Source organism: Robiginitalea marina (assembly GCF_024006985.1).
Lineage (GTDB): Bacteria > Bacteroidota > Bacteroidia > Flavobacteriales > Flavobacteriaceae > Robiginitalea > Robiginitalea marina.
The window spans coordinates 287,140-402,482 of record NZ_JAMXIB010000001.1 but is presented as its reverse complement, the minus strand read 5'-3'; the positions used below and the strand labels follow the sequence as shown (position 1 = coordinate 402,482).

At 54.2% G+C, this 115,343-nt stretch carries 99 protein-coding genes (2 of these 99 only partly in view); 64 read left to right on the top strand and 35 right to left on the bottom strand.

Features of this window, described 5'->3' with window-relative positions; all coding sequences use genetic code 11:
• Positions 1–111: the end of an acyl-CoA thioesterase gene (locus NG653_RS01700; protein ID WP_252739925.1), read on the top strand. It extends 291 nt beyond the left edge of the window; the window shows 111 of its 402 coding nt (coding positions 292–402); its start codon lies off the left edge, out of view; it ends in the stop codon at positions 109–111.
• On the opposite strand, the gene NG653_RS01695 is transcribed toward NG653_RS01700, so the two are convergent.
• Positions 102–1,397 (bottom strand): dipeptidase, encoded by a 1,296-nt coding sequence (locus tag NG653_RS01695; RefSeq protein ID WP_252739924.1) that lies wholly within the window; start codon positions 1,395–1,397, stop codon positions 102–104. The genes NG653_RS01700 and NG653_RS01695 overlap by 10 nt on opposite strands.
• A 146-nt stretch (positions 1,398–1,543) precedes the next feature.
• On the opposite strand from NG653_RS01695, the gene NG653_RS01690 reads away from it, so the two are divergent.
• Genes NG653_RS01690 through NG653_RS01665 form a run of 6 tightly spaced genes read left to right on the top strand, consistent with a single transcriptional unit; the run spans position 1,544 to position 10,895 of the window.
• Positions 1,544–3,274, top strand: coding sequence for an ATP-binding protein (locus tag NG653_RS01690; protein WP_252739923.1), 1,731 nt, complete (start codon positions 1,544–1,546; stop codon positions 3,272–3,274).
• Positions 3,275–3,282: 8 nt separating this feature from the next.
• A complete protein-coding gene (locus tag NG653_RS01685) occupies positions 3,283–3,654 on the top strand; it encodes a response regulator transcription factor (RefSeq protein WP_252739922.1) in 372 nt (123 codons plus the stop codon).
• A gap of 28 nt (positions 3,655–3,682) precedes the next feature.
• Positions 3,683–5,875, top strand: coding sequence for a HEAT repeat domain-containing protein (locus NG653_RS01680; protein WP_252739921.1), 2,193 nt, complete (start codon positions 3,683–3,685; stop codon positions 5,873–5,875).
• A 7-nt stretch (positions 5,876–5,882) separates the two neighbouring features.
• Positions 5,883–7,310 carry a glycosyltransferase family 2 protein gene (locus tag NG653_RS01675; RefSeq protein WP_252739920.1) on the top strand — a complete coding sequence of 476 codons (1,428 nt, stop codon included), beginning with the start codon at positions 5,883–5,885 and terminating at the stop codon, positions 7,308–7,310.
• A 10-nt stretch (positions 7,311–7,320) separates the two neighbouring features.
• A complete protein-coding gene (locus NG653_RS01670) occupies positions 7,321–9,678 on the top strand; it encodes a sulfatase-like hydrolase/transferase (RefSeq protein ID WP_252739919.1) in 2,358 nt (785 codons plus the stop codon).
• Positions 9,675–10,895, top strand: coding sequence for a YaiO family outer membrane beta-barrel protein (locus NG653_RS01665; protein ID WP_252739918.1), 1,221 nt, complete (start codon positions 9,675–9,677; stop codon positions 10,893–10,895). Before NG653_RS01670 ends, NG653_RS01665 begins: the two co-directional genes overlap by 4 nt.
• A 429-nt stretch (positions 10,896–11,324) precedes the next feature.
• On the opposite strand, the gene NG653_RS01660 is transcribed toward NG653_RS01665, so the two are convergent.
• Entirely contained in the window at positions 11,325–12,188 is an 864-nt protein-coding gene (locus NG653_RS01660; protein ID WP_252739917.1) for a sigma-70 family RNA polymerase sigma factor, read from the bottom strand.
• 174 nt (positions 12,189–12,362) lie between these two features.
• Here NG653_RS01660 and NG653_RS01655 point away from each other — a divergent pair, with 174 nt between their 5' ends.
• The 5 genes from NG653_RS01655 (at position 12,363) to NG653_RS01635 (ending at position 17,586) form a co-directional block, all read left to right on the top strand.
• Positions 12,363–12,875 (top strand): DUF6155 family protein, encoded by a 513-nt coding sequence (locus tag NG653_RS01655; protein WP_252739916.1) that lies wholly within the window; start codon positions 12,363–12,365, stop codon positions 12,873–12,875.
• 9 nt (positions 12,876–12,884) lie between these two features.
• Positions 12,885–13,814 carry a 2-hydroxyacid dehydrogenase gene (locus NG653_RS01650; RefSeq protein WP_252739915.1) on the top strand — a complete coding sequence of 310 codons (930 nt, stop codon included), beginning with the start codon at positions 12,885–12,887 and terminating at the stop codon, positions 13,812–13,814.
• A 114-nt stretch (positions 13,815–13,928) separates the two neighbouring features.
• Positions 13,929–15,440: a DEAD/DEAH box helicase gene (locus NG653_RS01645; protein WP_252739914.1), complete on the top strand. Its 1,512-nt coding sequence runs from the start codon at positions 13,929–13,931 to the stop codon at positions 15,438–15,440.
• A gap of 9 nt (positions 15,441–15,449) precedes the next feature.
• Positions 15,450–16,691, top strand: a complete 1,242-nt coding sequence (locus tag NG653_RS01640; protein ID WP_252739913.1) for a glycosyltransferase — start codon at positions 15,450–15,452, stop codon at positions 16,689–16,691.
• A 52-nt stretch (positions 16,692–16,743) separates the two neighbouring features.
• Positions 16,744–17,586 carry a 1,4-dihydroxy-2-naphthoyl-CoA synthase gene (locus NG653_RS01635; protein ID WP_252739912.1) on the top strand — a complete coding sequence of 281 codons (843 nt, stop codon included), beginning with the start codon at positions 16,744–16,746 and terminating at the stop codon, positions 17,584–17,586.
• 235 nt (positions 17,587–17,821) lie between these two features.
• On the opposite strand, the gene NG653_RS01630 is transcribed toward NG653_RS01635, so the two are convergent.
• Entirely contained in the window at positions 17,822–19,180 is a 1,359-nt protein-coding gene (locus tag NG653_RS01630) for a serine hydrolase domain-containing protein (RefSeq protein WP_252739911.1), read from the bottom strand.
• A gap of 47 nt (positions 19,181–19,227) precedes the next feature.
• Between NG653_RS01630 and NG653_RS01625 the strand changes: the two genes are divergently transcribed.
• The 3 genes from NG653_RS01625 to NG653_RS01615 all read left to right on the top strand — a co-directional run bounded on the left by NG653_RS01625 (position 19,228) and on the right by NG653_RS01615 (position 22,333).
• Positions 19,228–20,094 carry a pirin family protein gene (locus NG653_RS01625; protein WP_252739910.1) on the top strand — a complete coding sequence of 289 codons (867 nt, stop codon included), beginning with the start codon at positions 19,228–19,230 and terminating at the stop codon, positions 20,092–20,094.
• Between the two features lie 86 nt (positions 20,095–20,180).
• The gene (locus NG653_RS01620) at positions 20,181–20,870 is read left to right on the top strand and encodes an N-acetylmuramoyl-L-alanine amidase (RefSeq protein ID WP_252739909.1); all 690 of its coding nucleotides are present in this window, start codon (positions 20,181–20,183) and stop codon (positions 20,868–20,870) included.
• Positions 20,867–22,333 (top strand): M14 family metallopeptidase, encoded by a 1,467-nt coding sequence (locus NG653_RS01615; RefSeq protein ID WP_252739908.1) that lies wholly within the window; start codon positions 20,867–20,869, stop codon positions 22,331–22,333. The genes NG653_RS01620 and NG653_RS01615 overlap by 4 nt, the downstream gene beginning before the upstream one ends.
• A 73-nt stretch (positions 22,334–22,406) precedes the next feature.
• On the opposite strand, the gene NG653_RS01610 is transcribed toward NG653_RS01615, so the two are convergent.
• On the bottom strand, positions 22,407–23,495 hold the full coding sequence (locus NG653_RS01610) for a vWA domain-containing protein (protein WP_252739907.1): 1,089 nt from the start codon (positions 23,493–23,495) through the stop codon (positions 22,407–22,409).
• Between the two features lie 195 nt (positions 23,496–23,690).
• On the opposite strand from NG653_RS01610, the gene NG653_RS01605 reads away from it, so the two are divergent.
• From NG653_RS01605 to NG653_RS01545, 13 genes are all read left to right on the top strand, one after another.
• Positions 23,691–24,155 carry a (2Fe-2S)-binding protein gene (locus tag NG653_RS01605; protein WP_252739906.1) on the top strand — a complete coding sequence of 155 codons (465 nt, stop codon included), beginning with the start codon at positions 23,691–23,693 and terminating at the stop codon, positions 24,153–24,155.
• 101 nt (positions 24,156–24,256) lie between these two features.
• Positions 24,257–26,383: a xanthine dehydrogenase family protein molybdopterin-binding subunit gene (locus tag NG653_RS01600; protein WP_252739905.1), complete on the top strand. Its 2,127-nt coding sequence runs from the start codon at positions 24,257–24,259 to the stop codon at positions 26,381–26,383.
• A 2-nt stretch (positions 26,384–26,385) separates the two neighbouring features.
• Positions 26,386–26,631, top strand: coding sequence for a MoaD/ThiS family protein (locus NG653_RS01595; RefSeq protein WP_252739904.1), 246 nt, complete (start codon positions 26,386–26,388; stop codon positions 26,629–26,631).
• Positions 26,632–26,644: 13 nt separating this feature from the next.
• Positions 26,645–27,628 (top strand): GTP 3',8-cyclase MoaA, encoded by a 984-nt coding sequence (moaA, locus tag NG653_RS01590; protein WP_252739903.1) that lies wholly within the window; start codon positions 26,645–26,647, stop codon positions 27,626–27,628.
• A gap of 39 nt (positions 27,629–27,667) precedes the next feature.
• Positions 27,668–28,243 (top strand): molybdenum cofactor guanylyltransferase, encoded by a 576-nt coding sequence (gene mobA, locus NG653_RS01585; RefSeq protein WP_252739902.1) that lies wholly within the window; start codon positions 27,668–27,670, stop codon positions 28,241–28,243.
• Positions 28,240–29,322 carry a ThiF family adenylyltransferase gene (locus NG653_RS01580; RefSeq protein WP_252739901.1) on the top strand — a complete coding sequence of 361 codons (1,083 nt, stop codon included), beginning with the start codon at positions 28,240–28,242 and terminating at the stop codon, positions 29,320–29,322. The genes mobA and NG653_RS01580 overlap by 4 nt, the downstream gene beginning before the upstream one ends.
• A 79-nt stretch (positions 29,323–29,401) precedes the next feature.
• Complete coding sequence (locus NG653_RS01575; RefSeq protein WP_252739900.1) at positions 29,402–30,604, top strand: molybdopterin molybdotransferase MoeA; 1,203 nt, start codon at positions 29,402–29,404, stop codon at positions 30,602–30,604.
• The gene (locus NG653_RS01570) at positions 30,601–31,614 is read left to right on the top strand and encodes an XdhC family protein (protein ID WP_252739899.1); all 1,014 of its coding nucleotides are present in this window, start codon (positions 30,601–30,603) and stop codon (positions 31,612–31,614) included. Before NG653_RS01575 ends, NG653_RS01570 begins: the two co-directional genes overlap by 4 nt.
• Positions 31,611–32,228 carry a nucleotidyltransferase family protein gene (locus tag NG653_RS01565; RefSeq protein WP_252739898.1) on the top strand — a complete coding sequence of 206 codons (618 nt, stop codon included), beginning with the start codon at positions 31,611–31,613 and terminating at the stop codon, positions 32,226–32,228. The genes NG653_RS01570 and NG653_RS01565 overlap by 4 nt, the downstream gene beginning before the upstream one ends.
• Position 32,229: 1 nt before the next feature.
• Complete coding sequence (locus NG653_RS01560; protein ID WP_252739897.1) at positions 32,230–33,321, top strand: amidohydrolase family protein; 1,092 nt, start codon at positions 32,230–32,232, stop codon at positions 33,319–33,321.
• Between the two features lie 790 nt (positions 33,322–34,111).
• Entirely contained in the window at positions 34,112–35,563 is a 1,452-nt protein-coding gene (locus tag NG653_RS01555) for a membrane dipeptidase (protein WP_252739896.1), read from the top strand.
• A gap of 97 nt (positions 35,564–35,660) precedes the next feature.
• A complete protein-coding gene (locus NG653_RS01550; RefSeq protein ID WP_252739895.1) occupies positions 35,661–36,422 on the top strand; it encodes an SDR family NAD(P)-dependent oxidoreductase in 762 nt (253 codons plus the stop codon).
• 404 nt (positions 36,423–36,826) lie between these two features.
• Positions 36,827–37,048: a hypothetical protein gene (locus NG653_RS01545; RefSeq protein WP_252740142.1), complete on the top strand. Its 222-nt coding sequence runs from the start codon at positions 36,827–36,829 to the stop codon at positions 37,046–37,048.
• Positions 37,049–37,130: 82 nt separating this feature from the next.
• On the opposite strand, the gene NG653_RS01540 is transcribed toward NG653_RS01545, so the two are convergent.
• Positions 37,131–37,664 carry a fasciclin domain-containing protein gene (locus NG653_RS01540; RefSeq protein WP_252739894.1) on the bottom strand — a complete coding sequence of 178 codons (534 nt, stop codon included), beginning with the start codon at positions 37,662–37,664 and terminating at the stop codon, positions 37,131–37,133.
• Between the two features lie 274 nt (positions 37,665–37,938).
• Here NG653_RS01540 and NG653_RS01535 point away from each other — a divergent pair, with 274 nt between their 5' ends.
• The 6 genes from NG653_RS01535 (at position 37,939) to NG653_RS01510 (ending at position 45,041) form a co-directional block, all read left to right on the top strand.
• On the top strand, positions 37,939–38,991 hold the full coding sequence (locus NG653_RS01535) for an NAD(P)-dependent alcohol dehydrogenase (RefSeq protein WP_252739893.1): 1,053 nt from the start codon (positions 37,939–37,941) through the stop codon (positions 38,989–38,991).
• A gap of 62 nt (positions 38,992–39,053) precedes the next feature.
• Positions 39,054–39,971 (top strand): EamA family transporter, encoded by a 918-nt coding sequence (locus NG653_RS01530; protein ID WP_252739892.1) that lies wholly within the window; start codon positions 39,054–39,056, stop codon positions 39,969–39,971.
• Positions 39,972–40,085: 114 nt separating this feature from the next.
• Complete coding sequence (locus NG653_RS01525) at positions 40,086–40,778, top strand: protein-L-isoaspartate(D-aspartate) O-methyltransferase (RefSeq protein WP_252739891.1); 693 nt, start codon at positions 40,086–40,088, stop codon at positions 40,776–40,778.
• A 138-nt stretch (positions 40,779–40,916) separates the two neighbouring features.
• On the top strand, positions 40,917–41,345 hold the full coding sequence (locus NG653_RS01520; protein ID WP_252739890.1) for an FKBP-type peptidyl-prolyl cis-trans isomerase: 429 nt from the start codon (positions 40,917–40,919) through the stop codon (positions 41,343–41,345).
• A 257-nt stretch (positions 41,346–41,602) separates the two neighbouring features.
• A complete protein-coding gene (locus NG653_RS01515; RefSeq protein WP_252739889.1) occupies positions 41,603–42,784 on the top strand; it encodes a PQQ-dependent sugar dehydrogenase in 1,182 nt (393 codons plus the stop codon).
• 142 nt (positions 42,785–42,926) lie between these two features.
• A complete protein-coding gene (locus NG653_RS01510) occupies positions 42,927–45,041 on the top strand; it encodes an elongation factor G (RefSeq protein ID WP_252739888.1) in 2,115 nt (704 codons plus the stop codon).
• Positions 45,042–45,817: 776 nt separating this feature from the next.
• On the opposite strand, the gene NG653_RS01505 is transcribed toward NG653_RS01510, so the two are convergent.
• Positions 45,818–46,384 (bottom strand): DUF4251 domain-containing protein, encoded by a 567-nt coding sequence (locus tag NG653_RS01505; RefSeq protein WP_252739887.1) that lies wholly within the window; start codon positions 46,382–46,384, stop codon positions 45,818–45,820.
• A 182-nt stretch (positions 46,385–46,566) separates the two neighbouring features.
• Between NG653_RS01505 and NG653_RS01500 the strand changes: the two genes are divergently transcribed.
• Positions 46,567–47,481: a DUF6268 family outer membrane beta-barrel protein gene (locus NG653_RS01500; protein ID WP_252739886.1), complete on the top strand. Its 915-nt coding sequence runs from the start codon at positions 46,567–46,569 to the stop codon at positions 47,479–47,481.
• Positions 47,482–47,576: 95 nt separating this feature from the next.
• Here the strand turns inward: NG653_RS01500 and NG653_RS01495 are convergent, their stop codons facing one another.
• Complete coding sequence (locus tag NG653_RS01495; RefSeq protein ID WP_252739885.1) at positions 47,577–47,960, bottom strand: DUF7009 family protein; 384 nt, start codon at positions 47,958–47,960, stop codon at positions 47,577–47,579.
• Positions 47,961–47,992: 32 nt separating this feature from the next.
• Here NG653_RS01495 and NG653_RS01490 point away from each other — a divergent pair, with 32 nt between their 5' ends.
• Complete coding sequence (locus tag NG653_RS01490) at positions 47,993–49,258, top strand: multidrug effflux MFS transporter (protein WP_252739884.1); 1,266 nt, start codon at positions 47,993–47,995, stop codon at positions 49,256–49,258.
• Here NG653_RS01490 and NG653_RS01485 read toward each other — a convergent pair.
• A complete protein-coding gene (locus tag NG653_RS01485; protein WP_252739883.1) occupies positions 49,245–52,484 on the bottom strand; it encodes a VPS10 domain-containing protein in 3,240 nt (1,079 codons plus the stop codon). The genes NG653_RS01490 and NG653_RS01485 overlap by 14 nt on opposite strands.
• Positions 52,485–52,643: 159 nt before the next feature.
• Here NG653_RS01485 and NG653_RS01480 point away from each other — a divergent pair, with 159 nt between their 5' ends.
• The gene (locus tag NG653_RS01480) at positions 52,644–53,624 is read left to right on the top strand and encodes a TerC family protein (RefSeq protein WP_252739882.1); all 981 of its coding nucleotides are present in this window, start codon (positions 52,644–52,646) and stop codon (positions 53,622–53,624) included.
• On the opposite strand, the gene NG653_RS01475 is transcribed toward NG653_RS01480, so the two are convergent.
• Positions 53,609–53,758, bottom strand: a complete 150-nt coding sequence (locus NG653_RS01475; RefSeq protein ID WP_252739881.1) for a hypothetical protein — start codon at positions 53,756–53,758, stop codon at positions 53,609–53,611. The two genes, NG653_RS01480 and NG653_RS01475, sit on opposite strands and share 16 nt — an antisense overlap.
• 384 nt (positions 53,759–54,142) lie before the next feature.
• On the opposite strand from NG653_RS01475, the gene hpf reads away from it, so the two are divergent.
• Complete coding sequence (gene hpf / locus NG653_RS01470) at positions 54,143–54,448, top strand: ribosome hibernation-promoting factor, HPF/YfiA family (protein ID WP_252739880.1); 306 nt, start codon at positions 54,143–54,145, stop codon at positions 54,446–54,448.
• Positions 54,449–54,588: 140 nt separating this feature from the next.
• On the opposite strand, the gene NG653_RS01465 is transcribed toward hpf, so the two are convergent.
• From NG653_RS01465 to NG653_RS01430, 8 genes are read right to left on the bottom strand one after another with little or no spacing between them, the layout of a single operon-like run.
• Positions 54,589–54,852 carry an acyl carrier protein gene (locus NG653_RS01465; protein WP_252739879.1) on the bottom strand — a complete coding sequence of 88 codons (264 nt, stop codon included), beginning with the start codon at positions 54,850–54,852 and terminating at the stop codon, positions 54,589–54,591.
• Complete coding sequence (locus tag NG653_RS01460; protein WP_252739878.1) at positions 54,849–56,132, bottom strand: beta-ketoacyl-[acyl-carrier-protein] synthase family protein; 1,284 nt, start codon at positions 56,130–56,132, stop codon at positions 54,849–54,851. The genes NG653_RS01465 and NG653_RS01460 overlap by 4 nt, the downstream gene beginning before the upstream one ends.
• Positions 56,129–56,590, bottom strand: a complete 462-nt coding sequence (locus tag NG653_RS01455; RefSeq protein ID WP_252739877.1) for a 3-hydroxyacyl-ACP dehydratase FabZ family protein — start codon at positions 56,588–56,590, stop codon at positions 56,129–56,131. Before NG653_RS01455 ends, NG653_RS01460 begins: the two co-directional genes overlap by 4 nt.
• Entirely contained in the window at positions 56,587–57,372 is a 786-nt protein-coding gene (locus NG653_RS01450) for an SDR family oxidoreductase (RefSeq protein ID WP_252739876.1), read from the bottom strand. Before NG653_RS01450 ends, NG653_RS01455 begins: the two co-directional genes overlap by 4 nt.
• 19 nt (positions 57,373–57,391) lie before the next feature.
• Positions 57,392–58,447: a type III polyketide synthase gene (locus NG653_RS01445; protein ID WP_252739875.1), complete on the bottom strand. Its 1,056-nt coding sequence runs from the start codon at positions 58,445–58,447 to the stop codon at positions 57,392–57,394.
• Positions 58,440–59,174 (bottom strand): methyltransferase domain-containing protein, encoded by a 735-nt coding sequence (locus tag NG653_RS01440; RefSeq protein ID WP_252739874.1) that lies wholly within the window; start codon positions 59,172–59,174, stop codon positions 58,440–58,442. The genes NG653_RS01445 and NG653_RS01440 overlap by 8 nt, the downstream gene beginning before the upstream one ends.
• Positions 59,171–60,277 carry an NAD(P)/FAD-dependent oxidoreductase gene (locus NG653_RS01435; protein ID WP_252739873.1) on the bottom strand — a complete coding sequence of 369 codons (1,107 nt, stop codon included), beginning with the start codon at positions 60,275–60,277 and terminating at the stop codon, positions 59,171–59,173. The genes NG653_RS01440 and NG653_RS01435 overlap by 4 nt, the downstream gene beginning before the upstream one ends.
• A gap of 52 nt (positions 60,278–60,329) precedes the next feature.
• Positions 60,330–62,306, bottom strand: a complete 1,977-nt coding sequence (locus tag NG653_RS01430) for an alpha-ketoacid dehydrogenase subunit alpha/beta (protein WP_252739872.1) — start codon at positions 62,304–62,306, stop codon at positions 60,330–60,332.
• A gap of 110 nt (positions 62,307–62,416) precedes the next feature.
• Between NG653_RS01430 and NG653_RS01425 the strand changes: the two genes are divergently transcribed.
• The 5 genes from NG653_RS01425 to NG653_RS01405 all read left to right on the top strand — a co-directional run bounded on the left by NG653_RS01425 (position 62,417) and on the right by NG653_RS01405 (position 66,512).
• Entirely contained in the window at positions 62,417–63,373 is a 957-nt protein-coding gene (locus NG653_RS01425; protein WP_252739871.1) for an isopenicillin N synthase family dioxygenase, read from the top strand.
• A 34-nt stretch (positions 63,374–63,407) separates the two neighbouring features.
• Positions 63,408–63,740, top strand: coding sequence for a translation initiation factor (locus NG653_RS01420; protein ID WP_252739870.1), 333 nt, complete (start codon positions 63,408–63,410; stop codon positions 63,738–63,740).
• 95 nt (positions 63,741–63,835) lie between these two features.
• Entirely contained in the window at positions 63,836–64,768 is a 933-nt protein-coding gene (locus NG653_RS01415) for a DUF1835 domain-containing protein (protein ID WP_252739869.1), read from the top strand.
• A gap of 1 nt (position 64,769) precedes the next feature.
• Positions 64,770–65,645: a nucleoside phosphorylase gene (locus NG653_RS01410; protein ID WP_252739868.1), complete on the top strand. Its 876-nt coding sequence runs from the start codon at positions 64,770–64,772 to the stop codon at positions 65,643–65,645.
• A 12-nt stretch (positions 65,646–65,657) separates the two neighbouring features.
• Complete coding sequence (locus NG653_RS01405; protein WP_252739867.1) at positions 65,658–66,512, top strand: substrate-binding domain-containing protein; 855 nt, start codon at positions 65,658–65,660, stop codon at positions 66,510–66,512.
• Positions 66,513–66,519: 7 nt separating this feature from the next.
• On the opposite strand, the gene ung is transcribed toward NG653_RS01405, so the two are convergent.
• Positions 66,520–67,185, bottom strand: coding sequence for a uracil-DNA glycosylase (ung, locus tag NG653_RS01400; RefSeq protein WP_252740141.1), 666 nt, complete (start codon positions 67,183–67,185; stop codon positions 66,520–66,522).
• Positions 67,186–67,208: 23 nt separating this feature from the next.
• Positions 67,209–67,733 carry a hypothetical protein gene (locus NG653_RS01395; protein ID WP_252739866.1) on the bottom strand — a complete coding sequence of 175 codons (525 nt, stop codon included), beginning with the start codon at positions 67,731–67,733 and terminating at the stop codon, positions 67,209–67,211.
• A gap of 139 nt (positions 67,734–67,872) precedes the next feature.
• Between NG653_RS01395 and NG653_RS01390 the strand changes: the two genes are divergently transcribed.
• A complete protein-coding gene (locus NG653_RS01390) occupies positions 67,873–70,050 on the top strand; it encodes an endonuclease MutS2 (RefSeq protein WP_252739865.1) in 2,178 nt (725 codons plus the stop codon).
• Between the two features lie 10 nt (positions 70,051–70,060).
• Here NG653_RS01390 and NG653_RS01385 read toward each other — a convergent pair whose 3' ends face one another.
• The 4 genes from NG653_RS01385 to NG653_RS01370 all read right to left on the bottom strand — a co-directional run bounded on the left by NG653_RS01385 (position 70,061) and on the right by NG653_RS01370 (position 73,865).
• Positions 70,061–71,968, bottom strand: coding sequence for a hypothetical protein (locus NG653_RS01385; RefSeq protein WP_252739864.1), 1,908 nt, complete (start codon positions 71,966–71,968; stop codon positions 70,061–70,063).
• A 1-nt stretch (position 71,969) separates the two neighbouring features.
• The gene (locus NG653_RS01380) at positions 71,970–72,626 is read right to left on the bottom strand and encodes an outer membrane beta-barrel protein (RefSeq protein WP_252739863.1); all 657 of its coding nucleotides are present in this window, start codon (positions 72,624–72,626) and stop codon (positions 71,970–71,972) included.
• Complete coding sequence (locus tag NG653_RS01375) at positions 72,623–73,108, bottom strand: T9SS type A sorting domain-containing protein (RefSeq protein ID WP_252739862.1); 486 nt, start codon at positions 73,106–73,108, stop codon at positions 72,623–72,625. The genes NG653_RS01380 and NG653_RS01375 overlap by 4 nt, the downstream gene beginning before the upstream one ends.
• A gap of 208 nt (positions 73,109–73,316) precedes the next feature.
• The gene (locus NG653_RS01370; RefSeq protein WP_252739861.1) at positions 73,317–73,865 is read right to left on the bottom strand and encodes a hypothetical protein; all 549 of its coding nucleotides are present in this window, start codon (positions 73,863–73,865) and stop codon (positions 73,317–73,319) included.
• A 307-nt stretch (positions 73,866–74,172) separates the two neighbouring features.
• Here NG653_RS01370 and NG653_RS01365 point away from each other — a divergent pair, with 307 nt between their 5' ends.
• A complete protein-coding gene (locus NG653_RS01365; protein ID WP_252739860.1) occupies positions 74,173–75,939 on the top strand; it encodes a tetratricopeptide repeat protein in 1,767 nt (588 codons plus the stop codon).
• A 100-nt stretch (positions 75,940–76,039) separates the two neighbouring features.
• Positions 76,040–76,453: a thiol-disulfide oxidoreductase DCC family protein gene (locus NG653_RS01360; RefSeq protein WP_252739859.1), complete on the top strand. Its 414-nt coding sequence runs from the start codon at positions 76,040–76,042 to the stop codon at positions 76,451–76,453.
• A gap of 4 nt (positions 76,454–76,457) precedes the next feature.
• Here the strand turns inward: NG653_RS01360 and NG653_RS01355 are convergent, their stop codons facing one another.
• The 3 genes from NG653_RS01355 to aroC form a co-directional block, all read right to left on the bottom strand.
• On the bottom strand, positions 76,458–77,630 hold the full coding sequence (locus NG653_RS01355) for a peptidase MATCAP family protein (RefSeq protein WP_252739858.1): 1,173 nt from the start codon (positions 77,628–77,630) through the stop codon (positions 76,458–76,460).
• Positions 77,631–77,788: 158 nt separating this feature from the next.
• On the bottom strand, positions 77,789–79,126 hold the full coding sequence (locus NG653_RS01350; RefSeq protein WP_252739857.1) for a dicarboxylate/amino acid:cation symporter: 1,338 nt from the start codon (positions 79,124–79,126) through the stop codon (positions 77,789–77,791).
• A 37-nt stretch (positions 79,127–79,163) separates the two neighbouring features.
• Positions 79,164–80,249 carry a chorismate synthase gene (aroC, locus tag NG653_RS01345; RefSeq protein WP_252739856.1) on the bottom strand — a complete coding sequence of 362 codons (1,086 nt, stop codon included), beginning with the start codon at positions 80,247–80,249 and terminating at the stop codon, positions 79,164–79,166.
• Between the two features lie 206 nt (positions 80,250–80,455).
• Between aroC and NG653_RS01340 the strand changes: the two genes are divergently transcribed.
• Positions 80,456–81,322, top strand: a complete 867-nt coding sequence (locus NG653_RS01340) for a UDP-2,3-diacylglucosamine diphosphatase (protein ID WP_252739855.1) — start codon at positions 80,456–80,458, stop codon at positions 81,320–81,322.
• Here NG653_RS01340 and NG653_RS01335 read toward each other — a convergent pair.
• The gene (locus NG653_RS01335) at positions 81,311–84,223 is read right to left on the bottom strand and encodes an FAD-binding and (Fe-S)-binding domain-containing protein (RefSeq protein WP_252739854.1); all 2,913 of its coding nucleotides are present in this window, start codon (positions 84,221–84,223) and stop codon (positions 81,311–81,313) included. The two genes, NG653_RS01340 and NG653_RS01335, sit on opposite strands and share 12 nt — an antisense overlap.
• Before the next feature lie 97 nt (positions 84,224–84,320).
• Here NG653_RS01335 and NG653_RS01330 point away from each other — a divergent pair, with 97 nt between their 5' ends.
• Positions 84,321–84,815 (top strand): hypothetical protein, encoded by a 495-nt coding sequence (locus NG653_RS01330; RefSeq protein WP_252739853.1) that lies wholly within the window; start codon positions 84,321–84,323, stop codon positions 84,813–84,815.
• A 104-nt stretch (positions 84,816–84,919) separates the two neighbouring features.
• Positions 84,920–86,029: a TlpA disulfide reductase family protein gene (locus NG653_RS01325; RefSeq protein WP_252739852.1), complete on the top strand. Its 1,110-nt coding sequence runs from the start codon at positions 84,920–84,922 to the stop codon at positions 86,027–86,029.
• A 64-nt stretch (positions 86,030–86,093) separates the two neighbouring features.
• Here NG653_RS01325 and NG653_RS01320 read toward each other — a convergent pair whose 3' ends face one another.
• Together NG653_RS01320 and NG653_RS01315 are read right to left on the bottom strand one after the other, a co-directional pair.
• The gene (locus NG653_RS01320; protein ID WP_252739851.1) at positions 86,094–87,722 is read right to left on the bottom strand and encodes an LVIVD repeat-containing protein; all 1,629 of its coding nucleotides are present in this window, start codon (positions 87,720–87,722) and stop codon (positions 86,094–86,096) included.
• Between the two features lie 125 nt (positions 87,723–87,847).
• Entirely contained in the window at positions 87,848–88,495 is a 648-nt protein-coding gene (locus tag NG653_RS01315; protein WP_252739850.1) for a rhomboid family intramembrane serine protease, read from the bottom strand.
• Positions 88,496–88,549: 54 nt separating this feature from the next.
• Between NG653_RS01315 and NG653_RS01310 the strand changes: the two genes are divergently transcribed.
• Entirely contained in the window at positions 88,550–89,455 is a 906-nt protein-coding gene (locus tag NG653_RS01310) for a lysophospholipid acyltransferase family protein (protein ID WP_252739849.1), read from the top strand.
• A gap of 46 nt (positions 89,456–89,501) precedes the next feature.
• Here NG653_RS01310 and glmM read toward each other — a convergent pair whose 3' ends face one another.
• Positions 89,502–90,890 (bottom strand): phosphoglucosamine mutase, encoded by a 1,389-nt coding sequence (gene glmM, locus NG653_RS01305; protein WP_252739848.1) that lies wholly within the window; start codon positions 90,888–90,890, stop codon positions 89,502–89,504.
• An 85-nt stretch (positions 90,891–90,975) separates the two neighbouring features.
• Between glmM and NG653_RS01300 the strand changes: the two genes are divergently transcribed.
• Both NG653_RS01300 and ggt read left to right on the top strand, forming a co-directional pair.
• Complete coding sequence (locus NG653_RS01300) at positions 90,976–91,560, top strand: acyl carrier protein phosphodiesterase (protein ID WP_252739847.1); 585 nt, start codon at positions 90,976–90,978, stop codon at positions 91,558–91,560.
• A gap of 8 nt (positions 91,561–91,568) precedes the next feature.
• Positions 91,569–93,281 (top strand): gamma-glutamyltransferase, encoded by a 1,713-nt coding sequence (gene ggt, locus NG653_RS01295; protein ID WP_252740140.1) that lies wholly within the window; start codon positions 91,569–91,571, stop codon positions 93,279–93,281.
• Between the two features lie 107 nt (positions 93,282–93,388).
• Here the strand turns inward: ggt and NG653_RS01290 are convergent, their stop codons facing one another.
• Entirely contained in the window at positions 93,389–94,147 is a 759-nt protein-coding gene (locus NG653_RS01290; protein ID WP_252739846.1) for an XRE family transcriptional regulator, read from the bottom strand.
• Between the two features lie 139 nt (positions 94,148–94,286).
• On the opposite strand from NG653_RS01290, the gene NG653_RS01285 reads away from it, so the two are divergent.
• The gene (locus tag NG653_RS01285; protein ID WP_252739845.1) at positions 94,287–95,051 is read left to right on the top strand and encodes a DUF4130 domain-containing protein; all 765 of its coding nucleotides are present in this window, start codon (positions 94,287–94,289) and stop codon (positions 95,049–95,051) included.
• A 14-nt stretch (positions 95,052–95,065) separates the two neighbouring features.
• Here the strand turns inward: NG653_RS01285 and NG653_RS01280 are convergent, their stop codons facing one another.
• Positions 95,066–95,596: a DUF8685 domain-containing protein gene (locus tag NG653_RS01280; RefSeq protein WP_252739844.1), complete on the bottom strand. Its 531-nt coding sequence runs from the start codon at positions 95,594–95,596 to the stop codon at positions 95,066–95,068.
• Between the two features lie 114 nt (positions 95,597–95,710).
• Between NG653_RS01280 and uvrA the strand changes: the two genes are divergently transcribed.
• The 6 genes from uvrA (at position 95,711) to NG653_RS01250 (ending at position 107,556) form a co-directional block, all read left to right on the top strand.
• Complete coding sequence (uvrA, locus tag NG653_RS01275; RefSeq protein ID WP_252739843.1) at positions 95,711–98,569, top strand: excinuclease ABC subunit UvrA; 2,859 nt, start codon at positions 95,711–95,713, stop codon at positions 98,567–98,569.
• Between the two features lie 47 nt (positions 98,570–98,616).
• Positions 98,617–99,303, top strand: a complete 687-nt coding sequence (locus tag NG653_RS01270; protein WP_252739842.1) for an LOG family protein — start codon at positions 98,617–98,619, stop codon at positions 99,301–99,303.
• Positions 99,304–99,306: 3 nt separating this feature from the next.
• On the top strand, positions 99,307–102,153 hold the full coding sequence (locus NG653_RS01265) for a gluzincin family metallopeptidase (protein WP_252739841.1): 2,847 nt from the start codon (positions 99,307–99,309) through the stop codon (positions 102,151–102,153).
• Positions 102,154–102,311: 158 nt separating this feature from the next.
• Complete coding sequence (locus NG653_RS01260; RefSeq protein ID WP_252739840.1) at positions 102,312–104,723, top strand: alpha-ketoacid dehydrogenase subunit alpha/beta; 2,412 nt, start codon at positions 102,312–102,314, stop codon at positions 104,721–104,723.
• 155 nt (positions 104,724–104,878) lie between these two features.
• Positions 104,879–107,131 (top strand): aminotransferase class III-fold pyridoxal phosphate-dependent enzyme, encoded by a 2,253-nt coding sequence (locus NG653_RS01255; protein ID WP_252739839.1) that lies wholly within the window; start codon positions 104,879–104,881, stop codon positions 107,129–107,131.
• A 44-nt stretch (positions 107,132–107,175) separates the two neighbouring features.
• A complete protein-coding gene (locus NG653_RS01250) occupies positions 107,176–107,556 on the top strand; it encodes a DoxX family protein (RefSeq protein WP_252739838.1) in 381 nt (126 codons plus the stop codon).
• A gap of 1 nt (position 107,557) precedes the next feature.
• Here NG653_RS01250 and holA read toward each other — a convergent pair whose 3' ends face one another.
• On the bottom strand, positions 107,558–108,562 hold the full coding sequence (gene holA, locus NG653_RS01245; RefSeq protein WP_252739837.1) for a DNA polymerase III subunit delta: 1,005 nt from the start codon (positions 108,560–108,562) through the stop codon (positions 107,558–107,560).
• A 27-nt stretch (positions 108,563–108,589) separates the two neighbouring features.
• Between holA and NG653_RS01240 the strand changes: the two genes are divergently transcribed.
• From NG653_RS01240 to NG653_RS01230, 3 genes are all read left to right on the top strand, one after another.
• Positions 108,590–109,069, top strand: coding sequence for a type I restriction enzyme HsdR N-terminal domain-containing protein (locus NG653_RS01240; protein WP_252739836.1), 480 nt, complete (start codon positions 108,590–108,592; stop codon positions 109,067–109,069).
• A gap of 77 nt (positions 109,070–109,146) precedes the next feature.
• Positions 109,147–110,151: a glycosyltransferase family 2 protein gene (locus tag NG653_RS01235; protein ID WP_252739835.1), complete on the top strand. Its 1,005-nt coding sequence runs from the start codon at positions 109,147–109,149 to the stop codon at positions 110,149–110,151.
• A gap of 93 nt (positions 110,152–110,244) precedes the next feature.
• On the top strand, positions 110,245–111,105 hold the full coding sequence (locus NG653_RS01230) for an OmpA family protein (protein ID WP_252739834.1): 861 nt from the start codon (positions 110,245–110,247) through the stop codon (positions 111,103–111,105).
• Positions 111,106–111,162: 57 nt separating this feature from the next.
• On the opposite strand, the gene NG653_RS01225 is transcribed toward NG653_RS01230, so the two are convergent.
• Together NG653_RS01225 and NG653_RS01220 are read right to left on the bottom strand one after the other, a co-directional pair.
• Positions 111,163–111,783 (bottom strand): L-threonylcarbamoyladenylate synthase, encoded by a 621-nt coding sequence (locus NG653_RS01225; protein WP_252739833.1) that lies wholly within the window; start codon positions 111,781–111,783, stop codon positions 111,163–111,165.
• A gap of 63 nt (positions 111,784–111,846) precedes the next feature.
• The gene (locus tag NG653_RS01220; RefSeq protein WP_252739832.1) at positions 111,847–114,168 is read right to left on the bottom strand and encodes an ATP-dependent helicase; all 2,322 of its coding nucleotides are present in this window, start codon (positions 114,166–114,168) and stop codon (positions 111,847–111,849) included.
• Positions 114,169–114,308: 140 nt separating this feature from the next.
• On the opposite strand from NG653_RS01220, the gene NG653_RS01215 reads away from it, so the two are divergent.
• Positions 114,309–114,848, top strand: a complete 540-nt coding sequence (locus NG653_RS01215; protein WP_252739831.1) for a DsrE family protein — start codon at positions 114,309–114,311, stop codon at positions 114,846–114,848.
• Between the two features lie 13 nt (positions 114,849–114,861).
• On the top strand, positions 114,862–115,343 hold the start of the coding sequence (locus tag NG653_RS01210) for an amidohydrolase (RefSeq protein WP_252739830.1). It continues 817 nt past the right edge of the window; 482 of the gene's 1,299 nt are visible here — the first part of the coding sequence; the start codon lies at positions 114,862–114,864; its stop codon lies beyond the right edge, outside the window.

The following is a 115,343-nucleotide window of genomic DNA, read 5'->3' as shown; positions in this document are numbered from 1 at the left end:
GTCGATCAACTGATCCTGGTTAACCTGGGGGCTGACGGCAAACCGAAAGCCCATGGAAAGACCCGGGTGGAATTTGTAAAGGACAGGCTGGCTTCGAAGGATCAGGATTGAGGCCAGGTATCCGCCACCTGTTGCACCGCTTCCATCACCCTGAAAAGGTTCCCGCCCCAAAGTTTTTCGATGTCTGTTTCGGAATATCCCCTCCGCACCAGTTCCAGGGTTACGTTAAAGGTTTCCGAGGCATCTGACCAGCCGGCTATCCCGCCACCCCCGTCAAAATCGGAACTGATCCCCACATGGTCGATCCCGATCAGGTCCACCAGGTAGTCGATATGGTCGACGAAATCAGCTACGTCCACCGCCGGGGGGGCATCGGAACGTTTTGCCGCCAGGCTGTCGGCGAGCGCGACGACTTTAGGGTAGTTTTCCATGAAGGCCTCCTGCCGGGCCTCCGAAAGGCTGCGGAACTGGGAGCGATCGAACCACTCCAGCCCCAGGGAATCGGCTATTGCCTTTCTTGTCTCCGCCATATACGCAGCCCGGGCTTCGTGTTTTTCCGTGTTCAAATAGGCGCTGAAAGCCACGGTCTGTACCACCCCACCATTTTCTTTCAGCCTCAGCAGTTGCTCATCGTCCAGGTTCCGGCTATGGTTGCACAGGGCACGGGCCGAGGAATGGGACGCAATTATGGGGGCCTTTGAAAGGGACAACATTTGGAGGACTGCTTCCCTTGACGGATGGGAAATATCAATCATTATCCCGAGTCTATTCATCTCAACAACAGCTTTTTTGCCAAGTTCACTTAAACCATTGTGTAACCAGATGCTATCCGCTTCCCCGGTGTTGGAATCAGAGAACTGGCTATGGCCATTGTGTGCCAGGGAGACATAGCGCGCCCCCATTTCATAGTATTTTTCAAAGTTCGACAGATCTTCCCCCATGGGAAAGGCATTTTCGACCCCGATCATGGCTACTTTGCGACCGGAAGCATGGATTTGCCTGGCTTCCGCGGCATTCAGGGCCAGGCCGATCCGGTCCGGGGCAATTTCCGCGCAAAGCCGGTGGATGGCATCGAACTTGGCCATGGCATTGGCTGCCCCTTTGGTGTAAGCAGCTTCGGTCAGGGAGTCCTGTCCGGTGTACACGATGAACCAGGCCACGTCGAGGCCCCCTTCTTCCATTTTGGGCAGGTTTACCTGCGTGCTGAGACGCTGGCTGTAATTCAGGCTATCGGTAAAGTTTTTTACGTTAATGTCGACATGGGTATCCACCGTAATTACCTTTTCGTGGATTTGTCGGGCTTTTTCTTCCAGGCTGATTTCTTGTTTTTCTTTTTCCCCACCCTGACAGGAGGCCAGCAGGATTCCCAGGGAAGTTATTAGTACTATACGGCTCATGCACATGTTTTTACCTACAACTAAATCGGTTTTGACAACAGGAACGGAAAGATAGGGAACATTTAATTGTCGGGGCATGCCCAAATACGGATTTTTAGGGACTAAATGCAGATTACCGATAAAAACGATCCTTTCAGCCCATTTCTATGCCCATCCAATCCAAAGACCTGCTTGAACAGCTCGCCGACCTCCAACTCGCCCTTGAAGGGTTTTCCTTCGATCAGCTAACGGCCAGGGAGGCCACGGCCCTGAAAGCTTCCTTCGAGCAGTTCAGGAACCACCTCGAAACACAGCTCTGGAAGCCTTCCCCGGGCCAGGGCCACACCCATGGGCACCCCATTCCCCAGCAACAGGATCAGGCCCCCCAGGAGACCAACAGCCTGATTGCTGCCGTAAGCCATGACATCCGGACCCCCCTGAATGGCATCATTGGCTTTTCGGACCTGCTCAGGGAAGACACCCTTAGCCCGAAACAACGGGAGTATGCCGAGGCCATAGGGGCAGCCTCCAGGTCCATGTTGGGAATGGTCAACGAACTTTTGCTGTATACCCGCCTTAAAGCAGGCCGGGAGGCCGTTGTGGAAGTCCCCTTCAGGATCAGCCAGATCCTGGAGGAGGCCGGGGATTTCGTGAAGCGGTCGCTCGGCAACAGGGAGGTGGTTTTTAAAACTGCCATCAGCCCACAGTTGCCCGAGGTACTGGTGGGGGATCCTTCGAAACTTAGCCAGGTATTGCTCAACCTGTTCGGCAATGCGGTGAAATACGTCTCCCGCGGGGAAATTACCCTGGAGGTGAAAGCCCTGCGCAACCCTGACACCTGTACCCTGTCCTTTGAAATCAGGGACACTGGCATTGGCATCCCCGCTGATGAATTGCCGCACATCTTCAAGCCCTATTACCAGGCCAGGCAGACCCCGGAAGTGGCTGGGGCAGGGCACGGATTGGGGCTGAGCATTGTTAAAAAACTCATCGAACAACAGGGAGGGCGCATCGGTGTGGAAAGTACCGTTGGCGCAGGAACGGCCTTCCGGTTCGAACTGCCCTATAAAACGGGTCGTTCCCGGGAACTTCCCAAAGCGCCGGCCAGGGAGCCGGGGCACTGCCGGCTACAGGGGGCCAGGGTATTGGTTTTTGAGGACAACCCTTTGAACCAGAAGCTCCTGGAAACCCGCCTTAAGGGATGGGGTTGCAAGGTTTTCCACGCCCTGAAAGTCCCGTTTGGTATCCGCCTGCTGGCCGATCAGCCCATCGACCTTATATTGATGGACCTGCGTATGCCGGAAATGGATGGCTTTGAAGCTGCCCGCCGGGTGCGCAGCCACTCCTCCGCAGGGGTTAGGAACATCCCGATTATTGCTGTAACGGCAGACTTTACGGCAGCGGACAGCGACCGGTTCCGGCAGTCGGGCCTGAACGACCTCATCCTGAAACCCTACAGCCCTGAGGAATTGTATTCGAAAATGGCTGCGTATTTCCGAAGGGGCAGGGAGCAGGCCCGGGATGACAGTCCCCTGGAAAAACACCGCACGGCGACATTGGTAAGCCTTGAAGACCTTGAAAGGGAATGCATGGGTAACCGCGACCTGCTCGCGGATCTGGTGGGCTTGCTCAGAAACAATTTGCTGGAATTTGCCGGACGAATGAAAACACACCTCGGTCGGAAAGACCTTGAAGCGATAAAGGATGCGGCGCATAAAATAAAACCGGGGCTTAAGATGATCCGCGCCGGCTCACTGCTGGGCCTGGTGGAGTCCATTTACAAGTACAGTGAACAGGGGAGGGACCTGCAGCAGATTAACCTGGCATACCAGGAATTCCTGGCCCTTTACCCACAAGTGGAGCAGGCGTTGGAAATCGAATTGAACCGCCGGAAATAAATAGCGCAATGCACTCAAAAAGGCTTTTACTGGCTGAAGATGACCAAATGCTGGCCTCCCTGATCAAATACCGCCTTGAAAAGGGGGGATATCGGGTAGACCTGGCTACAGACGGACGGGAAGTGAAAACCTACCTGGGCAGGCAAATGCCCGACCTGATCATTAGTGACATTATGATGCCATATTTTTCGGGGATCGAGTTGGTGGATTACCTGCGCAATACGATGAAATCGAAGGTGCCCGTGATCATCATTTCCACGGCGGGCAATGAGGCCAATATCCTCAACGCCTTTGACCTTGGCGCAGACGACTTCATATCCAAGCCGTTGAGCCCCACAGAATTGCTTGTGCGGATCGGAAAACTATTCAGGAACACATAATTTGAACGGATCCCGAAAGACATACCTGATGTTGCCCATCCTGGAGGTTCCCGGGATCCCCATCGATCTTTTGTGGGACCTCGGGACGTTGTTCGGCGGCATCACCGCGGGGTATTTCCTGTTTATTTTCATTTTGCGGTCCCGCCTGTCGGGGAAAAGCGCAAAGGTGCAGCTCCGGAAACGGGAACTGGCCCCTATGATCAGCAATTTCCTTTTCTTCGAGCAAGATACCGATGTAGGCGAACGGGAGGCCTATATCCGGATGAAGATAGAAATTCGCGAGCTGTTGAAAATCCCCGTGAACCGGGAGGTGATGGCCGAGGTGTTAATGGACCTCAGGTACGATGTTTCCGGGGAGGTGCGGGAACGGCTCTTTCGCCTTTACCAGGACCTTGGCCTTCACCTGGACGCTTTTAAAAAACTTGAGAACTGGAGGTGGGAGCGAATTTCCCGCGGGATCCTTGAGTTGACTGAGATGCAGGTCGGGCAGGCCTACCCCTTTATCCGGAAGCATATCAACCACCCCAGGGGGATTGTACGCAAACAGGCCCAACTGGCTACTGTGAGCCTCAGGGAGGAAGGGATCAGCTATTTCCTGGATACGGTGCGCCACCGGATCTCGGAATGGCAACAGGTCAAACTCCTTGAAATCCTTCAGCAGCGCGAAGCGTTCGACCCCCCGCGGTTCAAGCGGTGGCTGATCTCGGAAAACCGCGATGTGGTTTTGTTTGCCCTGCGCCTGATCAGGCACTACCGGCAAAACGATGCCGCCCCGGCCATTATCACCTTACTCCACCATCGCTGCCCAACCATCAAAGGAGCTGCCCTGGAATGCATTCGGGAATTTCAGTTCCCAGAGGCTTCAGGTCCCCTCAAATCGCTGTTTATCAAGGCTTCCCCGGAACTGAAGGTACAGATCCTAAGCGCCCTTGAGCCCATAGCAGCACCCGGTGACCTGGACTGGCTCTACCGGCAGGCGGGGTCCGACCCGAGTTTTTTGGTCCGCAGCAAGGCCGGGGCCGTGATCAACAGCCTGGAGCCCGATACGGTTCTTCCGACTAAAGATATCGTTGCGGCTGGAATATCCGGGATCGATGCGGAAGACCGGGCTGCCCCCGGGAAGGGGGAGGAAGTACAGGCAGCTGCACCCAACGCCGGGGAGGGTGGGCAAACGGTACAGATCCCCTTTTCGTTAAGGCCTGATTTTTCAATGGCCGGGGGCCTGAAAGCCCCGGGCACCCATGAGGCAACGGCCTATTTTACAACCCCCCCGCCGGAAACTACCCCCCCGGAAGATTGGAGCCCGCAGGACGAACAACTCTTCGCCCTTTGCCTGGATCAGGAATGGGCAGAAATCCGTTCTGCCGTCATCACCGGATTTTTTCCCGGGGCACCTTCCGCCAGCTTTTTACCCCTGGTTGTCGACACTACCCTAATCCAAACCAACATGGAACCAGAAGAAACAATCCCGGAGCGCATCCGGAAACTGGAAGTGATTGCAGACATTCTCCCGCAGGACTCAGGATATGTGCGGATGCTCAAGGAACTCCTGTTGGAAGACCTCCAGGAGACCGGGGCGGTCTTTCGCACCGATTTCATCCCTTTGGTGAGCGATTCAGAGGCGGCTGAAATAAATCCCGGTTGGGAGGACCCCGAAATATTCCCGGAGTTCGGGGTGCTTGCCGATGCCATTGAAGCCGGTGTTCCTGCCTGGGGTGAAAAGGTTGAAGGAAACCCACAACAGGAAAACAGGCTTAAGGAAGGTGAGGACCTACCTGCTTTTTCCATTTTCAATGAATTCTTTCGCACCTGTGACCGGGATTCCAAATTGATCCTCCTCGATGAAATCCCGGAAGTGGGAGGGGAGAAGGAACTCGGTCTCCTCATGGACCTGTTCGAAGACCCGGACCCCAAGGTAAGCCGGAAGGCCCGCAAGATCCACGCCTTGCTGGCCGCCCGTTTGGGGGAGGACCCCGTACCCCCTGAGGCGCGCACCTCCATGAGGTTCTGGGCCCCAAAACGCCGCAAGGGGGTCGCGACAAAGAAAAAGGACCTCCCTGTAAATCAGGGGCGAAAGGAGACGGCAGAAAAAGAAACGGAGTTCAGTTTTATCCCTGATTTTACAGGCGAAAGCGAAAAAATAAACCGGAATACCCCGGAAGTATCCCCCCTGGTCGGAGGATACCTCCGTTTTCTGGGTTACCTAAAGGGAAACCATTAAAGATCAAATGAATAGCCAGGCTTTTCAAATACTGCTTGAATACATCAACATCGTTTTCCTGGTGTTTACGGGGGTGTTGTTCAGCCTGTTTACCGCCATGGGGTACCTGGCCTCCAGGAATGCCCTTCACTACCGAAAAAAGAACCGCATGGGGGAGGTTTCCCGCCTGATGGCATCGCCCCTGGCCCCGGGGATCACCATTATTGCCCCGGCTTACAACGAAGCCCTGACCATTGTGGAAAATGTCCGGTCCCTGCTGTCCCTGCGCTATGTGGATTACGAGGTCATGGTGGTCAATGACGGGAGCCGGGACGACACCCTGCAACAACTGATCAGCGCGTATAACCTCGAAAAAATCGAAAGGGAAATCGACCCGCTGTGGCCATCCAAACCGATCCGGGGCATCTATAAGTCCAGGCAAAAGTCATTCTCAAAATTAACGGTAATCGACAAGGTAAACGGGGGCAAATCAGACGCGCTTAACGCTGGGATACTGCTGTCTGAAAACCCTTATGTCGGCTGTATCGATGTGGATTGCCTGTTGCATCCCGACGCCCTGCTTTATGTGGTGAGGGCCTTTTTTCAAAGATCGAGGAAACGGGTGATCGCCGTAGGGGGCGTTATCCGGGTGGCCAATTCCTGCAAAATTGACGGGGGTACCCTGGAGGAAATCCGCCTGCCCAAAAGCTGGCTGGCGCGGTTCCAATTGCTGGAGTACACCCGTTCCTTCCTGCTCGGGAGGATGGCCTGGGGAAGGATAGACAGTTTGTTGATCATTTCAGGGGCCTTTGGGTTTTTTGACCGCCAACTGGCCCTGGAAGTAGGAGGGTACGATACCAATACGGTGGGGGAGGATATGGAGATCATTTTCCGCATGAGGCGCCACATGCACGATAAGGGGATCCCCTATACCATTGAATACCTCCCGGACCCCCTCTGCTGGACCGAGGTACCGGAAGACCCGAAAATTTTCGTCAACCAGAGGGACCGCTGGGCCCGCGGGAACCTTGAAACCCTGTATCGCCACAAAGACATGTTCTTTAACCCCAGGTACGGCAGGCTGGGGATGCTGAGTTATCCCTACTGGTTGTTTTATGAATGGCTCGCCCCCCTGCTGGAGTTTTTTGGATTTTTAACCATTCTCCTGTTCTGGTACCTGGGCATCCTGTACCTGGAGTTTTTCCTGGCCATTTCGCTCTGCGTTTACTCCTTTGCCGTATTGTTTTCCCTGAATGCGATTTTGTGGGAAGTCTGGTCGTATAACCAGTATACCAGGCCCAGGGACATCCTAATCCTGATCGGATGCGCCCTGGTGGAGCCTTTTGTATTCCACCCTATCGTGGTTTGGGCAGCCATTCGCGGGAATTACAGGAAACTCTTCCGGATCAGGGCGGGTTGGGGCGTACAGGTCAGGAAAGGATTTGTAAAGGCATAGGCCATACCATATGGAAGCACAACTACAGAGCAGGGATCAGAAGGCCGCCGGGTTACAAGGATATACCCGGTTGGTCCTCGCCTTTTTCGGGGGGTTGCTCCTGCTTGGGGTTTACCAGCAAATACGGCTGTATGCCGATGGGGTCCTGGATTCAGCCCTGAATGCAAACCTTCTGATGCTAGGGATCCACCATCTGGGTTATGCATCCCTGGTGGCCCTGATTTGTGCTTTTGCCTTCAACCCTATCGAGAATGCCAGGGCCGGATGGGGGATGCGGATCCTTGGAATGGTTTTTGTCGGCCTGTTGGGGGTGGAATACCTGCTCACAGAGGTTTACCTCACCCGTTTCGAGCTGGCCGGCCATTCGGGCGGATGGCAGTTACCCCGTCTGTGGGCCCTGAACCTTTTTCTGGCCCTCCTCCTTCTTGGAGGTGCCTTTTACCTTTTTTACCGGTGGAGCGGCAGGGTGCCCCAATGGATCGGGCGTATGTACCCGTTAACCATCGTGCTTTTCGCCCTGTTCCTGGGAACCCTGCTTTCGGAGCAGCGCCCGGTGAACCGGAATAAAACGCAATTCCTCCTATGGGACTATAGCCGGCATGTCGCCGACGGGGAGGTCTATCGAGGGAAAGATCCTTACCCGCTATGGTCTGAATGGAACCCGGAAGATGTCCTGGGGCCTTTCCTGGACTGGCCGGAGTCCCGTCCGAATATCATGATGGTTTTTATGGAAGGCTTGTCCTCCGACTTTGTCGGGGAAAATGCCCCCTTTAAAGCCTTCATGCCCTTCGCTGACTCCTTGCGCACCTCAGGGCTTTACTGGAAGCGCTACCTGGCCAATGCGCGGACGGGGGTGGAAACCCTTCCATTGGCCACAGGTTCCCTCCCGCCGGGGGAAACGGGGTTTATGCAACAGGAGGAATTCCCCTGGCGCCTCACCCTGTTTTCGATTCTGAAAAGCAACGGATACCGCACCAGTTTCCAGTATGGGGGCAATGCTTCCCTCTTTGGGTGGGACCGGTTCCTTTTCCAGGAGCGGACCGACGAAGTCACCGACCGGAAATCTTTTGGCAGGGGCTACACCCCCCAACGGGAGGATGGGGCCGGAAACTCCCTGGGGTACCCTGACCACGTCCTCTATGAACGGTACCTCAATACCCGGGTGCCACTCCATAACCCTGCTTTCGATGTTTTCCAGACCCTGAGTTCCCGCAGCCCCTACCTGATCCCGGGGGCGGAACGGTATCAGTCCCAAGTCGATTCCCTGCTCGAAAGCCAAACGTTCTCCCGCAGGGAAAAGCGGTTTATCAGGAAAAACCGCGAATGGATGGCCGCCATGCGCTATGCAGACGATTGCCTCAGGAGGTTTATTTTGGAACTCGGCAAATCCACAAAATACCCCAACACCCTGATTATCCTCACAGGGACCCACCATCCGGCGGGTGTGCCGTCCAAAAATCCGTTGAAGCAGTACCAGGTCCCTTTGATCATGGCGGGCCCGATGGTTAAATCACCCAAAACATTCAATACCCTGGCTTCCCACCTCGACCTGGCTCCTTCGCTTATCGGAAGCCTTGAGAAACGGTATGGGCTTGACATCCCCGGGAAGGCTGCCTGGCTGGGACGAGCGTTAACCAGCAAGGGCCGACAGGAGGCGGTAAAGACCATACCCCTGTCGGGCCCGGGCGCCCGACTGACGGATTTTGTGGCGGGCGACTACGCCCTTGTCCAGGGCAGGCCGTACCATATTGGAGAGGATTTCGAACTGGAATCCGGTATCCCGGAACATATCGGGGATTCCCTGCATTCGGCTTTTTCGCGATTTAAGGCCGTAAACCGCCATGTTACCCGAGACAATTCACTTATCCCTGAGCAGGCCCTGCTTTACAAGCCCCTGGTGCCCCCGATAGAGAACATGGACCTGGCATGGATCCACAGTGTTTTTCCTGGCACGGACTTCGACCGGGCTTATGAGCTGGCCAGGGAACTGGCCCTGCAGGGGAACCGGGAGCGTGCAGCGCAGCTCTGTCGCTTTATTCTGGCCCGGGTACCCGGACATGTGGATACGGAAATCCTCCTGGGCCGCATTAAGGCCTGGAATGGCGATTACGAAGGGGCTGCAGGCCTCCTGGAGCAGGTTGTCCAGAAGTATCCGCTATATGAAGATGGCTATTCAGCGTTAATGGATGTCTACCATTGGGGAGGGGAGCATGAAAAAGCCCTGTTCCTTGTCCCTTCCATAGAAACACACCTGAAGGGAAGCGAAGTCCTTGAGAATAAAGTTAAACGAGCCATGGGGAACCACCCGGCCGAACCCGAACATACGGGGGAAAGGGAACCCATGGCTGCCAATGAATGGGGATCATGATGCGAAAAGGGTATGCCTTAAGCCTGATGTTGTTTCTCTACCTCTGGTCGTGGACCCTGTCGGCGCAGTCGATATCGGCTGTTTCAGACCCGGATGGGGCTTTTGCCCTGGCAAGGGACCTTGCCTTTGCAGGGAAAAGCCCACAGGCCCGGGATACCCTGGAGGCAATTTTGCGCCATTATCCCGATTACCACGATGTGAGGGCTTTCCTGGCCAACACCTACCGATGGGAAGGGGCGCATGAAGAAGCCCGGAAACATTATAACCGCGTTACCTCCCGGGTCCGGGACCGTGAAGATATCTGGGTGGACGCCGTACAAAACGAGCTGGAAGCCGGAAATCCCTCCCTGGCCCTTGGGCTGGCCAACAAGGCATTGGGTTACCTCGGCCACAGCGATGCCCTGGAGCGCATCGGGGTGCAGGTTACCGCCGATTTGCAGTCGCAGCAGGATAAGGGGCAGCCAACAGAAAGGCGCGAATCCGGGAAGGACCCCATGATTTCGGTATCCAACGCCCTGGAGGCGTTTGACCGGTACTACGATGCCATGTATTATGGCAGCCTGGAATACCAACAACACCATGCGCTTGGGAAAGCCCTTCCCAGGATCAATTACAGCCATCGTTTTGGCCGCAATGGGGTGCAGTATGAGCTCGACCTGTACCCCAGAATTTCAAAAGCCTTCTACGCCTATGCGAATTACGGGTTTTCGGATTCGGATTTGTTTCCCAGGCACCGGGGCGGGCTGGAACTGTTTGCTAACCTTCCCAGGGCCATGGAGGCCTCCCTGGGCGTCCGGTATATGGATTTCCGGGAAAGCCAGGCGTCCCTGTATACGGCTTCCTTTGGGTTCTATCGCGGAAACTACTACGTGAGTTTCAGGCCTTTTTTGGCCTTTGCCTCGGGGCGCGGGCCCGGGGTGTCGGGAAGTGTCCTGGCCCGGAAATACCTGGGGGATGCCGACCAGTACCTGGGGGTGTCCCTCGCTTACGGGTTCAGCCCTGAACTCAGGCAGTTGGGCAACGGCACCACCCTAATTGCCGAAACCCTCCTTTTCCTTGAAGCCCAGCAGTTCTGGGTGGAGTACCAGTTTTCAGGCGGTGGCGGGCAACACCGCTACAGGGCCAGGTTGGGAATCAGCCGGCAGGAATACGTCCTGGAGCCCGGGGCCTTTATGTGGATCCTTGGCGGGGGACTTACCTATAGCCTGAAGATTTGAACAGGTAGTAACACCATTGCCCACAAAAATTTGGGGTTTCACCACAAATATGCTTTTTCGGCCTTTAAAATGAGGGTAAATACATACAAGATCGCAGATTCCGGTCGTTAATACTCTGGCAAACTTAACCTGATTCTTATTATGCTTTATGACACCTACGGGGAGGAATATCTGGATTTCCTCCGGGAATTAAACGAAATCCTCAGTGTAAACGAATTGGCCGGGGTAGACTACCTGTAACTCCCCGGAAATCAAAAACCCGAATCTTATGGCAAACGAACCCCGCGAAAACGCTGCCTACATGGATTTTCTTCACCATTTGAACGAAATCCTGGCAGGCTTCGAAATCAACAAGCTCAGTTGTTCTTAATGTTTTAGTGTACAATGCGAAAAAAGCGGCTCCGAAAGGGCCGCTTTTTTCATTGGAGCCTACCCGAGGTAGGCCTTGAGCAATTTACTCCGCGAATTGTGCCTCAGCTTCCGTATGGCCTTCTCCCGGATTTGCCTGACCCGCTCCCGTGTCAGGTCGAAAGTCTGGCCGATTTCGGCCAGGGTCATCGATTGCTGGTCCCCGATCCCGTAATAGAGTTTGATTACGTCGGCTTCGCGGGGGGACAGCGTTTCCAGGGCCCTGTTGATCTCAGTGTTCAGCGATTGCAGCATGAGGGATTTGTCGGGCCTTGGTGATTCCCCTGACCGTAACACGTCATAAAGGTTGGAATCTTCCCCGTCCTTCAGGGGGGCATCCATGGAAACATGCCTTCCCGAGTTCTTGATGGATTGCTGCACCTCATTGATCGACATGTCCAGTTCCTTGGCGATCTCTTCAGCCGAGGGCGGGCGTTCATGGGCCTGTTCCAGGTAGGAAAAGGTCTTCTTTATTTTATTGATGGAGCCAATTTTATTCAGGGGCAGGCGTACCACCCTGGATTGCTCCGCCAGCGCCTGCAGGATGGACTGCCGGATCCACCATACGGCATAGGAGATGAATTTGAATCCGCGGGTTTCGTCAAAGCGCTTGGCCGCCTTAACGAGCCCCACATTCCCTTCATTGATCAGGTCGGGAAGTTTTAATCCCTGGTTTTGATATTGCTTGGCCACGGAAACCACAAACCTGAGGTTTGCCTTGGTGAGCTTTTCAAGGGCGATCTGGTCGCCTTGTTTGATGCGTTGAGCGAGTTCTACTTCTTCATTGGCGGTGATTAAATCTATTTTACTGATATCCTGAAGGTACTTGTCCAGGGATTTGGACTCCCTGTTAGTGACCTGCTTGACAATTTTTAGTTGCCTCATCGATGAATATTTGGATTAAGGGTTAACATCCTCTCATAATACAGTTTTATTTGCTCTTTTCCAAAGGAACCCCCCCTGAGTTTTACACTATTTATGAGTATTTCACAAAGATTTAGGACAATTCCCGCGGCGGACTGCCGGAATTCACCGGATTCTTGATTATTTTGGCGGGGCATGAGTAAACGCGCCCTTAAAAAATACCTTACCGACCTGCCCAGGGAAGCGCTGGAAGAACACCTGCTGGATTTGTATGACCGGTTTCCGGAGGTTAAGGGGTATTACGATTTTGTGTTCAACCCGAAGGAAGAAAAATTGCTTGAGGAGGCCAAAATGCGCGTCCTGGAGGAGTATTTCCCCCGGCGCCGCAAAAGGGCCCGGGCCAGGAGGTCGGTGGCCCATCGCTACCTCCGCCATTTCCGTACCCTGGGGGTGGATCCGTCCCTGATGGCAGACCTTATGGCGTTTAACCTGGAAACCGCCCTGAAATACGAACGGGAGCGCCGGTGTCCGGAAGCATTTTTCCGGAGCATGTACAAGTCATTCAGGGAGTGGGGAGGGCATCTGGCTGACCACGGCCTTTACAGGGATCAAAAAGAACGGTTTGTCAACGTGGCCAGGGCTGCGGAGGCATCCGGGTGGCCCCCTGCGGGCGCATATGCAGATTTTGTGGATTTACTGGAAAACTGAAAAGAACCAATGGCCATAATTCTCCTTCGCAATGACGGGCAAACCGGTGCCTGGAAAGAAGCCTTCCGGAAGGCTGATCCGGGGTTGCGCGTTTTGGAAGCAGGGGAGGATACCGATAGCGGGGAGATCCTTATGGCAGCCGTCTGGAAACATCCCCGGGGCAGCCTGCGGCAATACCCCAACCTGAAAGGGGTCCATGGCCTGGGCGCGGGGGTGGACTTTATTCTGGAAGATCCCGATTTGCCCACAGACATCCCCGTAATGCGGGTGGTCGACCCTTACCTGGCCGCCGACATGGCTGAATTCGTCCTGGCCCAGGTAATGGCCCACCTCAAAAACCTGATGGCCTATAAAACCCAACAGGCTGCCGTCCAATGGCAACCGAAACCGTATCGCAGGATTCCGGAGGTGACGGTAGGGATCATGGGGTTGGGGAAATTGGGCCTTGCGGTTTCAAAACTCCTCCTGGCCGCCGGGTTTTCCGTGGTGGGCTGGACCCGGGAAAGCCGCCCTGAAACCCGGTTCCCCGTTTTTGCGGGGGAGGGGGAACGGGGGGCTTTTTTAAAACAGGCCCAGGTGCTGGTCTGCCTTTTGCCCCTTACCCCGGAAACCCGCGGCATCCTGAACCAGGGGCTCCTTCGGGAGTTGCCCGCCGGGGCTTATCTGATTAATGTGGCCCGGGGCCCGCTACTTGTGGAACCCGATTTGCTCCGTGTGCTTGATGAGGGGATCCTATCCGGGGCATGCCTGGATGTGTTCGAGGTGGAACCTCTGCCTGAGTCCCACCCATTCTGGGGGCACCCCCTGGTCCACATGACGCCCCACGTGGCCAGTGTTTCCAACCCGGATTCAGTGGTGTTCCAAATCGTGGAAAACTACTACCGGTTACTCCAGGGACAGCCTCTGAAGAATAGGGTTTCCCGACACCGCGGCTATTGATCCGGAAGGATTTTGGGCTTCGGATTTCTCCATGGGACAAAAATCAACTAGTTTTGCCAATTGATCCGGCAACAATTCGGTGGCCGGGCGTATATACAAGCAAAAACGGGACCTTTGGGCTCAAAAACAGCATTTTCGGAGAAAACGCTTTATGACTACCAGCTGGAAGACCTGGGCAAGATTTTCAATTGCCTGAAGGAGTCCCCGGACGACCTCAACCTGCTGTACCAGCTGCCAACAGGAGGGGGTAAAACCGTGGTGTTTTCGGAAATTGCCCGGCGGTATATCGAAGAGACGGGCAGGAAGGTGGTGGTGCTGACGCACCGCATTGAGCTCAGCCTTCAGACTTCCCGGATGCTGGAGGGCTTTGGGGTCCACAACAAGATCATCAGCAGCGAGGTCAAGGAACTGACCGATGAAGACCGGTACCAGTGCTTTGTCGCTATGGTGGAGACCCTTAACAACCGGCTGCAGGAAAAGGCGATCGAGTTGCATGGGATCGGCATGGTGATTATAGACGAAGCCCATTACAATTCCTTCCGGAAACTGTTTAAATACTTTGAGAAATCCATCATCCTGGGGGTTACGGCCACCCCGTTGAGTTCCAACATCAAGCTGCCGATGAAGGACCACTACAAGAAGCTGATTGTAGGGGAATCCATCGCTTCGCTGATCCGGAAAAAATTCCTGGCCCGCGCAAAGATGTACAGTTACGATGTAAGCCTGAAAACCCTGAAGCTGGGCATCAATGGCGACTATACCGTAAAGTCTTCAGATGCCCTTTATGGAAACCACCAGATGCTGGGCAAACTGCTGGGGGCTTATGAAGAACTGGCCCGGGGGACCAAGACCCTGATCTTCAACAACGGGATCAGCACGTCCAAATATGTATATGAGACGTTCCGGAAGGCGGGCTATCCGGTGAGGCACCTCGACAACAAGAATACGGCCTCAGAACGGCGCGAGATCCTGGATTGGTTTTCGCAGACCCCCGATGCCATCCTGTCTTCCGTGAGCATCCTGACTACGGGTTTCGATGAGCCTTCAGTGGAAACCATAATCCTGAACCGGGCGACTCGCTCCCTGACCCTCTACTTCCAGATGATCGGCAGGGGATCGCGCATCCTTAAGGACAAAGAGGAGTTTACGGTCGTGGACCTGGGGAACAACATTGCCCGATTCGGTCCCTGGGACGCCCCCCTCGACTGGCAGGAAATATTCCATTTTCCGGATTTCTACCTCGAGAACATCCGAAATGATGAAGATATCGAGCGCGAATTCATCTATGAGATGCCCGAGGCACTGCGCGAACGGTTCAGCAAGAGCCAGGTGATCGATTACGATGTAAAGGAAGAGTACAAGAAAACCTTTGCCCAGGGACGCAAGTCCAAGGAGGTGCTGGAGCGCAGTATTGAACAGCACGCCCGTATGTGTGTGGAAAACAGCGCCGATATTTTCCAGGCGCGCATGTTGGCCAAACTGCTCCAGGAGGAAATAGAGTTTCGCGTGAAGCAGTATTCCTATTGCATCATGAACAATACACAGAACTACCGCGACTGGTTGCAGGAAGATTATGAGCGAAAGCTCCGGCTGCGCATTTCCCAAATGTATGCGGCCAGGATGTAACCCCGATCCATGGACCCTGAAACACCTGAAAACGAAAAGCTGCTGGTCATCGGCCACCAATGGCCTGAGCCCCGGGCTACCGCAGCAGGGGTGCGCATCATACAGCTGCTCCGCAGTTTTCAGCAGTCAGGGTGTGAAATAACCTTTGCCAGTGCTGCATCCCCCGGCCTGTACGGGACCCCGCTGGAAGCCATGGGGATCCGCATGTTGCCCATCCGCCTGAACCATGACTCTTTTGACCGATTTCTGGCCAAGGAACGGTTCGATGCCGTCCTTTTCGACCGTTTCATGACCGAAGAGCAATTTGGCTGGCGGGTCCGGGAGGTGCTCCCGAAGGCCCGGTTGGTGCTCGACACGGAAGACCTTCATGCCCTTCGGCATTCCCGCGAAAAAGCCCTCGCCCGGGGGATGGCCTGGCAGGCGGAGGACTGGGTAGCTGACCCGTTGTTCCCCAGGGAACTGGCCAGTATCTTCCGATGTGACCTGAGCCTGATCATCTCCAGGGCGGAAATGGACCTATTGCTTACCCACTTGCCTTCCCTGGAAGGCAAACTGTTTTACTGCCCATTCCAGATGCCTCAGGAAACCGGCCGGCAGCCTTCCCACGGGGAACGGGAGGGGTTCCTGTTTGTGGGCAACGGCAGGCACCGCCCCAACCTCGATGCCATTGCCGTGCTCAGGGAACACATTTGGCCAGCCCTGTCGGCCGAATTGCCAGGGGTGCCCATTCACATCTGCGGGGCCTACCTGCCCCAGGCCATCCTGGATTTACACGCCCCGGAACTGGGCTTCGAGGTATTGGGCTGGGTCCCCGACTTGCGACCCGTAATGCAGGGGGCACGCCTGCAACTCGCCCCCCTTCGTTTTGGGGCGGGCATCAAGGGTAAACTGCTCTCGGCCCTTTCATTCGGGCTTCCCACCCTTACCAGCAGCGTGGGTTGGGAGGGCATTCTTGAGGCGGACCCCCAAAGCCCCTGGCGGGCAGATTCCCCGGGGGAATTCACAAAAAAGGCGGTGGCGCTTTACCGGGACCAGGCGCTCTGGGACCAGTGCCTCCGCGCTTTGTCCGAAGCCGCAGCCCCGCATTACGGGACCGGGAGGCTGGACCTTGCTCTCGGGCAAGTAAGCAAACGCCCCGGGAAGGCCGGAAAGGAAGCCCTTATCATCCAGCGGCTGCTGCGCGACCAGGCCTTTGACCGCCTCCGCTACCTATCGAAATGGATCGAAGCAAAGGAAAGCCACCAGAATTAAGGCAGGGGTATTATCTTTGGGTTCCGATTACCACACCAAATACACCAATGCCATGAAGGATATTCCCTGGATAAAGGCCGGAGATTTTGAAGACATTACCTATAAAAAGGCAAACGGCGTGGCGCGTATCGCCTTTAACCGCCCGGAAGTGCGTAACGCCTTTCGCCCCCAGACCACCAGCGAGCTCTACCGGGCCTTCTACGACGCCCAGGAAGACACTTCCATCGGGGTGGTGCTGCTCACCGGGGAGGGCCCATCGCCCAGGGACGGGGTCTATGCCTTTTGCAGCGGCGGAGACCAGAAATCCAGGGGCCACAAGGGTTATGTGGGGCAGGATGGGTATCACCGGCTGAACATCCTCGAGGTGCAGCGGCTGATCCGGTTTATGCCGAAGGTAGTCATTGCCGTGGTCCCGGGTTGGGCCGTGGGAGGGGGGCACAGCCTGCACGTGGTTTGCGACCTGACCCTGGCCAGCGAGGAACATGCCATTTTCAAGCAAACCGATGCGGATGTCACCAGCTTTGACGGCGGGTATGGCTCGGCCTACCTGGCCAAGATGGTGGGGCAGAAAAAGGCTCGGGAAATCTTCTTCCTGGGCCGGAATTACAGCGCAAGGGAGGCCTTTGAAATGGGAATGGTAAATGCCGTGGTCCCCCACGAAAAACTGGAGGAAACCGCCTATGAGTGGGCTCAGGAGATCCTTGCCAAATCGCCCACTTCCATCAAAATGCTGAAGTTTGCCATGAACCTGACCGACGATGGTATGGTAGGGCAGCAGGTGTTTGCCGGCGAAGCCACCCGCCTGGCGTATATGACCGAGGAAGCCAAAGAGGGGCGGGATGCCTTTTTGGAAAAACGAAAGCCCGATTTCGGGAAGGATAAGTGGATTCCCTGATCCCAATAATCCCATTTTCAAAAACTGTGATACAAAAAGAGCCCTGGTGATGTGCCAGGACCCTTTAACGAGAACACTATATGAAAATGGAAAAAATTTACTCCCTGATTTTAAGGATGAAGTAAACCTACGGCCTTTACCCCTGGTGTAAAATATTTTGTTGTGAAAGCCGCCTTTTCTGTGGGCAGCAGCCGGAAGCTGTCTTTGTCCTGCCGGGAAATGCTGATATTCGTGTTCATGGCTGTGCCCCGGGAAAGGCAGCCAAAACTTCCCGCAGGAAGGCATTTGCATCAAAATCAGGGCCTTCGGCCAGGCCGGTACGCACCACCACCAGTTCCCGGGAGGGGATGATAAAAACATGCTGGCCCTGGTGTCCGTTGGCCATAAACATATCTTCAGGCACATCCGGGAAGCCCCTGTCGGCATTCAGCCAGAAATGCGCCCCATACCGGGACCCGGATCCCGGGGTCGGACGGGTCACATAATCCACCCAGTCCGTGTCAAAAAGCCGGTCCCCGAACCAGTCGCCCCGCCTCAGGTATAGCAGCCCGAACCGACCCCAGTCCCTGGTAGACGCCCAGCCATAGGAAGACCCTACGAAACTCCCGGAAAAATCGGTTTCCAGGACCATGCTATGCATCCCGATGCGGTCGATAAATTCCCTGTAGGGAAAGTCGAGGTAGTCCTGATAGGTTGTAAACTGCTGGCGAAGGAGCCCCGAGAGCAGGTTGGAGGTGCCGGAAGAATAATTCCACAGGCTGCCGGGAGGCCCCGCCAGGGACTTTTCGGCCTGGTTGGCAGCCATGTCAGCTTCCAGGAACAGCATGCGGGTAACATCGGATAACCCGGAGTAATCCTCGTCCCATGCCAACCCGCTTTGCATCCTGAGCAGGTGGTCAAAGGTGATTCCTTTTCTCTCGTCCCCCTGCCAGGAGGGTACCGGGGCGGGGGTTTCCAATTCTATTTTTCCCTGGTATTCCAAAATCCCGTACACCGTTGCCAGCACACTTTTGGTCATCGACCACCCCAGCACGGGGGTATCGGGGCCAAAGCCCTCCACGTAGCGTTCCCCCACCAGATGGCCTTTGTACAGGACCATCACGGTCCGGGTCCGCTGGATTTCCGGATCGCGGAACGCCTGGTCGATTCCCTTGCGGAGTTGCCCGTAATCAACCCCCGGGATAATGGAATCTGCGGGTGCTGCCTGGCCCATGGGATAGGGCAGGGGGGAAGGGGTCATGACCCTTTTGGGGCTTGGCGCTTTCTCGGGTAAGGCGGTACCTTTGGGGAGCAAAACGCTGCCGAGGCCCTGCCTGTAGACGGCTGTCCTGGATTGTAGCCCGAAGACGCTGGCGGAGGCCGCGCGATGTTCCCCATCCACCTGCGCTTCAGAGAGAGAAATGAGCGGCACCTGGAGGTCGTTGTCCCTCACCGATTCAGGGTCACGGCCGGCCAGGAATACCTGCGAAGCCATGTCTTTGGCGGCGTATCCGCTGATTACGGTGAGTTTCGGATACTGGGTAAAAAAAATAATTCCCAGGACGACCCCTGCAGACAAAAGGAGGAGGCCAACCCTTTTCAAGGTTTTTTTCATGATGGATTCAGTAACTTTAGGGTTTCTCAAAGATAAGGGATTGAACCATGTCAAACACTGAAATGATTATCCCCGAACGGGGCAGGGACATCGGGGACTTTATTGTGGGCCGGCTCCTTCCTTTCCGCAAAAAGAAAATGATAGGCCCCTTCATTTTTATTGACCACATGGGCCCGGTACGCCTCTCGCCTGGGAAGTATATGGATATTGGCCAGCACCCCCATATCGGCCTCTCGACGCTGACCTACCTGTTTGAAGGGGAACTGGAGCACCGTGATGGCCTGGGCACCCGGCAGCGCATCAACCCGGGATCGGTAAACTGGATGACCGCCGGAAAGGGGATCAGCCATACGGAACGAACCCCTGCCGACCTCAGGGGGGCCGAATTTATCCTGCACGGGTACCAGATCTGGGTGGCCCTGCCGGCAGCCCGCGAAGGAATGGAACCCGAATTCTTCCACGCAGATGCCTCCGAGCTCCCCAAATGGGAGGATGGCCCGTGTTCATTTACCCTGGTTGCCGGCAAGGCGTACGGCCACAGTTCCCCGGTTCCGGTCTATTCCAACCTGTTTTTCCTGGACCTTTATACCCGGGAACCGGTTACCCTGGACCTGGCAAAGGGGCTGTACGGGGAGATGGGGCTTATTCTGGTCGAAGGAAACCTGTCGGCTTGTGGCAGGGAGATCGAAAAGGGAAGTATTTTGTATCGCAAACCAGGCCATCCCTGCAATGTGTCGCTGGCTTCCGGGTCCCGCCTCCTGGTTTTCGGGGGTGAAGCCTTTGAGGAAGAGCGGTTTATCAACTGGAACTTTGTCGCTACCGACCCCGAAAGGATCCGGGAAGCCCGGGAAGCCTGGAACAGGCGCGATTTTCCCATGATGCAAGGGGAAGAAAGCTTCATCCCCGCGCCCTGACCGGCCACTGGCCTTGAAGAATTCAGGGGAAAGGACTACCTTCGCTTCAGGGTCCCCAACGCAACCGGGGGTAAGTGTATTCAACGATGAAACCAAGATCCCGCAAGGGCGTTTTTGTCTGGTTAGCCAGCCTTTGGCTGGCCGGGTGCGCCAGTTATCAGCCAGGCGTGGTAGTGGACCGGCCCATCCCATTCGGGAATGAACGGGAGGCCCTTACCCGCGAATACCTGCAACAGCGATACGGCCTGCCCGGGGAAGACGCTTCCATCCGGCCCAGGATGGTGGTGCTGCACTGGACAGCCATCCCCACCCTCGAGGGTTCATTCGGGGCCTTTGAACCGGAAACCCTCCCCGATACCAGGGGGGACATCCAGCAGGGCGGGGCCCTCAATGTTTCTGCCCATTATCTGGTGGACCGCGACGGCACCATTTATCGCCTGCTCCCGGATACGCTTATGGCCCGGCATACCATCGGCCTGAACCATTGCGCCATAGGGGTTGAAAATGTCGGGGGTACCCCTCAGACCCCCCTGACCCCTGCACAGCTCCGTGCCAATGTTTGGCTGGTCAGGGAACTCGCCCGAAAATACCCGATAGAGTACGTAATCGGGCATCACGAATATACCCTGTTTGAAGGCCATCCCTACTGGCTGGAGAAGGAAGGGGGTTACCGGACAGAGAAGACGGATCCCGGGAAAGAATTCATGGAAGGGGTCCGGGAGGAACTCACCGATATGCCCCTTAAACCGCTACCTAATACACCCCAGGAATTATGACCAGATTTTTAGCCGCAGGGTTCTCCCTGATTTCCCTTTTCGGGTTGCATGCCCAGAACGAGGGGTTTACCACCCGCCTGTATGAGACCTATGGCCAGTATCAGGAGAAAAGCCTCTCCCTGCGAAGGATCAAGCACCGCGACCTGCAACCCCTGATCGATGCGGTAGGGCAACGACCTGGTTTCGAAGTAAACCAGGTCGGGGAATCCATCGAAGGCAGGGCGCTCAGGCTCATAAGCCTGGGGCAGGGGGAAGTGGATGTCTTTTTGTGGTCGCAGATGCACGGGGACGAGCCAACGGCCACCCAGGCCATTTTCGATATCCTCAATTTTTTTGCCTCCCCTGACTTCAGCGCCGAAAAGGAGGATATCCTCCGGTCCGTAAAGATCCACTTCCTCCCCATGCTCAACCCTGACGGGGCTGAGGTGTTCCAGCGAAGGAATACCCTGGGGATCGACATCAACCGCGATGCCTTGCGGCTGCAGTCCCCTGAGGGGCGCACCCTGAAACGGGTCCGGGACAGCCTCCAGGCCGAATTCGGCTTTAACCTCCATGACCAGAGTACTTATTACAACGCCGAGCGCACCGAAAAACCCGCCACCATCTCTTACCTGGCCCCGGCCTATAATTACGAAAAGGAAGTGAATACCGTGCGGGCCAATGCCATGAGAGTAATCGGTTACATGAACCGCATCATCCAGCGGTATGCCCCCGGGCAGGTAGGGCGCTATAACGACGACTTTGAGCCCCGGGCCTTTGGGGACAATATCCAGAAATGGGGCACCAGCGCCATCCTGATTGAGTCCGGGGGATACCCGGATGATGTGGAGAAGCAGGAAATCCGCAAGTTGAACTATGTATCCATCCTTTCGGCCATCTACGCCATTGCCAGCGGTAACTTTGTCCAGGTCCCGCTGGAGGCCTATGAAGAAATCCCGCAGAACGACAGAAAGCTTTTCGACCTGAAGATTGAAAACGCCACCTACCCCTTGCTGGGGAAAGAATACCTGATCGACGTTGGAATCCAGCGCCCGGAAGTGGATATGGAAGGGCACGGCGATTTCTGGTATAGCAGCAGAATCGTCGACCTGGGCGACCTGTCCACTTTTTATGGGTATAAAACCCTGGATGCCAGTGGATACAGCCTTGTCCCGGCAAAGGTTCACCCGAGAACCCTCGAGAGCGTGGAAGCCCTGGAAGCCCTTGATTTCTGGGAGTTGCTCGCCGATGGGATTGCCTACGTGAGGGTAAAGGGCCTGCCTGCAAAATGGCGGAGTTCCCCGTATCCCGTACACCTTGTTTCAGAAAAGTTTAACCCGCCCCAGGGTCGGGTGGAGGTTGGCATCAACCCCACTTTTTTCCTGGAACGGGAAGGCAAACCCGAATATGCGGTGGTCAATGGATTTCTCTACCACATTCCCACAAGGGAGGGGAAAGGCAAAAACAGTATGGTGTTCCGCTAGGCGCGCATCCTCCCGCATTAATAAAAGCAAGGCCCGGGATTCCGGGCCTTGTTGTCTTTAAGGAAAAGGAAAATTACTGACAGCCAGCGGTAAACCCGGTGGCGTTGAATTTGGTCTGCACGGCACCCTGCCGGTTTCCCTGCACCGCCTGGATCACCAGGTTGTTTTCCCCGCTCCCATCCCTTTTCGGGCTGCAGTATTCGAAGAGGTAAAAACTATTCGCCCGCTCGGAAACCTTTTGGGAAAGCTGGTTAAATGTGGATTCCAGTTCTTCCTTGTTCCCGGCGAAAACGCTGAAGGTTTTGCCGATAGCTTCCAGTATCTGGGTATCGATTTCTGCACCCAGCCCGATGGTGAAAAATGAAATATTGGAATCCGCTTCTTCCACCTTCCGCAAGGCATCCGTTTCCCTGTACCGGGAGGCCTGGTCCGTGCCATCGGTAAACAAAACGACTGAGGCAGCGCCGATGACATCTTCTTCCTGGCTTTCCTCCACCAGGGCAGTGGCCCGGTCTGTGCTTTTGATAACGGCCCCGTAAAGGTCAGTGGAGGGGTCGCTGCTGATCCCCTGCTGGATGCCGGCTATGGCGGCCAGCAAATCGCTTCTTGAGGAGGTAAGGGGTTGCAGTTCATGCAAGACATCCTCCCCGTCGAACCAGTAAATCGCCATCCGGAAGGAGGGGGTTTCCTGTTGGGGCATCACGTTGGTTACAAAACTGCTGGAGGCCGATTTCAGCTCGGCCAGGCTGGTGCTCAAAACGCTGTTGCTCAAATCGAGGACTAACAGGGTATGGTTGGCAAATACCTGGGAATTGGGCGAGATCCGCGCCTGGGATTCAGAAGGCGATATGGCGTTGAAGCAATCGTCATTGCGGCCCTGTTCGTAGATGGTAAACTGCTCTGCGGTGAGCCCGGAAACCGGGTTGCCCAAATCATCCGTTACCCTGAAGAATACGGAGACCTTCCCCGGGAGGGTAGTGAATTCGTCCTGGATGGAGAGGAGCAACTGGTTCGGACCCAGGTCGAGGCAGTTGTCCACAGGGTTGCCGAGGCCGAGGTCGCCATCGGGGTTAGGCCTGAAGTTTACATCGTCATCGGCATTTCCGCATCCTGCCGCCAAAAAGCCCATAACCATCAGGGCACGACTAAAAAAGAGTTTCATTCTCATGGTGTTGTTCGTTTGAAGGAAAACGCGGAAATCCGGTATCTAGTATCCCGCAGGCGCAACCCTAGTCCGGTGCGCGGGGGCAGAATCGGCCTGGCCTTCCCTGCCGGACGATAAAATCCCGTTAAACCCCTGCAAGATTGGATAAAAATTGGTACTTTTAAAGGTGTTATGATCTAAAAGACAGAATCCATGCCAACGTACTCAATTAAGGTCAACGGGAAATCACACAGTGTGGACGTAAGCGCCGATATGCCTTTATTATGGGTGTTGCGAGACCACCTGAACCTGATGGGAACCAAATACGGTTGCGGAATCGCCCTGTGCGGTACCTGCACGGTACATGTGGACGGCGACCCCGCGCGCAGCTGCGTAGTTACCCTGGAACAGGTTCAGGGAAAAGAAATCACCACCATTGAAGGGTTGTCCGAAGACGGCTCTCACCCGTTACAGGAAGCCTGGAAGGAAGTGGATGTACCGCAATGCGGATACTGCCAGGCGGGACAGATCATGACCGCAGCAGCTTTCCTTAAGCGCAACCCGGATCCTTCACCGGACCAGATCAGAGAAGCCATGAACGGCAACCTTTGCCGTTGTGCTTCTTATCAGAGGATCCAGGAGGCTGTGGAACTGGCCGTCAAAAACAATAAATCCTGATCGTATCGACCTGATTTCAGGCCGAGGCATCATCAAAGACTCAAATACCTTTACAAATGGCACAACATACTCCAGCCCAGCGATTCAGCCGAAGAAGTTTCATGAAAACCACATCCCTTGCAGGGGGTGGGCTGCTGATCGGCTTTAATCTTTTTGAATCCTGCAAGCCCGGGGTGGAACCTCCGGTAGACCTGGCTTCTCTGGACTATAACGACTTCAATGCGTTTATCAAGATCGCCGACAATGGTGCCGTAACCATTTTCTCTCCCAATCCGGAAATAGGACAGGGCGTGAAGACCGCCATGCCGATGATCATTGCAGAAGAGTTGGATGTGGCCTGGAAGGATGTTTACGTCCTGCAGGCCCCCCTGGACACCAAGAACTTCACCCGCCAGGTAGCCGGGGGAAGCCAGTCCATCCGCCATGGATGGGAACCGCTCAGGCAGACCGGGGCCACGGCTCGGCAGTTGTTGGTCAATGCTGCGGCTGCCAGGTGGGGGGTGGATCCCAGGGAGTGCACCACAAAGGAGGGAATAATCTCCAATGCCAAAGGGGAAACCCTCGGGTATGGCGATGTGGTACAGGAAGCGGCCGCCCTCGAAATCCCGGAAGACGTGGCCCTCAAATCGGTGAAGGAGTTCTCCATTATCGGGCAGGAAATCCCCAATGTGGACCTTGATGAGATCGTCACCGGGAAGCCCCTTTTCGGCCTGGATTATAAAAAAGAGGGCATGGTGATTGCCTGCGTCCTCCGACCCCCTGCCTTTGGGCAAAAATTGGTTTCCGTCGAGGAGTCCGGTGCCCGGGCCCTGCCCGGGGTGCTGGATGTGATCCGCTTCGGGGACAAGGTTGCCGTCCTGGCCCAGGATACCTGGACTGCCATGAAGGGCAAGGCTGCCCTGAAGGCGGAATGGGGGAACGACGAACCGCTGGAGAGCACGGAAGACCATGACCGCATCCTTACCGACTTGCTCGACGGCAGGGAGTTTACCACCATGAGGAAGGACGGCAATGTGGAAAAAGCCTTTGCCGAGGCCGACATGGTGCTGGAACGGACCTATGAATCGCCCTTCCTGCCCCATAATTGTATGGAGCCCATGAATTTTTATGCCGATGTAACCCCGGAGCGCATCCATTTGGTCGGGCCTATCCAAACCCCGGAAGGCACAGCCCACCAGATTGCCGAAGTTTTGGGGCGGGATTTCAGCGAAATCTCCCTTGAAATGACCCGGCAGGGTGGTGGATTTGGCCGCCGCCTTTACGGGGACTTTGCTGTGGAGGCCGCCGAGGTGTCCAACCTGGCGAAACGGCCGGTAAAGGTGGTCTTTACCCGGGAAGACGACATGGCGGACGGCATTTACCGACCCGCAATAAAATACCGGATCAAAGCTTCGGTCAGGGATGGGCAGATTACCGGATACCACCTCAAAGAGGCTGCCATCAATTCCAATATGTACGGCCTGATCCCCAACTTCTTCCCGGCCGGAGCCCTGGAAAACTATCAGGTGGATGTGGCCAAGTTCGACAGCAAAATCACCACGGGGGCCTGGAGGGCACCCTATACGAATTTCCTGGCCTTTGCGGAGCAAAGTTTTTTTGATGAACTCTTTGAGCAAATGGGTGCAGATAAGATACAGTCCCGTATCGATTTGCTTGAAAAGGTTAAGGGGACCACGGATGACCGCATCCAGTACTCCCCGGGCCGCATGCAGGAAGTGATCCGCATGGCGGCGGAGAAATCGGGATGGGGAACCCCTAAAGAAGGGGTTTACCAGGGCTTTGCGGCCTATTATTGCCACAACAGCCACGTGGCAGAAGTAGCTGATGTGGTGATGGAAAATGGGGAGCCCGTGGTCAAAAGAGTTGTTTGCGTCGTGGATTGCGGGATTGTGATCAATCCCTCCGGGGCGCGCAACCAGGTGGAAGGAGGGGTCATAGACGGGATCGGTCATGCCCTCTATGGAAATTTTGCCTTCAGGGATGGCCGGCCACAGGCGCTTAATTTTAACGATTACCGCCTTATCCGCATGAATGAAATCCCCAGGGTGGAATCGTATTTCGTCCAGAACGAGGAATCCCCCACCGGGCTTGGGGAACCTGCCCTGCCGCCGGCCGGGGCCGCCATGGCCAACGCTATTTTTGCGGCTACGGGTAAAAGATTATACAACCAGCCCTTTGTAAATGCCCTGAAAGACGTTAAAATTCCTGAAAAAGAAATTATCGGGTAAGGATGGATGTACTGCTCTTTGGAGTGACCAGGGATATCGTAGGAAAGGGGACCCTTTCCCTTCCGTCGTCGGAATCCGTACGGCTGAACACGGTGGGCGACCTGAAGGGGCACCTGGTCGGAAAATATCCCGGGCTCCGGGACCTGGGCTCTCTGGCCGTAGCAGTCAACCAAATGTATGCGAAAGATGATGACCCTATCGGGGAAACCGATGAAATTGCAATCATCCCCCCTGTAAGCGGGGGTTGAAAGGAATCCTGCCATGTTGATAGACAACCACGATCGAGTGATAAATTATGTACGCCTGGCCGTTACAGACCGCTGTAACCTCAGGTGTAATTACTGTATGCCCGAAGAGGGGATTGACTTCGCGCGCAAGGACGCCCTCCTGAGCATCGGGGAGTTGTCGCGCCTTTGCGACGTGCTCACCGGCCTGGGCGTCGACAAGATCCGGATTACCGGGGGCGAGCCCTTTGTGCGGAAAGACCTCATGCGCCTGCTGGAACACCTCGCTGGGATTTCTTCCCTGAGGGAGATTTCCATTACCACCAATGCCACCCTGATCGGGCCCCATATCGAACAACTCGAACGGCTGGGGATACACAGTGTCAATGTGAGCATGGACGCCATCCGGCCCGAAACCTTTGCCAGGATCACCCGCAGGGACCATTTCCACGTGGTATATGAAAACCTCATGCGCCTGCTCGACTCCAAAATGGAAGTGCGGGTCAATTTCATCGTCCTCGAAGGACAGAATGAGGATGACATCTACCCCATGATGGAATTTCAGAAAACCCATGCCGTTCGGGTCCGGTTTTTGGAGGAAATGCCATTTAACGGGGGAAGCCGTGATTTCCGGACCCTTCGTTGGAACCACCATAAAATCCTGGAGCACATAAGGCTGAGGTATCCTGACTTCGAGAAACTCCCGGCGCCGATAACCTCCACTTCTGTAAATTACCAAATCAGCGGCCATAAGGGGTCCTTTGGGATCATTCCTTCTTTCAGCCGGACCTTCTGCGGGAGTTGTAACCGGCTTAGGGTCACGGCCACTGGGGACCTGATTACCTGCCTTTATGGCAAGCCTGTGGCCAGCCTGTTTACGCCTTTGCGGGCCGGATTGGAAGATTCCTTTATTAAAGAAGCCATTGTCAGGGCTGTTGGCAGCCGCTCCCGGGATGGTTTTGAAGCCCAACAAAAGCATGGGCCTGTTTTTGGGAGTTCGATGACCTCCATAGGAGGTTAAAAGAAAAAGTAATCCGCGATGGGGGGAGAGACAGGAATTATGGGATTAGTGCTGGCCGGGGGCCAGAGCCGGAGAATGGGGACCGATAAAGGGCTCCTGAAGTATCACGGCAAGCCGCAACGCGAATTCCTGTATGAACAATTAGAGCCCCTGTGCGACAGGGTTTTTCTCAGCATCCGTCCGGAACAGCGCGAAAGCCTTCTTCCGGGCCTGGACTATATCCTGGACGAAAACCGCTATAAAGGCCCCTTCAACGGGTTATTGTCGGCCCACCATGCCTTCCCCGGCGCCGCCTGGCTGGTGATTGCCTGTGACCTGCCCCTGATGGACCGTTCGGCACTGGCTTTCCTCCTCGCAAGGCGCGACCCGGAGGCTATGGCCACGGCCTTCGCGACCCGTGCATCCGGCCTGCCTGAACCCCTGGCAGCCATTTGGGAACCTGCCGGATTGCGTGAAGCCGAGCAGTACCTGGCCAGCGCTGAAAGCAGTTGTCCGCGAAAATATTTGCTGAATACTAAAACGACTTTGGTTTTCCCTGAAGATGATCTTTGGGTAGCCAATGCCAATGAGCCAGGGGAATACAAGTCCCTGCGATCGAAACTGAACCTCCCGTGACGCATAGCCGATACGACAGACAGGAACGCCTGAAAGGATTCGGAGCAGCCGGGCAGGAGCGACTCCGGCAGGCGCGTATCCTTGTGGTGGGTGCCGGGGGCCTTGGTGTTCCCGTATGCCAGTACCTGAATGCTATGGGGGTTGGGACCCTGGGAATCGCGGACGGCGATACCGTGGAAGAAACCAACCTGCACCGCCAGCCCCTTTACGGCCCGGAAGACCTCGGGAAATCAAAGGTTGCGGTCTTGGCTGAAAAATTGCATCGCCAAAACCCGGATACCCGCATAGACAGCCATGCCACTTTCGTGCTTCCCGGTAATGCCCTGGAGTTGCTTGAGCTCTATGACCTTGTGGTGGATGCCACCGATCGCATCCCTACCCGCTACCTGCTTGACGACGCCTGTGCCATCCGGGGTATCCCGTGGATTTATGGAGCCCTCCATGGGTTCGAGGGACAACTCAGTGTTTTTAATTACCGGGGAGGCCCCACCTACCGGTGTTTGTTTCCCCAGGCCCCGCGCCCGGGCGAAATACCTGATTGCAACCAGTTGGGGACCCTCGGGGTCCTGCCCGGGGTGATCGGGACCCTCCAGGCCCTGGAAGCGGTTAAAGTAGTCTGCGGACTGGGGGAAATCCTTTCCGGAAAACTCCTTTTATTCAACGCCCTCGACCACCAGTCGCGGCAGATCCGCTTTAGCCGGGCAAAAGAGGAAGGGGCAAGGCAGCTCTACAGCGCTTCCCAATACCTTTCCGGGTTCTGTGACCAGGGCGGCAGTATTTCCGTAGCGCAATACAGGAATATCCTTCGGGATGGAACACCCCATACCCTGGTGGATGTCAGGGAGGCCCGTGAATTCAAAGCCTTGCACATTCCCGGTTCCCGCAACATCCCGCTTCTCACCCTGGAACAGGAGCTGGGGGACCTCGATGGTCCCGCCCCGGTCTACCTGATTTGCGAAACGGGAAGCCGGAGTGCTCAGGGGTATCAAAAATTGAAGGGAAGGCTGGAGCATGCTGAGGTCCACTGGATTGCCGGAGGGGTCCGGGACCTGATTCAGGAGCCTGTCAAACTGCGGTAGCGAGGGGTTTCAGCTTCAGGGGTATCTGCCCGGGCCGTGGGGTCTGCAGGGGGTGCCCCAGGAAAAAAATAAAACGCGGATGATTTCTTTTGCCGAAGCATTTGAATTGGTGCTATCGCATCCCCTGGCCCTCGGGACAGAACAGATACCCCTGGAAGATTGCGGGGGCCGGATCCTGGCAGGGGAGGTGTATTCTGACCGTGACCTGCCTCCTTTTGACAGGGCTACCATGGACGGGATCGCCCTGGCTTATGCGGCATTCCGGGAAGGACAAAGGGATTTTCCCATCCGTGGCGAGGCCCGGGCCGGAACCCCGCTTCAATGCCTGAATGACCCTGCCACCTGTATGGAGGTCATGACCGGGGCCATGGTGCCCGAAGGGGCCGATACGGTGGTGCGTTACGAGGACCTGGAAATCAGGGAGGGGGTGGCGTGGATTAAAGCCCCTGTAAACCGCGGACAAAATATCCATCCCCGGGGAAGTGATTCCGGGGCCGGAAAGCTCCTGCTATCGCCCGGCCAGGCTATCGGCCCTGCGGAAATGGCCGTTTTGGCCTCTGTTGGGAAATCTGTTGCCGAGGTATTTGCCCTGCCGCGCACCAGCCTGTTTTCAACCGGAGACGAACTGGTGCCCGTGGATGCCAGCCCGCTGCCCCACCAAATCAGGCGGTCCAACATCTATGCCCTGCAATCGGCCCTCGGGGAACTGCGGATACACCCCAACGTGGGCCACCTCCCGGATCATCCCGAAAAAATACAATGCACCCTGGCTACGGCCCTGGACCAACCAGGGGTCGTCTTGCTCAGCGGGGGGGTCTCTATGGGGAAATACGACTACCTCCCCGGGCTTTTTGCGGAACTGGGGGTGGAAAACATCTTCCACCGGGTGGCCCAACGGCCTGGAAAACCTTTCTGGTTTGGGATCAACCGGCATTCCGGTTGCCTGGTGTTTTCCTTCCCCGGGAACCCCGTCTCCACTTTTTTGAATTATCATTTGTATTTTAAGGCCTGGTTATGGAACTGCTGGGGCCTGGAACTGAAGAAACACCAGGTTTTACTGCCCGAAACCGAGGAAAACACCACGCCCCTTACCCAGTTTCGGCTGGGGGAAGTGCGCGAAGACCAGGGAAAGCTGGTATTTTCAGCTGTCCCCATGAATAGTTCCGGCGATTTCCTGAGCCTTTCCAGGGCTCATGGCTTTGCTTGCCTGGAACCCAGGGAAACGCCCTACCTTGCGGGGGAAAGCGTTCCATTCCATTATTATAAAAGCTTACTGAGTTGACGCATGAACTAAAGGAAATCCTCCATGGCTACCGACAAGCCAGCACTCTTGGGATCGAAGCCGTCCTGGCCACCGTGGTGGCCCTTTCGGGTTCTTCTTACAGGGGGGCTGGGGTGCGCATGCTGGTGCTGGAGAACGGGGCAGCCTTCGGGGCGGTCAGCGGCGGCTGTGTGGAAAAGGAAATCCACCTGCAGGCCGCTGCGGTTTTTAAATCCGGGGTTCCGAGAATGATGACCTACGACGGGCGCTACCGCCTGGGTTGCGAGGGCATCCTGCACATCCTGCTGGAACCTTTCCGACCGGAGGCCGGACTGGCCAGGGCGTTTGAGGAGCAGTTAAGGCATCGAAGCGCCTTTCGGATGGACTCCCATTACTTCCTCGAAGACGGGCCCGACCCGCGGATGGGCAGCGTCCTGATCCTGGAGGAGGGAAGATTTTCGGTCCGCGGCGGATTTAGCCCGGGCCCTGACACCCTGCTTTTTGAAGGACACCTCCCGCCTCTGATGCGCCTGCTGATCCTGGGAGCCGAGCACGATGCCGTTCAGCTAACGGCTATGGCTTCACAGCTGGGCTGGGAGGTCATCGTGGTGGTGGGGGCAGATGATGCCCGGGGCACGGACCATTTTAAGGGGGCGTTACAGGTCCTCTCCACCATGCCCGAAACCCTTGATAGTGCACTCGTGGATCGGCAAACGGCTGTAATCCTCATGACGCACAGCTATTCGAAAGACCTGAAATACCTCCTCCGCCTGAGCCGGGCCACGCCCGCTTACCTGGGAATCCTGGGCCCGGCGCACCGCAGGGAGCGCCTGCTGGGGGAATTGCTCGAGCGGGACCCTGAGGTTGTCGAGGCCTTCCTTGAAGGAATCCATGGGCCCGCTGGCCTAGATTTGGCTGCGGAAAGCCCACAGGAAATAGCCATTTCGATTATCGCTGAAATCCTGTCTGCAACGCGGGGGTCCCGGCCCATCCCGCTAAGGGAGAAACAGGGGGCAATACACCAGAGATGAAAGCAACCCCGGCGTGTATTATCCTGGCCGCAGGGGCTTCCCGGAGGATGGGACGCACCAAGGCCCTGTTGCCATGGGGGGAGGTCCCCCTGTTGGAACATTTGGCACAGGTGGTGCACCAGGCGGGCATTGACAAAGTGGTTGCCGTGGGCGGTGCACATTATGATAAATTACTTCCCGTGGCCCGTGCGGCAGGGATCGGGGCCTGCGAGAACCCGTTATGGGAAACCGGCATGGGGTCGAGCCTGGCGACAGGCCTGAAGTGGATCCTGGACCATGCCCCGGGCACCGAAGCAGTGGTGGTCCTGCTGGCAGACCAGCCGCTGGTAAGTGCCCGGTATCTTAAGGAAATGCTCCGGGAATACCAGAAACATCCCGGCTTTGTGATTGCCACCGGCTATAAAGCATCCCCGGGGGTTCCGGTCCTTTTTCCAAGGGCTTTCTGGGAACCCCTGTTCGACCTGCAGGGGGGGCAGGGGGCAAAAGCCTACCTGCAATCCATTCCTGAGCAATGCCGTATCCTCGACGGGGGGGATGCCGTCCTGGACATCGATACCCCGGACGCTTATACCAGGGCCCTGGAACGGGCTGGCCTGATAAAAAAAACGAAATAGCATGAAAAAGCACCCGAAGTTCCCGCTCCTGCTCCTGACCCTCCTTCCCTGGGGCCTGATTGGGCAGGAAATGAGTTTTGAAGAGTATAACCCGGCGTCGACCCTGGTGGTCCCCCAGCATCCGGTGACCCGGGCCCGATACCCCTTTGTGGACATCCATAGCCACCATCCCAATATGGCTTCCCAGGACCTTTCCCCTGTGGTGGCCGCGATGGATAGCCTGAACCTGGCAGTTTTGGTAAACCTCAGCGGGGGTACCGGGGACAGGCTGCGTGATGCGGTGAATAATAGCAGAACCCATTACCCCGGCAGGTTCCTGGTTTTCGCCAATGTCGATTTCGACGGGGTAGGGGGTCCCGGATGGGGGGAACGGGCAGCTGCCCAACTGGAAACCGATGTGCGCAACGGGGCCAGTGGTTTGAAAATTTTCAAGAGCCTGGGGCTGAGGAATCGCGACTCGGAGGGCAAGCGAATCCCCGTCGATGATCCCCGCCTGGATCCCATTTGGGAAAAATGTGCTGACCTGGGGATCCCGGTGCTGATCCACTCGGCAGATCCGAAGTCATTCTGGGATCCGATGGACGGCAACAATGAACGGTGGCTGGAACTGAAGACCCGGCCCGGGAGGAAGCGGAGCGATACCGACCCTGCGCCGTGGCAACAGCTGATTGACGAACAACACCGCCTGTTCCGCAAACATCCCCGGACGATTTTCATAAATGCCCACATGGGGTGGTATGCCAACGACCTGGAACGCCTCGGTTTGTTGTTGGAGGAGTTTCCCAACATGTATGTCGGGATCGCTGCGGTTATTGCGGAACTGGGCCGCCAACCCAGGATGGCGAGGGACTTCTTTATCCGGTACCAGGACCGGATACTTTTCGGAAAGGACAGCTGGCAGCCCTCTGAATTCCCGACGTATTTCCGGGTGCTCGAAACAGCAGACGAATACTTCCCCTACCATAAGAAATACCATGCCTTCTGGGCCATGTACGGACTGGACCTTCCCGATACGGTCCTGAAGAAGGTCTACTTTAAGAACGCGATGAAACTACTGCCTGCCATCGCCCCGGAGCACTTCGAAGGCCATTGAACCCCTTACATGTATTGGGAGGCCCCGGCCAACTAAAAAAAAATCGTATGCACAAGCATACGATTTTATCATTCGAAAGGCCGGATTCGGATCCTTACTTTCCCCGGGCCGACAAGGCTAATAAACATAGGTCCTGGATTCGGACCAGCGGACGCGACGGCTGTCTTTAAAAGTCGAAAAGAACATAAACCTTCGGGTTTCAGTGGGCAGGGATTTAAAACTTGTTTTCATGACGGTTTCGTTTTTTGATGTTGTTAAATGCTTTTTGATTGATGATTGTTGATTGATGATGGGGGTTTTTAGGAAACGTAATGCCTGTATTCATTCCAGCGTACCCGACTGGTATTTTTAAAGCTGGAAAAATAAGAGCCTCTCCTTGATTCCGTGGGTGTTGATTTGCTGCTAGTTCTCATGATAATGCGTTTTTGTGATTGATGATTAATTGATTTGATTACACTTGGAAGACGATGGTTTCTTCGATTTGTTACAGTACTATGTATAAAAAGGTACCATTTTAAACAATTTTTAACACACAGGGGTTGGTCCATGAAATCCCAATATGAATATTTACCATTTAAAAGGGGGAGGGAAGGCTCATGCCTGGAATTGAACCTAAGTCCTTTGGAAGCGGTGCAGAGGGCTGCCCGTATGCGGTTCCCTGCAAAAGCCTGTTCCTGTAACCAGGTCCCGGATGCGATAAAAATCCATACCGGACCCACGGGCAACCAATAAAAAACCGTATTTTTCTGTTGCGATCCCCTTGTGGCGGATCTTTTCGACCAGGAGGAATATGCCTGATGAAAACGCTTATATCGATTTCCACTGCCACCCGGCCCTAAAGCCATTCGGGCACAGTTTCAGAAAGGACCCGGCAGGAACCCAAAGCGGACACCGCTCCCATAAGACCAGCCTGTGGCGGTACGACCCGCCATCCCTGCCAGATAAGCTACTGAACTTTGTCGGGGGACTGACTAAATTTTCGCAGTCCAATGGCCATAGCCTCGCCAGGGGAGGGGTAGAGGTCATTTGCGCCTCCCTGTACCCACTGGAGCGCGGTTTTGTGAATAACGGGATCCGCAATGAACTGGTCCGGGACCTGCTGCTGAATTTTGCCGTGGGCATCGGGGACAGGCGCATAGACCACCTCCAGCAATTGACGGATTACTTCGAAGACCTTAAACTGGAGTACCAGTTTTATCGCCAGCGGCAGGGGAAGGTGGTTACCCTCCCCGGGGGTCGGTACACGTATCGCCTGGTGGCCGGGTATTCGGAAATCGAAGCCTTTCGGGAGCAGGCGGCCACCGGGGGTATCCGAACCATTGCCGTGGTACTCAGTATAGAAGGCCTCCATGTATTGAACACGGGGTTGGGGGAGGACCCGCAGGAAGAAGGGGTCATTTTGCGCCTACGTGAAATCAAGGGTTGGGAAACCCCGCCTTTTTTCATCACCCTGGCCCATCACTTCTGGAATCATATTTGCGGGCATGCCCCCAGCCTTTCAGGGGTGGTTAGCCGCCACGTGGACCAGGCAGAGGGGATGGGGCTCGGGATCACCGCCCTTGGGCGCAGGGTCATTTCGGAGATGCTTTCCCGGGTTCATGGCCCCAGGGTTCTGCCCGACCTGAAGCATATGAGTGCCCGGGCCCGTCAGGAATTCTACAACTTACGCGAATCGGGAGGCTTTGGCGATACAGATTTTCCGCTCCTGGTGAGCCATGGGGCATGCAATGGCCTCATATCCTCCGAAAACCCCATTCCTTCAAGCCGTCCCAATGCCCGGCGGCTGAATCCGGTGGAGATCAACTTTTATGACGATGAAATTGTCCGGATTGCCAGAAGTGGGGGGCTTTTCGCCCTCCAGCTCGATGAAAGGCGCATTGTGAGCCGGGAAGTCCTGGAAAAAACCAAAACTTCAGTCCACCGGCATAAGATTATGCACTACCGGTCAGAACTGCTTTGGTTCCAGGTGCAGCACGTGGCTGAAACCCTGGATGCGGCCGGGCTTTTTGCCTGGGGCTGCATGGCCATCGGTTCCGATTTTGATGGTATAATCGATCCGCTCAATGGCTTTTGGACAGCGGAGGAACTTCCGTTCCTGGCCGATTTCCTGGAGCGGCATGCCTATAATTACCTGAAGGATGCCCGGTGGAATCTGTCGGAGAACCATATTTCTGCCGATGAAGTAATCCGCCGTATCTTTTCGGAAAACGGCCGCCTTTTCCTGAAAAACCATTTCCGCTGAATGCGGTCGCCCCGGATGCCGGCCTCGCTCCCGAGGGATGATTACAGACTGATGGGGTGTAATGTTGCACTTAATTAAATGAAATACGTCCTGAACCATGAAGAAACCACTCGCCGGAAACCATATACTCATTACGGGCGCCTCTCAGGGCATTGGCCAGGCCATTGCCCGGGAACTCATGGACCAGGGGGCCAGGGTGGCCGTCCATTACAATACAAATGAGGCAGCCGCCCGGGAAACCATTGCTGATTACCCCGAATCACAGTCTTTCGTATTGCGCGCCAACCTTGAGCACCCCGAAGAAGTCAGGGGGCTTTTCGAGCAGTGCATCATGCAGCTGGGCCATTTGGATACGGTTATTGTCAACGCCGGGGTGTTTTTACCCCATCCCGTATCAGAGGGGCTTGATTCCTGGTGGGAAATCTGGCAAAAGACTTTAAGGATTAACCTGGATGCGGCCGGGTTGCTTACCTATCTCGGGATCCGGCATTTCCGGGAAACAGGAAGGGGGCGCTTTATCTACCTGGGAAGCCGGGCCTCCTTCCGCGGAGAAACCCAGGAATACCTCGCTTATGCGGCCTCTAAAGGCGGGCTCACTTCCCTCGCCCGGACTGTAGCCCGGTCTTTTGGAAAGGACCGCATTACTTCGTTTATCATTGCCCCGGGATTTACCCGTACCGCCATGGCGGAATCCTTTATCGCGTCCCACGGCGAAAGGGCCCTGCTCGATGAAATTGCCCTGCCCGAATTGACCCGCCCCGGCGATATTGCCCCCCTTACGGCCTTTATCTGCACAGGAAAAATGGACCATGCCACAGGAACGGTCATCGATGTCAATGCAGGCAGTTACCTGCATTGAACCTGTAGGACCTGGCGGCCATTGATGGGTGTACAGGGAACCGCCCGCTCGTTCCTGCCGTAGCAGCAGGCAACACAAAACGCCGCTCAACCATTTGGAACCCGGCCATCCTGGCCGGAACGGAAGGTATGCACAGGCCCGGATCGTGTACTGGTACGGGGGCCATTACCAGTACTCCGGCAGAATAAAAGGTTAAAAATGTCTAAAGATGTGTTAATCTAATTAAACAATAATTCAACTTATATTACTTTTATTATGAGTTGTCGGCTAGCGCTGCGTGGCGGTTATCCCCGGAGAAGAGTATTTTGAGGGTTGACCACTCAATTGTTGTTGAACGGAGCGGTTATGAGGGAAACCGGGTTGCGCTTCCCACGTCTAAAACTGTACAAGGAAATATGATGCTGATGGAATTACTGCAACGGGCAGAAGAATTTGAAAACAGGAAGTGGTCTGGCGCCAGTACGAGCGACCGGGTGCAGGCTTCCCGTGATTTAAAAGAGCTCATCCTGGAGATTAACGAGGTCTACAAGAAGTCAATGGATCAGCACCTCATGGAGGTAATGAAACGTTTGACGGGAATTAAACGCAAAGTTGAAAAGCGCCTGTCCAAGCGCCTGGATGTGTAATCCCGATGGGATTAAGATTGCTATGAAAGAAAAAACCGCCCAATGGGCGGTTTTTTTGTATGCACTGCTTTTAGCGAAGTCCTTAGGGAAGTACCACGGTGTCGATCACGTGGATTACCCCGTTGGAGGCTTTCACATCAGCCATGCTAACCTGGCTGGTCTGCCCGTTGGCATCGGTCAGGACCACGACCCCGTCCCGAAGGCTAAGGGTGAGGGAAGCGCCATTGACGGTTTTTACCTCAAAGGCATTGTTATTTGCCTGGATGGCCTTAACCACGTCGGCGGCCATGAACTTTCCGGCCACCACGTGATAGGTCAGGATGCCGGCCAGGTCGCCTTTGTTTTCCGGTTTCAGCAGGGATTCCACGGTACCTTCAGGAAGCTTGTTGAAGGCATCGTTGGTGGGGGCAAACACCGTAAAGGGGCCTGCACCCTGAAGGGTACCTACCAGGTCCGCAGCGCCCACGGCAGCTACCAGGGTGGAAAATACTTCGTTACTGCTGGCCACACCCACAATGTCGGGGGCAGTTGACGCGGCAGCGGTGCCGTTCTGGGCTGTCAGGGTTCCGAAGCCCATTACCAGTACAAGGGCAAGGGTAATCTTTAACATTTTCATGTGTTCAGGTTTAAAGGTTATGTGGTAAAGGTAAGGGGTCGGTTGTTTCGTGACTCTTAATTAATGTTTAAATAAAATGAAATAAAGTTAAACATTTCACAAGTGTCCACCCTGCGTGCTCCCGCCATGCCAAACCGTACACCATGTGGGGGACGTTCCTGTAAGTTTCCAACGGGAAACCTCCCGGGCCTTTTTCAATCCAACGGAAAAGCGTACCTTTAATACGTACTGCCTGCCTGAACTTCCGGCAGAAAAAAACTAAACAAATACCGATATGAATACAGATTCCAGGGCCTACGGGACCCCCTCAGCAGATGCCCCTTTAGAAGAAATGCAAATCCAGCGCAGGGCACCCGGGCCGGGGGATGTGCATATAGAAATCACATATTGCGGGGTGTGTCATAGCGACATCCACACCGCGCGCAACGAGTGGTTGAATTCCGTGTATCCGGTAATCCCCGGCCATGAAATCATCGGCAGGGTAGTGGGGGTGGGATCCAAAGTGAAGGCCTTCAAAACCGGCGACCTGGTGGGGGTCGGTTGCATGGTCGATTCCTGCATGGAGTGCGACCCCTGCACCGACCACCTGGAACAATTTTGCACGCATGGGTGCACCTGGACGTACAATAGCCCCGATCTGCATATGGGAGGACGCACATACGGCGGATACTCCACCCATATTGTGGTCCGGGAAGAATTTGTGCTTAAAATCCCCGAAAACCTGGATGAGAAGGCTACGGCCCCCCTGCTTTGTGCGGGGATCACCACCTGGTCACCCCTGCGCCACTGGAAGGTGGGCAAAGGCGATCGGGTAGGGGTTGTGGGCCTTGGCGGGCTGGGCCATATGGGCATAAAATTTGCCAGGGCCCTCGGCGCCCATGTAGTGGTGATTACCCGTTCCCCGGAAAAGGGAAGGGACGCCGAAGAACTGGGGGCCCATGAGGTTCTGTTATCCACTGACCCGGAGGCGATGAAGGCCTTCGTGAATTCCCTTGACTTTATCCTGAACACCATCCCCGTCGGGCATGAAATGGATCCGTATATCAGTTTGCTGAAAATCGATGCGACCATGGTGCTGGTCGGGGCTGTGGAACCGCTGAAACCCTTTCACGGGGGCGGGATCATCATGGGGAGAAAACGAATTGCGGGTTCCCTGATCGGTGGAATCCGGGAAACCCAGGAAATGCTGGACTTCTGCGGGCAGCACAATATAGTATCCGACATCGAGCTGATCAGGATGCAGGAAATCAACGAGGCCTATGACCGTGTAGTGCGTTCCGATGTGAAATACCGTTTCGTCATCGACATGCAATCCCTGAAAGAATAAATCCAGTCATAATTGTAACGAAACCTGTTTCGCATTGTCGGGGAATACCCTAATATTGTCGCATGCAGAACCGGTCTGAATTTCCCCTGATCATAGGGGCTTTCTTCGCCATCTATGTGATTTGGGGGTCCACCTACCTGCTCAACAAGGTTGCCGTTGGCCAGTTGCCGCCTTTCATGCTGGCAGGGGTGCGCTTTGTGGTGGCCGGACTCCTGATTTTTGGCATTGCCCTTTTGATGGGCAAAACCTTGAAAGTTACCCGTAAACAATTCCTGAATTCCCTTTTTGCCGGGTTTCTCTTCCTAAGTTTCGGCAATGGGGTGGTGGTGTGGGCCCTGAAATTTGTTGACAGTAATTTCGCTGCCCTGGAAACAGCTGCGCAACCCCTGGTGATCTTGTTGATGATGTGGGTGCTCCAGGGGAAAAAGATCAAGCCCATGTCTTTGGTGGGTATCCTGTTGGGCATGGTTGGGATGTACCTGCTGATCAACCAGAATACCGTCATGCAACAGGAAAATGGGCTTTCCGGGGTGTTGATGATTTTTGCCGCCATGCTGGCCTGGGGCTACGGAAGCCTTTTTGTGGGCAAGGCCGACCTTCCCCCGAATTATTTTGTGAATACCGGGTACCAGATGCTCACCGGGGGGATTATCCTCGGGATCATGAGCCTGGCTTTTGGGGAACCCTGGGTTCCGTTGGCCGAGTGGACCGGGCCCACCCTGTGGTCCATGGTTTTGCTGATCCTTTTCGGAAGCATCGTGGCCTTTACCTCCTTCAATTATCTGTTGAAGAAGGTTTCTCCGGAAAAGGTTGCGACCAATACGTATGTAAACCCCATAGTGGCCATGTTCCTGGGGTGGTATTTTCTCAAAGAACCTATTACCCTGCAATCGATCGCTGCGGCTGCAATCCTGCTTACCGGGGTGTACTTCATCAATACCGGGAAAAAATTGGTAGCCCTGCGGCGGTTCAGGAGGTAGGCATGCGAAAAAGAAATCGGGACGCCTGCCCGGAACAATTCCAGGTGGGGAGAAGGGACGGTTGTATCACTATTTAAAATCGTATTTTTGCTATTCCCTGGAACTTGATTACAGATGAATAAACTACTCGTTTTGGCAATGGCATCGTGCTTCGTCGCCTCCTCCCTGAAAGGGCAGGGCACATACGACCAGTTGCGCGAAAAGATGGTGGAGGAACAGCTCGAGTCCAGGGACATTGAGCAGGAAAGCCTTCTAGAGGCCATGCGAAAGGTCCCCCGTCACCTGTTCATACCCGAAGAGTACCTGCCCTGGGCCTATACGGATCGGGCCCTGCCGATTGCCGATGGGCAGACCATCACCCAACCCTATGTGGTCGCCTATATGACACAGGTGCTGCAAGTGGGCCCGGAAGACAAAGTGCTGGAAATCGGTACCGGGTCGGGCTACCAGGCTGCGATTTTGGGCGAGCTGGCCCGGGAGGTATACACCATCGAAATCGTTGAGTCCCTGGGGCTGGAGGCCCGTAAACGACTCAGCAATATGGGGTATGAAAACATTGAGGTTATCATTGGGGACGGATACAATGGCCTGCCCGCTCAAGCCCCTTTTGATGCCATCATGGTCACGGCAGGGGCCGAGGAACTTCCCCAGCCGCTGATCGACCAACTGGCCGATGGCGGCAGGATGATCATCCCGGTTGGGCCGCACGGGGGGGTCCGACAGCTTACCCTGGTCACCCGGAAAAACGGTGAATTGAAATCTGAAAAGCTCATGGCGGTGCGTTTCGTGCCCTTCATACGCCAGTAACCCCGGGCACTCTCCTGCCTTGCTTTGTGTTCACTTCTGTACCGCCCCGGCGTCCCAGAAAATCCCTGTTTCCTTCTTTCAGCCCATTTATTGCCCGTACCTTTGCGGCTTAAAGGATTGTTTAACCAAAATGTAGTTATGAGTAAAGTAAAGGAAAACGACACCGTCCGCGTACATTATACCGGCAAATTGGCCACCGGGGAAGTATTCGACAGTTCCCTGGAACGGGAGCCCCTGGAGGTACAACTGGGCCAGGGCCTGCTGATTCCCGGTTTCGAAAAGGGACTGATCGATATGCAGGTCGCTGAGAAAAAGACCATCACCATCCCCATGGCAGAAGCCTATGGCGAAGTCCGCAAGGAATTGTTCCAGGAAGTGAGCCGGGCCGAACTGCCCGATACCATTAAGCCCGAAGTGGGCATGGGGCTTGTCGCCCGGGGCGAGGATGGTTCCGAGCAGCAATTGCGCATTTCAGAAGTAAAAGACGAAAGCATCGTGGTAGACGCCAACCACCCGCTGGCCGGGAAGGACCTGATTTTTGAACTCGAGTTGGTAGCGATCCAATAACCTCGGGACCTGACTTCAAAAGACCGCCCTGAATTGCTTTTCGGGCGGTTTTTTTCTGCCCTGGAGGCAGCCCAAAAGGCCGCCAGGGTATTTTATCCCCTTTTGCAAAAAGCAGTCCTTCCAGGGGGGCCTTGGGACCCGATGTATCGAAAATCGGGGCCAACGGCTGCATATGCAGATATTCTTGTATTTTTAAGGGCACCCCGGGGAGGCGTGAATAAAAAATCCCCAAAGATGCATGAATCAAAAGCTACAAGATGACCAGACTACCCGCATTGAAACTTATTTGGGCAGCGATGCTAACGGCTGTCCTTTTCGCATCCTGCAAGGAAAAGGAAGCCAAACCGGAACCCGAATCCACCCCGGAAAAGGAAGGAGCGGTATCTTCCCTGCCCCTTGAACGCCTGAACCTGCCCGATGGATTTGAAATAACCATCTATGCCGAAGGATTGCCCGATGCGCGTTCCATGGCGATGGGGGATGGGGGTACCCTGTTTGTGGGTACCCGGAGGGCCAACAAAGTCTATGCGGTCCGGGACCTGGATGGGGACTACCGGGCCGACCGGACCTATGTGCTCGATACCACCCTTTCCGTCCCCAACGGCATCGCCTTCAGGGATGGGGCCCTCTATGTTGCGGAAGTGAATCGGCTACTCCGGTACCCGGGCATTGAACAACGCCTGTCGGACCCCCCTGAACCCGAGGTGGTCTACGACGACTATCCCACCGAGTTCCACCACGGATGGAAATATATTGCCTTTGGCCCCGATGGCAAATTATATGTCCCGGTTGGGGCCCCTTGCAATATTTGCGACTCTGCCACCGTGGATCCCCGCTACGCCTCGATTACCCGGATGGACCCGGACGGGACGAACCGGGAAATATACGCCCACGGGGTACGAAATACCGTGGGCTTTACCTGGCACCCGCAAACAGGGGAGCTCTGGTTTACCGATAACGGCCGGGACCGGATGGGCGATGACGTCCCGCCCTGCGAATTGAACCGGGTTAGCGAACCCGGGCAGCATTTCGGGTATCCGTTTTGCCATGGTGGCACCATCCCCGACCCGGAATTCGGGGATCAGCACCCGTGCTCGGATTTTGTGCCCCCTGTTCAACCCCTGGGGGCCCATGTGGCCCCGCTGGGGGTAAAATTCTATACCGGGCAGCAGTTTCCCGAAGCTTACCGGGGCCATGCCCTCATTGCCGAGCACGGGTCCTGGAATCGTTCCTCCAAAGTGGGCTACCGGATTACCCTGGTGAGGCTGGAAGGAAACCAGGCCGTGGGTTATGAACCCTTCATCGACGGTTGGCTCGATGAAGCCACCCAGGAAGCCTTCGGGCGCCCGGTGGACCTCCTTCAGCTTTCAGACGGTTCCCTGCTGATCTCCGACGATTTTGCGGGGGTCATATACCGCGTGGCTTACAAGGGGGAGTAGCTTTCCTTTTCGGAAGTTAAAGAGAGGGGGAGGGGTGTGCCCCGGGTAAAAACATGGGTAAATGTCATAAAATAGGAGGGAAGCCATCCTTACCTTGAGACCACATGCGAATAGAATCTGCTAACCCTAAACATCACCTTCCATGAAAGTCTATGACGATAAGCATATCAAGAACATCGTATTTGTCGGGGCGCATAACAGTGGCAAGACCACGTTGGCCGAAACCATGCTTTTTGAAGCCGGGCTCATAAACCGGCGCGGTACGGTGGAAAATAAAAATACCGTTGCCGATTACCACGAAATTGAACAGGAACGCGGAAATTCGGTATTTGCCACCCCACTGCATACCGAATGGCGGAATTATAAAATCAACATTATCGATACCCCCGGCCTTGACGACTTTATAGGGGAGATCTTCTCTTCCATACGGGTGGCAGATACCGTGGTGACGGTTTTAAATGCGCAGCAGGGCGTGGAGATCGGCACGGAAATTATCTGGAATTATATCGACCGGTATAACAAACCCACACTTTTCGTGGTAAACCAGATCGACCACATGAATGCTGATTTTGAGAAAAGCTTCCGCGACATCAAGGGGTTGGTTGGGAACAATGCGATTAAAATACAATACCCCCTGGTGATCGACGGGGCGCAATGCATTGTGGATGTGCTGAAGATGAAGCTTTACAAATTCGGGCCTGAAGGGGGGAAACCTGAAAAACTTCCCATCCCGGATGACCAGAAAGCCCTTGCGGACGAGTTGCACAACGAACTGGTGGAAAAGGCAGCTGAAAACGACGAGGAACTACTGGAATTGTTTTTTGAAAAAGGGACCCTCACGGAGGATGAGATGCGCCGCGGCATTAAGGCCGGCATGCTTCACCATGAGCTCTTTCCCGTATTCTGCGTCTCGGCCCTTCAGGATATGGGCAGCGGCAGGCTGATGGGGTTTATCGACAATGTGGCCCCGGCAGCGGCCGATTTAAAACCGGAGCAGAGTGTGGAAGGAGAAGAGGTTTTGCCCAAAAGCGACGCCCCGACCACCCTGTTTGTTTTCAAGACGGTGCATATGCCCAGTGTGGGTAAAATAACCTTTTTCAAGGTTAAATCGGGAAGCCTCAAGGCCAACGATAAACTCGTGAATTCGCGCAATGGGGAGGTGGAGACCCTGAACCAGCTCTTTATCATGGACGGCAAACAGCGCAGCCCCGTAAACCAGCTGGCCGTGGGGGATATCGGTGCCACCCTAAAGCTAAAATTCACGGAAACCAACGATACCCTCCACCATGAGGACCATAAGGTTACCATTAAGCCGATTGCCTATCCGCAACCCAGGATCAAAAAGGCCGTCTCGCCCGTAAAGCAGAGTGAAGATGAGAAGTTGAGCGAAGCCCTCAGGAAAATCCACAGCCAGGACCCCACCGTTGTGGTGGAGTATTCCACGGAATTAAAGCAACAATTGTTGGGGTGCCAGGGGGAACTGCACCTCTCTACCATTGAATGGGCCCTGGAACACCTTTTCGGGGTAAAAGCCCACTTTGAATCCCCCAAGATCCCGTATCGGGAAACCATAAGGCGTTCTTCTGCAGCGAGTTATCGCCACAAAAAGCAATCCGGAGGGGCAGGGCAGTTTGCAGAAGTCCACCTGAAAATTGAACCCTGGCAGGAGGGGATGCCGGAACCCGACGGGTTCAATATTCGGGGAAAAGAGGAAGTGAACCTTCCGTGGGGGGGCAAACTGGTGTTTTACAACTGTATTGTAGGCGGGGTGATTGACCTCCGTTTTTTGCCTTCCATCAAAAAGGGTGTCCTGGAAGTAATGGAATCCGGGCCCCTGACCGGGTCATACATCAGGGATGTACGGGTTATGGTGTACGATGGCAAGATGCACACCGTGGATTCGAATGATATTTCCTTCAAAATAGCCGGGGCCCACGCGTTTAAGGCGGCCTTCATGAATGCCGGGCCAAAGCTCCTGGAACCCATACATGAGCTGACCGTAAAGGTCCCGGAAGACATGGTGGGCAATGTCATGACCGACCTGCAATCGCGCCGTTCCCTGATCCTGGGGATCGACAGTACCGACAATTACCAAATTTTGAAATCCGCCACCCCGGAAGCCGAGCTCTACGGGTACTCAACCAACCTGCGGTCATTGACCCAGGGGAAGGCCACCTTCAAATCGGCGTTTTCATCCTATGAACCAGTCCCGGAAAACATCCAGCAAACGCTGGTAAAGGAAATGGAGGCGGTGTGAGGGATTTTATGTAGAACACTTCGTATTACGCGCATCGATGTGGTTGAATCATACTTTAGCCACACCGCGCTGAACATAAAATCGGGGCCGTTATATCCCTGCCGGGATAAAACTGATTTTATGTTCAATACTGCGTATTACGCGCATCGATGTGGTTGAATCATACTTTAGCCGCAACGCGCTGAACATAAAATCGTAGCCGTTATATCCCTGCCGGGTTACAACTGATTTTATGTTCAATACTTCGTATTACGCGCATCGATGTGGTTGAATCATACCTTAGCCGCAACGCGCTGAACATAAAATCGTAGCCGTTATATCCCTGCCGGGATACAACTGATTTTATGTTCAATACTTCGCATTACGCGCGGTGCTATAAATGGATCCCAATTGAGCCACACCGCGCTGAACATAAAATCGTAGCCGTTATATCCCTGCCGGGATACAACTGATTTTATGTTCAATACTGCGTATTACGCGCGGTGTTATAAATGAATCATAATTGAGCCACACCGCGCTCAACATAAAATCGGAACCGTTATATCCCTGCCGGGATACAACTGATTTTATGTTCAATACTGCGTATTACGCGCGGTGCTATAAATGAATCATAATTGAGCCACACCGCGCTGAACATAAAATCGGGGCCGTTATATCCCTGCCGGGATAAAACTGATTTTATGTTCAATACTGCGTATTACGCGCGGTGTTATAAATGAATCATAATTTATATTATGTTCAATAGAAAAATACCGGCACCGTCCTGACTTCTATCCCTACTCCTGATTCGGGATTATGGTGCCTTCATATCGAATGCTGTTTCGCTGGGTGCTGTTTACGGTGAGCAAGGCCCGATATCCTTTGAAGATCTTCAGGTTGCACTGGAGCCGTTCCGATTTATTGGGCAGGGTAAAATTCATGTCGTACCGGCTCTGGCTTTCGTTCTTTACGACCTCAAGGTCTTCTGCGGGTCCTCGATACGTAATGCCTTCGGCGCCGCCGTAAGTCTGAATCACCTGGCGTTCCCCCCAAAACGGAAGCTGTACCTCTACGGAATCGCCCTTCATCCTGAAATAATTGGCGTTACCTTCCAGGTTGATCCGGCTGGGACTGCTACCCGGCGGGAGCAGTCCGGCATTGGCCATTTGGTTCAGGCTATTGTCGGGTGTGGGTTCCGCCCAGCGCGCTTCCATCGAAAAATTCCGGTCCTCCACCAGCTTGTCCAGTTCTGCCCATTCTGATGCAGTTAGGGGTGTAACCGTTGACTTGCAACTGGTCAGGAAACTGATCCCTAAGATCAGGACCCCGACAGGGAAAAATCGGGATATGTTAAGGTGCGGCATGGTGACTTCTTTTTTCAAATTTAGCCAAAATCCAAGTGGGTACCACCCTGCTCTCTACAAAATCACCTCCATAGGTTTCGGGTATCCCCAGGCAGTCCCGGGCAAGGCCCTCTTTTTCTTAAAGCCATCTTAATCCCTATCGGCCATAATAAATATTGTCTATCTTCGAATAAACTGTTTTTTTGCCTCCAAGGTCCTTCCTGCCGGTACTACTCCTGTCCCTTTGCCTGCCCCTGAACCTTTGGGCCCAGCAGTATTTGGACGTATTGCATGTTACTTATGGCATTAGCCCCGGAACCGGTTATGACCAGGAATTCGGAACCAACGCCACAACCACGGTGCATCATACAGACCTCACCCTGACCCTGCCCCTGCCCATTTCCCCGAAAACTACCTTTATAACCGGCCTTATAGGATTTGGCAACCGACTGCAGCTCGATCCGCAAATCCCGGGAACTATCAACCTTTATTCGGCCACCCTCCCCTTTGGCCTCCGGTTCGATTACGGCAACAAATGGTTTGGCACCCATATGCTCATGCCCCGGCGGTCAACCGCCTTTAACAATTCCAGGGCCGGTTTTCAGGTGGCCACTGCCCATCTCTTCCAGCGCCAGAAAGATCAGAACACCTCCTTCACCCTTGGTTTCTATCTCAGCCAGGAGTCTTACGGGGCCATGCTGGTTCCCCTTTTTGGATTGTATTATAAGGACCCCTCAGAGCGGCTTGAGCTGCAGATGTTGCTGCCCGCCCGGGGCGATATCAATTACAGTTTCTCGGGGAATTTCCGAATGGGGGTGGTTTTTGACGGCCTGGGATCTACCCACGACCTGCAGACCGGGGATTATGGCGATGCCTATGTTCAGCGCATTTCGAATGATTTACAGGGATATGCCCAGGTAAACCTCTCAAAAACCCTGCTTCTTTCCCTGCGATCGGGGTATGCCTTTTTCAGGTCTTTCCGGGTCTATGATGCAGAGGACAAAGCAGGGCTTTCCCTTGCGGGATTTTTTTTCGATGATCCCCGTAATGCTTTGAATACCAGTGTAGAAGGTGGTTTTCTGTTCAGCTTTCGGCTCACCTACAGAGTCATGCTCTAAGGCATTTTTAAACACCTGTGAAATCCAGGAATCCTTTTGCCTTGTCGCCAAATTCGGTCAGGCGCGACTTCCTGCCCGACAGGCCAGCCTTTCCATCAGCAGGCCGCCTCTCCCCCTTCGCTTTTCGGATGCGGATACTGGTCCTGCTGCATGTCCGGATCGCGGTCGAGACAAATAAAATCCTTTTCCACGAGGAGTTCCAGATGCGTGCCGTCTTCCAGGATTTGGGCGGCCTCAAAGCCAACCTCATCAGAAGCTGGCCACGCCAGCCCCCAGGCTTCCGGGAGGGTTATGGTAATTGTTCCGTGGGCGAATGAGGCCGACATCCCCTTGGCCGCAGGATCGAGCCTAAGAGCGTAGTGCAGGCTGCCTTCCGGGAACCGGCTATGGCAAACCACTGCCCCTTCCCGGGACAACTTCTCAACCTCCGATTTGCGAAGCCTGTAACGCACGGCATTTTCTTCTATCCTGATTTTCATGAGGTAATGACTTATTGGTAAAGGTACGATTTATGGCTGATCCGATCCAATGGCTTTCCACGGAATTGGACTACCTTTGGCCCGTGCAGGAAAAGGCCCAATCCAATCTCGAATTTATCGCCTTAATGGCCGCCCTGATGTCTGCTGTGGCCCTTGCCCTGGACGCCCTGTTGCCGGCCCTGGACCTGATTGGCATCGCGGTCGGCAACCAGGACCCGGCCAAAAACCAATGGCTGGTTACCCTCTTTTTCCTGGGGATTGGAACGGGACCCCTGCTCTTTGGGCCGGTTTCGGACAGTGTGGGGCGAAAACCGATTGTATATATCGGCTTTGCCCTGTTTATTGCCGCCTCCTTTTTATGCGTGGACGCCCGTAGCCTGGACCTGATGTTGTTGGGCCGTTTTTTACAGGGGGTGGCCCTGTCGGCACCGCGCACCATCAGTATTGCCATGATCCGCGACAAATTCAGCGGGGATTACATGGCGAGAATCATGTCCTTTGTTACGGTGGTCTTTATCCTGGTACCGGTGGTTGCCCCTGCCCTGGGCAAATTCATCCTCGATTTCCATGGGTGGAAGGCGATATTCTATTTCCAGGCCGGCTTTGGGGTGCTTATTGCGATATGGTTCTGGAAACGACAACCGGAAACCCTCCTCCCCCGCAACCGGGTTACCTTCAGGGCATCCAAGATCGTATACGGATTCCGGGAGGTCCTTCAGTACAGGAAGACCATCCTGTATACCCTGGTTTGGGGGATGGTGACGGGGTCGTTCCTAGTCTACCTAAGCTCGTCCCAGCAGATTTTCGAAAACCAGTACGGCCTTTCAGAGCTATTCCCCTATTTCTTTGCCGCGCTGGCCATAACCATTGGCGGGGCCACTTTTATGAATGGCTCCCTGGTCGTCCGGTTCGGCATGGGCCGGATGATCTCCGCTTCCCTGCTGGCCTTTACCCTTACCGCCCTGGTCTATGTAGGGCTCTTCGCAGGAAAGCCGAATCCTTCCATAGGGATATTGATGCTGTTCCTATGCCTGCAATTCTTCGCCATTGGTTTCCTTTTCGGGAACCTACGGGCCATGGCCATGGAACCCCTGGGCCATATTGCCGGGTTGGGCGCCGCGATTACGGGTTTCCTCGCTTCCCTCCTTTCCGTGGGGATTGGCTCCTGGATCGGCAGCCTGATCGGGGAAACCGTACTTCCATTATTCGTCGGTTTCCTGGTCTGCGGGATCCTTTCGATGGGACTGCTCCTTATTGGGCGACCGGGAGCCTTTCGCTTTAAAACTACTCAGACTTAAGAAGCCCCTGCCCCTCTATCCAGGGTGCTCCGGCATCTTTCAGGCCCTTTTCAAGGGCGGGGAATCTGGCTTCCAGCGCCCTGAGTTCCCCTTTTATCGCCTCAAGCTGACCCTGGGCCACCTGGAGGGCCTTCCGGTGGGTTGGCGTGGGCCCATACGTGGAACTGGAAAGGGCCACCATCCCAACAAATGCACCGTTCTCAGGGTTCGGGGCGTTGCGCTCCCCTATTTCCGCCTTGGCCTTATTTCCATTCAGGCGGCTATCCAGGGCCTGAAGCTGTTGCTGCAGGTCATAAAGCTCTTTGTAAAGGTCCGGGGAAACCCGTGAAGCCCGTTCCAGGGCCCGCTGCATGGCTCCGGTTTTTTTCTGGCTGGTTTCCAAAACATTTTGGGTCGCATGCAGGTCCTGTATAAAGGATTCATAGGTTGAGCGGAAAGAGGCAATTTCCTGATAGGAAGCCCTTTTGAGTGCCCCCTCGGCAAGGGGTGCCACCTCGAAAGATTCCGGTCCGGCAAGGACGGTTTCGACCCCGTTTTCCCATTTAGACAGGGATACCGAATAGGTGCCCGGGGTGGCCATGATGCGGAACCCAAAGTCATTCCCGGATGCTCCCCCGGGCGGCTCCAGGCTGACCCCGGTGCGATCGGCAACGTCCAGGGGCCATGATACCCGGTTGAACCCTTTTTTCTTTGTTCCTTCCACTACCCTTACCAGGTTCCCGGAGGCGTCCTTAACTGTCAGCAAGATCCTCGGGCCTTTCTCCAGGCTTTCCTTTTCGAGGGCTTCCCAGCCCGGAAACACCTTGTTGGTCACCTTCTTTTCCCGTTGCTGCCGCTCTTCCTTCAAACTTGGGTAGTCCTGGGTCAGGTAATAGGTAAAAACGGCGCCAAAAGGCGGATTTTCCCCTGCGTATTCCGAATGGCCCTGTCCGTAGGTTTCTTCCTGTTGTACATACCAGTAGGCCTTTTTGACCGGGAACAGGGTCGCTTCTGCACGGGCTGTTTCCTCGCTGAAACTCCGCAATGGGGACAGGTCGTCCAACACATAAAAGCCGCGTCCGAAACTGGCGACCACCAGGTCATCTTCCCGCCTTTGGATGGTCAGGTCCCGCATGGCAATGGTGGGTAGCCCCCCTTTAAGTTGGATCCAGCGATTCCCCCCGTCCCGGGTGAAGTAAACCCCGAATTCGGATGCCAGAAACAATAGCTTCGGGTCCTTGTGATCCTGTACCAGCCGCCAGGTGAGCAGCCGGCCCGGTAGGTTTCCATTGATCAGGGTCCAACTGCGCCCCCTGTCAGTGCTTTTGATCAGATAGGGTTTATAGTCCCCGTTTTTGTGATTATCCAGGGCGGCGTATACGGTCCCTTCCTCAAAAAGGTCGGCCCGGATGTCATTGACAAAAGCTGTGGCCGGCACCCCTTTGATGGAGCCCAGTTCAACCTTCCGCCAGGTACCGCCCCCGTCTTCGCTTACCTGGATGATCCCATCGTCGGTGCCGGCGTAGAGCAGGCCTTCCCTTAATGGGGATTCGGAAAGGGAAGTGATGGTGTTGTAGTTAGACATGGCATTTACATCCCAGGGGTTGTCCCAGCTCTGCGTACCCCCCATGATCGGAAGGGCCAGGCGTTCCTGGTTTTTGGTCAGGTCCCCGGAAACAGGGGTCCAGGAATCGCCGCGGTCCTCCGACCGCCATACCCGCTGGGAGGCAAAATACAACCGGCTGGGCTTGTGGGGACTAACCAGTATCGGGGCATCCCAGTTAAAACGCTCGTAAGGCTCCCCGGGTCCGGGTTGGGGCTGAATGAATACGATTTCCCTGGTGGTTTGGTCGATCCGCCACAACCAGCCCTGCTGGAATTCCCCGTAGGTGATATCGGGGTTCCCCGGCTCGGTGGCCGACTGATGGCCATCGGCCCCAAGGGTTACCCACCAGTCGGAATTGAAGATCCCCCCGCTGTTCCTGGTCCTGGAAGGCCCTCCATGGGAGCCGTTATCCTGCGTGCCCCCGTAGATATGGTAAAAGGGTTCTGCATCATCCACGGCAACCTTATAATACTGGGCAAGGGGCAGGTTCCGCACAAAGCGCCAGGTTTTCGTGTGGTCGAAACTCTCATAAAGCCCCCCATCGGTTCCGAAGATCACATAATCCGGATCGGAAGGCCTGAAGGCCATCGCATGGGAATCCACGTGCTTTTTATCTTCATTCATCGACCGGAAGGTCCGGCCGTGGTCGTCTGAGATCTGTACAATGTAGTTCATCAGGTACAGCCTGCCTTCCACATGGGGCGAAGCGTAAAGTTCCTGGTAATAATGCGGCCCGGTACCCCCGGAAACCGCATCGGACTGTTTTGTCCATGAAACCCCGCCGTCTTCCGACATAAAGACCCCGCCCTTGAGTCGGTCGAGCTCTATGGCGGCATACACCTGGTCGGGATTGAAGGGATTCATGGCCAGGCCGATTTTCCCCAGGTTGGACCCGGGGATCCCCCGGGTCAGTTTCTGCCAGGTCTCCCCCCCATCGGTGCTTTTATGGATGCCGGAATTCGGGCCACCCCCCATATAGGCCGCCACGGTGCGGTGCCTTTCCCAGGAAGCCGCATAGAGCACGTCCGGATCCCGGGGATCCTGCAGGAGGTCAGTGGCACCCATCCAGGCGTCATCCCCAAGGGTCCTTTTCCAGGTGGTGCCCCCGTCCGTCGTTTTATAGACCCCCCGTTGCCCTCCGCGGCTCCAGAGCGGGCCCTGGGCCGCCACCCATAGGATGTCGGGGTTATCGGGGTGGATGATGATTTTAGAGATATGCTCGCTTTCCTTCAGACCCTTGTTCGTCCAGGTTGCGCCCCCATCCCGGCTTACATAGATGCCGTCCCCAAAACCCACATGACGGCCGCCGACGTTTTCGCCTGTCCCCACCCATACAGTACTCGGGGCAGATGGGTCGAGGGTCACGCATCCTACGGAGTAGGATCCCTGCTGGTCAAAAACAGGGGTCCACGTAGTCCCCGCATTTTCGGTTTTCCAAACCCCGCCGGAACCCACGGCCACATACCATAGGCTTTCATCCCCGGGATGGATGGCGATGTCGGCGATCCGACCCGAAGTAAAGGCCGGCCCCAGGCTTCGGAATTCCAGTCCGCTGAAAATCGAATCGGTCCATTGGGATTGCAGGGTGAAAGCCCCCGAAATGCAAACGAAAATAAGGAGGAAAGGGCGCAGGATGTTCATTTAGGTGATCTTTAAATTAATGAAGTCTGAAGATAGTAATTCCGGGTGAAAAATTGTGGGATAAAAAAAACGGCAAAACCCCTGGGATAAATGGCAAAAACTTTTTTGGATTCCAGATTGCCGGCGATTCTTATCTTTGCGCACATATCTTTCTGTCCCATGTGGATTTGGATCATCTTCATCGCTTGCATAGTGCTATTCCTCGCCCTTGACCTGGGCGTTTTTAACAAGCATGACCACGTCATAAAATCTAAAGAAGCCGCGACCTGGACCGCGGTTTGGGTAACCCTTGCCCTTAGTTTCAGCGGGATAATCTACTGGCTGTTTTCCGGGGGGTTGATCGAAAACCCCACCGGGCTTACCCCGGGAACAGCAGTGATGAAATACATTACCGGCTATTTGATTGAACTTTCCCTTAGCATAGACAATGTCTTTGTGATCGCAGTCATTTTTTCGGCTTTTTCCATTCCCCCGATTTACCAGCACAGGGTGCTTTTCTGGGGAATTTTAGGGGCGGTTGTTTTCCGTGCCCTGATGATTATGTTCGGGGTGGCGCTGATCAACAGGATCGACGAGATCATTTATGTTTTTGGGGTGTTTTTGCTCTACACGGCATACAAAATGCTCAAATCCGACAACATAGAATTCAACCCGAAGAAATCATGGGTCTTCCGGAACCTGATGAAGGTATTCCCTATGACCACGGAGATGGAAGGAAACCGGTTTTTTGTGAAGCGACTGGGGATTACCATGGCGACCCCGCTGTTTATGGCCCTGATTATCATTGAGCTGACCGACATCCTTTTTGCCCTCGACAGCATTCCTGCCATCCTGGCCATCACGGCCGATCCGTTTATTGTGTTCAGTTCAAACATCCTGGCCATTCTTGGGTTGCGGTCGATGTTTTTCCTGATCTCCCGAATGCTCACCAAATTCAGGTTTATCAATTACAGCCTGGTGGTCATCCTGGCCTTCGTAGGGGTTAAAATGCTGCTCGGCCATCATGTCGATGTGCCGGAATGGCTGTCCCTTTCGGTAATTGTGGTGTCCCTGGCCGGGGGTATCCTGGCGTCGGTTTATATCCCTGAATCCCCCGGGGCGAAGCACCCCGGACCGCCCGACGATCAGGAACCCGCGTAGGCGTGTACCCGGGCCTCCAGTTCCCGGAATTCCATGTTCAGCGCGGCCAATTCCTCTTTCAACCCCACGGGGGTGCCCTTCTTCCTGCTGAGTTGCTCCGAAACCCCGTGCAGTTTTATTTCAAGGGATTTCATTTGTTCCAGCAGGTTTTCCCGCCGGAGGAAATGGTCCAGTGTCTGGGGTTCGAAGTCATAACGTCCCAAAAAAGCCCTCAGGTGGCATTCCAACTTTCGAATGCGTGCAAGTTGCTCCCTGCAGGGCAAGTCGGATGCGTATCTGGATTTAGGGCTTGCAAGGGTCATTAGCTGACGTTGGGTGTTTAGGAAAACCTCGTACTTTCCTTTCTTAGAAGGTAATACTTTTTTTACACCCGGGAAAGGGATAACCCCCGAAGGCTCAAGAAATAACATTTAATTAACTCGTATTGTGTACGGACTCCTGATTTAAGTCATAATTCAAGCGCAGACAAATTTGGAAATTGGGCTTAGAGAATGTAATTTCCCTTAAAACCCTTATACATGGATATCAATTTTGAATATGACGCGGTAAAAGCCAGTGACCGACTGGAAATCATGGCGGCCCAGAAGCTCCAGAAACTTTTGGATAAGTACGATTTTATAGTCCGTTCCGATGTGTTTTTCAAAAAGGAGAATACGGCCACCCCGGATACCGGTATGATATGCAATATCCGCCTGAGCCTTCCAGGCCCCAGGCTTTTTGCCGAAGCCAGCCATGGTAGTTTTGAAGCATCGATTGCAGAAGCCGTCGATGATTTGGAAAGGCAGCTTCGCAAGAGGAAGGAAAAATTGAGGAGCAGGACCTGACCTGACCTTAAGGAGAAAGGGGCCCCATGTTCAGGGCCCCTTTTTTAGTATAAAGCGGGATTAAAATTTACTTATGGCCTTTTAGCCAGCCAATTCCGGCAGAAGCCCCGGAACCTGTGAAAGAATTCCCGCCCGGGGGGTCAGCTGTTCCCGGTGGTGCCCAGCTTGACTTCAATGATCCCGAGGGCGTCCTCAACGGTCTTGAGGGCTTCCATGTCCTGGTCTTCGAGCATTATGTTGAAATGGTCTTCCACATCAAGGATGATATCGACCAGATGGGATGAATTGATGTTCAGGTCCCTTATCAGGTCGCTTCCGGGGGAGATGGCCGCTTCCCCCACATCTTCGGGCAGGTAGGGGCTGATGATTTTCAAAAGGGCTTCGTAGATCGTTTCTCTTTTCACAGGGCTTCAGGATTAAACCGCTTAAAAATAATACATGCATTCACATCTCCAAAGCCAAAACTGGCCTTGGCCAAATATTGAGGCGCATAGTCCACGTTTTGGCCCGGTACCCGGGACGGGTCGACTAGCTTCAGGATTTCCGGATGCAGGTCTTCTGCATTCCTGTTTCCAAAGACCAGGTTAACGCCAAACTGAAGGAGGGCCGCTACGATTTCCATGCTGCCTGAGGCTGCCAGCCCATGGCCCAGGACGTCCTTGAAGGAGTTGATATAGGGAAATTCCCTGCCCTGCCTTCCCAGGGCCTCCGTCCAGTTCCTGATTTCCGCCGGGTCCGCTGCAGTAGCCGTCAGGTGTCCGTTAATGAGGTCTACCTGCCCTGGTTCAATGCCCGCATCGGCCAGGGCACCGCGGATGCAGCGTTGTACCCCTTCGCTATTGGCAGCGGTCATGCTCCCGCCATTTCGGTGCCCGCCGCTGTTTGCGGAACCCCCAAGGACTTCCGCGTAGATACGGGCCTTACGGCTTCGGGCGCTTTCCAGGGATTCGAGCAGCAATGCCCCGGCCCCCCCAGAGGGAACAAAACCGGCGGCTGAAGCGGACAGCGGCCGGCTGGCCTTTTCGGGGTGTTCGTTGAAGCCCGACGGTACAATCCGCATGGAATCAAAGCCGCTCCATACATAGGGCCCGCAGTCACTCGCACTGCCGGCCAGCATGCGTTCTGCCCCACCCTGCCGGATCCGTTCCAACCCCATCAGGACAGCCTCCGTACCCGTGGAACAGGCCGATGAATTTGCGGTAACCTGGTTCCCGCACCCTAGTTTTCCCCCGAGAAAAGCGCTTATGCCGCTGGCCATGGTTTGGGAGACCGCCGAACTCCCCACCCGCCTGACCTGCCCCTGATCGACCAGCAGGATAGATTCCCGGAATTTATCGGAACCCAGTACGCCTGTCCCGAAAACAATACCCGAATCCCAATCGGGGGCCTCCGGGGAGGGCACCTCCAGCCCGGCATCGTGCCAGGCCTGCATTCCAGCTATAACTCCATAAGTCAAACCTGTTGAATTAAAGCTTTTTAACTCTACTTTATTGAAGTATTGGTTTATAATGTCTTCCGAAAGTTCGGGCTGGCCGGCTACCTGGCACCGAAACCCCAGGCGTTCCAATTCCGGAAGCCGCCTGATCCCGGAAACCCCAAGGCTCATGGCCTGGCCAAAGCGGTCGAGGTCACACCCGTTAGGGGCGCAAATTCCCATTCCGGTCACTACCACCCTCCTGCTCATGGCTCCTCTGGTTTTAACATCCCTGCCAGTTCGCCCCTACAGGCCATCTGGCCGTCTGCGCGGGTGAGGGAAACCTTTACTTTTAATTTGCCAAACCTGAAAAAGACTTTTTCGCCTGTTACCTCCACCCGTTCCCCCGGGTATACCGGATGTAAAAACTCCATGGAAGATTCGGCGAGGGCCACGACATAGCCTCCCTCCCTTTCCTGGTGTTGACGCCCGAGCAGGTGGATTCCCAGGCAGACCAGCCCGATCTGGGCGCAACATTCCGTGAGCAGGACCCCCGGGGTAACCGGGCGATCCCTGAAGTGGCCCCTGTAAAAGTCCAGGTCAGGCCGAAACCTGAAAAAGCCCCTGACCCTGTCTTCATCCAGGTGGGTAAGCCCGTCCACAAAGAGGAAGGGTTCCGCAAAAGGCAGCTTTTCAACAATATGGTTCAGGTAGTCGGTCATGGTCATTGCAGATGTTCGCCCCCATCGACCGGGATGATACTGCCGGTAATCCAGGAGGCTTCCGGGAGGGTTAACAGGTATACGGCATTGGCTATATCCTCGGGCGCGGTCAGCCGCCCGGATGGGTTGCGCGCCCTGCTGGCCTCCAATAGTTTTTGGCTGCCGGGAATCCTGAGGAGCGACCGGGTTTCAGTAACACCCGCCTGAATGCAGTTGGCCCGTACCCCCTGGGGGGCAAATTCCACTGCAATTTGCCGTACCAGGGCTTCCAGACCAGCTTTGGCGGCTGCAACGGCCCCGTACCCGGGGATGACTTTCCGGCTCCCTTCGCTTGTGAAGGCTATTATCCGCGTGTCGGGTGCCATCATCCCGCGGTCGTAAAGGGATCGCGTCCATTCATACAAACTGAAGGCCATGGCTTCGGAAGTGAGGGCAAGGTCTTTGCCCTCCAGGCCCGGGCTTTCACCCCCGGCTTTCATGGGGCCGAGGTTTCCCCTCGCAAGGCTATGTACCAGAACCCGGACGCGGCCCGTATCGCCAAGGATATGGGAAAGTTTTTCCAGAATGGCATCCCTTCCCTCCCGGCCCACGGCGTCTTTATTGATTGCGTGAAACGGTACTTTTCCGCTACCCAGGGGGGCAAAGCGCTCCAGGACCTGTTCCATGTCCTTCCTGAGGTCGCGATGAATGCCGATCACCGGGATCCCTTCCTTTATCAACTTCGATGCCGTGGCCAGCCCGAGGCCCTCACTGGCCCCCAGGATCAGGGCGTAATGCTTCAAATCCATTGGTTTTTCCATGCCTTCTTCAGAATTGGAGCAACAGGCGCTGGGCGGTAAAGCCAGGCCCAAAACTCAGCATCAACCCGTATTCCCCGGGTGCAGGTTTTTTCTCAAGGAAGCGCTGAAGTACATATAACACGGTTACACTGCTCATATTTCCATAGGCCCTGAGGACTTCCCGCGTATCCTCCAGGTCCGCCTCCTGTGATTCAAAAAACTGTTCCGTCGCCTGCACAATCTTGCGCCCGCCGGGGTGGAAGATCAAATGGCGTACCTGCCCGAGCTCCAGGCCGTTTTCTTCCAGGAACGGCAACAGCATGTGGTGGAAATGGGCGGTAATCGTCTCCGGCACCGCCGGATCCAGGATCATCTTCAACCCGGAATTGGACAGGTGGAACCCCATAAGGCTGGTGGTTTCGGGGAAATGATACATGCCCTCCGCCAGGATCGTTGGGCCGGATGCCCCTTCTTCCGAACTCAGGAGCACACAACTCGCCCCATCCCCGAAAATGGCAGCGCTGATGATATTGGCCATGCTGTGGTCATCGTGCTGAAACGTTGCGGAAGGGCATTCCACGGCAACTACGGCCGCCCTGGTGCCCTTGCCCCCTTTAAGGAAATGATGGGCGTAGATCAATCCGGAGATTCCTGCAGCGCAACCCATCTCGGTGACGGGCAGGCGGCAAATGTCTCCCCGCAGGGAAAGGCCATTGACCAGGTAGGCATCCAGGGAAGGAATCATGATCCCCGTGCAGCTTACCGTGATCAGGTAGTCGAGGCTTTCAGGCTCCCATCCGGCTGCCCTGAGGGCTTTGTCCAGAACGCGCATCCCAAGGGACTTCGCAGCCTCCATATAGGCGTTGTTCTTTTCTTCAAAACTGGTGCGGGTGAAGACCTCGGCCACATCCATGATGCCGAACCGCTGGTCAACCCCGGCCCCTTCAAAAATCTTGATCGCCTTCCGTACCAGCCTTTCAGGTTCCTGTTTGAGCCATTCCCTGACATGGGGAATGATCTCCGGGGTAGACCTGGTAAAGCGGGGAAGTTCCCTGGAAGCTCCAACGATTCGAATATCAGTCATATGTGGTTCCCTGCGGGGTTAAAGTCCATAGATAGCGGAAGGCCCATTTCCAGCGGATGTTGCATTCCCAACCGGGAAGCAGGCGGCAGCAGGCTTCCAGCTCTTTCCTGCGGAAGCCTCTCTTTATGGACACCAGGCCGTCATGCCTGGCGAGTCCTGAGTTCATAAAGATAACCCCAAAAAGGTGAAATAAATAATAGGCCAGGGCGCTTCGGTGTAAATCGTTCACGATAATGGCCCTGGAACCCGCGCCCTGCCATCGCTCGAGCAGGAATCGGATTTGGTCTTCGGAAAAATGGTGTAGGAACAAATTGCAGATCAGTAAAGGCTGGCCCACGCCCGGTTTCGGCGTATAGTCCATGACGTCACTGCATTCATAGATGATTTCCGGAAATTCCCCCTGGTGGAGCCTTCCAAGGCCGAGGCTTTTTTCATTGATATCCACCCCGGTAAGGCGTACCGGTATGTGTTGCCTGCGGCAATAGCGGGCAACATGCCTGAGGAATTCCCCGTTGCCACATCCGATATCCACCACCTCCACAGGCCTTTCCGCGCTGCCTCGCAAAAAGGGCTTTAAACCTGCCAAACCCACGCGGTTGCCACCCAGGAGGCGATTTACCCGACCAATGTCGTTCAGGGCGGCCTTTAATTCGGAGGCTTCCAAAAACGGGTCGTCCATCAATTCCGGTTCAGTGCTCCGGTGCCTGAAAACAGCTTTTCTTTTCATGGCCTCCCGTGGGTTTTTTCAATGAGTTGTTGCACCAGTCGAGGCGATTTTCCGGCAATCCCCACCCCGATTTCAAGGCCGCGTGGATGCAGCAGGAGTTGTTGCAACAGGCTTCCGAACCGAAGCCTTTGGCGGAATTTTCCCTGCCACTGAAGGGAGTATTCCTTTTCGAGGGCATCAAGGTCGCGGATTTTCCCTTGAATATACCCGGTGGTAAGGGAGGCCAGTAGCCGGCCGCCTTCAATGGCCATGGCCATGCCGTTTCCGCAAAGGGGGTGGATTAGCCGCGCCGCGTCACCCGCCATCAGGATATGGTTGGAACCCAGTTTTTTTGGATGGAATGAAATATTGGAAATCCCAAGGGCCTTAGGGAAAAGGGGTTTGGCTTCTGAAAGCAGCGGGGCGAGCAACGGGTGTTCGCTTGCCAGCAGGCGGGTGCAGGCCTCCAGGTCAGGAGTGTTTTTAAAGCGATCCCTGTGGATCAGGTAGCAAAAATTCACCGCCCCGGTTTCGGTAACCGACAGCCCCCCATACCCGCCCCGGAAGGCATACAGCCCGACCTGGTTGCCTGGGTAATCCATCTGATAATGCATCTTAATACCCATCCACGGGCTGGGTTTTGAGAAAAACGGCCTCCCTGCCAGGCGGTCAAGGCGGCTCCTTTTTCCCCAGGCACCCAGGACAAGCCGGGCCGAATACGCGTTTTCCCTGGTCCTTACCCTGAACTGGTGGTCGCTGAAGGAAACCGCTTCCACAGCCTGCCATACGAACCGGACCCCGGCTGCCCGGGCAGCCTCATATAGCCTTTGATCCAGGGCGTAACGGCTGATACCCACAGCCCCCAGGGGCAGGGACGCCCTCAGGGAACGCCCTCCGGGGGTAGCTAGCAGCAAATGCCCGATTTCGGGGGCATCCGACAGATCGACGCCTTTGCTGTTGAGATAGGGCACGACCTCCATGGAGAGGTATTCCCCGCAAACCTTGTGCCTGGGCAGCCGATGGCTGTCAAAAACCACCACTTGCCTGCCGGCTTCTGCCAGTTCCAGGGCGGCGGTAAGGCCGGCCAGCCCGGCACCGATCACAATTATCTCCGTCGATTCCACCGGATGAAGGTACTTCTTTTTGTCCGATCCTTTGGTTTGGACTTCCCCTGTCCTAATAGGCCAAAAGCTCCTTAAGGGCCTGTCGCAGCCGTTGCTGGGGCAAATATCCGGCTTCCAGGCTGCGCGCAAACGGGATGGGGATTTCCAGGCCGGCTACCCGGCGCACCGGGGCGTCCAGGGATTCGAAACAATGCTCGGCGATGAGGGCGGCCACATCCGACATCACCCCGCCGAACAGACTGTCTTCCTGCAGGAGCAGGACTTTGCCGGTTTTTCGGACGGACTGGAAAATGGCTTCGGTATCCAGCGGGCAAAGGGTCCTCAGGTCGATAAGGTCCGCATCCCCAATCTTCAGCTCGTCGAGGGCTTCCATGGCCCAGTGTACCCCGGCCCCAAAAGTTATCAGGGAAAGCCTGCTGCCTGTCCGGACCTGGCTCGCCACGCCCAGGGGAAGGGTATAATACCCCGTGGGGACTTCGCCATAGATGCTGCGGTACAGAGCCTTGTGTTCAAAGAAGAGAACGGGGTTCGGGTCGTTGATGGCAGTGGCCAGGAGTCCTTTGGCATCCCTTGGGAAAGCCGGGTAGACCACTTTAAGCCCCGGCACCTTAGTAAACCAGGCCTCATTGGTCTGGGAATGGAAGGGACCTGCCCCTACCCCTGCCCCGCAGGGCATCCGGATAACTACGTCGGCGGGTTGCCCCCACCGGTAATGGACCTTGGCCAGGTAATTCACCACGGGGTTAAATCCGGAACTGACAAAGTCGCCGAACTGCATTTCCACAACGGCCTTCATGCCGCCAATGGCCAACCCCATAGCCGTGGATACCACCGCCGATTCGCAAATCGGGGTGTTGCGCACCCGCTCCTTGCCAAAAGCTTCCACAAAACCCTCGGTAACCTTGAAAACTCCGCCGTATTCGGCGATGTCCTGGCCCATGATCACCAGGGAATCGCAGCGTTCTATCGATTGCCTGAGGCCCTGGGAAACGGCATCCACCAAACGGATATTTTCCGTTTCTATATTCTCTTTAACCTCCTCATAAACAAAATGATGAAATACATCATTTAATTCTTTGGTATAGTTAAAATCAACCGGCCCTTCGGCAAAGGCGGTTTCAAGGTTGTCGTTAATCCTGTGTGCGATTTCCTTTTTCAGGTCCACTTCCAGGGTTTCAGAGAGGATGCCTTCTTCGCGCAGGTGCTGGGTAAAGTTTTCCAGTGGATCCCGGGCTGCCCACTGGTCCATGAGCTCCTGGGGAACATATTTCGTGCCGCTGGCCTCTTCATGGCCCCGCATGCGAAAGGTTTTAAACTCCAAAAGCACCGGTGCGGGGTTTTTTCGCATTTCCGAAACAAGTTCCGATACCCGGCTATAGACCTCCAGGATATTGTTGCCATCAAGGATATGCGCTTTCATCCCGTAGCCAATGCCCTTGTCGGCCAGGTTTTCGCAGCGAAACTGTTCGTTTGTCGGGGTGGAGAGGCCATACCCGTTGTTTTCGATGCAGAACAAAACGGGCAGGTCCCAGACCGCGGCGATATTCAGGGCCTCGTGAAAGTCGCCTTCACTAGTGGCGCCTTCCCCCGTGAAGACTGCAGTGACGCGGGGTTCCTTACGCAGCAGGTGGGTCAGGGCGATGCCGTTGGCCACCCCTAATTGGGGCCCGAGGTGTGAAATCATCCCTACAATATGGTGTTCCCTGCTGCCAAAATGGAAACTCCGGTCCCTGCCTTTGGTAAACCCGCTCTGCTTTCCCTGCCATTGGGCAAACAATCGGTGCAGTGGGATATCCCGGCCGGTGAACACCGCGAGGTTCCGATGCATGGGAAGGATGTATTCCTCCGGATGGAGGCTGGCCGTGATCCCGGCTGCAATGGCTTCCTGCCCTATACCGCTAAACCATTTGGAAATCCGTCCCTGTCGCAGGAGGATGAGCATTTTTTCCTCGATCATCCTGGAAAGCAGCATATCCCGGTAAAGCCTGAGCTGGGTGTCCGGGGCGATATCAAAAGCCTTGTAGTCCATAGGTTGCCAGTGGGGGTTACCCGATTTAGTCCAGGCACAAATCTACGCATTCACCCGGGGAGGTGGAACAAATATTATTAACTTTGAGGGCTCTTTCAAACCCTTGCCCTATGAATTCCATACCCAGTGTAGACTTGCGCGACTTTACCTCGGGCGAACCCAAGCGAAAGGCTGCTTTTGTCAACGATATCGGCGAGGCCTTTGAGCAGATTGGCTTCGTGGCCCTTAGCGGGCATTTCCTGTCGGAAGAACTGGTAGCGAGGCTCTATGCAGAGGTAAAAAAGTTTTTCGACCTTCCGGAAGCGATAAAAAAGAAGTATGAAATACCGGGTATTGGCGGCCAACGGGGCTATACCTCCTTTGGAAAGGAGCATGCCAAGGGGCGTAAGGAAGGTGACCTGAAGGAATTCTGGCATTTCGGGCAATACCTGGAAGAGGGCCATGAACTTGCCTCCGAATATCCTGAAAATGTGTTTGTAGCAGAACTGCCCGGGTTCAATGAAGCCGGGAAGCAGGCCTATCAGATGCTGGAGAAAACAGCGGTTTACGTTTTAAAGGCGCTGGCCCTCCGCCTTGGCTTACAGGAAGATTATTTCGATGGGTATGTAAAAGACGGGAACTCCATTTTGAGGCCGATCCACTATCCGCCGATAACGGAGGAACCCAAAAATGCGGTCCGTGCAGCGGCACACGGTGACATCAACCTGATCACCCTGCTGATGGGAGCCCATGGGAAAGGGCTCCAGGTAAAGAACCACCGCGGCGAATGGATTGATGCCATCGCCTCCCCGGACGAACTGATGATCAATGTGGGGGATATGCTCTCCCGCCATACCAATAACCGGCTGAAATCCACCATACACCGCGTGGTAAACCCGCCAAGGGAAGCCTGGGGGAGCTCACGCTACTCTATTCCCTTTTTTATGCATCCCATCAGTTCAATGCCCCTGAATTGCCTGGAACACTGCATCGACGAGGCCCACCCAAAAGCCTTTTCCGATATTACCGCCGGGGAATTCCTCAACGAACGCCTTATCGAACTGGGCCTGGTAAAGCCCGGTAGCTGATCTTTTATCCGGACTGCACCATTCTTTAATCTTTATGGACCTTAAAGACCAACTCAAAAAGTTATTCCCTGACCACCCGGAGCCTGAGGATGAGCATTCCCTGGAAGCAAAAGGGAAGGAACTCTGGATGCAGGACGACCCCATTCTCTGCAAATACGAAAAACGCAAAGGCAAGCCGGTTACCCTCCTCGAGGGGTATAACGGGTCCGAAGAGGACCTCAAAACCTTAGCCAGGCAAATCAAGCAGCGCCTTGGGGTGGGCGGGTCCAGTAAAAATGGCAGCATTCTTATCCAGGGCGATTACCGCGTACAAATCATGCAACACCTCAGGGAATTGGGTTTTAAAGTAAAGCGGGTTGGAGGATAAAACTGACTAAAGGTTGCGTCATTCTGTTAATTTTTTTTTATTCTTTCGATTAAATGCTAACTTTATCTGTCATTTGATAAACGACCTGAAGCATCATGAGTTCCCAATTGCACATCACCAACGGGGATATTTTCACCGAAAGGCTTAAGCAGCTCAAGTATAAAGGGGCTGTGATAACCTGGAGGGAAATGTTGTGTGAGGGAAAGACGGAGACTAATGTTGGGAGTGAGGCGTTTTGGAAGACCAGGTTCGACTTCCTCCACAAACAATATAACGTCAGCAAGTCGTGGTTTATTGAGAAAACCCTGAAGGAATACAGGTCTCTTTGTTCCCACAAGCAGGAGGATGAGATCGTCTTATGGTTTGAATACGACCTTTTTTGCCAGGTCAATATGCTGGCGGTGATCAGCTGGCTTAAAATGCACCGAAGGCATGTTCGGATTTCCCTGGTATGCAGCGGGTATGAGGACGGGACCGACAGATTGTTCGGGCTCAACGACCTGAGCGATGAACAACTGCGGGGCCTCTATGAAAAACGCGTGGACCTGAGCCAGGATGATATCGAATATGCCGATTATGTCTGGCAGCTGTATTGCAGCAACAACCCTATACGACTGGAAAACTTGGCGGAATACGACCATTACCAGTTTCAATACCTGGGGGAGGCGATTAAAACACACCTCAAACGGTTTCCCACCATCAAAAACGGCCTGAACGAAATTGAGAACAGGGTCCTTAAGGTGGCCGCAGAAGAAAAGCCCACTTCCAAAAAGGAATTGCTGGCCTCCCTTTTGGCGAACCAGGGCTGGTATGGTTTTGGGGATACGCAGTACGATCGAATTGTCAGAAGCCTCCGTCCCCTATTCCACTCCATGAACCCGGTACGGCTGAGCAAGGAGGGGAAGGATGTCCTCGAAAACCAGGCAAATTACTACGCCTCCCTTCGCAGCAATGAGGTTTATCTGGGGGGTGCCCTTAAATACAACTTCCTCTACAATACCGAGGCAGGAAGAATCCTAAAGCTCTGACATGCCCCTGGAAGCTTCCGAATTGATCCTTAACCCGGACCAATCTATTTACCATCTCAATTTACTGCCCGAAGACCTCGCCCCTACTGTAATTTTGGTTGGCGACCCCGGCCGGGTCCCCCAGGTTTCCTCCTATTTTGACCATATCGACGTAAAGAAATCCAAAAGGGAATTTGTAACCCATACGGGGTATTACCGGGGGAAGCACCTGAGTGTGGTGTCCACGGGGATCGGAACCGACAATATCGACATCGTCCTCAATGAACTGGACGCCCTGGTCAATATTGATTTTAAAAACAAAAAAATACGGGAACCCCTGACCCGGCTGGAATTGATACGGGTAGGGACTTCGGGCGCCATCCAGGCAGACATCCCTGTGGATTCGATGGTGCTCAGTGAAATGGCTATCGGCTTTGATGGCCTGCTCCATTTCTACGATAGTGGCAGGGTGCAAATGGCAGATATGCAGTTTGCTTTTCTGGAACACAGTGGGTGGTCGGTCATGAAGCCGGTACCCTACGTGGTGCAGGCCGACCCGGAGCTCTGCATGAAGTTTCAATCCGACGGGATACACCGCGGCTTTACGGCCACCAACTCGGGGTTTTATGCGCCTCAGGGAAGAAACCTCCGATTGGCTCCGGAGGACCCCCATATGAATGAAAAGTTGACTTCGTTCCGCTTCCACGGCTTTCGGATCACCAATATGGAAATGGAAACTGCAGGTATTTTTGGGCTGGCCGCCCTGATGGGGCATGCGGCAACGGCCCTGAACTGCATCCTGGCCAACCGGGAAACCAGGGAGTTTTCAAAAGACCCGAAGCAGGCGATCGACCGCCTGATCCGATATACCCTGGAACATCTTGCCCGGGAATCTTAATTGAGGCTGATCATGAATACAGCGGTTCGCATTGTTGGGGTGCCCGAACATTTTAACCTGCCCTGGCTAATGGCCCTGGAAGAAGGGGCCTTCTCTGCAAGGGGTATAGATCTTCAGTGGACCGATGTTCCGGAAGGCACAGGAAAGATGGCCGAAATGCTCAGGGCCGGGAAGGCCGACCTGGCGGTAATCCTCACCGAGGGCCTGGTCAAAGCCGTTTCTGATGGAACTCCTGCCCAAATAGCCCAGGAGTTTATCGCCTCGTCCCTGCACTGGGGTATCCACGTCCACCAGTCGAGCCCCTATCGCACGGAAAGCGAGCTGGCAGGTAAAACCGCAGCCATCAGCCGATACGGGAGCGGTAGCCACCTCATGGCCTTTATACATGCGGAAAATCAGGGCTGGCCCCTGGAAAGCCTCCGCTTTGAGGTGGTTAACACCCTCGAAGGGGCCGTGTCTGCCCTCGCCAGCGGTACGGCCGACTACTTCATGTGGGAACGCTTCACCACCCAGCCCCTGGTGGACCAGGGGGTATTCAGGAGGATAGGGGTCTGCCCCACCCCCTGGCCGTGCTTTGTAATTGCCTGTACGGAGGAATTTGGCAGGAAGGCTCCTGGGGTTTTGAGCGACCTCCTTGAAATCATTAACACTTTTACCGTGGAATTCAGGGACATCCCCAGTATTGACCGGACCCTGGCTTTACGCTACAAGCAAGCATTGGAAGGCATCAGGGAATGGCTGGCCATAACCCGCTGGAGCCAGAGTCAAATAAAAAGGGAAAATCTTGAAAATGTGATTAGTACCCTAAGTCACCTGAACCTAATATCTAATAAATTATCTATAGAGGCCCTGATGTGGAAGCCCTGATTTCCCCTTACCAATGGATAGGGGGTTTTCCCTGCTGTTGCAGCAGTTCATTGGTCTTGCTGAAGTGGCTGTTTCCAAACCATAAGCCCCTGTTGGCGCTTAGGGGGGAAGGATGGCCCGAGGTCAGTATCCTGTGTTTCTTCCCATCGATAAGGGAGGACTTCTTTTTGGCAAAACCACCCCAGAGCAGGAAAATCAATCCCTCTTTTTCTTCAGAGAGGGTTTTAATTACGGCATCGGTGAAAATTTCCCAGCCGAGGCGCTGGTGGCTCCCGGCCTGGTTTGCCCGTACGGTAAGGACGGCATTGAGCAATAACACCCCCTGTCGTGCCCATCGACTCAGGTCCCCGCTTTCGGGATAGGCGATACCCACATCCCTGACCGCTTCCCGGAAAATATTGGTAAGCGATGGCGGATGGGGCACTCCCTCGTTGACCGAAAAACACAACCCGTTGGCTTGTCCCGGGCCATGATAGGGGTCCTGCCCCAGGATGATGACCTTTACCTCCTTGAGGGGACAATGGCTGAAAGCGGCAAAAATGTTACTCCCTTTAGGGTAACAGGGATGTTGTCGGTATTCTTCCCGCACCTGCCGCGCCAGGTCATGGAAATAGGGTTTTTCAAATTCCGTTCCAACCAGCGCCTTCCAGCTTTGTTCAATGTCGACCTCCATAGGCTTTTTCAGGATCGGGGTTTTCATTCCCCCTTGCGGAAGGCTTGCTGCAGTTCCTTGTAAAATTCCCGTTCATTCTCGCTGAAACGCTCTCCGCCAAACCCCAGGAAATCCCCTTCTTTGCCTGCCATGGCGACCCCCTCTGCAATATGCAGCAGCCAGGTTTTGTATTCGCCTGCGCTTTGCTGCGATTCCCTTGAAGAAAGCGCTGCTACCACGTTGTCCAGCACCCTGGCGATATGCTTTCGCAGCCCTGCGTAATCCTTTATTTCAAGGTCCTTTAAACAATCCAGGATTTCATCGTGCTGCTCCATAGCGTGGAGTTGCATCTGTTCGGGCGAAGATCCTGCAGGCACAATTGCCGTGATGAGCTTGTTTTCGGAAAAGTCCTCCTTCCCCCCTACCATGCCCAGCACCATGGCGTGGCGTTCGCTGGCAGACCCGGCCAACCCGCTGCGCCCGGCTCCTTCCATACCCATGGCCACCAGATATGGCAACCTTCTGACCTGTGTCCACAGGGGTTCCCCATAGCGCTCTTTAAATCCCATATTCGCGTAAACTTTATATTCCTAAAGGTACGAAAAAGGCTTTGTTTGATAAAGGGAAACCAAAGGGGGAAAACGGGTATGGTTAATGCAACCAGGGTCTGCTTCCCTTTGCGTAATTTTGCGGGGAATCCCAAAGCCTATGAAGAAGGTTTCCAAAAAATCCCTGGACGACCTGGAATTTCCCTCGGTCATCTCCCTTGTTGAAGCCCGGTGCCAGACTGAGCCGGGAAAAAATCTGGCCAGCGTTGTCGTGCCGTTCCAGAACAGGGAAGCCCTGGGCGAATCCCTGGGGCGTACCCGGGAATACCTGTCGTCCTTTCAGAGTGAAAACCGCCTGCCCAACCACGGCTTTGAAGGCATTGATCAGGAGTTAAACCTCCTTAGGCTCGAAAATTCACTGCTCCCGGTGGAAGCCTTTCGAAAAATGGGGTTCTTAAGCCGGCTTATTCAGGAGCATCAGCGGTTCCTTGGAAAATTTGTGGAGTACTTTCCCTTTCTCCACACCTGGGTGATGCAGGCTCCCTTTATTGCGGAAATTCCGGAAAAGGTAGAGGCCGCAATAGACCGGCACGGGGAAATAAAGGATTCCGCTTCCCCAGAACTTTCGGGTATCCGAAGGCAAATGCGGCAGATTCAGGGGAAAATCAACCAAACATTCAATGCAGCTCTTGCGCGTTATCTCCAGGCAGATTTCCTGGATGAGATACGGGAATCCTTCGTGGAAAACCGGAGGGTACTCGCGGTGAAGTCGATGCACCGCAGGAAGGTCAGGGGCCAGGTTTTGGGTACGTCCAAAACCGGAAGCATTGTATTTATCGAGCCCGACGCTGTAACGCAACAGTCAAGGGAACTCCAGTTGCTCGAACTCGAGGAAAAGGAAGAAATCGACCGCATCCTGCGGAAGCTCGGCCGGGAATTAAGGCCTTATGCCGATGAGCTCCTCGCCTATCAGAAGATCATGGCGGAAATCGACCTGGCCGCGGCAAAGGCCCATTTGGCGAGGGAGCTCGACGCCACCTTGCCTGAAATCAATGAGGAGCGGCGCCTGTTCCTCCGGGATGCGTATCATCCCCTATTGATGCTGGCCAACAGAAGAAGGGGCGACAAGACCTGGCCCCAGACCCTGGAGCTGAACCCCGGGAACCGCCTTGTGGTCATATCCGGGCCCAATGCCGGCGGTAAAAGCATTACTCTGAAAACCCTGGGGCTTTTGCAGCTCATGCTCCAAAGCGGCATGCTTATTCCGGTGCACGAAGGAAGTTCCTGTTGCCTTTTTGACCAAATCCTGACCGACATAGGCGACAACCAGTCTATTGAAAACCACCTGAGCACCTATTCCTACCGGCTGAAAAACATGAATGCCTTCCTGAAGAAGTGCACCCCATCCACCCTTTTGCTCATCGATGAATTTGGCACCGGCAGTGATCCGGAACTGGGTGGGGCCCTTGCGGAAACCTTTATGGAAACCTTTTATGAGTGCGGGGCTTTTGGGGTGTTTACCACCCATTATGCCAATTTGAAGGCCCTTGCCGATGAGCTGCCCCACGCCACCAATGCCAGCATGCGCTTCGACAGCAAAACCCTGGAACCTACCTACCACCTCGAATTAGGGCAGCCGGGCAGCTCGTTTACTTTTGAAGTGGCACAGAAGATGGGAATCCCTTACAGCCTCATTAACAAGGCGAAGAAAAAAGTGGCCCGAAGCAAAGTCCGGTTTGATGAAAGCATTGCCAAACTCCAGAAGGAACGGACCAAAATGGCGCAAACCGGCGACCGGCTCCAAGAAGAGGAGAGCCGGGCCCGGGAGGAAGCCCGCCGTCTGGAGGCGCTCAATGCCCGGTTGCAGGACAAGCTCAGCAATTACCAGGAGCTTTACGATTACAACCAGCGGATGATCCATCTGGGCACCAGGGTCGATAAGGCAGCCGAAAAGTATTTCGCAGACAAGAAAAAGCGCCCGCTTATTTCCGACCTGCTGCGGATCGTGGAGACCGAAAACAGCAAACGCAAGCCCCGGACACAATCCACGGGCGAAAGCGCCAGCGAAGCTCTCAAAAAGGCCGAATTGGCCAAAGAAGTGCAGGAAGAGGTCAGGGAGATCCGAAAGAAAAAAGACGTAGCCCGGAAGAAACGCGAAAAACAGGAACAGCAAAAACCCAGGCCGGTCCTTAAAGTGGGCGACCGGGTAAGGATCGCCGAGAGCAAGTCGGTGGGCAGTATCGACAGTATTGAAAAAAACAGGGCTATCGTGAATTACGGCGTGTTTACCACGCAGGTAAGCCTCGACCAGTTGGAGCTGGTGGAGCGGGCCTCCTGAGACATTTGTTTTATTGTTGCACGAAGCCTTTGAGTTTGGTCAGCGCTTTTTCATAGAATGCCTTGTACTTTTCGAGGTTCTGCGGGGTAGGGTTCTGCAGGACCTCTTCCAGGTAGGGCAATTTTGAGAAGGAGAAGTATGGACTCATGCTATCTTCCACCTCCATCATGGCCTTCATTTCCAATAATTGCTGACGAACATCGCCCTGGCCAATGGCATGGCGTTCCAATAGCAGCTGCTGCATTGTTTTGGACTGGGTTTTTTCGCCCAAATTTGACACGGAAATGGACTCCACATCAAAAAAGTCAGGGTGATATGAAGGGTTGACTTCAGCCAGGGCCTCCTGCATCCGGTTCATTATCACCTGCATTTGCGAAACCTCCCGGGCCAGGTCACCCGAGTTGATCCCGACAGCAGTATTGATGTAAGAAAAGAGGTCGTTTCCATGGTATTCCTGCCAGGCGACCCCAATGATCCGCCTGTAATCGTTCAATCGCATCTGCTCCGGGGAAACGGCAATGGCCATTCCATCCCCATTTCCCGAGGGCAGGATATAATCCCCTTTGTTGACGTCCCCCAGCACCTTTACCGGTACTTGCCCGATAAAAGCTACCTGCCTGTACTTATTTTCCTCACCGGGTTTTGGCATCGCCCCGGATACTATCGGATTCCGCGATACCACCATAAATTTTTCCGCCTCTGCAAATCGAGCCGAGATTTCCCCTGCCCTTACCCCGACCACATCCCCGAAACTCAGGTTTTCGTTTTCGTCGAATTTCTTCAACCATTCGGCATAATCTGCCCCTCCGGACTCAAAAGCCACCCCCACGTTTCGCTCATTATATCCCACATAGAGTGAAATTTGTACGCCCTGCATAATAAGTTGGATGAAGGACCAGGCGGCATCATCGCAGTCCCCGAGTACTGCCAGGCCCCCAATACAGGCCCCCAGGTTCCACCCGAAGGTAGAGGAAGCTTCAATCAAATCGATATATTCAAGGAGAAGGTTCAGGCTGTAGTCGTTATTCAGATAAATATCGAAGGCCCCAGGTGCCGGAGCAGGCGGAGCCGTATCATTGTCCTCCTGTTCCCTGGCCTCGTCTATATCGGGCTCGTCTGCAAGAAGAACTTCAAGAATAAAATTCTGACTGACATCCGTAAGGGCCTGGAAGCCTTCAATCCGTCCTACGGGATTGCCGTTTCCATCCCAAAAAGAGACAAAATTCGTGGTTCTGTCGGGGATGTTGTCGTTGAGTTCAATGGCCATCCCGTGTGCGCTGCCGGTAATCCTCAGGGGGTAGGCATCAATATCGGACTGGTTGGTCGTTTCCATAGGGGCCTCGATGGTGACCCTGTGGTTAAAATTGGACTCCCCGAAAGCAGTAAGCCTCTGGAGACGGGTGTCCTGCTCGACCAGCACATCGCCCGAAAAACGGGCAAAGCTTTCGTTGTTGACATAGAGGTCGTTGTTCAGGTTGGTTACCCCATCGGCAATAAAATTGCGGTGCCGGACGTAGGGCACATAAGTTAAAGGCTGTCGGCTGAATTCCGTGAAATCGGAGCCTGCCTGCAGGTCAATGTCCACGCGCAGGCTTTTTGGACCATCCCAGTTGATCTGATCAAATGGCACCAGGCTTTCAGGAGTCCGTTCGCCCTGCCCGATGGTCAGGCTGATGGTACCGTAAAGGTCCGTTTGCGTTTGTTGTATTTCCTGATACTCCATGGATCCTAAAGCATCCTCAATGCTGAAGCGAATCGCAATGGGTTGTTCCGGGATACTGTTCGAGGGCACATCGATGCCCGGGATTTCATCCGGGTTGTTGTCAATCAGCACGGCCTGGTAGGTAATCCCCTCCACCTGGGCAAAAACAGATGTCGATAACAGGAGGCAAATGAAGTACACGTAATATTTTTTCATATCAATAACTATTAAAGGCACAGTTGCATCCCGGTAATACTATCGAGATGCCTATGCTTATTTGATGCATGGTAATGTTGAGTTGTTCGCTGTCCTCAGGGGTGTTATTCACCAGGGAAAAACTTCTTCCAAAGGCATAGGTAAGGCTTAGGGCAGCTTTGCGGGAGATGGGATATTGCACGCCTGCCCCTACCCTGGGCACCAATAGTATGTTGTCGAATTCGTCTTCGCCAGACAGGCTGAAGACCTGGTTGTTGAGGGTTTGGGTTCCCCTCAACAGGTACTCCAGCGACAGGGTGGGTTTAATGAAGAAGCGAAACTCCCTTATCCTTGAAACCTGATAATACAGGCCTGTATTTAAGCCTGCATAGGTGACATCCCATTCATAATAATTATCGAGCAGCTGGTCGCTGGAAACCGCACCGTAGTTCTGGAGGCTTGCGCCAAGGAGCAGGTAACCCTTGTCGCCCCACAATTGAAAGCCATATCCTGCAGACAGGAAGGTTTTGGCTTTGGGAAGCAGGTTGTCCAGGGTTCCCCCTGCGGAATTCCGGTAATCAAAGGCGGTGATGGATTGCCCTGTTTCCACGTACAACTTCTGCGCCAAGGACACCTGGCAAATCGCACCCATCAGGAATATCAAAACGAGTCGCTTCACAACTTGATCAATTGTTTGGTGATCGATTTCTGACCTGAAAGGAATCGTATAAAATAAATGCCTTGCGAAAGGTTAAGCAGCGGGATGGCCAACTGCGTTTCGGGCACATAGGCAATGCGCTGCACCAAACGCCCCGAAATATCGAAGACCTGCACAAGGACCTCTTCTTCAAGGCCTGCCTCGAGTCGCGCAACCACCCCGTTTACAAACGGATTGGGCCAAACAAGGGCTTCAAGGCCATCCGGATCCCCTCCCGTCAGGAGAATGGGCAGGGGCTGAATATACCCCTGGCGGACTGAGGCATTCCCGGCAGTATACGTGCCGGTAACACTTCCCTGCCCGACACTTTGCAGCAGGAAGTAACCCCTGCCCCCGGCCTGGACCAGCCTGCCCGACCCGGCCTGTGCCAGGGTTTGACGCATAAGGGTCTGGGCGTTCGTATAAAAAGGGATTATGAGTAAAAGGAGAAAAAATGCTTTCATATCGCAGCGGTATTGGCGGTTGATCTGATAGGGTTCAGACCGTGTAGCAGGGCCCTGGCCACAAAGGACAGGAAGAGGTAATTCCCCTTTCGTTGACCGGCCATTCAATTGTTATGAAACAAAGAGCCGGAACGCTACCGAATTGAAAAAAAACAGCCGGCATCAAGTTGTTGAATCTACAACTACCTGAGAGGCCGACTGTCATAAACTATTGCCTCGAAACCTGATAGGTCAGGGCAACGGTTTGGTTGGGCGCATCGGAAAATGTAAGCTGAAATTCCTGCGGGCTTGAAATGGAGGTCAAGGAAAGCGTTATGGACTCCTGACCGAGATTTTCTATGAAAGTACCCCCGTCCCATTCCTGAAGGTCACCAGCAACAACGATACTTCCCGATGAAACATCCTCAGCTTTCACGGTAAAGGTAACTGCCCCACTAATTTGTGAGTCATTTTCAGTAACCGATAAATTGTTTTCCAGATCTGTGGACCATAAGAGCCTGTTGTCCGAAGTGGTGCCAATATTCAGGGAAGCGGTAATTTCTCCGAATACTTCAAGGGCATCATTCCCCTCGCCTGAAATCTCGGATGCCCGAATTTTAACAAGTTGTACACTGAAGGAAACATCCGGGTCCGGGGTGGGTGCCTGTTCCTCGTCCTCGTCGTTGCTGCAAGAGATTGCCGCCAAAGTCAGCAGACTGATAAACATTGCCCGCGATAAAACGGTTCTGATCGTTGTGAATGCATTAATGGTTTTCATGATATAAAGTTTTTAGATTCAACACCCCAAAACTATCCTTAAAGCAACCCCGCACCTAATTTCAGGCATGGACAAAGTATGGACATAAACATCTTCCATCGTCATAAAACGGCATGGACAGTCCATAATTCCCAAATGGAAAGATGTAATTTATATATCTGTGATTCAGGCATGTAACAGTTTTAAATGCATCGTTTAATAGACGAAGTGCATGGACAACCTCTGGACAACCCTAATCTTCCCATTAGGCTGTAATGCCCACGGGCACATAAAATGGGCTATCTTTTCAGTATCAAAACATTCACCCATGCATCGCTTGCCAATCCTTTTTCTCCTGATTTACCTGATAGGAAGTGGCCTCCTTTTGGGCCAGCCGCGCAATACACGGTCCCTCGACAGTATGCTTCAACTACTGAGAACCCAGAAGGATACCCCGCTCATATATACCTATAGAACTATCTTTAATGACTATATGACGGACGATCCCGAAACGGCCCGGGCCTATCTGGATACGGCATTTACCCTTGCCGCCGGGGTAAAGAGCACGAATATACAGGCCAGGTTACTCAATGACCTGGCGTTTTACTATAACAAAACCGGGGACTACGTAAAGGCAGAGGGGCTTTACAAAAAGGCGATAGACTCCTTTGCCAAAGCAAGAAACCTTGGAATGCAGCAGGTGTCGTATAATGTCCTTGGGGTGGTTCAGAAGAACCGGGGCAAACTCGATGAAGCATTGGATTCTTATATGAAATCCCTGGAGTTCTCCGATATCCTGGGCGATACCGACTACTACAGAATCCCCACTTTTTTAAACATTGGGGTATTACTGGGAGAAATGGACCAGTTAGACCGATCCAATGCGTACTATTTAAAAACGATAGCCGCTTGTGAGGAATTCGATGAACCCTGGGGAGCAGCCATAGCCAGGTCGAATATGGCCACAAATTATGTCGTTGCAGGCCGCCCCGGGGAGGCGCTGCCCATTTACCTGGAGGCCCTGGAGTATTTTGAGGCGGAAAAGTACGATTTTGAGTCCGGGGAACAGTATGCCCACCTTGGGGAAGTCTATATGAAACTCGGGGAATACGCGATGAGCGAGTCGTACCTGAAACGTTCCATAGCTATGGGCATTAAGACGGGCGAACAGGCTATGCAAATTACCGCCGGGCGCCATCTGGGGGCACTTTGCCTGCAAACGGGAAGGCCAGGCCAGGCACTTGAGTATTTAAGGATAGCCCTTAACCTTGCCGATGAAACAGACAACAAACCGGAATTTGTCAGGCTGCTGAAAGACCTGGGTGATGCCCATGCGCAGAATGGAAACTACAAGGAGGCCTACACCTTCAGGGAGAAACATTTTGAGCAATATGACTCCATTTTCCAGAAGGAAAAGGTAGAGCAGATCAACGCATTGGAGGTTCGTTTTCAAACCGCCCAGAAAGAAGCCGAACTGGCCCTGCAGCAGGAAGAAATCAATACCCTGAATGAAAAAGCCAAAGTGGATGAACTGACCAAAAGCCTGTACGCCGGGGGAATGTTTTCCTTTCTGGCTGTTTCAGGAGGACTTTTCTTCGGTTTTCGCCAGCGCATGAAAAGGAACAGGATCCAGAGGGAAAAACAGGAGGCGGTCTACAGGCAGGAAATCGAACATAAAAAGAAGGAACTGGCAAGCCAGACCCTGCACCTGGTGCAGAAAAACACCTTCCTGGAGGAATTACAGGACAATCTGGAGAACCTGCGCAGATCACCGGAAAAGTTCAAAATGGAGTTCAGGCGTATTGCTATGTTGTTGCGAAAGGAAAAGGCCAGCGACAAGGACTGGGAGACCTTTAAGACCTACTTTGCCCAGGTGCACAATGATTTTGACCAAAAGCTCAAGACCTTTTCACCCGAGATTTCGGAAAAGGAAATTCGCCTCGCAGCGTTTTTAAGGATGAATCTCACCACTAAAGAAATCGCTGCTACCATGAATGTTTTGCCTGAGAGCATCCTGAAGTCGAAGTATCGGCTGAAAAAGAAACTCGGCCTGGACAGGGATGTGGATTTAAGCGAATTTTTGGCGTCGATATAGAGAATAAGGGGCGCCCCCTCCCCCCACCCTTTTAAATTATACTTCTTCCCTGCAATCCCCTGGCATCCGTAAATAGTTCCCCAGGCACTATCTTTGTACCATGGAATTACCTGAGGGAAAACAAATCGTGCTATTCGACGGGGTCTGTAACCTTTGCAACCGCTCTGTCCAGTTCGTGATCAGGCATGATCGGAACGACCTTTTCCGCTTTGCCTCCCTGCAGGGGGAAACAGGCCGGAAACTTCTCGCCGAAAGGGGGATTGATACGGCATCCACCGATTCCATTATCCTGATCGATCCGGGGGTTGCCTTGTACATCAAATCGGATGCGGCCCTTGAGCTGGCCCGGAATCTCAAAGGATACGGGTGGCTACCCGTACTTTTCGGGTGGCTGCCGCGGTCGTTGCGGGACGCTGCCTATGACCTGGTGGCGCGCAACCGGTATCGTTGGTTTGGGAAACAGGAGCAATGCATGGTGCCTTCCCCTGAATTGCGCGCCAGGTTCCTCGATTAACGCCCTATTTCAGGTTGTTGAGGATAAAGTCCAGGGTAGGGTTCATATTGCGATTCCGGGCAAAACTCAGGGACCTGTAGGGGCCTTCTCCGGCCAACCCAAGCTCAGTGAGGTACGCGATGTGCCTTTCATAGTCCAGGGAGACCTTCCCCGAAAGCATGGGTTCCATGGCCTGTTGTTTCAGATGCCGCTGGTATATTTTACGCAGGCCGCTGAGATAGAGCCCGTCTTTTGTAAAGCCGCCACCCCGGTGGGCCCGCAGGGTAATCGTAAAGGCCTCCTCCCGGTTCAGCCGGTACTGATTATGGATAAGGTCAAAGGTGTCAGAAAAACTGTATCCTTTACTTAAACTGTCAGAAGCCAAAACCCTGTATGCTAATTCTTTAAGTCTTTTTAAAGTTAGGGCACCCCCCATGTATTCACTGAAGACCGCCAGGCCTTCCTGGGTTTCGACATTTTTGGGCAGGCCGTTGGAAAAGATCTTCAGGGGCTGGGCCAGTCCGTTGTAGGTGGTTACCAGGTGGACCCCTATTTCATGGTGCGCCAGGGTGAGCAACTGGTTCTCGCTGAATTGGGCGTTACGCTTAATCAGCAGGCTTTGGCTGCTATTGCTAACCATGGCCCTGGCAGAAATATGCGTCGAAAAGCGAATTTGCAGCGGAAAGTCATAGGCTTTGGCAAAGGCTTCAAAATAGGCCCGGGCCGCTTCAGGGCTGTGATGCTTTTCCATGGAGCCATCGGAAGGCTCGTCTTCAAAGTGCAAAATAAAGCGGGCGTTTTCCACGTCCCGTTCCCTAGGGGTGCCGTATACGCGAAGGGAGTTGAAGTAAAACCGCCTGGGGCTGCCGATGGTCTCTATACACTGGACCATATTGGCATAGAAGTAGATTACTTCCTTGTAGAGTTCCCGGAGGGTCTCATCTTCGATCCGGTCAAGGCGATACGAAAAAAAGAGCCGGTGGAGTTTATAAGGGTCAAACTTCAACCTGGGGTATTTGAATTCGGGTTCCAGGTTATACTTTGCCGTGAAAAAACGATGTTTTTCCTTTTCCGTATTGATCGGATTGATATAACTAAGCAGTTCGATTCGTTTGACCAGGCGGTTTAAATGGGTGTCGATTTCAAATACCGGGCGGTACTTTTCCTTAAGCTCGGGCAGGACCTCTTGTGGTGTCATGGACATTCCTCGAATTCGAATGGCGGCAAAGATATCAAAAGTTTGTTTCGCTCCTGTCCGGGGAGTTCCACCCTGTCGGGGGGCTGCCCCGGGCTCCCGTACGACCGTTTCCCACCATGGCTGCCGACCAGGGTCCGCTCCTCCAAAAAGTCGGGGGATCAGGGCTTCTTATGGGTGACTTCGTCGAGGTGGTCGTCCCAGTTCCTGATTTTGGGTTTTCCGAGTTTGCCCACCGATTTTGCCACCATCATGGCCACCGTGGCGTCACCGGTCACATTGACAACCGTCCGGCACATGTCCAGGGGTCGGTCCACAGCAAAGATAAGGGCAAGCCCAATGGCGAGCTTGTCTGCCGGGAAACCGATAGATTCCAGCACAATGACCAGCATAACCATCCCGGCCCCGGGAACGGCTGCCGAACCAATGGATGCCAGCAGGGCAGTCAGTACAATGGTCAACTGGTCTGCAAAGGTGAGTTCAAACCCGAGGGCCTGGGAGATAAAAACTGCGGCCACCCCCTGGTAAAGGCTGGTCCCGTCCATGTTGATGGTGGCCCCTACGGGAAGTACAAAACTCGAAACTTCCTTGTCTACCCCTATATGTTCCTCCACCCGTTCCATAGTCACCGGGAGGGTGGCGGCACTGGAACTGGTCGAGAAGGCCAGGAGCTGGGCCGGGCTGATCTTGCTCAGGAAGGTCAGGGGATTGTACTTGGTAAAGGTGGAAACCACCACACTGTAAAACACGATCATCAGCAAGAGCCCGAGCACCACCACGCCTCCATATTTCAAGAGGGCCAGCAAAAGGTCCGGGTCACCTGAGGATACCACCACGTTGGCCAGCAGCGCAAAAACCGCTACTGGGGCAGTAAGCATGATCAGGTCCACCATTTTCAGGACTACCTCGTTGAGGGAATCGAAAAATTCCTTCAGCGGCCTGGCGGCCTTTTCACCGATTAGGAGAAGGGAGATCCCGAGGAAAATCGTGAAAAAAATCACCTGCAACATAAGGCTGTTGTCGCTTACAGCACGAAAAGCGTTGTCCGGGACCATATCTTCCAAAAACTGGAGGGGCCCGCTGCCTTTCTGGCGCCCGGCTTCCTCCAGCTTTGAGGTTACCCCGGCATCTGAGGCATAGGTTTCGGTGAGCTGTGTGATGGTTTCCTGGGAGATCCCCTGCCCGGGTTTAAGGAGGTTTACCAGTAGCAGTCCAATGGTTATCGCCACAACGGTGGTAAAGATATAAATGAGGATCGTCCGTACCCCAATACTCCTGAATTTGCTGATGTCCTTTAGGTCCGAAATCCCTTTGACCAGGGAGGCGAGGATCAGCGGAATAGCAATGAGCTTGAGGAGTTTGACGAAAATGGTGCCGAAAGGGTTGATCCAGTCCTGTACAAATCCGGCGCCCCAGTCGGGAAAAGTCATGGCGAACCCGAAAAGAATCCCAAGCACCATCCCGATCAGGATTTGCCAGTGCAGTTCTAATTTCCTCATGGATATGAATTAGGTTTTGAAGCTGAAGATACTATTTTTAGGACGAACCGTTCCCGGCCGACCATTTGGAAAGCTTGGAGAGGAGGTAGAAGTCCGCCATGACCAGGGCGGCCATCGCCTCTACAATGGGCACCGCCCGGGGTACCACGCAGGGATCGTGCCTCCCCTTTCCCTGCAAGCCAACCGTCTCCCCGGAACTGTTTATGGTTTCATAGGCCTGCAGCAAGGTGGCTACAGGCTTGAAAGCCACCCTGAAGTAGATGTCCATCCCATTGCTGATCCCCCCCTGAATACCGCCGCTGTAGTTGGTTTTGGTGGATCCGTCCGGGTTGTAGGCATCATTGTGTTGGCTGCCCTTCATTTCAACCCCCTGAAACCCGCTGCCGTATTCAAAGCCTTTCACCGCGTTTATGGAAAGCATCGCCTGCCCAAGGCGGGCATGCAGCTTATCAAAAACCGGTTCCCCGAGTCCTACGGGCACGTTGCGGATGACACAGCTTACCACGCCCCCGATCGTATCGCCCTCCTTGCGGACCTTCCGGATCAATTCCTCCATTTTTTCAGCCATGGCCGGATCAGGACAGCGCACCGGATTTGATTCAATCAGGGATAAATCCAAAGATTGGTAGGGGGCCTCCAGCTTCAGCCCCCCTACCTGAGAGACATAGGCGTTGAAGGTAACCCCCGGGAGCATCTGCCTGGCAATGGCCCCCGCAACTACCCGGCAAACGGTCTCCCGGGCTGAACTTCGGCCCCCGCCCCGGTAATCCCGAAGCCCGTATTTCTGCTCGTAGACATAATCGGCGTGCGAAGGGCGGTATGAATCTTTAAGGTGGGAATAATCGCCCGATTTCTGGTTGGTATTCCGGATCAGGAACCCAATAGGGGTTCCCGTGGTCATCCCTTCGAAGATCCCCGAAAAAAACTCCACCTGGTCGGCTTCCTTGCGTTGGGTTACAATGGCAGACTGCCCTGGCTTCCTCCGGTCCAATTCTCCCTGGATGGCATCAGGATCAAGCGGAATGCCGGCAGGGCAGCCCTCAAGGATACCCCCCAGGCCTTTTCCATGGGATTCCCCAAAAGTGGTTAGTCTAAAAACAGTGCCAAAGGTGTTTCCCGACATCTCGTTGTGGTTTTATGTTAAGCCAGCCATGAGCTCCCCAAAGGTAGTTGTTAACCCCGTGCCCGCAAAACAAGGGGGATAATATTGAATTAACATTGGAGGCGATGGCTTAAAACAGCCTTAACCAAAAGCTATTGCAATATTGATGTACGGTGCTTTCCCAACCATACCGCTCATTCTATTTTTGTTCCTTCCAAAGTACATCCTTGAAAAAGAGAAAAATAGACATTGCCGTAATTTCGGACATCCACCTCGGTTCCCCCCGGTGCCATGCGGAGGAGTTGCTGGCCTACCTCAGCAGTATTAATCCCGCGACGCTGGTGCTTAATGGGGACATTATCGATACGTGGGAGCTGAAGAATAAATATTTTCCCCCGTCGCACTTCAAAGTGCTCAAAAAAATCCTGAGTATGGCGGCCGGCGGGACGCAGGTCTATTATCTCTGTGGAAACAGGGATGAAGGGGTACACCGTTTTAACCAGCTTTCCCTGGGGAACCTGCATATTCGCAACAAACTCCTTCTGGAACTTGACGGAAAAAAAGCCTGGTTTTTCCATGGCGATGTTTTCGACCTTTCCATACGGCAGTCCAAATGGGTGGCCCGCCTGGGGAGCCGAGGGTATAGCCTGTTGCTGCTGCTCAACCGACAGGTGAACCGGGGTCTGAAGCGGCTTGGAAAAGAACCTGTCTCCCGGGCCAAACACCTTCGAGAGGGAAATGAAAAAGCCGATCGCTATGCCATGGAGTTCGAAAAGACGGTTAGTTCCCTGGCTATTGACAAAGGATACCACTATGTGGCCTGCGCCCATATCCACCAACCCAAAAAGGCATGGGTGGAATCGCGCAACGGAAAAACCCTTTACCTGAATTCGGGGGACTGGGTGGAACACCTGACGGCCCTGGAATACGCCTTCAAGCGCTGGAAACTATACCGGTATAACGAGGATAAGCTGTCCCCATTCTTCGCCGACGAGGACCTGAAGGAAATGGATATGCAGGACCTTATCGCGGCTATAGTCAAGCAGCAGGAAATCCGCCTGAAAGACCCGGAAGGCAGCCCGTCAGTCGAGTAAGGCCCGCCTGAGGATGGTTACGGGGTGCAGTGCCCTGCGGCCGGTTCCATCGTGGATCTGGTGTCGGCAGCTTGTTCCGTTGGCGGCGATGAGGACGGCAGGGTCTGTTTTTTCAATTGAGGGGAACAGCTTCAGGTTGCCGATTTTCATACTTACCGCATAATGTTCCTTTTCATACCCAAAGGAACCGGCCATGCCGCAGCATCCGGAAGGGATAATGCTGACCTTGTAATTTGCGGGCAGGTTGAGCATATCAAAGGTGCACTTTTGGTCCGAGAGGGCTTTCTGGTAGCAATGCGCGTGGATTTTCACCTGACGCGGCTCCCGGGTAAAAAGTTCCGGCCCGATATGGCCCGCCCTGATCTCGGCGGCCAGGAATTCCTCTATCAGGAAGCTGTTGCCGGCGATTTTCGCAGCCGAATCTGCGGGTAGCCCCAGTCGGGTGTATTCATCCCGGAAGGTCAGGATGGCCGAGGGCTCCAGGCCCAGCACGGGGATACCCTGTGTCGCCCAGGCCAGCAAGGGGACCGCATTTTTCTCGGCCAGCGCTTTGGCCTGCCGCAAAAAGCCCTTTGAAAGAAAGCTGCGGCCGCTCTCGGCCTGGAAAAGGCTTACGTCATAGCCCAGGCGGCAAAGGAGTTCGATCGCATCCTGTGCCTGTTCCGTATCCAAATAGCGTGAAAATTCATCGATATAAAGGACTACGGGCTTAAGGCGAGGCCCCCCGGGAAGCCTGTATTTTTCCAGGAAGGCAGCAAAATTGACCCGCCCCACCCCGGGCAGGGAGCGCTGCGGGGCAATCCCCAGCAGGTTTTTGAGGGCGGCACTTCCCCATTGGGACCGGGCCATGGCGTTGGAGAACCAGGCAACCCGGCTTTGTAGGGCCGTGATCCGGGAATTGTAGGCAAACAGGCGGTTCCTCCAGGAATAGCCGTTTGCTTCCTGATACTGGAAGTTAAATTCGGCCTTCAGGGACGCAACATCCACATTGCTTGGGCATTCCCTGGCACAGGCCTTGCAGCTCAGGCATAGGTCAAAGGCTTCCTTCAGTTCTTCCCGGTTAAAAGGGTTCCCTTCCGCCCCCTCGGTCAGGAGTTCGCGAAGCACATTGGCGCGACCCCGGGTGGTGTCCTTTTCTTCCCTGGTGGCGTGATAACTCGGGCACATGGCCCCGGAGACCTTATGTGTTTTACGGCAATCGCCGCTGCCGTTACATTTCTCGGCAGCCCTCAGGATCCCCTCACTATCCGAAAAATCGAGGAAGGTTTCGATTTCAGGTTCTTCCCGCTCAGGAACATAGCGAAGGGCCTGATCCATCGGGTAAGGATCCACGATCTTTCCGGGGTTAAATATCCCCAGGGGATCAAAAAGGCTTTTGATCTGCCGGAGGAGGTGGTAGTTTTTTTCCCCGATCATAAAGGGGATGAATTCAGCCCTTACAATGCCGTCGCCGTGTTCCCCGCTGAAGGAACCCCTGTACTTCTTAGTCAGATGTGCCACCTCGGTGGTAATTTCCCGGAACAATCGCACATCGGATTCCTTCTTGAGGTTTAGCAGGGGGCGCAGGTGAAGCTCCCCGGCCCCTGCATGGGCATAATAGACCGCCTTTTGCCGGAAACGCCCCATGATGGCCGTAAACTCCCCGATAAAGTCTTTCAGGTCTGGCAGGGCAACAGCTGTATCCTCTATGCAGGCCACGGCTTTGCGGTCGCCTACCATATTCCCCAGAAGGCCCAACCCTGCCTTTCGAAGCTCCACCGCCTTGGTGATATCCCTGCCTTTTAGCACCGGGGTTGCATATGCTTTTCCGGAGTCCCGCAGCGTTTTTTGTACCCGGGCGACTTCATTTTCCAGTTCACCGGCCGACCCTGCCCTGACTTCCAGCATGAGCAGGACCTCCGGATCCCCTTCCACGAAAACCCGGTTTTCCCGCTGTTCAAGATTGTTCCGGGTGCAGTCCAGGATCACCTTATCCATCATTTCACAGGTGTATAGCGGATGCTGCATGACGGGTACCACATCCGCCAGGCTGTGTTCAAGGGACTGGTAGTGCGCTATAATCATGGCGCTTTCCGTTGGCGGCAGGGGGTCGAGCTGCAGGGTAACCTCCAGGGTCAGGGCAAGGGTCCCTTCACTGCCGCAAAGGAGCTTCGAGAGGTTAAAGGGCTCTTCGCCATGGGAGAAAACCCGGCTTTTTAACAGGGCATCCACAGCGTATCCGGAGTTTCTCCGGTGGATTTCCTCCCGGGGGAATTCCTTAAATACTTCTTGGGCTATTTCCCTGTTAGAAAGTAAGTTGAATAATTCTTTATAAATAGTTGATTCAAGTGTGTTTCCCCTGGAAAGTTCTCCCAGGGCGGTTTGCTCCAGGGGCCTGACGTCAACCACAGACCCGTCTGAGAGCATCACCTTCATCCGAACCACTTTGTCCCGGGTTACCCCGTATTTAATGGAAGTGGTGCCGCTTGAATTATTTCCGACCATCCCCCCGATCATGCACCGGTTGGAGGTTGAGGTATTCGGGCCAAAAAAAAGGCCACGGGGCTCGAGGTACTGGTTTAGTTCGTCACGGATGACCCCGGGTTGCACGGTAACCTGCATTTTCTCCGTGTCCAGCGAACCTATGGCGGTAAAATGCCTGGAAACATCGACCACGATGCCCTCCCCCACGCACTGGCCTGCCAGGGAGGTGCCTGCGGTCCTGGGGATCAGCCCCACCCGGTGCCTTGAGGCAAATGCAACGAGTTGCCTGAGGTCTTCCTCGTCGGCCGGGTAGGCTACGGCCAGGGGGAGCATCCGATATACGGAGGCATCGGTGGCATAGAGGCGTTTGTGCAGCGAATCCCAGTGCAGGCTGCCGGAGAGGCTGCCGGCCAGGCTTTTTAGGTCATTTTGGTCCAAGGGAACACAATTTACAGGGCTAAATTAAGTTTTTATTAACGCAAGACCACAGGTCAAGGCCTAATTTTACGGGACGTTAAACTAAATATGATCACCCATGAAAATCGGTAAATTTTTACTAGCCTTTTTGTTTTTCTCTTCGGCTGCCCTGAGCGCCCAGCAGATCTCAGACCACGCCCTCGGCCTTCGCCTGGGCGACAGCGATGGGTTCGGGGCCGAAATCTCCTACCAGAAATCCCTGGGAAGGTCCAATCGGCTTGAGGCCAACCTTGGATGGCGCGACTCCCGGGATTTTGACGCTTTCAAGCTAACCGGGCTGTACCAGTGGGTGCGCCCCCTTGATGGCAACTTCAACTGGTATTACGGCGCCGGGGGTGGTCTTGGAAGTGTTGATTTCGCCAACGACGTTATCGTAGATGACGATGGAGGCCTCTTTATTTTTGGCGCCGGGAATATAGGGATCGAATACAATTTTGACTTTCCCCTCCTGCTTTCCCTGGATTTCAGGCCTGAACTCGGCCTGGTCGGGTATGACGGTTTTTCGGATAATTTTGACTTCGATATCGCCCTCGGTATCCGGTATCAATTCTAGCTTGACGGGGCGGGCTTTTCCCCTGCCCCCCAAGCTTTTGTTAAGGGTTTTTATTTTATCGGCCCTCTGACTACCTTTGCGGCCAAACCGAGAAACCCTTTCGAATGAAAAGAATACCCGCAATGCTCCTGCTTTCCGCCCTGGCCCTGTCCTGCAGTGGCGAGCGAGAAGGCGAATACCAGCTCAACGGCACCCTGGAAGGTGCAGTTGCTGATAATACCAGGGTTTTCCTGAAAAAGAGCGATGAGAACCTGCAGCCCATCGAAGCAGACACTGCCGTGGTTTCCGGGGGTACTTTTCGTTTTTCCGGAACCATAGAGGCGCCCCACCTGTACTTTATCTTCGTCGAGGGCGCGAATATGGGGGTCCCCCTCATCCTTGAAGAAGGCAAACTGGAGCTGACGGCCCATAAAGACAGCCTCAATGCGGCCCTGGTAGAAGGAACACCCCAAAACCAGGCCTATGCCGAATTTATCGAGGGCTCCCGCCTGCTGGTGCAACGACGCAACTCCATACAGCAGGAAATGCAGGAGGCCATGATGGCCCGCGATACGGCAAACATGAACGCCTTGCGGGATGAATTCATGGAATTGCGGCAGGAAGGCATGGACTATGAACAGGATTTTGCCAGGACCCACCCGGAGGCCCTGGTTTCGGCCCTTTTGATCGATCGGTTCCTGAAAACAAAGTCGATGACCATCGCCGAATTGCAGGAAATGTTTTCCGGATTATCGGAAGAAATCCGCCAGACGACCTTAGGGCGCAGCCTGGGTCAGGCCCTTGAGGCAGCAGGCAAGACCGCTGTGGGTTCCAGGGCCCCGGACTTTAGTGCACCGACCCCATCCGGAGAAACACTGGCCTTGAGCGATGTACTCGGCAAGGTGACGTTGATCGATTTCTGGGCCGCCTGGTGCCGGCCCTGCAGGGCGGAAAACCCGAATATCGTCCGCGTGTACGAGCAGTACAAAGACAAGGGGCTGAGCATCCTGGGGGTATCCCTCGACCGAAATGCCGACGACTGGAAACAGGCTATCCTCGATGACGGGCTTACCTGGCACCACGTTTCCAATGTGCGGTATTTCGACGAAATCGCCGAGTTGTACAGCGTGAATGCTATCCCCGCCAGCTTCATCCTGGATGAAAAAGGGGTCATTGTGGCCAAAAACCTTCGCGGACCGGAGCTTGAGGCCAAAATCGCTGAATTGCTTCGCTGATCCCCAGTCCGAAAAAAAGAAAAGGCTTCCCCCAGGGAAGCCTTTTTTATTGGGTGGCGGGCTATTACTGGAATTTGCCCCTTACATCCCTGAAGGTACCGGTGACTGTGGCCTCCCCTTCGTACTTCACGCTTCCGAAAATGTCGATGGCGGAATTGGAGCCCAGCACTTCCAGCCGGGCGCCCTCCATAAGGATAAGATCCCCGTAAATGGTGAGGTCCCCTTCTATCCGCATTAGTGCCCCTTCCCCTACTTTGAGGTTGCGCCGCTGGGTGTTTCGCCCTACGGCAAGGGTGCCGTAGAGTTCAAAGGTAGCCCCGTCCTTTACATCCACGTGGTTCACCACCGTCCAGGAGCCACAGAGCAAGAGGGCCCCGTTGATGTTGATGTTGTTGAACCGTTTTTCTCCGCTGAAAGCCAGTTGGTCCGATGCCCCTACATTGAGCTTTGAACTCCCCTCATAGGGCGGGAGGCCGGCACACCTCCCCTGGAGCCCGGGTTGCGGGCGATTCAGCTTGATGATCTGCAAACCGCTGGTTCCGGAAGCGGCAAAAGCATAGTCGCCCCGCGAACTGACATAATTGATTGACCCCGGGAGTTCTATGATCCCCACCGCTTCAATCCCTGATTCAGCGGATTCTGAAAGGGAAAGCCCTCCGGCGCCATTGGCCATGAAAAGCGCTTCTTCATTTGCCGTTACAGCATTGGTTACAATATCGCCTGAAGCAGCTCCCTCGGGGTGGAGGGGTATGGGCAGGTACTGCAGAAGCACCCCGTCAGGACTGTAGACCCCGGCCCCTTTCCCGGCCTCTGCCACGGCGATATTGCCCTGCCAGAAATCCAGGGTTTTCTTGGTTGCCTCCCCCAGGTCGGATGTCACGGGGATTAACACGGACTCCTCCAGGGCCTCGTTGAGCATGCGGACCCCGCTCCCGGCATCCAGTACGGCCAATCCGTTACCGTAGGGTGCCATGGCCCTTGCATCGGCGATATAGGCTTCTGCCTCGATCCCAAGGTCCTCCTTGCGATATATGGTAATGCTACCTTCTTTCCCGCTGCTCACCAGTATCCGGGAGGGTTCTGCCACCACGTCGGTGGCATTGTATCCTTGCTGGAAACCGTATAAAATGGTTTCCGTGCTGATCCTTCCCGCGGTTACCGGAATCCGGGCCACAAAGGAATTAGAGGTGGCGCGTACGGAGGTCTCCGCATCCACACCACCAGCGGCATAGACAAAGCCGTTGTCGAAAACCAAGGAGTTAATATCGGCGTTCAGGTAGATGAGCCGGGAGGAAACCCTTGGGTTGTGGGGGTCTGAAATATCGACGACATCGATTGCCCCCCGGTAAGTTTCCCCAACAGTATTGTAGGAAACATAGGCAAAATCGCCATCGAGGTCCACATGCGAAGCGGTGAGGGCCTCGTCAGTCCCTGAGGCCGGGGGCGCTACAGTGGCGATGAGGGTGAGCGGATAATCCCCTGCCAGCTCCTCCCCTTTGCCGGCAAGGGTGTTTTCTCCCACGATTTCGAGGACACCGGCCTCAGCGAAGCCAATAGCCCCCTGGAGCAATGCCGAATTTTCTTCAAGGTAAAGGTCGTCTTCCAGGCCATCCTGGAATACGGTGGTTTCATCGGAACAACCGATGGCCAGGAACGCCGCAAGGAAAGGCAGCAAACGGTAAAAATGCTTCATAGCATGCAGGTTTTCTACGATTTGGGTATGCTAATAACGATGCAATAGCCATTTTGGTATTGCGCAAAGGCATAAAAATCGCTTAAAGGGCTGAAACTATGGGGTTCCGGAATGTCTGAGGCCGCCTAAAGCTTCCCCATTTTTTCGAGGAGAAAGAGCAGGACTATTGGCAGGGCGAGGAGAAGGACCATTACCGGGTGGGCCTGAATAATGGAGGGCATGAAGATCAGCGTGGTGACGTATCCGCCAACGGCTCCCCCGAAATGCGCTGTATGGCCGATGCTGCCCAATCGCTGTTTCATCCCGTAGATGGAATAGAGCAGGTAGGCAATCCCCAGCACGTATGCGGGAAACGGGATCGGGATGAACATGAGGGCCAGTCGCATGTCGGGCTGCAGCAGGATGGCTGCGTATAAGACCCCGGTAACCGCACCGCTGGCCCCAACTGCACTATAGTAGGGTTCCCTGCGGTGGAAAAAAACCGCCAGGAGGCTTCCGGCCAACAAGCTGATTATATAGATCAGGAGGAATTTCCCCGCACCAAACCACCGGATGACCACATCGGCAAAAAAATACAGGGTGAACATATTCAGGATCAGGTGAGCCCCGTCTACGTGCAGGAATCCCGAGGTCATCATGCGGTCCTTCTGACCCCCCTGAATCGCCCCGATGTGGAACTTGTACCTTTCGAAAAAAGAACTATCCTTAAATCCCCTCAGGGAGACCAGGACGTTGGCTGCAATCACGGCCAGGGTGGCAAGGTGCAAATTCATGGAATGGTCCTTATAAGGGGTCAAATATAGCTATATTTGCAAAGATACCCGAGCATGCAACGAATCGTATACCTACTGGCCTATCCATTCCTCTGGGGTGTTTCCCGCTTACCCTTTCCCCTGCTCTACCTCCTGTCTGACGGGTTGTTCTTCCTCCTTTACCGGGTTGTCCGCTACCGCAGGAAGGTGGTGAGTGAAAACCTCTCGCTGGCCTTTCCCGAAAAAACCGATGCAGAACGGAGGGTAATCGAAAAGAACTTCTACATCCACCTTTGCGACGTTTTCATGGAGATGGTCAAAACCATGGGGATAAGCAAAGAAGAGCTCCATAAGCGCTATGCCTTCACCCATCTGGAAGTGATCCACAGCCTGGAGGCAAAAGGGAAAAGTATCATGCTCCTGGCCCCGCATTACGCCAGTTGGGAGTGGGCTTTTGCGCTTGAGCCCTTCGTCAAGGGCGAGGGGTTTGGGGTATACCAGCCGCTGACCAACCGGTATTTTGATCGATGGGCCCGGCGCACCCGGAAGAAATTCGGTACCACCCTGATTACCACCCGGGAAACCAGCCAGCAGATCACCAGGAACCGGCAGGAGGGTCGCCTGGCCTTTTACGGCATGCTGATTGACCAGTCTCCGATGCTTGCAAAAGCCCAGTATTGGGCCCCTTTTATGGGGGTTCGGGTCCCCATGCATACCGGGGCGGAATACCTCTGTAAAAAAATGGACCTTCCGGTGATCTACATGAAGGTGAGAAAACTAAAAAGGGGGTATTATGAAGCAAGTTTCAAGTTGCTTTCGGAAAACCCCGGGGAAGTCCCGGATTTTCAAATTACGGATGCATTTTTCCGGGAGGTGGAGAAGTCCATCCGGGAAGCCCCTGAATATTATTTCTGGACCCACAAACGCTGGAAGCACCGCAATAAAGCCCCCCGGGAGGGGAACGCAGGGACTGGCAAATAAACCGCAGCCCCCGCGTCCCTGAAACCTCAAAGCAAAAGCCGATAGCTTACCGGCTGGCCATTTCCCTGATTTCGGACACGAACCGGTCGGCCAGGTCTTCCGCCTCCTCAAGGCTCGGGGCCTCGGTATAGACCCGGATAATGGGTTCGGTATTGGATTTACGCATGTGTACCCACCCCTTTGGGAAATCTATTTTAACCCCGTCAACGGTGCTGATTTCTTCATTCCGGTACCTGGAAGCCATGTCTGCAAGGAGGCTGTCGACATCCAGCCCGGGGGTCAGCTCGATTTTCTTTTTGCCCATGAAATACTGTGGGTAGGTGTTCTTCAATTCGCTAACCGAAAGGCCCTTTTCGCAAAGCAGCATCAGGAAAAGGGCTGTGCCCACCAGGGCGTCCCGCCCGTAGTGGCTTTCGGGATAGATGATGCCCCCGTTCCCTTCCCCGCCGATGACCGCGCCGGTTTCCTTCATCGCAGCCACCACGTTGACCTCCCCAACCGCTGCGCTCGTATAGGAGCCCCCGTGTTTGAGGGTAACGTCTTTCAGGGCCCGGGTAGAGGAAAGGTTCGATACGGTATTGCCCGGGGTTTTTCCCAGGACGTAATCGGCACAGGCAACCAGGGTGTATTCCTCCCCGAACATTTCCCCTTTTTCGGTAATAAAGGCCAGGCGGTCCACATCGGGGTCCACCACGATGCCGAGGTCAGCTTTTTCCTCAATGACCATATTGCAAATGTCGCCCAGGTGCTCCTTCAGGGGTTCCGGGTTGTGCGGGAAGTGGCCGGTGGGGTCGCAGTAAAGTTCCACCACCTCCACCCCCAGAGCGCGGAGCAATTTGGGAATGGCGATACCCCCGGAGGAATTCACCCCGTCTACGACTGCTTTCAATTTTTTCGCGCGGATCTTTCCGGCATCCACCAGCTCGAGGTTCAGGACTTCATCGACGTGGATATCGAGATAGGCATCATTCGTTACCACCTCGCCCAGCTGGTCCACCGGGGCAAACTCGAAGTTGGCCGCCTCGGCGATTTCCAGGATGGCCTTTCCCTGTTCGGCATCGAGGAATTCCCCCCGTTCATTGAGGAGCTTCAGGGCGTTCCATTGTTTTGGGTTGTGACTTGCGGTGAGGATAATCCCCCCATCGGCCCCTTCCATGGGCACTGCGAGTTCCACGGTGGGGGTGGTGGATAATCCCAGGTCGATGATATCGATGCCCAACCCGGTAAGGGTGGCAGATACAAGCTGCTGGATCATGGGGCCTGAGAGCCGGGCATCCCGGCCAATAACGACCTTCAGCTTGTCTTTCTTCCTGTACCCCCGCAACCACGACCCGTAAGCGGCTGCAAATTTAACGGCATCAAGGGGGGTAAGGTTCTCTGAAGGTACCCCGCCGATGGTACCCCGGATACCTGAAATGGATTTGATAAGTGTCATGATTATTCGGTTTGGCGCTACAAATATAGGCCCAATCACGGGACCGGAACGGTTTTCTGATATTAAGCCGTATATTTCCGGTGACGTGAATTTCCTGGCCCATATCTACCTTTCGTTCGGGGACCCCGGGGTTACCCTGGGCAATCTCATCGCCGATAGCGTCAGGGGAAAGGAGTACCTCCACTATTCCCCGGCGGTGCGGAAAGGGATCCTGCTCCATAGGGCTATAGATGCCTTTACCGATACCCACCCGATTACCAGGGGCAGCAGACAGAGGCTTTTTCCCCTGTACAGCCACTACAGCCGGGTAATCGTCGATATTTATTACGACCATTTCCTGGCGAGGAACTGGGAGGTATATTCCCCGGTGGGCCTTCCACGGTATGTAGCCGAATTTTATGTCCTTCTCGAGGAGAACCTCCATTGGCTTCCGGAACCCGTACAGCGCCTGACCCCCTACATGGTTGCAGACAACTGGCTGCTGAACTATCGCGAGCTGCAGGGGGTACAGCGGGTCCTTGAAGGGATGTCCAGGAGGGCTTCCCATGAGAGCAACATGGACCAGGCGGTACATGAACTCAGGGAGCATTACGAAGATTTCGAACGGGAATTTACTGCGTTTTTCGACGAATTGGTTATCTTTTCCCGAGATAAACTGACGTTGCTTTGAATCCAACCATGCTCGTGTCCCGATGGGTCCGAAAGGCCCTTACCCGCCTCCTGGCGGGTGTCTTGTCGCTTGTGCTCACCCATTGCGGGGAACCTCCTGCACCTCCCACCGGGTTGGTTGCCGATCATGCCATGGTGGTCTCAGCCCGCAGGGAAGCTTCTGAAATCGGGGTGGCTATTTTGAAGATGGGCGGAAATGCCTTCGATGCCATGGTGGGTACCGAACTGGCCCTGGCAGCGGCTTATCCGTTTGCAGGAAACCTTGGCGGGGGAGGTTTTATGGTCTATCGCAAAAGTGACGGTGAAATCGGTGGCCTCGACTACCGCGAAAAGGCCCCCCTGAGCGCCCATAAAGACATGTACCTCGATTCCCTGGGCAACGTGATCCCCGGCATGAGTACCAAGGGGGCCACAGCCGTAGGGGTTCCCGGTACGATTGCGGGCGTTTTCGCAGTCCACGAGCGATTTGGCCGCCTGCCCATTGAAGCGATCATTGAGCCGGTCATTGCCCTGGTGGAACAAGGGGTGGAAGTGACCCCGAAACAGGCGGCGCGCCTTGAAAGTTATCGCGAACAAATACTTGAAGTAAATGGGGATAACACCCTATTTTACAATCAATGTATACCAGGTGATACTTTAAGATATCCAGCTTTGGGAGCCACCCTTAGACGGATTGTACAGCACGGCAGGGATGAGTTTTATAAAGGCCAAACAGCAAAGGTCCTGGCCCGGTTCATTCAGGAAAAAGGCGGTTATGTTACGGAGGAGGACCTGGCGCGCTATGAAGCCAAATGGAGGGAGCCGATAGTATTTACCTATAAGGACCTTCGGATCATCTCCATGAGCCCCCCCAGTTCCGGTGGCGTCACGATGAACCAGATCCTCAAGATGATGGAACCCTATGAGGTGGCTGATTTCGGCCATAATTCCGCACGCACCATACAACTTTTTACAGAGGCCGCCAGACGGGCTTATGCGGACCGAAACTATTTTCTCGGAGACCCTGATTTTGTGGCCATCCCCCTGGAAACCCTTTTGGATGAGGGCTATCTTCAGGAGCGCATGGAAGGGTTTTCATTTGAAAAGGCCACCCCGTCCTCGGAAGTCTCACACGGGGAAGTAGCCGTCTTTGAAAGTGATGAAACCACCCATTATTCTATCGTGGATCAGGAAGGAAACGCAGTTTCGGTTACGACAACCCTGAACGGGGCCTATGGGTCCAAGCTCTATTGCGATGAGCTGGGCTTTTTCCTGAACAATGAAATGGACGATTTCAGCTCAAAGCCGGGCACTCCAAACATGTTTGGCCTGATCGGGGCTGAGGCCAACAGTATTGCCCCGGAAAAACGCATGCTCAGCAGCATGACCCCGACTATCGTGGAACGGGATGGAAAGCTTTGGATGGTGGTGGGGACCCCGGGCGGATCGACCATTATCACCGCGGTAACACAAACCATCCTGAATGCTTATGAATTCGGGCTTTCGATGCAGGAAGCGGTAAATGCCCCGCGATTCCACCACCAATGGCTTCCTGACCAGATCACTTTTGAATCGGAAGGGTTTTCGGAAAACCTTAAAGATAGCCTCCGGCAACGCGGGTACCAGATTTTTGAAGGGCGGACCCCAATTATTGGAAAGGTGGATGCCATCCGCGTCCTGTCCGGCGGAAAACTTGAAGGGGGGGCTGACCCCCGGGGGGACGATACCGCAGTGGGGTATTGACCGCAACCAGGGCGGGCTTCCAACCTGCCAGGTACCGTCCGCGGGGTGGTACTTCCGGGAGGGCGTTCGGGGATGCATTTCAGGGGTAAAAGGTGCTGCCGCGATACTTATTTTGCCGTGCCCAGTTTTTCTTTCAACTCCTCCATCGACTGGCGCAGTTCCCTTAGCAGGCCTTTTTCAGTGGTCGCATCCATACCAAAGGTAATCTTGCTGCTTACGAGCCACACTTCCTGTATTTGTGCGGCTTCCACTTCATAGGGGGGGTAGGATTCATTCAGGGAAATCAGGCGCAACCGCTCTTTTCCGGGAAGCTTTTCAATCTTCTTAACTACCACAGCATCCTGCAACACCACCACGTACATCCGGTTAGGGCTGATATCTTCCCAGTTATCCACAGCCCTCGCCAGTACCCAGTCTCCGGGGACAAGGTTAGGGAGCATACTGTCGCCTTCGACCTGAAACCCGCGGTATGAAGCATTTCGGAATTGGGGAAGGGGCAAATCAAACGCGGGCAATTGCCGGTACCAACTGGTATCGTGAAGATGTTGCGGGTAACCTGCCGCCGCTTTTGCGTTAACCAGCACAATGTTTTCCTGTTCGGCATTGCTTACCGTGACTACGCGGGGCATCACGCTCACCGAAGATGGATCGAGGTGCCGTACCTTGCTTTCCCCGAACAACCACAGGGGGTTGACCTTGAATTGCCGGAGCATTTCGGCTACCACTTTTCCGGACAAACGGGTCCTCCCCCTTTCAATATCGGCAGTAGTGCTAGGGATGCCCAGGATAGCGGCAAATTCAGCCTGTGTATAGCCGAGTTCCCGCCTTACTTCCGTAAAACGCTTAAGGGTTAGTTCGCTTTCCATTCCGAGTGGGTTTCCAGGGGGCTTGGCCCCCACATTGATTTCAAAGATAAGAAATATGGAATATATCCAAAATAAAAATGGAATATTTCCATATATTGGAATATATCCATATATTTGGCGTATATCCAAATGCATCAACATGGAACAACCTGCACTTTTCTATTACGATGAAAGTTTCGAAGGGTTTTTAACTGCCTGCAGTAGTGCCCTGGCCCAACCTGAGGGCCTGGTGGAACTCCGGAAAACAACCGGAGGTCCGGAAGGCCTTTTTCAGAATGAGCGTCGGATACGAACCGACAGGGTCGCTGCCATGGACCTGTGGCATTCCCTCGGTAAAAAAGGGACGGCCTTCCAAAGGCTGGTCTATTTTTCATTCCTCAGCGAGCGGGAGGGGGTTGAGAGGAAATTACTGACTTTCATCAGGCAGGTCCTCGGGCGTTATACGGAAAAATGGACTATCGGGAATGCTGATCCGCCGGCAACCCTGGCGCGGTGGGCGGGACAGGTGGCCTGTGAAAGGCGCCGGTTGGAGACCTCCCTGAGCTTCCAAAACCCTAAAGAAGGGGTTTTTGCAGGGGTTATTGCGCCTGAACACAATGTACTCCCCCTACTTTCACGTCAATTGCGATACCGGTTCAGGGGCAATTCCTGGATGGTCTATGATCGAAGGAGGGACAGGGTCCTTTGGGCACAGGAAGGCTCCCCCCTGTTCCTGGAAAGGCTTGTTCATTGCCCGGCTGCGGTCCGGTCCATGGTTCGGGAAATGCATCCGTTCCCAGGGTACTCCGGGGAGCACCTAACCCCTGGATTTCCGGGCCGGGAGGCCAGCTTCCCCATGGAGCGGGACGGGTATTCTTCCCCCCACCCGGAGAAACCACACAGGGCGTATCAGGAAGCGGTTTAGCGTGTTCTAAATGGTCAGGACTTTGATTTCTCGCCCACGAATTGATCGCTCTTATTCTTGAAAAGGATATTGAAAGTGGTAAGGCTCCCGTAGATTCGGGTTATGTATTGCTGGAGGTCTACTTTATCCTGGTCGTCCAGTACCGGGCTGGCATTGATTTTTTGTTCCATCACCCGGAGCCGGTCCCTGACCATAACAATTTTATGGAAAAAGGTGTCGATGGGGATTTCCTTTGGGGCCAGGCCCGGGTCCGCAGACTGTATTAGGAGGGTTCCCCCTTTCCATTTATCAGCAATGGGAACCAGGGTGGTCACATCGCTCCATTTCCTCAAAATACGGATGAGGGTGGTTTCCACCTCGGAAAAACTAATGGTATCCACTTCATCCTCCAGGGCTTCAATGACTTCGAATTCGGCATCCAGGTCAATGGTTTCCACCCCGGAGTCGAGGAAGGAAACCCAGTACATAGAGGAGCTGACATTGATTACCACCCCTTTGCCATAATCGGGATGTGCTATTCGGGATCCAATTCCTAGTAATTTCATGATAAATGTTGATTTCACGGGTAAATTTAGGCCAGGGCATCAAATATACCAACTAAGCTGTGGGCTGCTTCGCTTTTACAGCCCAAAATAGTAATTTCGCAACTTGCCGTATGTATGGAACACGCTAAAGGACATTGTATAGAAGTACAGGGCGCCCGGGTCCACAACCTCAGGAATATAGATGTGAATATCCCCAGGGAAAAACTGGTGGTAATCACCGGTCTTTCCGGCAGCGGGAAGTCTTCCCTTGCCTTCGACACCTTGTATGCAGAAGGCCAGCGCCGCTATATTGAGACCTTTTCCGCCTATGTCAGGCAATTCCTGGGCAGCCTGGAACGGCCCGATGTGGATAAGATCGACGGGCTGTCCCCGGTGATCGCCATCGAGCAAAAAACCACCTCCCGTTCGCCCCGTTCCACGGTAGGCACCATAACGGAAGTATACGATTTCCTGCGCCTGCTTTATGCACGGGCCTCAGACGCCTATAGCTATAACACGGGCGAACAAATGGTAAGCTATACCGACCAGCAAATCCGGGACCTGATCGCTGAGCAGTATTTGGATCAGCGGATAAACCTGCTGGCCCCCGTAATTAAATCAAGGAAAGGGCACTACAGGGAGCTTTTTGAGCAAATTGTCAAACAGGGTTTTGTTAAGGTGCGGGTAGACGGCGAGATCCGCGACCTGGAAAGGGGAATGAAGGTGGACCGGTACCGGACCCACGACATAGAGGTCGTTATCGACAGGATGAAAGTGGGTTCCGGGGAAGACACCCTGAAAAGGCTGGATGAAAGTATCCGCACCGCCATGTATACAGGGGAAGATGTACTTATGGTACTGGAAGAAGGGTCCGATACCCCCAGGTATTTCAGCCGTGACCTCATGTGCCCTACCACCGGGATATCCTATCCGGTACCCGAGCCTAATTCGTTTTCCTTCAACTCCCCCAAGGGAATGTGCCCGGAGTGCAATGGACTTGGGCATATCTATCAGGTAAACCGCGGCAAAATTATTCCCGATCCTGAAAAATCAATACGGGCAGGGGGAATTGCGCCCCTTGGGGAGTTCAAGAAATCCTGGGCCTTCCGCCAACTGGAAACCATCGGCATCCGCTATGGGTTCGACCTCGACGACCCCATTTCACAAATCGGGGAAGAAGCCCTGAACGTAATCCTGGATGGCGGGGATGAACGCTTCGAAGTGGATTCCAAAACCCTGGGTGTCCGCAGGCAGTATCGCATAGACTACGAGGGCATTGCCTCCTTTTTGAAACACCAGTTCCAGGAAAGCGACTCAGCCAACATCAAGCGATGGGCAAAAGAATATATGGACAAGGTAAAGTGCCCATCCTGCCAGGGAAGCCGCCTGAAAAGGGAGGCGCTTTTTTTCAGGGTCAACGGCAGGAATATCGCTGAACTGGCGGCCATGGATATCGGGGAACTCGCCGCGTTTTTCAGGGAGCTCCCAGCCCAGCTGAAAGGGGACCGGAAAACCATTGCGGATGAAATCCTCAAAGAAATCAATACCCGGCTCCAGTTTCTGCTCGATGTCGGCCTGGAGTACCTGTCGCTCGATCGGGGATCCAAGACGCTATCCGGGGGCGAGGCCCAGCGGATCCGCCTGGCAACCCAGATCGGGTCGCAACTGGTCGGAGTCCTGTACATCCTCGATGAACCCAGCATCGGGCTTCACCAGCGCGACAACCACCGCCTGATCGAATCGCTCAAGGCCCTGAGGGACCTCGGCAACTCCGTTATCGTGGTAGAACACGACCGGGATATGATCGAGGAGGCCGATTATGTCATCGACATTGGTCCAAGGGCGGGGAAACACGGAGGGGAAATCATATCGCAAGGCCCCCCTGAAGAACTCATCCACCACAATACGCTAACGGCCGATTACCTGAGCGGCCGCAAAAGCATGGAAGTCCCTCAGAAACGCCGCAAGGGGAATGGAAAGGAATTGGTGCTTCGGGGATGTACCGGGCATAACCTCAAAAATGTAACCGCCGTTTTTCCCCTGGGGAAAATGATCGGGGTTACGGGGGTATCCGGGAGCGGGAAGTCGACCCTGATCAATGAAACCCTCTACCCGATCATGAATGCCCATTACTTCAATGGGGTGAAAAAACCCAAACCCTATGAGGGGATCGAAGGCCTGGAGCATATCGATAAAGTCATTGACATCAACCAGGCCCCTATAGGACGGACGCCGCGGTCCAACCCGGCCACGTATACCGGGGTTTTTGGCGAAATCCGCTCGCTGTTTACCAAGACCACCGAAGCCTCTATCCGGGGTTACAAGCCTGGGCGATTTAGTTTCAACGTCAAGGGGGGGCGCTGCGAGACCTGCCAGGGGGGCGGCCTCAGGGTGATCGAGATGAATTTCCTTCCGGATGTTTACGTGGAGTGCGAGACCTGCCAGGGAAAACGGTTTAACAGGGAAACCCTGGAAATAAGGTATAAGGGCAAATCCATTGCCGATGTGCTGGAGATGAACGTGGATGAAGCTGTGGAGTTTTTTGAACATATCCCGAAGATCTACCGCAAACTGAAAACCATACAGGATGTCGGGCTGGGATACATCACCCTCGGGCAGCAAAGCACGACCCTTTCAGGGGGGGAGGCCCAGCGGGTGAAGCTGGCCGCGGAGCTTTCCAAAAGGGATACCGGAAACACGTTCTACATTCTCGATGAACCCACCACTGGCCTGCATTTTGAGGACATCCGTGTCCTGATGGACGTTCTGAACAAACTCGCCGACAAGGGCAATACCGTACTGGTCATCGAACACAATATGGATGTAATCAAGATGGTGGATTATATCATCGACATCGGGTATGAAGGGGGACGCGGCGGGGGCCAAATCGTCTGCCAGGGTACCCCGGAGGAAGTGGCCCTGGACCCCCGGAGCCATACCGCGCGTTTTTTGAAAAAAGAATTGCTTCCCGAACGGGAACTAACAGTGGAATGATTTCCGAAAAAATACCTTTTTGGCCTGTGGGCCGTTTAAAGTAAGCTATGGGCAAAGAACATAAAATAAAAGGCTGGAACGAGATCAAGATCAACGATTCCTGGGCCATTTTCAAGATCATGGGGGAATTCGTAAATGGCTTCGAGAAAATGAGTGCTATTGGCCCCTGCGTAAGTATTTTCGGGTCGGCCCGCACAAAGCCGGAACACCCGTATTATCAATTAACCATGAATATATGCCAGGAGCTCGCCGAAGCGGGTTACGGTATCATCACCGGGGGTGGCCCGGGCATCATGGAAGCCGGGAACCGGGGAGCGCACCAGGCCGGGGGTACTTCGGTGGGCCTGAATATCGATCTGCCTTTTGAACAGAACGACAACCCCTACATCGACAAAGACAAAAGCATGGACTTCGACTATTTTTTCGTCCGCAAGGTCATGTTCGTCAAATACGCACAGGGGTTTGTGGTTTTGCCCGGCGGATTTGGCACCCTCGATGAACTTTTTGAAGCCATGACCCTGATCCAGACCAAAAAAATAGCACCGTTCCCCATTATCCTGGTGGGTTCGGACTATTGGAAAGGGATGTTGGACTGGATCCGGGGTACCATGCTGGAGGCAGGGAATATCCACCCTGATGACCTCGATTTACTGAAGTTGGCGGACACTGCTGAAGAGGTGGTTTCTGTTATCGACAATTTCTACAAAGGGAATATCCTTGCACCGAATTTCTAGCCTATGACTGGCCAGGCAAAACACGCTCTTGCCGCATTCTTCCTGCGCGTCCTCTTCCCGGGGATTTGGATGCCTGTATGCCTTTATGGCCAGCATGAAAACAAGATTACCGCCACCCTTGACCAGGATACCAGGGTCATCCAGATCCAGCAGGAATTCACGTATGTGAACGATTCCGATGACGTCCTGGAATCGCTGGTTTTCAATGACTGGGCCAATGCTTATTCCGATAAGACCACTGCCCTGGCAAAGCGATTTGCTGAAGAATTCAAAAAATCGCTCCACCTGGCCAAAGAAGAAGAAAGGGGCCGTACGACCATCCTCTCCGTTTCGGATGGGGTATATCGCAACGTCTCCTGGAAGCGCCTTTCCTCCCTTGACCTGATTCGCTTCTACCTGAATGAACCCCTGCGGCCCGGTGACTCCGTTCGCTTGTTACTTACCTACACGGTGAAACTGCCTCCAAACCGGTATACCCCTTTCGGATATGCCCCCGATGGGAGTTTCTACCTCAGGGACTGGTACCTGACCCCAGCAGTTTACGATACGACCTGGAACCGGTATTCAAACAAAAACCTTGAAGACCTGTACACGGACCTCACCAATACCTACATCAATTTTATTTTCCCGGATTCCCTTTTTCTCGGCACCAATTACGTGGACCTGAGCCTGAGCAGTTTTCCCGGAAAGCAGTTTGCCAACCTCAGGGGACAGAGCCGCAAAAGTTGCGACGTGATCCTCAATGCCGGCCGTCCCTTCAAGAAACACGTTACCCCCACCCTTTTCGTGGTCACCGATATTCAATCGCGCAAATACGATGAAATCCGGCAGGGAATTTCCATTGACCGCATTACCCGTTTCATCTATGAAAACTTAGGGGACTTTCCCTATGAACAGTTACTGGTCAGTGAAATTGATTTTAACAAAAACCCCCTCTATGGCCTGAACCAGCTCCCTTCCTTCATCCGGCCCTACGAAGAGCAGTTCCAGTTCGAGATGAAGTTTTTGAAAACGGCCCTGATCAGCTACCTGCGGGAATCGATTTTTCTAAACCCCCGAAAGGACAAATGGATCAGCGATGCGATTATCAACTACCTCATGATCCGTTATGTTGAGGAATTCTACCCCGACCAGAAACTCCTGGGAAAACTCTCCGGTTTCTGGCTTATGAAGGGGACGTATCTGGCGCAAATGGACTTCAACGACCAGTATTCCTTCCTCCACATGCTTACCGCCCGTCGGAACCTCGACCAGGCGCTTACCACGCCCAACGACTCCCTGATCAAGTTCAATCAAAAAATCGCGAACACCTATAAAGCCGGTCTGGGCCTGCTGTACCTTGGACAGTATGCAGGAAGGGATGTCGTTGACCAGGGGATAAAGGATTTTTTGAAGAGCTATACCCTGCGGGAAGCCACCCCGGGTGACTTCCGCGCCACCCTGGAGAAATATGCTTCGGTGGATATCGGGTGGTTCTTCGATTCATATGTGGCCTCAGACGAACGCATCGACTATAAAATCAGGACCGTTGAGCCTAAAAACGACTCCCTCCAGGTTACCTTACAAAACAAGACGAAGGCACAGGTGCCCATTTCCCTTTTTGGCCTGCGCAACGATACGGTGGTTTCCAAATACTGGTTCCGGGGCTTCCCGGAAAGCCAGACCTTCCAGATTCCCGACAGGGGCGAAAAGCGACTGGTACTGAACTACGACCAGTCGATTCCCGAATTCAACCAAAGGGATAACTGGAAGTCCATGGGCGGCTTCCTTTCAAGCAACCGGAAATTAAAGCTCCAGTTCTTCAGGGATGCCGAAAACCCATACTATAATCAGATCTTTTATATGCCTGTGGTCAATTTCAACATCTACGATGGCCTGACCCCGGGATTGCGCCTGACCAACAAAACCCTGCTCGAGCGCCCTTTTGTCATTGATGTGGCCCCCCAGTATGCCACCAGGGAAAAGTCGCTGGTGGGCTATGGCAGCCTGTTGTACCGGCATTACCATGGAAAAAGCGGTTTTTTTGTAACCAATTACGCCCTTAGGGGGTCCACGTTCCATTTTCAAACCAATTCGCGGTATTCCACCCTTACGCCTTCCATAAGTTTCGGCTGGAGGCCTGCTGACCTTATTGCCAATATCCGCAGCTCCCTGTTGCTTCGCCATGTAAACGTTTTCCGCACCATTGACCCCGGCCTTGAAGCCCTGGAAACCAACCCGGATTACAGTGTTTTCAACGTGAGGTACAGTTATTTGAAAAACAATATCATCGATTACTTTTCCTGGTTTGCGGACGGACAGCAGGCAGCAGACTTCACAAAGTTTTCCGTCAACATGGAATACCGGCGACTGATGATCAACAACCGCCAGATCAACCTCCGGTTTTTCGGAGGCGTTTTCCTTCGGAACCAGACAAACTCCGATTTTTTCAGCTTTGCCCTGGACCGCCCTACCGATTACCTTTTTGATTTCAATTACCTCGGGCGCTCTGAGGACTCCGGGATCTTCAGCCAGCAGATCATTATTGCGGAAGGCGGGTTTAAATCCCGCCTGGCCTATCCGTTTGCCAACCGCTGGATGGTAACCGGAAACATGAGTTACAGCCTGTGGCGCTGGATTGAAGCCTATGGCGACCTGGGGTTTCTGAAAAATGAAGGCGACCCGGCCCGTTTTGTTTATGATTCGGGCATCCGGCTCAACCTGGTAACAGATTACTTCGAACTCTATTTTCCCCTGTACTCCAATAATGGCTGGGAAATCGCAGACCCGAATTACAGCCAGAAGATTCGATTTGTGGTCACCCTCAGCCCCAAAACCCTTATCGGATTGTTTACCCGAAAATGGTTTTGAGTTAATAGATTCCTAATATTTTCAACAATATTTAGGGGTTTTGTAATTTTCAGCTTGTTTACAATATGAATATTGATAAATCGTTAAGCTAAATGGCCCGGTGGGATTGCAAAAATCCCACGGCTTTGATACCTTTGGAGAAAACACCTGGCCCGCCTATGAAAGTTCAGCTGGACCCCGAAAAAGACCTTTCCTTTGCAGATTTCAAGGAACAGATCCTGGAAGATTACCGAATAGCGGTGACAAGCAGGGAATGCAGCATCCTCGGGCGCAGGGAAGTCCTTACAGGAAAAGCGAAGTTCGGCATTTTTGGGGACGGAAAGGAACTTCCCCAGTTGGCTATGGCCAGGGCTTTCAGGAACGGGGATTTCCGAAGCGGATATTACAGGGACCAGACCTTTATGATGGCTTTGGGCCTGTTAAGTCCAAAGGAATTTTTCCATGGGCTGTACGCCACCACAGACCTGAAAAAGGAGCCCATGAGTGCAGGGAGGCAGATGGGGGGACATTTTGGGACCCATAGCCTGAATAACGATGGCAGTTGGAAGGATCTCACTGCCCAGCCGAACAGCAGCCCCGATATCTCCCCTACCGCCGGCCAGATGCCCAGGCTGCTCGGCCTGGCCTATGCTTCCAAGGTGTACCGGGAACTGGAGGAACTGCCTTCGGAAGGCTTTTCGTCAAACGGCAATGAAGTGGCCTGGGGAACCATAGGGAATGCCTCTACCAGTGAAGGGCATTTTTTCGAAACCATCAACGCGGCCGGGGTCCTGCAGGTGCCCATGATTGTAAGCGTCTGGGATGACGAATATGGGATTTCAGTCCCTGCAAAATACCAAACCACCAAGGAAAACATTTCGGAGGTTCTGAAGGGCTTCCAGCGTACAGAGGAACAGGAAGGCTTTGAGATTTTCCGGGTCAGGGGTTGGGATTATACCTCCCTTATCCATACCTATGAAAACGCTGCCGACATAGCGCGGGAATCGCACGTACCCGTGCTGATCCATGTCATGGAACTCACGCAGCCCCAGGGGCATTCCACTTCGGGGTCGCACGAGCGCTACAAATCGCAGGAGCGCCTCGAATGGGAAAGGGAGCACGATTGCAACCTGAAGTTCCGCCAATTGATCCTGGAAAACCAGATCGCTACGGAAGCAGACCTGCAAGCCCTGGAGAAGGAAGTCAAAAAGGAAGTGCGAACCGCCAAAAGGGATGCCTGGGCCGAGTTCCTCGAGCCCCAGAAGAAAAGACAGCAGGAGTTAACCGCCCTGATGAAACAAGTGGGTGATTCCAGCCCCAATAAGGCCTTTATCCGCAAACTAACCAATGACCTTATCGCGGTGGAAGAGCCCCTTAAAAGGGACTTGCTCACCACGGCGCGAAAAGCCCTCCGCTATATCGTGGGCGAGCGGCATGCCGCCGGCGAGGCCCTGAGGCAATGGATCCTGGGGTACCTGGAAGAGACGGAACCCCTTTACAGTTCCCACCTGTACTCTGAATTGGAGGGGAAGGCAACCGACATCGAAGAGGTAAAGCCGGTTTACACGGACCAGAAGCAGGAGGTAGACGGCCGGATTATCCTGAGGGACAACTTCGACCTGCTTTTTTCACAGTACCCGAAGGCGCTTATTTTTGGTGAAGACACCGGTACGATTGGGGATGTCAACCAGGGCCTGGAAGGGCTGCAGAAAAAATACGGCCCCTTTCGCGTGGCCGATACCGGCATCCGGGAAGCTACCATCATCGGTCAGGGAATTGGCCTGGCGCTGCGGGGGTTGCGGCCCATTGCGGAAATCCAATACCTGGACTACGTGCTTTACGGGCTTCAAACCCTTAGTGACGACCTGGCCACATTGCTGTACCGCACCGTGGGCAAGCAGAAGGCCCCGTTGATCGTGAGGACCCGTGGCCACAGGCTCGAGGGCATCTGGCACTCGGGTTCGCAGATGGGGGGCCTCATCCACCTGCTCAGGGGGATGTACCTGTTGGTACCCAGGGATATGACCAAAGCGGCCGGTTTTTACAATACCCTGATGAAGACTGATGAGCCGGCCCTGATCATAGAAAGCCTGAACGGGTACCGCCTGAAGGAAAGGGTGCCTGAAAACCTGGGCGAAATATGCACCCCGATAGGCAGGGTCGAGGTGGTAAGGGAGGGAAAAGACCTCACCGTGCTATCGTACGGATCCACCTTTCGGATAGCCCTGCAGGCCGCCCGGGAATTGCTGGAAGTGGGAATCGATGCTGAAGTAATCGATGCCCAGACCCTCCTGCCCTTTGACCTGGACCACCAGGTGTGCAAGAGCCTCGAAAAGACCAACCGATTGCTGATCGTGGACGAAGATGTGCCCGGCGGTTGTTCGGCCTACCTCCTGCAACAGATTTTGGAAGTGCAGGGCGGATACCGCTATTTGGATTCCGCCCCCCGTACCCTCACGGCCCGGGAACACCGACCGGCCTATGCAAGTGATGGGGATTACTTTTCAAAACCCAGTGCGGAGGATATTTTTGAAATGGCCTACGCCATCATGCATGAGGCCAACCCCCAGGATTATCCCGCGCTTCTCTGAAGTACAGCCCCGAAGGCATGAAGAGCTGTCGGCAGGACCTTATTTTTTCGACTTGCGTGTTCTTATAGGCAGTTCCCCTGGTAACCGGGGCGTGAGGTTTCCATTAGGGAAAGCGGGTAAAATCGTAAGTTTAGGGAGTTAAAGCAAAACCTGCGATGGAGAACCTCGTCCGCCTGCTCAGGGAGGAATACGGCCTCACAGCCGTCCGCCTTACATTACTGGAAGGATATGACGACAAGACCTATCTGGTAAAAGCAGGTGCGGCGCGGTATATCCTCAAATTCCAGAAAGCCCGGAAGGCTTTACCGGATCGTTTGCGCCTGGAGGAGCGGCTGGTAAAAAAACTCCACGCCACCACCTCTTTTGACCTGCCTGTTCCGTTGCCTTCCCTGGAAGGAAAGACCATCCTGAAGGCCGATGGACATTATATTCGACTTTTAACGTACCTGGAGGGGGATTTTTTGGCTGAAGTGCCGCAACCCGAAGAACTTCTGGAAAGCCTTGGGACGATGCTGGGGCAGATGAACCGCGCGGGTTCCGGCCTGGGGGGCGGAAGCCTGGCGGCAGAGGTTTTCCGGTGGGACCTGCAGCACCTCGGGATGCACCGGGAAAACATAAGCCTGGTGGAAGATCCCCGTGACCGGGCGCTTATCGGCTATTATTTCCTGCATTTTGAGGCTGAGGTTTCCCCCATCCAACACCGTTTAAAAAAAGCCCTGATCCATAATGACGCCAATGACTGGAACGTGCTTACCCGGCAAGGCCGGGTAAGCGGTATCATAGACTTTGGGGATATGGCATACTCCTGGCGGGTTAATGAACTGGCCGTTGCCCTTACCTATGTGCTTCCGGGAAAACAAGACCCCCTTGGGGCCGCGCGTGCGGTTATCGGGGCATACCATAAGCATTGCCCCCTGGATGCGGAAGAACTGGGGGTTTTGTACTACCTGATTGGAGGGCGTATGGCGATGAGCCTTTGCAATAGCGCAAAGGCCAAAAAAGAGCAACCGGAATCGGCGTATATCAGCATAAGTGAAGCCCCGATCAGGCAACTGTTGCGAAAGTGGATTGCCATTGCCCCGGAAGCAGCCCAAAAAGCCTTTCTGCAGGCTGCAGGCCTGGAAGCCGGACATGCCTCTGATCCGGAAAACTTCCTTTTGCGCCGCAGGCAGTACTTCCCCGATTCCCTTTCGCTGAGCTACCAGAACCCCATCCTGATGCGGCGGGCGGCCTTCCAGTATATGTTCAACCATAAAGGGGAAACTTTTTTGGACGCTTACAACAACATCATGCTGGTAGGGCACGCCCACCCGAAGGTGGTGGAAGCGACAACCCATACCCTCAGGAGGCTCAATACGAATACCCGGTACCTGTATGACGAATTGCTCGATTACGCGGCGCACCTACTGCGATACTTCCCCCCTCCCCTTACCAAAATAATGCTCGTGAATTCCGGCAGTGCGGCCACAGACCTTGCCTTGCGACTTTGCAGGGCCTACACCGGGCGCAGGAAAGTCCTGGCCCTGGAATACGGATACCATGGCAATACCCTTGCCGGAATTGCCGCGAGCCATTACAAGCACCGCCAGGGCGATTCCTGGCCTGACACCCTTGTATGCCCCATGCCCAAGGTGTTTGGCAGCGGGCTGAATGACAATGGGGAGGCGGGTCGGTTTTTCAGCTTACAGGGCCTTCGCCACCTCGACGAACACGCGGGCAGCATTGGTGCCTTTATCGCAGAACCCATTATGGGGTGTGGTGGGCAGGTTCCCCTCCCTGAAGGGTATTTACCTGTACTGTATGACCGGGTGAGGGCACAGGGCGGGCTTTGTATTTCCGATGAGGTTCAGGTGGGCTTTGGCAGGCTTGGGCAATGGAACTGGGGGTTTGAGAAATATGGGGTTGTCCCCGACATCGTAGTCCTCGGGAAGCCCATGGGCAATGGGCATCCGATAGGTGCAGTGGTAACCACAGGGGCTGTTGCCTCCTGTTTCGATTCCGGCCCCGAGTTCTTCAGTTCTTTTGGCGGAAACCCGGTTTCCTGTGCTGCCGGCCTGGCCGTCCTGCAGGTCTTGGAGGAGGAAGGGTTGCGGGAACATGCACGGGCTACAGGCCAATATCTTATGGACGGATTCCGGGAACTGCAGGGCCGATTCCGCAGTATTTCGGACGTGCGGGGGGAAGGCCTGTTCATAGGGGTTGAAGTGCAGGACCGACATGGAAACCCGGGAACGGCACTGGCGGGTTCCCTTAAAAACCAGCTTCGGGAAGCCCGTATCCTGGTGGGCACGGATGGCCCCGACGAGAACGTCCTGAAAATTAAGCCCCCCCTGCCCTTCAACCGGGAAAATAGTGACCGCCTTCTTACAGAAACTGCAAGAATCCTCGATCTGCTTGAAGAATCCTGAAGAATTATTAATAATTTAGGAGGCATGCAAATACCAGACAAATCATGAAAAGTTCCCTCACTTATCACCTCGGGCTGGCATTTCTCCGCATTGGCGGATCGGCCCTCCTCCTTACCCACGGGTATCCGAAACTTCTCAGACTCTTTGCGGAAGGCCCGATTGAATTCGCGGATCCGCTGGGGATCGGGTCAAGCCCCACTTTTTTCCTTGCCGTATTTTCGGAGTTCCTCTGTTCGGTACTTGTGTTGATAGGGTTCAAGACCCGATGGGCAACCCTCCCGATTATTGCCACCATGTTGGTCGCCGGGCTGATCCAGCATGCGGCAGACCCCTTTGGGTCCAAAGAAAAATCCCTGCTTTTCATGGTGATTTTTACCGCAGTCCTTTTACTGGGTCCGGGAAAGTATAGTATTGATAAAAAGTAACTTACAGGATTTTGTGAAGCAATTCCTTTAAGAGGTCTGCCTGGCTGAGGGCTGGCGTTCCAACCCCTTTGCCCTTCAAATCCATCTCCCGAAGGACCTCGATGATCCGGCTTACCCGCTTCATGGGATAATGCCGTGCGGCCTCCTGATATTCCCCCACGAAATAAGGGTTTATGCGCAGGGCTTGCGCCACATGCTTCGGGCTGTGGTCCTCCAACCCGTGGTACTGCAATACCTGGGAGAAGAACGTATGCAGCAGGGAAGTGGTCAGCACAAAGGGGTTTTCCCTGGGGTTTTCGGCGAAGTACCTGATAATTCTGGAAGCTTTGGGGATATCGTGCTGAGCGATGGCCTTTTTGAGCTCAAAATTGTTGTAGTCTTTACTGATGCCGATGTATTGCTCGATCGATCCGGGATCGATTTCCGACCCTTTGGGAAGGATCACTTTGAGCTTATCCAGTTCATTGGCAATGCGGCTTAGGTCGGTACCCAAATACTCTACCAGCAAGGCGGCAGCCTTGTGCGAAATTTTGTATCCGCTGCCCAGCAGGACCCGCCGGATCCAGTCTGCCACCTGGTTTTCGTATAATTTCCTGCTTTCAAAGACCACGCCCCCGTTGCCTTTCAGGGCCTTGTATAGCTTTTTGCGTTTGTCGATGGTTTTGTATTTATAGCATAGGACCAGGATTGTGCTCGGCATGGGGTTCCCGGCGTAGGGTTCCAGGTTTTCGATGGTCCTGGAGAGGTGTTGGGCTTCGCGGACGATGATGACCTGGTATTCTGCCATCATTGGAAAGCGTTTGGCATTTTCGAGGATTTCGTCTACCGTAACATCCCCCCCGTAGAGCACCATATGGTTAAACCCCTTTTCTGCCTCGGAAAGGATATTGTCGCCTATGAATTCGGCAATGCGGTCAATGTAGTAAGGTTCTTCCCCCATTAGGAAATAAATGGGGGAAGGACGGCCCTTTTGGATATCTTCAAGAATATTTTTTACTTCATCCATCTCAAAAAAATTGGGCAACTTTGTACGATGATCCCCCTGGAATTTCCAAAATACCCGCTCAGACTCAAAAGTAGGGAAAATAAAACGCTGGTATTTGATGTCATCCGCAAAAAATACGTGCCCCTGCAACCGGAAGAGTGGGTGCGCCAGCATTGCCTGCATTTCCTGATTTCGGAAAAAAAATACCCGGCAGGATGGATACAGGTCGAGCGGCAACTCAAGGTAGAAGGCCTTTCGAAACGTCTCGACATCGCAGTTTGCCGCCCCGACGGCAGCATCCAGCTCCTGGTGGAATGCAAGGCCCCTGAAGTGGTTATTGACCAGAACGTTTTCGACCAGATTGCCCGTTACAACTGGGAGGCCAGGGCCGAGTTGCTTATGGTGACCAACGGGCTGGCCCATTTCTATTGCCGCATGGACTACCGGAGGAAGGCTTACGAGTTCATGAGGGAGTTGCCGGAATTTGAACCGCCGGGACAGGGGGGGCGGAATTGCCCCGGGGAATAAGGGATTGCAAAATATTTAGTTACTTTGTGCCCCTGTCAAAATAAACCTGCCCACAGGATAATCCTTTCATGCCCGAAATGCCTTCTATTGCCGTCGTTATCCTGAACTGGAACGGGAAAGCCCTGCTCCGCAGGTTCCTCCCCCAGGTGTTGCGATACAGCCCGGGGGCCCGGGTAATCGTGGCCGACAATGCCTCCACAGATGGTTCCGTAGCCTACCTGAATGATGCTTTCCCCCAGGTGCGTGTGGTAACCAATGCCGAAAACCTGGGCTTTGCCGGGGGATACAACCGGGCACTTGAGGAAGTGGAGGCCGATATCTACTGCCTGCTCAACTCCGATGTGGAGGTCACCCCGGGATGGTTGGATCCCATTTTAAAATTCTTCGCGGAATATGGCCAGGCGGGCATTGTACAGCCAAAAATAAAAGATTTACAAAACCCTGCCCGATTTGAGTACGCCGGGGCAGCGGGTGGGTTCCTCGACCGGTTGGGCTATCCGTTTTGCAGGGGCCGCATTTTCCAGACCCTGGAGGAAGATCTGGGGCAGTACAACGATACCCGGGAGGTGTTCTGGGCCACGGGGGCCTGTATGTTCATCCGTCAAAAAGTGTTCCGGGAACTTGGGGGGTTCGATGCGGATTATTTCGCGCACCAGGAAGAGGTCGACCTTTGCTGGAGGGCCCATAATCACGGCTACAAGGTATATTATATCGGGGCTTCAGAGGTTTTCCACCTTGGGGGATCCACCCTTAATAACATGAACCCAAAAAAGACCTTCCTGAATTTCAGGAATTCCCTTTTCTCCATAACCAAAAACCTCCCGCGGCGGCAGGCGTTCCCAATTGTTTTGGCCCGTTTGCTGCTCGATGGGGTTGCGGCGGTGCGGTTTCTTTTGCAGGGAAAAGGCAGGCACGCAGGTGCAGTTTTACGGGCCCACCTAAGCTATTACCGCAATTTTTTCCGCATCCTGAAAAAACGTGAAAAGGGCCGTTTTATGGCGAAATATTTCGCCACGACATCTGTGGTGTGGTCGTATTACGTATGTAAAATAAGAACCTTCGGTATTTTAGTAAAAGATTAACGGTTTCTTCCCCAATAGCGGTGGACATTTGTTAATTTTGTAGAAAATCCTGACGAAAAAAAACTTTTAAAACCTTTAAATCCCAACACTATCATGAAAAAAATGATCTTAGGATGCCTGGGTCTGGCCTTAGTCCTTTCTTCCTGCGTGTCGCAGAAGAAATATGCCGACCTGGAAGCCAAACACAAAGAAGCCCAGGACCTGCTGAATTCCGCTACCGTGAAGCTCAACAGCTGCCTTGAGGACAAAGCCTCTGCAGATGCCCGGCTGAAGACCCTCGAAGAACAAAACGCCTTCCTGAAAGCGAACAACCAGGAATTGATCAACAACATGGGCAACCTGACCACCCTCACCGCAAAGGGTGCAGACAACCTGGAAAAATCGCTTGAAAGCCTTCAGGAGAAAGACCTCACCATCCGTAAACTCCAGGATGCCGTTACCCGGCGCGATTCAGTAAACCTGGCCCTGGTACAAAGCCTGAAAGGGGTTTTGGGCAACCTCGACGACGAAGACATCGAAATCAGCGTGGAGAAAGGGGTGGTATTTATCTCCATCTCCGACAAATTGCTTTTCAGGAGCGGCAGCTACAACGTGACCGACCAGGCCAAACAGGTTTTGGGCAAGGTGGCCCAGGTGGTGAACAACAAGCCTGACTTTGAGTTTATGGTGGAAGGACACACCGACAATGTCCCTTACCGGAGCGGCGTACTGCTCGACAACTGGGATTTGAGCGTGAAGCGGGCCACCTCTGTGGTACGAATCCTGCAGGATGACTTCTCTGTGGACCCGGCCCGTATGACAGCCGCAGGACGCAGCTACTACATCCCCCTGGCAGGGAATGACACGGCCCAGAACCGCGCCAAAAACCGCAGGACCCGGATCGTGGTGCTCCCAAAACTGGATCAGTTCTACAATATGATCGAGGAAGGGATGAAAGACCCGAATATCCGATAAGGTTCCTTACCGAAAACTTTCAAAAACCTGCAATGTAAAAGTTGCAGGTTTTTTTGTTTAAAGGATTGACAAATCCCCTTTTCCCTCCCGGATCACTACGGGTTCCTGGCCGGAGAGGTCGATTACCGTTGAGGCCACATTGTCGCCATACCCCCCGTCAATGACCACATCCACCAGGTTGCCCCATTTTTCGTGGATCAGTTCCGGGTCCGTGGTATATTCCAGCACATCGTCTTCATCGCGTATGGAGGTCGAAACAATCGGATTTCCCAGGGCGCGCACCAAAGCCTGGGCGATGCGGTTGTCTGGCACCCTGATCCCCACGGTTTTTTTCTTCTTGAAGTCCCTCGGCAGCTGGTTGCTGCCGGGGAGGATGAAGGTATATGGCCCCGGAAGGGCCCTTTTGAGGATTTTGAAGGTGGGGGTATCTATTTGGCGGGCGTAATCGGAAAGGTTGCTCAAATCGGCACAAATGAATGACCAGTTGGCCTTTTCCACCTTTTCCCCTTTGATCCGGGCCAACCGCTCCAGGGCGCGGGAATTGGTGATATCGCATCCCAGCCCATAAACGGTATCGGTAGGATAAATGACCAACCCACCCCTTCGGAGTACTTCCACGACCTTCTCAATCGCTTTTGGATTGGGGTTCTCCTCATAAATTCTGATCAACTCTGCCATTTCTGCTGCGATGAATAGGTTTAACTCAAGAAAGGCACTTCCCCGAAAGGCCCCGGTTTATGGCTACCCCTCCAGGATGCGTAACCTGGCAAAACGGAGCAGTAATTTTTTAACTTCCCCCCTTTCAAACCGGATTTCCGCTTTTAAGTCATTTCCCGTGCCTTCAATTTTCAGGACCTTTCCCTTGCCAAAGCGGGAGTGATCCACCAGGCTCCCCTCCTTCAGGTCGGGCAGACCGGTGGGGCCGTCACTGCTGGGATCGCCGAGTTGGGGCCTGATCTTCCGAAGGCGCCTTAACTGGTTTTCCGTGGGCTGATTGGGCGATGGGGGGTTGCCTTTGACCGGTTTCTGCAACCTCAGTCTGCTTTTGTCTACTTCCCCGAAAAGCTCGGCATTCAGCAAATTCCTTGGCCTGTAAAAATCTTCAGGGGTAAGGTTTTCCAGGAACCGTTCATCAATTTCATGGATAAACCGGCTCGGTTCGGCATCGATTAATTTTCCCCACCGATAGCGGTTCTGGGTGTAGGTCAGGTAGGCCTGTTCCTCGGCCCTGGTGAGGGCCACATAAAACAGCCTGCGCTCCTCCTCCAACTCACTGCGGGTATTCATGCTCATGGCGGAGGGGAAAAGGTCTTCTTCCATACCCACGATATATACGTAGGGGAATTCAAGCCCCTTGGCCAGGTGGATAGTCATCAGCGCCACCCGGTCGTCATCCCCGGTATCGGTGTCCAGATCGGTCGCCAGGGCCACGTCTTCGAGGAATTCCGCCAGGTCCCCCCGGGCATCGGCCAGTTCCTTCTGCCCTTCCACAAAATCCTTGATTCCGTTGAGAAGTTCCTCAATATTCTCCATCCGGGCAATCCCCTCCGGGGTGCCGTCTTTTTTGAATTCCATCAGGAGCCCCGATTTGCGGGCCACCTGTTCGGCCAGGGTAAAGGCATCCGCCTCCCTGTTGAGGATCTGGAAACTCCGGATCATGGCGACGAAATCTTCCAGCCGGCGGCGGGTACCCCCATGGATGCCGATATTGGCAGACGACAGGTTTTCCATCAGCTCAAATATGGTAAGCCCGCTTTGGTTGGCAGCCACGGTGAGCTTGTCGATAGTTGCCTGCCCAATCCCCCTGGCCGGGTAGTTGATGACCCGTTTTAAGGCCTCTTCATCGCCCGGGTTGATCACCAGCCTCAGGTAGGCAAGCACATCCTTGATTTCCTTCCGCTGGTAAAAGGAAAGCCCCCCGTAAATCCGATAGGGAATATCCCGTTTGCGCAGGGCATCCTCAATGGCCCGGGACTGGGAATTGGTCCGGTAAAGCACCGCAAAATGCCCGTTTGGAAGCTGTTTCTGCATCCGGTTCTCAAAGATGGAGCCGGCCACAAAGCGACCTTCCTCCGCATCGGTGGGGCTGCGGTGCAGTTTAATCTTCGGCCCTTCCTCATTGGCGGTCCAAACCACCTTTTCGAGCTGGTTCTTGTTGTTCGCAATGATGCTGTTGGCCGCGTTGACGATATTTTTGGTAGACCGGTAGTTTTGTTCCAGGCGGTATACCGCTACCTGGTCATAGTCCCGTTGAAAATTCAGGATGTTGCTGATATTGGCCCCGCGGAAGGAATAAATGCTCTGGGCGTCGTCGCCAACCACACAAATATTCTGGTAGCGGTCTGCCAGGGCGCGGACGATCAGGTACTGGGAATGGTTCGTGTCCTGGTACTCATCCACCAGGATATACCGGAAGCGGTCCTGGTATTTCATGAGCACATCCGGGAAACGGGCCAGCAGCTCATTGGTCCTGAGCAACAGGTCGTCAAAATCCATGGCTCCGGCCTTAAAGCAGCGGTCTACGTAATTCTTATAAATCTCCCCCATCCTGGGGCGTTTGGCCATGGCGTCGGCCTCAACCAGTTCGGGATTCTGGAAATAGGCTTTCACCGTGATCAGGCTGTTCTTGAAGGAAGATATCCGCTGCTGGACCTGCTTGTATTTATAAATATCCTTATCGAGGCCCATTTCTTTGATGATGGAGGCGATGAGCCTCTGGGAATCCTGGGTGTCATAGATCGTGAAATTGCTGGGGAACCCCAGCTTGTCGCCATCAAACCGGAGCAGCCGGGCAAATATTGAGTGGAAGGTGCCCATCCACAGGTTTTTGGCTTCGTCCCCCCCTACGAGTTCGGCAATCCGTTTCTTCATTTCCCGGGCCGCTTTGTTGGTAAAGGTCAGGGCCAGGATGTTGAAGGGGTCCACCCCGTGTTGCATCAGATGGGCAATCCTGTAGGTGAGCACCCGTGTCTTTCCGGATCCTGCGCCCGCAATAACCATCAGGGCCCCATCCCGGTGCAGGACCGGGGCTTTCTGCGCTTCATTGAGTTCCTCCAGATACATAGGCCGGCGTATGTTAAACGCGGGGTTGAAGTTAGCCATAATTCACTGCATGCTCAAACCAAACCACCTGGGATTTATAAACATTTCCCTGCACATTGGCGCCATTTTAATATCTTTAAGGCTTTGGATACCGCAAAGACATGAGGGCCTTCTGCCTATTTTTTATATCGATGCTGGCTACCGGGTTTACCGGGCTGGCCCAGCAAAAAAACACGGGGCCCGTGATTCAGGGGTACGGTGCAGTCTGGGACATCCCCCAACAGTCTTACCCCACCGACACCACAAAGACCTTCAGGGTCGTTTTTGACGTGATGCAAAGCCCGGAAGACAAAACGGCGGTAAACCCATGGATGGAAACCGCCGCCCGTTTCCTGAATATGCACGCCCGGGGTGGCGTGCCCCCTGAGGCTCTGAAGGTGGCCCTGGTAGTCCATAACCAGGCCAGTACCGACCTTCTGGACGACCCTTTTTATCGGGACCGGTTTGGGGTGCCTAATCCGAATGCCCCATTGCTGAAGGAACTAATGGACTTTGGGGCTGATGTGATTTTTTGCGGGCAATCCTCCCATGCCAGGGAAGTTCCCATCGAACAAACCCTCCCCGGGGTCCGCCTGTCCCTCTCGGCCATGACCGCCCTGATCCAATTGCAGGACTCGGGGTACAGACTTATAAAATTCTAAACAAACCTCAATTATGAAAAAGCAATTGATGATTGCCGTTCTCCTTGCAGGCGTTACGGCGTCGGCCCAAAACTGGTCCCTGCAGGCTGAGTACCAGGCTATCGAACCCAAGGTGATCGAATGGCGCAGGGACTTCCACCAGTTCCCGGAACTCTCGAACCGGGAATACAAAACCGCTGAAAAAATCGCAAGGCACCTGAAATCCCTCGGGATGGAAGTACAGGAAGGGGTGGCCCACACCGGGGTGGTTGGCGTGCTCAGGGGAGAAAGTCCCGGGAAGGTCGTGGCCCTGAGGGCCGATATTGATGCCCTCCCGGTAACGGAAAGGAATGAGTTGCCTTTCCGCTCCGAGGTTACCTCGGAATTCCTGGGCGAAAGCGTAGGCGTGATGCACGCCTGTGGCCATGATACCCATACCGCGATCCTTATGGGCGTTGCGGAAATCCTGGCCAAAAACCGCGATAAAATAAAGGGGACTGTAAAATTCATTTTCCA

Excerpts from the sequence above, each read along its gene's own strand:
- NG653_RS01220 (WP_252739832.1), bottom strand. The coding sequence starts at position 114,168 with ATGTATCTGGAGGAACTCAATGAAGCGCAGAAAGCCCCGGTCCTGCAC.
- NG653_RS01355 (WP_252739858.1), bottom strand. The coding sequence starts at position 77,630 with ATGACACCACAAGAGGTCCTGCCCGAGCTTAAGGAAAAGTACCGCCCG.
- NG653_RS01650 (WP_252739915.1), top strand. The coding sequence starts at position 12,885 with ATGGCCATAATTCTCCTTCGCAATGACGGGCAAACCGGTGCCTGGAAA.
- NG653_RS01555 (WP_252739896.1), top strand. The coding sequence starts at position 34,112 with ATGCCTGATGAAAACGCTTATATCGATTTCCACTGCCACCCGGCCCTA.
- NG653_RS01445 (WP_252739875.1), bottom strand. The coding sequence starts at position 58,447 with ATGACTGATATTCGAATCGTTGGAGCTTCCAGGGAACTTCCCCGCTTT.
- NG653_RS01520 (WP_252739890.1), top strand. The coding sequence starts at position 40,917 with ATGAGTAAAGTAAAGGAAAACGACACCGTCCGCGTACATTATACCGGC.
- aroC (WP_252739856.1), bottom strand. The coding sequence starts at position 80,249 with ATGTCGGGAAACACCTTTGGCACTGTTTTTAGACTAACCACTTTTGGG.
- NG653_RS01600 (WP_252739905.1), top strand. The coding sequence starts at position 24,257 with ATGAAAACCACATCCCTTGCAGGGGGTGGGCTGCTGATCGGCTTTAAT.
- NG653_RS01675 (WP_252739920.1), top strand. The coding sequence starts at position 5,883 with ATGAATAGCCAGGCTTTTCAAATACTGCTTGAATACATCAACATCGTT.
- NG653_RS01285 (WP_252739845.1), top strand. The coding sequence starts at position 94,287 with ATGGAACAACCTGCACTTTTCTATTACGATGAAAGTTTCGAAGGGTTT.
- NG653_RS01525 (WP_252739891.1), top strand. The coding sequence starts at position 40,086 with ATGAATAAACTACTCGTTTTGGCAATGGCATCGTGCTTCGTCGCCTCC.
- NG653_RS01240 (WP_252739836.1), top strand. The coding sequence starts at position 108,590 with ATGATCCCCCTGGAATTTCCAAAATACCCGCTCAGACTCAAAAGTAGG.
- uvrA (WP_252739843.1), top strand. The coding sequence starts at position 95,711 with ATGGAACACGCTAAAGGACATTGTATAGAAGTACAGGGCGCCCGGGTC.
- NG653_RS01545 (WP_252740142.1), top strand. The coding sequence starts at position 36,827 with ATGGAATTACTGCAACGGGCAGAAGAATTTGAAAACAGGAAGTGGTCT.
- NG653_RS01655 (WP_252739916.1), top strand. The coding sequence starts at position 12,363 with ATGAGTAAACGCGCCCTTAAAAAATACCTTACCGACCTGCCCAGGGAA.
- NG653_RS01610 (WP_252739907.1), bottom strand. The coding sequence starts at position 23,495 with ATGAAACTCTTTTTTAGTCGTGCCCTGATGGTTATGGGCTTTTTGGCG.
- NG653_RS01455 (WP_252739877.1), bottom strand. The coding sequence starts at position 56,590 with ATGACCATGACCGACTACCTGAACCATATTGTTGAAAAGCTGCCTTTT.
- NG653_RS01575 (WP_252739900.1), top strand. The coding sequence starts at position 29,402 with ATGATTTCTTTTGCCGAAGCATTTGAATTGGTGCTATCGCATCCCCTG.
- NG653_RS01250 (WP_252739838.1), top strand. The coding sequence starts at position 107,176 with ATGAAAAGTTCCCTCACTTATCACCTCGGGCTGGCATTTCTCCGCATT.
- NG653_RS01540 (WP_252739894.1), bottom strand. The coding sequence starts at position 37,664 with ATGAAAATGTTAAAGATTACCCTTGCCCTTGTACTGGTAATGGGCTTC.
- NG653_RS01510 (WP_252739888.1), top strand. The coding sequence starts at position 42,927 with ATGAAAGTCTATGACGATAAGCATATCAAGAACATCGTATTTGTCGGG.
- NG653_RS01230 (WP_252739834.1), top strand. The coding sequence starts at position 110,245 with ATGAAAAAAATGATCTTAGGATGCCTGGGTCTGGCCTTAGTCCTTTCT.
- NG653_RS01630 (WP_252739911.1), bottom strand. The coding sequence starts at position 19,180 with ATGAAAAAAACCTTGAAAAGGGTTGGCCTCCTCCTTTTGTCTGCAGGG.
- NG653_RS01325 (WP_252739852.1), top strand. The coding sequence starts at position 84,920 with ATGAAAAGAATACCCGCAATGCTCCTGCTTTCCGCCCTGGCCCTGTCC.
- holA (WP_252739837.1), bottom strand. The coding sequence starts at position 108,562 with ATGGATGAAGTAAAAAATATTCTTGAAGATATCCAAAAGGGCCGTCCT.
- moaA (WP_252739903.1), top strand. The coding sequence starts at position 26,645 with ATGTTGATAGACAACCACGATCGAGTGATAAATTATGTACGCCTGGCC.
- NG653_RS01515 (WP_252739889.1), top strand. The coding sequence starts at position 41,603 with ATGACCAGACTACCCGCATTGAAACTTATTTGGGCAGCGATGCTAACG.
- NG653_RS01330 (WP_252739853.1), top strand. The coding sequence starts at position 84,321 with ATGAAAATCGGTAAATTTTTACTAGCCTTTTTGTTTTTCTCTTCGGCT.
- NG653_RS01255 (WP_252739839.1), top strand. The coding sequence starts at position 104,879 with ATGGAGAACCTCGTCCGCCTGCTCAGGGAGGAATACGGCCTCACAGCC.
- NG653_RS01480 (WP_252739882.1), top strand. The coding sequence starts at position 52,644 with ATGTGGATTTGGATCATCTTCATCGCTTGCATAGTGCTATTCCTCGCC.
- NG653_RS01560 (WP_252739897.1), top strand. The coding sequence starts at position 32,230 with ATGAAAAAGCACCCGAAGTTCCCGCTCCTGCTCCTGACCCTCCTTCCC.
- glmM (WP_252739848.1), bottom strand. The coding sequence starts at position 90,890 with ATGACACTTATCAAATCCATTTCAGGTATCCGGGGTACCATCGGCGGG.
- NG653_RS01665 (WP_252739918.1), top strand. The coding sequence starts at position 9,675 with ATGATGCGAAAAGGGTATGCCTTAAGCCTGATGTTGTTTCTCTACCTC.
- NG653_RS01385 (WP_252739864.1), bottom strand. The coding sequence starts at position 71,968 with ATGAAAAAATATTACGTGTACTTCATTTGCCTCCTGTTATCGACATCT.
- NG653_RS01535 (WP_252739893.1), top strand. The coding sequence starts at position 37,939 with ATGAATACAGATTCCAGGGCCTACGGGACCCCCTCAGCAGATGCCCCT.
- NG653_RS01360 (WP_252739859.1), top strand. The coding sequence starts at position 76,040 with ATGGAATTACCTGAGGGAAAACAAATCGTGCTATTCGACGGGGTCTGT.
- NG653_RS01670 (WP_252739919.1), top strand. The coding sequence starts at position 7,321 with ATGGAAGCACAACTACAGAGCAGGGATCAGAAGGCCGCCGGGTTACAA.
- ung (WP_252740141.1), bottom strand. The coding sequence starts at position 67,185 with ATGGAGGTCGACATTGAACAAAGCTGGAAGGCGCTGGTTGGAACGGAA.
- NG653_RS01690 (WP_252739923.1), top strand. The coding sequence starts at position 1,544 with ATGCCCATCCAATCCAAAGACCTGCTTGAACAGCTCGCCGACCTCCAA.
- NG653_RS01460 (WP_252739878.1), bottom strand. The coding sequence starts at position 56,132 with ATGAGCAGGAGGGTGGTAGTGACCGGAATGGGAATTTGCGCCCCTAAC.
- NG653_RS01375 (WP_252739862.1), bottom strand. The coding sequence starts at position 73,108 with ATGAAAGCATTTTTTCTCCTTTTACTCATAATCCCTTTTTATACGAAC.
- NG653_RS01415 (WP_252739869.1), top strand. The coding sequence starts at position 63,836 with ATGAGTTCCCAATTGCACATCACCAACGGGGATATTTTCACCGAAAGG.
- NG653_RS01475 (WP_252739881.1), bottom strand. The coding sequence starts at position 53,758 with ATGAAATCCCTTGAAATAAAACTGCACGGGGTTTCGGAGCAACTCAGC.
- NG653_RS01640 (WP_252739913.1), top strand. The coding sequence starts at position 15,450 with ATGGACCCTGAAACACCTGAAAACGAAAAGCTGCTGGTCATCGGCCAC.
- NG653_RS01395 (WP_252739866.1), bottom strand. The coding sequence starts at position 67,733 with ATGGGATTTAAAGAGCGCTATGGGGAACCCCTGTGGACACAGGTCAGA.
- NG653_RS01350 (WP_252739857.1), bottom strand. The coding sequence starts at position 79,126 with ATGAGGAAATTAGAACTGCACTGGCAAATCCTGATCGGGATGGTGCTT.
- NG653_RS01235 (WP_252739835.1), top strand. The coding sequence starts at position 109,147 with ATGCCTTCTATTGCCGTCGTTATCCTGAACTGGAACGGGAAAGCCCTG.
- NG653_RS01550 (WP_252739895.1), top strand. The coding sequence starts at position 35,661 with ATGAAGAAACCACTCGCCGGAAACCATATACTCATTACGGGCGCCTCT.
- NG653_RS01215 (WP_252739831.1), top strand. The coding sequence starts at position 114,309 with ATGAGGGCCTTCTGCCTATTTTTTATATCGATGCTGGCTACCGGGTTT.
- NG653_RS01280 (WP_252739844.1), bottom strand. The coding sequence starts at position 95,596 with ATGAAATTACTAGGAATTGGATCCCGAATAGCACATCCCGATTATGGC.
- NG653_RS01410 (WP_252739868.1), top strand. The coding sequence starts at position 64,770 with ATGCCCCTGGAAGCTTCCGAATTGATCCTTAACCCGGACCAATCTATT.
- NG653_RS01270 (WP_252739842.1), top strand. The coding sequence starts at position 98,617 with ATGGGCAAAGAACATAAAATAAAAGGCTGGAACGAGATCAAGATCAAC.
- NG653_RS01625 (WP_252739910.1), top strand. The coding sequence starts at position 19,228 with ATGTCAAACACTGAAATGATTATCCCCGAACGGGGCAGGGACATCGGG.
- NG653_RS01440 (WP_252739874.1), bottom strand. The coding sequence starts at position 59,174 with ATGAAAAGAAAAGCTGTTTTCAGGCACCGGAGCACTGAACCGGAATTG.
- NG653_RS01485 (WP_252739883.1), bottom strand. The coding sequence starts at position 52,484 with ATGAACATCCTGCGCCCTTTCCTCCTTATTTTCGTTTGCATTTCGGGG.
- NG653_RS01320 (WP_252739851.1), bottom strand. The coding sequence starts at position 87,722 with ATGAAGCATTTTTACCGTTTGCTGCCTTTCCTTGCGGCGTTCCTGGCC.
- NG653_RS01370 (WP_252739861.1), bottom strand. The coding sequence starts at position 73,865 with ATGAAAACCATTAATGCATTCACAACGATCAGAACCGTTTTATCGCGG.
- NG653_RS01615 (WP_252739908.1), top strand. The coding sequence starts at position 20,867 with ATGACCAGATTTTTAGCCGCAGGGTTCTCCCTGATTTCCCTTTTCGGG.
- NG653_RS01450 (WP_252739876.1), bottom strand. The coding sequence starts at position 57,372 with ATGGATTTGAAGCATTACGCCCTGATCCTGGGGGCCAGTGAGGGCCTC.
- NG653_RS01430 (WP_252739872.1), bottom strand. The coding sequence starts at position 62,306 with ATGGACTACAAGGCTTTTGATATCGCCCCGGACACCCAGCTCAGGCTT.
- NG653_RS01310 (WP_252739849.1), top strand. The coding sequence starts at position 88,550 with ATGCAACGAATCGTATACCTACTGGCCTATCCATTCCTCTGGGGTGTT.
- NG653_RS01680 (WP_252739921.1), top strand. The coding sequence starts at position 3,683 with ATGTTGCCCATCCTGGAGGTTCCCGGGATCCCCATCGATCTTTTGTGG.
- NG653_RS01315 (WP_252739850.1), bottom strand. The coding sequence starts at position 88,495 with ATGAATTTGCACCTTGCCACCCTGGCCGTGATTGCAGCCAACGTCCTG.
- NG653_RS01530 (WP_252739892.1), top strand. The coding sequence starts at position 39,054 with ATGCAGAACCGGTCTGAATTTCCCCTGATCATAGGGGCTTTCTTCGCC.
- NG653_RS01490 (WP_252739884.1), top strand. The coding sequence starts at position 47,993 with ATGGCTGATCCGATCCAATGGCTTTCCACGGAATTGGACTACCTTTGG.
- NG653_RS01595 (WP_252739904.1), top strand. The coding sequence starts at position 26,386 with ATGGATGTACTGCTCTTTGGAGTGACCAGGGATATCGTAGGAAAGGGG.
- NG653_RS01495 (WP_252739885.1), bottom strand. The coding sequence starts at position 47,960 with ATGAAAATCAGGATAGAAGAAAATGCCGTGCGTTACAGGCTTCGCAAA.
- NG653_RS01365 (WP_252739860.1), top strand. The coding sequence starts at position 74,173 with ATGCATCGCTTGCCAATCCTTTTTCTCCTGATTTACCTGATAGGAAGT.
- NG653_RS01405 (WP_252739867.1), top strand. The coding sequence starts at position 65,658 with ATGAATACAGCGGTTCGCATTGTTGGGGTGCCCGAACATTTTAACCTG.
- NG653_RS01265 (WP_252739841.1), top strand. The coding sequence starts at position 99,307 with ATGACTGGCCAGGCAAAACACGCTCTTGCCGCATTCTTCCTGCGCGTC.
- NG653_RS01225 (WP_252739833.1), bottom strand. The coding sequence starts at position 111,783 with ATGGCAGAGTTGATCAGAATTTATGAGGAGAACCCCAATCCAAAAGCG.
- NG653_RS01695 (WP_252739924.1), bottom strand. The coding sequence starts at position 1,397 with ATGAGCCGTATAGTACTAATAACTTCCCTGGGAATCCTGCTGGCCTCC.
- NG653_RS01605 (WP_252739906.1), top strand. The coding sequence starts at position 23,691 with ATGCCAACGTACTCAATTAAGGTCAACGGGAAATCACACAGTGTGGAC.
- NG653_RS01565 (WP_252739898.1), top strand. The coding sequence starts at position 31,611 with ATGAAAGCAACCCCGGCGTGTATTATCCTGGCCGCAGGGGCTTCCCGG.
- mobA (WP_252739902.1), top strand. The coding sequence starts at position 27,668 with ATGGGATTAGTGCTGGCCGGGGGCCAGAGCCGGAGAATGGGGACCGAT.
- NG653_RS01290 (WP_252739846.1), bottom strand. The coding sequence starts at position 94,147 with ATGGAAAGCGAACTAACCCTTAAGCGTTTTACGGAAGTAAGGCGGGAA.
- NG653_RS01260 (WP_252739840.1), top strand. The coding sequence starts at position 102,312 with ATGAAAGTTCAGCTGGACCCCGAAAAAGACCTTTCCTTTGCAGATTTC.
- NG653_RS01635 (WP_252739912.1), top strand. The coding sequence starts at position 16,744 with ATGAAGGATATTCCCTGGATAAAGGCCGGAGATTTTGAAGACATTACC.
- NG653_RS01660 (WP_252739917.1), bottom strand. The coding sequence starts at position 12,188 with ATGAGGCAACTAAAAATTGTCAAGCAGGTCACTAACAGGGAGTCCAAA.
- hpf (WP_252739880.1), top strand. The coding sequence starts at position 54,143 with ATGGATATCAATTTTGAATATGACGCGGTAAAAGCCAGTGACCGACTG.
- NG653_RS01420 (WP_252739870.1), top strand. The coding sequence starts at position 63,408 with ATGGACCTTAAAGACCAACTCAAAAAGTTATTCCCTGACCACCCGGAG.
- NG653_RS01425 (WP_252739871.1), top strand. The coding sequence starts at position 62,417 with ATGAATTCCATACCCAGTGTAGACTTGCGCGACTTTACCTCGGGCGAA.
- ggt (WP_252740140.1), top strand. The coding sequence starts at position 91,569 with ATGCTCGTGTCCCGATGGGTCCGAAAGGCCCTTACCCGCCTCCTGGCG.
- NG653_RS01505 (WP_252739887.1), bottom strand. The coding sequence starts at position 46,384 with ATGCCGCACCTTAACATATCCCGATTTTTCCCTGTCGGGGTCCTGATC.
- NG653_RS01685 (WP_252739922.1), top strand. The coding sequence starts at position 3,283 with ATGCACTCAAAAAGGCTTTTACTGGCTGAAGATGACCAAATGCTGGCC.
- NG653_RS01390 (WP_252739865.1), top strand. The coding sequence starts at position 67,873 with ATGAAGAAGGTTTCCAAAAAATCCCTGGACGACCTGGAATTTCCCTCG.
- NG653_RS01620 (WP_252739909.1), top strand. The coding sequence starts at position 20,181 with ATGAAACCAAGATCCCGCAAGGGCGTTTTTGTCTGGTTAGCCAGCCTT.